At 59.8% G+C, this 115,343-nt stretch carries 107 protein-coding genes and 2 tRNA genes (1 of these 109 running past the window's edge); 93 read left to right on the top strand and 16 right to left on the bottom strand.

Features of this window, described 5'->3' with window-relative positions; all coding sequences use genetic code 11:
* From VMY05_07585 to sixA, 3 genes are all read left to right on the top strand, one after another.
* Window positions 1-141: the 3' end of a heavy-metal-associated domain-containing protein gene (locus VMY05_07585; GenBank protein ID HUV30930.1), read on the top strand. Its footprint begins 471 nt before the window's first position; only the last 141 of its 612 coding nucleotides appear in the window; the start codon falls outside the window, past its left edge; its stop codon occupies window positions 139-141.
* Between the two features lie 183 nt (window positions 142-324).
* On the top strand, window positions 325-1,287 hold the full coding sequence (locus VMY05_07580) for a hypothetical protein (protein ID HUV30929.1): 963 nt from the start codon (window positions 325-327) through the stop codon (window positions 1,285-1,287).
* Window positions 1,288-1,477: 190 nt separating this feature from the next.
* Window positions 1,478-1,945 (top strand): phosphohistidine phosphatase SixA, encoded by a 468-nt coding sequence (gene sixA / locus VMY05_07575; protein HUV30928.1) that lies wholly within the window; start codon window positions 1,478-1,480, stop codon window positions 1,943-1,945.
* 11 nt (window positions 1,946-1,956) lie between these two features.
* Here sixA and VMY05_07570 read toward each other — a convergent pair whose 3' ends face one another.
* On the bottom strand, window positions 1,957-2,628 hold the full coding sequence (locus VMY05_07570; GenBank protein HUV30927.1) for a DUF3365 domain-containing protein: 672 nt from the start codon (window positions 2,626-2,628) through the stop codon (window positions 1,957-1,959).
* Between the two features lie 251 nt (window positions 2,629-2,879).
* Here VMY05_07570 and VMY05_07565 point away from each other — a divergent pair, with 251 nt between their 5' ends.
* The 27 genes from VMY05_07565 to glmS all read left to right on the top strand — a co-directional run bounded on the left by VMY05_07565 (window position 2,880) and on the right by glmS (window position 28,086).
* A complete protein-coding gene (locus VMY05_07565; protein HUV30926.1) occupies window positions 2,880-3,140 on the top strand; it encodes an AtpZ/AtpI family protein in 261 nt (86 codons plus the stop codon).
* Window positions 3,133-3,546 (top strand): hypothetical protein, encoded by a 414-nt coding sequence (locus tag VMY05_07560; protein HUV30925.1) that lies wholly within the window; start codon window positions 3,133-3,135, stop codon window positions 3,544-3,546. Before VMY05_07565 ends, VMY05_07560 begins: the two co-directional genes overlap by 8 nt.
* Window positions 3,543-4,430 carry a F0F1 ATP synthase subunit A gene (gene atpB / locus VMY05_07555; GenBank protein HUV30924.1) on the top strand — a complete coding sequence of 296 codons (888 nt, stop codon included), beginning with the start codon at window positions 3,543-3,545 and terminating at the stop codon, window positions 4,428-4,430. Before VMY05_07560 ends, atpB begins: the two co-directional genes overlap by 4 nt.
* Window positions 4,431-4,492: 62 nt before the next feature.
* The gene (atpE, locus tag VMY05_07550) at window positions 4,493-4,729 is read left to right on the top strand and encodes an ATP synthase F0 subunit C (GenBank protein ID HUV30923.1); all 237 of its coding nucleotides are present in this window, start codon (window positions 4,493-4,495) and stop codon (window positions 4,727-4,729) included.
* Between the two features lie 59 nt (window positions 4,730-4,788).
* Window positions 4,789-5,271, top strand: coding sequence for a F0F1 ATP synthase subunit B (gene atpF, locus VMY05_07545; GenBank protein HUV30922.1), 483 nt, complete (start codon window positions 4,789-4,791; stop codon window positions 5,269-5,271).
* 5 nt (window positions 5,272-5,276) lie between these two features.
* Window positions 5,277-5,825, top strand: a complete 549-nt coding sequence (gene atpH, locus VMY05_07540; GenBank protein HUV30921.1) for an ATP synthase F1 subunit delta — start codon at window positions 5,277-5,279, stop codon at window positions 5,823-5,825.
* Between the two features lie 83 nt (window positions 5,826-5,908).
* Entirely contained in the window at window positions 5,909-7,420 is a 1,512-nt protein-coding gene (gene atpA, locus VMY05_07535; protein HUV30920.1) for a F0F1 ATP synthase subunit alpha, read from the top strand.
* 128 nt (window positions 7,421-7,548) lie between these two features.
* Complete coding sequence (gene atpG / locus VMY05_07530) at window positions 7,549-8,412, top strand: ATP synthase F1 subunit gamma (GenBank protein ID HUV30919.1); 864 nt, start codon at window positions 7,549-7,551, stop codon at window positions 8,410-8,412.
* Between the two features lie 40 nt (window positions 8,413-8,452).
* On the top strand, window positions 8,453-9,859 hold the full coding sequence (gene atpD / locus VMY05_07525) for a F0F1 ATP synthase subunit beta (GenBank protein ID HUV30918.1): 1,407 nt from the start codon (window positions 8,453-8,455) through the stop codon (window positions 9,857-9,859).
* Between the two features lie 5 nt (window positions 9,860-9,864).
* On the top strand, window positions 9,865-10,290 hold the full coding sequence (gene atpC, locus VMY05_07520; GenBank protein HUV30917.1) for an ATP synthase F1 subunit epsilon: 426 nt from the start codon (window positions 9,865-9,867) through the stop codon (window positions 10,288-10,290).
* Between the two features lie 214 nt (window positions 10,291-10,504).
* Entirely contained in the window at window positions 10,505-11,029 is a 525-nt protein-coding gene (locus VMY05_07515; GenBank protein ID HUV30916.1) for a DUF177 domain-containing protein, read from the top strand.
* Between the two features lie 20 nt (window positions 11,030-11,049).
* Window positions 11,050-11,232 carry a 50S ribosomal protein L32 gene (rpmF, locus tag VMY05_07510; GenBank protein ID HUV30915.1) on the top strand — a complete coding sequence of 61 codons (183 nt, stop codon included), beginning with the start codon at window positions 11,050-11,052 and terminating at the stop codon, window positions 11,230-11,232.
* Between the two features lie 32 nt (window positions 11,233-11,264).
* Window positions 11,265-12,359, top strand: a complete 1,095-nt coding sequence (gene plsX, locus VMY05_07505) for a phosphate acyltransferase PlsX (GenBank protein HUV30914.1) — start codon at window positions 11,265-11,267, stop codon at window positions 12,357-12,359.
* Between the two features lie 73 nt (window positions 12,360-12,432).
* Window positions 12,433-12,603, top strand: coding sequence for a hypothetical protein (locus VMY05_07500; GenBank protein HUV30913.1), 171 nt, complete (start codon window positions 12,433-12,435; stop codon window positions 12,601-12,603).
* 4 nt (window positions 12,604-12,607) lie between these two features.
* Entirely contained in the window at window positions 12,608-13,540 is a 933-nt protein-coding gene (gene fabD / locus VMY05_07495; GenBank protein HUV30912.1) for an ACP S-malonyltransferase, read from the top strand.
* 10 nt (window positions 13,541-13,550) lie between these two features.
* Complete coding sequence (gene fabG, locus VMY05_07490) at window positions 13,551-14,285, top strand: 3-oxoacyl-[acyl-carrier-protein] reductase (protein ID HUV30911.1); 735 nt, start codon at window positions 13,551-13,553, stop codon at window positions 14,283-14,285.
* Between the two features lie 36 nt (window positions 14,286-14,321).
* A complete protein-coding gene (gene acpP / locus VMY05_07485) occupies window positions 14,322-14,564 on the top strand; it encodes an acyl carrier protein (GenBank protein ID HUV30910.1) in 243 nt (80 codons plus the stop codon).
* 42 nt (window positions 14,565-14,606) lie between these two features.
* Window positions 14,607-15,857, top strand: coding sequence for a beta-ketoacyl-ACP synthase II (gene fabF, locus VMY05_07480; protein HUV30909.1), 1,251 nt, complete (start codon window positions 14,607-14,609; stop codon window positions 15,855-15,857).
* On the top strand, window positions 15,858-16,607 hold the full coding sequence (gene rnc, locus VMY05_07475) for a ribonuclease III (protein ID HUV30908.1): 750 nt from the start codon (window positions 15,858-15,860) through the stop codon (window positions 16,605-16,607).
* A 134-nt stretch (window positions 16,608-16,741) separates the two neighbouring features.
* Window positions 16,742-17,527 (top strand): electron transfer flavoprotein subunit beta/FixA family protein, encoded by a 786-nt coding sequence (locus tag VMY05_07470; GenBank protein HUV30907.1) that lies wholly within the window; start codon window positions 16,742-16,744, stop codon window positions 17,525-17,527.
* A 79-nt stretch (window positions 17,528-17,606) separates the two neighbouring features.
* Window positions 17,607-17,972 (top strand): cupin domain-containing protein, encoded by a 366-nt coding sequence (locus tag VMY05_07465; protein ID HUV30906.1) that lies wholly within the window; start codon window positions 17,607-17,609, stop codon window positions 17,970-17,972.
* A gap of 68 nt (window positions 17,973-18,040) precedes the next feature.
* Window positions 18,041-20,302: a hypothetical protein gene (locus VMY05_07460; GenBank protein HUV30905.1), complete on the top strand. Its 2,262-nt coding sequence runs from the start codon at window positions 18,041-18,043 to the stop codon at window positions 20,300-20,302.
* 43 nt (window positions 20,303-20,345) lie between these two features.
* Window positions 20,346-22,109 (top strand): ABC transporter ATP-binding protein, encoded by a 1,764-nt coding sequence (locus VMY05_07455; protein HUV30904.1) that lies wholly within the window; start codon window positions 20,346-20,348, stop codon window positions 22,107-22,109.
* Window positions 22,109-23,941 carry an ABC transporter ATP-binding protein gene (locus VMY05_07450; protein ID HUV30903.1) on the top strand — a complete coding sequence of 611 codons (1,833 nt, stop codon included), beginning with the start codon at window positions 22,109-22,111 and terminating at the stop codon, window positions 23,939-23,941. The genes VMY05_07455 and VMY05_07450 overlap by 1 nt, the downstream gene beginning before the upstream one ends.
* Entirely contained in the window at window positions 23,938-24,738 is an 801-nt protein-coding gene (locus tag VMY05_07445; GenBank protein HUV30902.1) for an inositol monophosphatase family protein, read from the top strand. Before VMY05_07450 ends, VMY05_07445 begins: the two co-directional genes overlap by 4 nt.
* Before the next feature lie 147 nt (window positions 24,739-24,885).
* Window positions 24,886-26,244 (top strand): phosphoglucosamine mutase, encoded by a 1,359-nt coding sequence (glmM, locus tag VMY05_07440; protein ID HUV30901.1) that lies wholly within the window; start codon window positions 24,886-24,888, stop codon window positions 26,242-26,244.
* 15 nt (window positions 26,245-26,259) lie between these two features.
* Complete coding sequence (glmS, locus tag VMY05_07435) at window positions 26,260-28,086, top strand: glutamine--fructose-6-phosphate transaminase (isomerizing) (GenBank protein ID HUV30900.1); 1,827 nt, start codon at window positions 26,260-26,262, stop codon at window positions 28,084-28,086.
* Window positions 28,087-28,103: 17 nt separating this feature from the next.
* On the opposite strand, the gene VMY05_07430 is transcribed toward glmS, so the two are convergent.
* Window positions 28,104-29,306 (bottom strand): acyl-CoA dehydrogenase family protein, encoded by a 1,203-nt coding sequence (locus tag VMY05_07430; GenBank protein ID HUV30899.1) that lies wholly within the window; start codon window positions 29,304-29,306, stop codon window positions 28,104-28,106.
* 201 nt (window positions 29,307-29,507) lie between these two features.
* On the opposite strand from VMY05_07430, the gene VMY05_07425 reads away from it, so the two are divergent.
* From VMY05_07425 to VMY05_07385, 9 genes are all read left to right on the top strand, one after another.
* A complete protein-coding gene (locus tag VMY05_07425; protein HUV30898.1) occupies window positions 29,508-29,993 on the top strand; it encodes a GNAT family N-acetyltransferase in 486 nt (161 codons plus the stop codon).
* A gap of 37 nt (window positions 29,994-30,030) precedes the next feature.
* Window positions 30,031-30,816 (top strand): enoyl-CoA hydratase-related protein, encoded by a 786-nt coding sequence (locus VMY05_07420; protein ID HUV30897.1) that lies wholly within the window; start codon window positions 30,031-30,033, stop codon window positions 30,814-30,816.
* A 123-nt stretch (window positions 30,817-30,939) separates the two neighbouring features.
* Complete coding sequence (locus VMY05_07415) at window positions 30,940-31,674, top strand: class I SAM-dependent methyltransferase (GenBank protein ID HUV30896.1); 735 nt, start codon at window positions 30,940-30,942, stop codon at window positions 31,672-31,674.
* Between the two features lie 64 nt (window positions 31,675-31,738).
* Complete coding sequence (locus VMY05_07410; protein HUV30895.1) at window positions 31,739-32,377, top strand: LysE family transporter; 639 nt, start codon at window positions 31,739-31,741, stop codon at window positions 32,375-32,377.
* The gene (locus VMY05_07405; GenBank protein HUV30894.1) at window positions 32,378-35,515 is read left to right on the top strand and encodes a M1 family metallopeptidase; all 3,138 of its coding nucleotides are present in this window, start codon (window positions 32,378-32,380) and stop codon (window positions 35,513-35,515) included. It abuts the gene before it with no gap.
* 102 nt (window positions 35,516-35,617) lie between these two features.
* The gene (locus VMY05_07400; GenBank protein ID HUV30893.1) at window positions 35,618-36,097 is read left to right on the top strand and encodes a GNAT family N-acetyltransferase; all 480 of its coding nucleotides are present in this window, start codon (window positions 35,618-35,620) and stop codon (window positions 36,095-36,097) included.
* Between the two features lie 156 nt (window positions 36,098-36,253).
* Window positions 36,254-39,703, top strand: a complete 3,450-nt coding sequence (locus VMY05_07395; GenBank protein HUV30892.1) for a DNA polymerase III subunit alpha — start codon at window positions 36,254-36,256, stop codon at window positions 39,701-39,703.
* 79 nt (window positions 39,704-39,782) lie between these two features.
* Window positions 39,783-40,331: a DUF255 domain-containing protein gene (locus VMY05_07390; GenBank protein ID HUV30891.1), complete on the top strand. Its 549-nt coding sequence runs from the start codon at window positions 39,783-39,785 to the stop codon at window positions 40,329-40,331.
* 112 nt (window positions 40,332-40,443) lie between these two features.
* Entirely contained in the window at window positions 40,444-41,031 is a 588-nt protein-coding gene (locus tag VMY05_07385; GenBank protein ID HUV30890.1) for a redoxin domain-containing protein, read from the top strand.
* Window positions 41,032-41,101: 70 nt separating this feature from the next.
* Here the strand turns inward: VMY05_07385 and VMY05_07380 are convergent, their stop codons facing one another.
* From VMY05_07380 to VMY05_07365, 4 genes are all read right to left on the bottom strand, one after another.
* Window positions 41,102-42,127 (bottom strand): hypothetical protein, encoded by a 1,026-nt coding sequence (locus VMY05_07380; protein ID HUV30889.1) that lies wholly within the window; start codon window positions 42,125-42,127, stop codon window positions 41,102-41,104.
* A complete protein-coding gene (locus tag VMY05_07375) occupies window positions 42,108-43,640 on the bottom strand; it encodes a c-type cytochrome (GenBank protein ID HUV30888.1) in 1,533 nt (510 codons plus the stop codon). Before VMY05_07375 ends, VMY05_07380 begins: the two co-directional genes overlap by 20 nt.
* Window positions 43,641-43,729: 89 nt before the next feature.
* The gene (locus VMY05_07370; protein ID HUV30887.1) at window positions 43,730-44,164 is read right to left on the bottom strand and encodes a GNAT family N-acetyltransferase; all 435 of its coding nucleotides are present in this window, start codon (window positions 44,162-44,164) and stop codon (window positions 43,730-43,732) included.
* On the bottom strand, window positions 44,133-44,825 hold the full coding sequence (locus VMY05_07365) for a DUF116 domain-containing protein (protein ID HUV30886.1): 693 nt from the start codon (window positions 44,823-44,825) through the stop codon (window positions 44,133-44,135). The genes VMY05_07370 and VMY05_07365 overlap by 32 nt, the downstream gene beginning before the upstream one ends.
* A 196-nt stretch (window positions 44,826-45,021) precedes the next feature.
* Between VMY05_07365 and VMY05_07360 the strand changes: the two genes are divergently transcribed.
* The 5 genes from VMY05_07360 (at window position 45,022) to VMY05_07340 (ending at window position 49,318) form a co-directional block, all read left to right on the top strand.
* Complete coding sequence (locus VMY05_07360) at window positions 45,022-45,795, top strand: type III pantothenate kinase (protein HUV30885.1); 774 nt, start codon at window positions 45,022-45,024, stop codon at window positions 45,793-45,795.
* Window positions 45,796-46,063: 268 nt separating this feature from the next.
* Complete coding sequence (locus VMY05_07355) at window positions 46,064-46,357, top strand: co-chaperone GroES (GenBank protein HUV30884.1); 294 nt, start codon at window positions 46,064-46,066, stop codon at window positions 46,355-46,357.
* Window positions 46,358-46,391: 34 nt separating this feature from the next.
* Window positions 46,392-48,026: a chaperonin GroEL gene (gene groL, locus VMY05_07350; GenBank protein HUV30883.1), complete on the top strand. Its 1,635-nt coding sequence runs from the start codon at window positions 46,392-46,394 to the stop codon at window positions 48,024-48,026.
* Between the two features lie 131 nt (window positions 48,027-48,157).
* Window positions 48,158-48,910, top strand: coding sequence for an FAD-dependent oxidoreductase (locus tag VMY05_07345; protein HUV30882.1), 753 nt, complete (start codon window positions 48,158-48,160; stop codon window positions 48,908-48,910).
* Between the two features lie 27 nt (window positions 48,911-48,937).
* Entirely contained in the window at window positions 48,938-49,318 is a 381-nt protein-coding gene (locus VMY05_07340; protein ID HUV30881.1) for a CoA-binding protein, read from the top strand.
* Window positions 49,319-49,419: 101 nt separating this feature from the next.
* Here the strand turns inward: VMY05_07340 and VMY05_07335 are convergent, their stop codons facing one another.
* Window positions 49,420-50,304, bottom strand: a complete 885-nt coding sequence (locus VMY05_07335) for a cytidylate kinase-like family protein (protein ID HUV30880.1) — start codon at window positions 50,302-50,304, stop codon at window positions 49,420-49,422.
* A gap of 57 nt (window positions 50,305-50,361) precedes the next feature.
* Here VMY05_07335 and VMY05_07330 point away from each other — a divergent pair, with 57 nt between their 5' ends.
* Window positions 50,362-52,419, top strand: coding sequence for a M1 family aminopeptidase (locus VMY05_07330; GenBank protein ID HUV30879.1), 2,058 nt, complete (start codon window positions 50,362-50,364; stop codon window positions 52,417-52,419).
* 98 nt (window positions 52,420-52,517) lie between these two features.
* Here the strand turns inward: VMY05_07330 and VMY05_07325 are convergent, their stop codons facing one another.
* On the bottom strand, window positions 52,518-53,732 hold the full coding sequence (locus VMY05_07325; protein ID HUV30878.1) for a glycosyltransferase family 4 protein: 1,215 nt from the start codon (window positions 53,730-53,732) through the stop codon (window positions 52,518-52,520).
* A gap of 86 nt (window positions 53,733-53,818) precedes the next feature.
* Between VMY05_07325 and VMY05_07320 the strand changes: the two genes are divergently transcribed.
* The 4 genes from VMY05_07320 to priA all read left to right on the top strand — a co-directional run bounded on the left by VMY05_07320 (window position 53,819) and on the right by priA (window position 60,151).
* Window positions 53,819-54,760 carry a squalene/phytoene synthase family protein gene (locus VMY05_07320; protein ID HUV30877.1) on the top strand — a complete coding sequence of 314 codons (942 nt, stop codon included), beginning with the start codon at window positions 53,819-53,821 and terminating at the stop codon, window positions 54,758-54,760.
* A gap of 122 nt (window positions 54,761-54,882) precedes the next feature.
* The gene (locus VMY05_07315) at window positions 54,883-56,235 is read left to right on the top strand and encodes a DUF4139 domain-containing protein (GenBank protein HUV30876.1); all 1,353 of its coding nucleotides are present in this window, start codon (window positions 54,883-54,885) and stop codon (window positions 56,233-56,235) included.
* Between the two features lie 86 nt (window positions 56,236-56,321).
* Window positions 56,322-57,701 carry a tetratricopeptide repeat protein gene (locus VMY05_07310; protein ID HUV30875.1) on the top strand — a complete coding sequence of 460 codons (1,380 nt, stop codon included), beginning with the start codon at window positions 56,322-56,324 and terminating at the stop codon, window positions 57,699-57,701.
* Window positions 57,702-57,757: 56 nt separating this feature from the next.
* The gene (priA, locus tag VMY05_07305; protein HUV30874.1) at window positions 57,758-60,151 is read left to right on the top strand and encodes a primosomal protein N'; all 2,394 of its coding nucleotides are present in this window, start codon (window positions 57,758-57,760) and stop codon (window positions 60,149-60,151) included.
* 91 nt (window positions 60,152-60,242) lie between these two features.
* On the opposite strand, the gene VMY05_07300 is transcribed toward priA, so the two are convergent.
* From VMY05_07300 to ispE, 5 genes are all read right to left on the bottom strand, one after another.
* Entirely contained in the window at window positions 60,243-60,941 is a 699-nt protein-coding gene (locus VMY05_07300; GenBank protein ID HUV30873.1) for a 50S ribosomal protein L25/general stress protein Ctc, read from the bottom strand.
* 45 nt (window positions 60,942-60,986) lie between these two features.
* Window positions 60,987-61,949 carry a ribose-phosphate pyrophosphokinase gene (locus tag VMY05_07295; GenBank protein HUV30872.1) on the bottom strand — a complete coding sequence of 321 codons (963 nt, stop codon included), beginning with the start codon at window positions 61,947-61,949 and terminating at the stop codon, window positions 60,987-60,989.
* Between the two features lie 91 nt (window positions 61,950-62,040).
* Window positions 62,041-62,112 (bottom strand) — tRNA-Gln (locus VMY05_07290).
* Between the two features lie 16 nt (window positions 62,113-62,128).
* Window positions 62,129-62,398, bottom strand: coding sequence for a SpoVG family protein (locus VMY05_07285; GenBank protein HUV30871.1), 270 nt, complete (start codon window positions 62,396-62,398; stop codon window positions 62,129-62,131).
* Between the two features lie 21 nt (window positions 62,399-62,419).
* Window positions 62,420-63,307, bottom strand: a complete 888-nt coding sequence (gene ispE, locus VMY05_07280) for a 4-(cytidine 5'-diphospho)-2-C-methyl-D-erythritol kinase (GenBank protein HUV30870.1) — start codon at window positions 63,305-63,307, stop codon at window positions 62,420-62,422.
* 188 nt (window positions 63,308-63,495) lie between these two features.
* On the opposite strand from ispE, the gene acnA reads away from it, so the two are divergent.
* The 29 genes from acnA (at window position 63,496) to VMY05_07135 (ending at window position 92,756) form a co-directional block, all read left to right on the top strand.
* Complete coding sequence (acnA, locus tag VMY05_07275; protein ID HUV30869.1) at window positions 63,496-66,177, top strand: aconitate hydratase AcnA; 2,682 nt, start codon at window positions 63,496-63,498, stop codon at window positions 66,175-66,177.
* Window positions 66,178-66,352: 175 nt separating this feature from the next.
* Window positions 66,353-67,459: a glycine cleavage system aminomethyltransferase GcvT gene (gene gcvT, locus VMY05_07270; protein HUV30868.1), complete on the top strand. Its 1,107-nt coding sequence runs from the start codon at window positions 66,353-66,355 to the stop codon at window positions 67,457-67,459.
* A gap of 10 nt (window positions 67,460-67,469) precedes the next feature.
* Window positions 67,470-68,198 (top strand): 2-phosphosulfolactate phosphatase, encoded by a 729-nt coding sequence (locus tag VMY05_07265; protein ID HUV30867.1) that lies wholly within the window; start codon window positions 67,470-67,472, stop codon window positions 68,196-68,198.
* 54 nt (window positions 68,199-68,252) lie between these two features.
* The gene (locus VMY05_07260; GenBank protein HUV30866.1) at window positions 68,253-70,154 is read left to right on the top strand and encodes a hypothetical protein; all 1,902 of its coding nucleotides are present in this window, start codon (window positions 68,253-68,255) and stop codon (window positions 70,152-70,154) included.
* Window positions 70,155-70,157: 3 nt separating this feature from the next.
* Complete coding sequence (locus tag VMY05_07255) at window positions 70,158-72,224, top strand: BatA domain-containing protein (protein ID HUV30865.1); 2,067 nt, start codon at window positions 70,158-70,160, stop codon at window positions 72,222-72,224.
* A gap of 3 nt (window positions 72,225-72,227) precedes the next feature.
* Window positions 72,228-74,111, top strand: a complete 1,884-nt coding sequence (locus VMY05_07250) for an ABC-F family ATP-binding cassette domain-containing protein (GenBank protein HUV30864.1) — start codon at window positions 72,228-72,230, stop codon at window positions 74,109-74,111.
* Complete coding sequence (locus VMY05_07245; GenBank protein HUV30863.1) at window positions 74,104-74,730, top strand: flavodoxin family protein; 627 nt, start codon at window positions 74,104-74,106, stop codon at window positions 74,728-74,730. Before VMY05_07250 ends, VMY05_07245 begins: the two co-directional genes overlap by 8 nt.
* Entirely contained in the window at window positions 74,717-75,430 is a 714-nt protein-coding gene (locus VMY05_07240) for a class I SAM-dependent methyltransferase (protein HUV30862.1), read from the top strand. Before VMY05_07245 ends, VMY05_07240 begins: the two co-directional genes overlap by 14 nt.
* A gap of 162 nt (window positions 75,431-75,592) precedes the next feature.
* On the top strand, window positions 75,593-75,802 hold the full coding sequence (rpmE, locus tag VMY05_07235) for a 50S ribosomal protein L31 (GenBank protein ID HUV30861.1): 210 nt from the start codon (window positions 75,593-75,595) through the stop codon (window positions 75,800-75,802).
* Between the two features lie 188 nt (window positions 75,803-75,990).
* Entirely contained in the window at window positions 75,991-76,914 is a 924-nt protein-coding gene (locus VMY05_07230; GenBank protein ID HUV30860.1) for a DUF1385 domain-containing protein, read from the top strand.
* A 75-nt stretch (window positions 76,915-76,989) separates the two neighbouring features.
* Window positions 76,990-78,060, top strand: coding sequence for a peptide chain release factor 1 (prfA, locus tag VMY05_07225; protein HUV30859.1), 1,071 nt, complete (start codon window positions 76,990-76,992; stop codon window positions 78,058-78,060).
* Between the two features lie 17 nt (window positions 78,061-78,077).
* Window positions 78,078-79,052 carry a hypothetical protein gene (locus VMY05_07220; protein HUV30858.1) on the top strand — a complete coding sequence of 325 codons (975 nt, stop codon included), beginning with the start codon at window positions 78,078-78,080 and terminating at the stop codon, window positions 79,050-79,052.
* Window positions 79,049-79,912 (top strand): peptide chain release factor N(5)-glutamine methyltransferase, encoded by an 864-nt coding sequence (gene prmC / locus VMY05_07215; GenBank protein HUV30857.1) that lies wholly within the window; start codon window positions 79,049-79,051, stop codon window positions 79,910-79,912. Before VMY05_07220 ends, prmC begins: the two co-directional genes overlap by 4 nt.
* Before the next feature lie 5 nt (window positions 79,913-79,917).
* Entirely contained in the window at window positions 79,918-80,607 is a 690-nt protein-coding gene (gene nth / locus VMY05_07210; GenBank protein HUV30856.1) for an endonuclease III, read from the top strand.
* Between the two features lie 30 nt (window positions 80,608-80,637).
* The gene (locus VMY05_07205; GenBank protein HUV30855.1) at window positions 80,638-81,279 is read left to right on the top strand and encodes a hypothetical protein; all 642 of its coding nucleotides are present in this window, start codon (window positions 80,638-80,640) and stop codon (window positions 81,277-81,279) included.
* Window positions 81,272-81,700 carry a spore germination protein GerW family protein gene (locus VMY05_07200; protein ID HUV30854.1) on the top strand — a complete coding sequence of 143 codons (429 nt, stop codon included), beginning with the start codon at window positions 81,272-81,274 and terminating at the stop codon, window positions 81,698-81,700. Before VMY05_07205 ends, VMY05_07200 begins: the two co-directional genes overlap by 8 nt.
* 370 nt (window positions 81,701-82,070) lie before the next feature.
* On the top strand, window positions 82,071-82,382 hold the full coding sequence (gene yajC, locus VMY05_07195) for a preprotein translocase subunit YajC (protein HUV30853.1): 312 nt from the start codon (window positions 82,071-82,073) through the stop codon (window positions 82,380-82,382).
* A 21-nt stretch (window positions 82,383-82,403) separates the two neighbouring features.
* Complete coding sequence (def, locus tag VMY05_07190; GenBank protein ID HUV30852.1) at window positions 82,404-82,910, top strand: peptide deformylase; 507 nt, start codon at window positions 82,404-82,406, stop codon at window positions 82,908-82,910.
* Between the two features lie 98 nt (window positions 82,911-83,008).
* Window positions 83,009-83,962, top strand: a complete 954-nt coding sequence (fmt, locus tag VMY05_07185; protein ID HUV30851.1) for a methionyl-tRNA formyltransferase — start codon at window positions 83,009-83,011, stop codon at window positions 83,960-83,962.
* 2 nt (window positions 83,963-83,964) lie between these two features.
* Complete coding sequence (locus VMY05_07180) at window positions 83,965-85,503, top strand: Rne/Rng family ribonuclease (GenBank protein ID HUV30850.1); 1,539 nt, start codon at window positions 83,965-83,967, stop codon at window positions 85,501-85,503.
* A 118-nt stretch (window positions 85,504-85,621) separates the two neighbouring features.
* Window positions 85,622-86,257, top strand: coding sequence for a CYTH domain-containing protein (locus VMY05_07175; GenBank protein ID HUV30849.1), 636 nt, complete (start codon window positions 85,622-85,624; stop codon window positions 86,255-86,257).
* Between the two features lie 155 nt (window positions 86,258-86,412).
* Complete coding sequence (locus VMY05_07170; protein ID HUV30848.1) at window positions 86,413-86,754, top strand: carboxymuconolactone decarboxylase family protein; 342 nt, start codon at window positions 86,413-86,415, stop codon at window positions 86,752-86,754.
* A gap of 58 nt (window positions 86,755-86,812) precedes the next feature.
* Window positions 86,813-88,024, top strand: coding sequence for a right-handed parallel beta-helix repeat-containing protein (locus VMY05_07165; GenBank protein HUV30847.1), 1,212 nt, complete (start codon window positions 86,813-86,815; stop codon window positions 88,022-88,024).
* An 86-nt stretch (window positions 88,025-88,110) separates the two neighbouring features.
* On the top strand, window positions 88,111-89,028 hold the full coding sequence (locus VMY05_07160) for a hypothetical protein (GenBank protein HUV30846.1): 918 nt from the start codon (window positions 88,111-88,113) through the stop codon (window positions 89,026-89,028).
* A gap of 204 nt (window positions 89,029-89,232) precedes the next feature.
* A tRNA-Ser gene (locus tag VMY05_07155) sits at window positions 89,233-89,317 on the top strand.
* Between the two features lie 91 nt (window positions 89,318-89,408).
* Window positions 89,409-89,693, top strand: coding sequence for a GIY-YIG nuclease family protein (locus VMY05_07150; GenBank protein HUV30845.1), 285 nt, complete (start codon window positions 89,409-89,411; stop codon window positions 89,691-89,693).
* Between the two features lie 309 nt (window positions 89,694-90,002).
* A complete protein-coding gene (locus tag VMY05_07145; GenBank protein HUV30844.1) occupies window positions 90,003-91,037 on the top strand; it encodes a methyltransferase in 1,035 nt (344 codons plus the stop codon).
* A gap of 433 nt (window positions 91,038-91,470) precedes the next feature.
* Complete coding sequence (locus VMY05_07140) at window positions 91,471-91,767, top strand: RNA-binding protein (protein ID HUV30843.1); 297 nt, start codon at window positions 91,471-91,473, stop codon at window positions 91,765-91,767.
* Window positions 91,768-92,036: 269 nt separating this feature from the next.
* Window positions 92,037-92,756, top strand: a complete 720-nt coding sequence (locus VMY05_07135) for a hypothetical protein (protein ID HUV30842.1) — start codon at window positions 92,037-92,039, stop codon at window positions 92,754-92,756.
* Between the two features lie 203 nt (window positions 92,757-92,959).
* On the opposite strand, the gene VMY05_07130 is transcribed toward VMY05_07135, so the two are convergent.
* The 3 genes from VMY05_07130 to VMY05_07120 all read right to left on the bottom strand — a co-directional run bounded on the left by VMY05_07130 (window position 92,960) and on the right by VMY05_07120 (window position 94,779).
* Window positions 92,960-93,445: a hypothetical protein gene (locus VMY05_07130; GenBank protein ID HUV30841.1), complete on the bottom strand. Its 486-nt coding sequence runs from the start codon at window positions 93,443-93,445 to the stop codon at window positions 92,960-92,962.
* A 172-nt stretch (window positions 93,446-93,617) separates the two neighbouring features.
* Window positions 93,618-94,355, bottom strand: a complete 738-nt coding sequence (locus VMY05_07125; protein ID HUV30840.1) for a methyltransferase domain-containing protein — start codon at window positions 94,353-94,355, stop codon at window positions 93,618-93,620.
* Window positions 94,356-94,425: 70 nt separating this feature from the next.
* The gene (locus tag VMY05_07120; GenBank protein HUV30839.1) at window positions 94,426-94,779 is read right to left on the bottom strand and encodes a DUF2007 domain-containing protein; all 354 of its coding nucleotides are present in this window, start codon (window positions 94,777-94,779) and stop codon (window positions 94,426-94,428) included.
* Between the two features lie 237 nt (window positions 94,780-95,016).
* Here VMY05_07120 and VMY05_07115 point away from each other — a divergent pair, with 237 nt between their 5' ends.
* From VMY05_07115 to VMY05_07045, 15 genes are all read left to right on the top strand, one after another.
* Window positions 95,017-95,325 (top strand): hypothetical protein, encoded by a 309-nt coding sequence (locus VMY05_07115; protein HUV30838.1) that lies wholly within the window; start codon window positions 95,017-95,019, stop codon window positions 95,323-95,325.
* A gap of 188 nt (window positions 95,326-95,513) precedes the next feature.
* Window positions 95,514-96,845, top strand: coding sequence for an amidohydrolase family protein (locus tag VMY05_07110; protein HUV30837.1), 1,332 nt, complete (start codon window positions 95,514-95,516; stop codon window positions 96,843-96,845).
* A gap of 173 nt (window positions 96,846-97,018) precedes the next feature.
* Window positions 97,019-98,266 carry a serpin family protein gene (locus VMY05_07105; protein HUV30836.1) on the top strand — a complete coding sequence of 416 codons (1,248 nt, stop codon included), beginning with the start codon at window positions 97,019-97,021 and terminating at the stop codon, window positions 98,264-98,266.
* 245 nt (window positions 98,267-98,511) lie between these two features.
* Entirely contained in the window at window positions 98,512-99,858 is a 1,347-nt protein-coding gene (locus VMY05_07100; GenBank protein HUV30835.1) for a TrkH family potassium uptake protein, read from the top strand.
* A gap of 10 nt (window positions 99,859-99,868) precedes the next feature.
* Window positions 99,869-100,519 (top strand): TrkA family potassium uptake protein, encoded by a 651-nt coding sequence (locus VMY05_07095; protein ID HUV30834.1) that lies wholly within the window; start codon window positions 99,869-99,871, stop codon window positions 100,517-100,519.
* Window positions 100,520-100,690: 171 nt separating this feature from the next.
* Window positions 100,691-101,164, top strand: a complete 474-nt coding sequence (locus VMY05_07090) for an SRPBCC domain-containing protein (protein HUV30833.1) — start codon at window positions 100,691-100,693, stop codon at window positions 101,162-101,164.
* A gap of 154 nt (window positions 101,165-101,318) precedes the next feature.
* Window positions 101,319-101,867, top strand: a complete 549-nt coding sequence (locus tag VMY05_07085) for a sigma-70 family RNA polymerase sigma factor (GenBank protein ID HUV30832.1) — start codon at window positions 101,319-101,321, stop codon at window positions 101,865-101,867.
* A gap of 20 nt (window positions 101,868-101,887) precedes the next feature.
* Complete coding sequence (locus tag VMY05_07080; protein HUV30831.1) at window positions 101,888-102,859, top strand: DUF4097 family beta strand repeat-containing protein; 972 nt, start codon at window positions 101,888-101,890, stop codon at window positions 102,857-102,859.
* Window positions 102,860-102,892: 33 nt separating this feature from the next.
* Complete coding sequence (locus VMY05_07075; GenBank protein ID HUV30830.1) at window positions 102,893-104,218, top strand: polymer-forming cytoskeletal protein; 1,326 nt, start codon at window positions 102,893-102,895, stop codon at window positions 104,216-104,218.
* A gap of 68 nt (window positions 104,219-104,286) precedes the next feature.
* Window positions 104,287-105,147 (top strand): toast rack family protein, encoded by an 861-nt coding sequence (locus tag VMY05_07070; protein HUV30829.1) that lies wholly within the window; start codon window positions 104,287-104,289, stop codon window positions 105,145-105,147.
* A gap of 220 nt (window positions 105,148-105,367) precedes the next feature.
* Complete coding sequence (locus VMY05_07065; GenBank protein HUV30828.1) at window positions 105,368-106,747, top strand: trypsin-like peptidase domain-containing protein; 1,380 nt, start codon at window positions 105,368-105,370, stop codon at window positions 106,745-106,747.
* The gene (locus VMY05_07060; protein HUV30827.1) at window positions 106,737-108,191 is read left to right on the top strand and encodes a PDZ domain-containing protein; all 1,455 of its coding nucleotides are present in this window, start codon (window positions 106,737-106,739) and stop codon (window positions 108,189-108,191) included. Before VMY05_07065 ends, VMY05_07060 begins: the two co-directional genes overlap by 11 nt.
* 389 nt (window positions 108,192-108,580) lie before the next feature.
* Window positions 108,581-109,438, top strand: coding sequence for a T9SS type A sorting domain-containing protein (locus VMY05_07055; protein HUV30826.1), 858 nt, complete (start codon window positions 108,581-108,583; stop codon window positions 109,436-109,438).
* A gap of 80 nt (window positions 109,439-109,518) precedes the next feature.
* Window positions 109,519-111,219, top strand: a complete 1,701-nt coding sequence (locus VMY05_07050; GenBank protein HUV30825.1) for a protein kinase — start codon at window positions 109,519-109,521, stop codon at window positions 111,217-111,219.
* Window positions 111,220-111,904: 685 nt separating this feature from the next.
* Window positions 111,905-115,343: hypothetical protein (locus tag VMY05_07045; protein HUV30824.1), on the top strand; the 3,439-nt coding region annotated here is incomplete at its 3' end.

The following is a 115,343-nucleotide window of genomic DNA, read 5'->3' as shown; positions in this document are numbered from 1 at the left end:
ACCGTCGAGGCCGTCAAGACGGCGGGCGCAGGCGACAAGGCCGTCTGCCCAATGAGCAAGGCGGCGTGCCCTTCCACCTGCTCGGCAAAGGCCAAGGACGCCAAAGAGGTCAAGAAGGACAAAGGCGACGACAGCCGGTAGGTTGCAGACTGCAAGTACAAAGCGGGAGGCTTGCCTCCCGCTTTTTTTATGGGGGGACGTTCTGGTTGGAGATTGGACATCTGCCGAATAAGGGTTATAGTATGACCGGCACCCGGGTTCCGTCCGACGGCCCGTGCATAACCTGAAACGCCAGTGCGCCACGGTCGGTCAGGAATAGCTGACGTGCATCGCAGAATATATATCTTCGTGACTCTTCTCGGATTGGCGGCCGGCGGCACGCAAGCCGCCAAGTACGCCGGTGAAGCGTTCTCGCTCGGTGTCGGAGGCCGGGGTCTGGCCCTGGGCGGGGCAGTCGTGGCCGGGCCGTTTGACGGCACTGCGGCCTACTGGAACCCGGCCGGAATGAACCGCCTTGACGGAAGGCTGCTGACCGCCATGCACGCCGAGACGTTCGGCTCCCTGCTCAACCACGACTACGTTTCGTACATCGATGCCCGCGGCTCGGACAATTCGCTTGTTCAGGCCTTTGGATTCTACGTCTACTATCTAGGTGGGGGAGGCATTAAGATCACGCGCCTGAACGAGTTCAGCCGACCGGTGGTAGAGCGTGAGGAGTCGCACGGCGACTGGCTTTTTTCGGCCGCCGTCTCGGGCAGGATCAAGTCGCGCGTCGATTTCGGTCTGGCCGCCAAAGTGATCTATCGCGACATAGGCACCGAATCCGGATACGGCCTGACGATGGACGCCGGGGCCTTGTACCGGGTAAACGATTACGCCCAACTGGGGCTGGCCGTCGCCGATATTACCACCGGGTTCATCCGCTATTCGGGCGCTACGTTCGGCACCGACGGGAACACCGAGTCCATCTACCCGACCGTCAAGCCCGCCCTGATGGTCGAGTATACGTACAGTGATTTCACTGGCCGGGCATTGGCCGGCGGCGATATCAAGTTCGAAGGTATCAGGGCGGCGGCCCAGTTCTGGAGCCGTGACATCTCGCTGGATACGCACTGGGGCTGGGAAGTCAGCTATCGCGAGATGGTCTTCGGCCGGGCCGGGTTCGATATCGGCCGGTTCACGGCCGGAGGGGGGGTGGACGTCAGCAATGTCACGGTTGATTTCGCCTACCTGCACCACGACGATCTTGACGAAACGTACCGCGTGAGCGCGGGCTACCGCTTCTGATCAGAGCCGGGCCCGGCCCGGGGGCGGTGGCGCAATCCGTTAATCTCAAGATCAAGACCTCCTGTCTGTAAACCCGATCACAGCGACATCATCCTGACGAGTTCCGACCTCGTCTCGCGCTTGCGCTGGGCCGCCGGTGTGCTTTATTGGCACTGTCACAACATTTGGCGGCTGATGCGGAGGCGAGCAAATGAACCTGTACGTGGTGCAGCATGCCGTGGCCCGGCCGGAGGAAGAAGACCCGAGCCGAGGCCTCTCCGAGGAGGGCCGGGCCGATATCGAGAAGGTGGCATCGTTTGCGTCCCGGTACGCGGGCATCACCGCCGGCACGATCGTGCACAGCGGTAAACCTCGAGCCGAACAGACGGCGGCGGTGCTGGCCGATCACCTTCGACCGGCCGGCGGGATGACGGCGGCCGACGGTCTGGCGCCCATGGACAACCCGTCGGTCTGGGCCGCCCGGCTGGCGGATACGCACGAGGATACGATACTGGTCGGGCACCTGCCGCACCTCGCCCGCCTGGCGGGCCTGCTCCTGTGCGGGAACGAGAGCAGGCTTCCGGTGGCCTTCGAGAACGCCGGTATAGTGTGCCTGTGCAGGGATGATCTCGGAGTGTGGTCAGTCGGTTGGATGCTTACCCCCGCCATCCTGCCGTAATACCGAGCGCGTCACTGTGTGTCGGGAAGCAAGAATTCCAGGCTGTCGGTCAGGATTTGTTCGGCAAACGCCCTGCCGTCCGGCCACGTAGCTTGAACAACAAACATGCCGCGCAATTCGTCCGACCTGTAGCCGGTTGCCTTGTCCAGAGGGTACTGCCTCTTGAGCGCCTCAAAGACGCCCGGCGCAAGAGTCTGCACGTCGCCGTGGCACTTCAGGCACAACGGCACGGTGCGGATGGGCTTGTAAAAGCGGTAGATCGAGACGCTGTCCGCAATGGTCCACGATTCCATGTACGGCGCCGCCGACGTATCGGCAAACCTGCTCAGGATGACTGCCTGCATCGTATCCGCCCGGTTGTTCGGGTTGCGGTTCCGATCGCTCACCCGTCTGATCGACCAGTTGCCGGTCGCGTACCGGGAGGCGATTTCCGGTGCCATGTTTCGGCAGACCGCGATGGCATCGACCGCGTCACCGCTTGACAGGGCTGCCATCAGTTCACCTTTGAGTTCGCGCGAGAAGTCGGCGATGAGTTTCTCGGCGGCGTCATGGTACAGGATCGTATCCTGGCTGAACTGGGCCCCGGCCGTTGCCGGTTCCGTTTCGCCGGCCTGTTTATCGGACTCAGCCGTACATCCTGCCAGCAGCCCCGCGAAGAAGCACAGTAACGCATATCTCAGCATAGGATCCTCCGTGTGAGACCACAGTATAGGCCGGACACTTCGCAGGCGGCAAGCGGAAAAAGGAGGCTGCGGCGTCACCGGGGGGCAGGGACGGTCGGGCGTGATCAGGTGTAGCGGTTGCGACCGGCGGGCGAGGATAATTTATTCTGAGGCATGGTGTTGGCGGCGCGACGCCGAAGGTAAAAAACGGTTGACATGCCTGCCTTCGAGGCCATACTTGCGGTCTTGAATCGCTGTGGAAAGGGGCCGTTGTGAGCCCTCTGCTGGGGCCGCGTAAAGGAAAGAAGGACAGGAGCTTAGCCCAGGCCAGCCTTCTTGCTGCGGTTCCCGCGATCCTGGCCGCCGCGCCGCTTATCGGCTTTTTCGCGGGACGGTGGGCGGACAAACATTTTGGAACCGAACCCTACCTGACGGTTGTTGGCATCGCGTTGGGTTTCAGCGCTGCCGCCAGAGAAATTTATAACCTGGTGAAGAAAGCTCAAGCTCTCGACAACGACAAGGACAATGACTGACATGGGCCTGGAATTCCTCGATCGCACCGTTAAGACGTCCGTTGTCGTTCTTTTGATATTCTTCCCGTTCGGCCTGTATTATTTCGGCGTGTTCCCGGCGATCGCCGTGCTTTCCGGGGGCGCCTGGGGGGTGCTGAACCTGATCTTTACGTCGGCGCTGGTGAGGGCGACGGTTCGGCCGGGCAGGATAGACAAGCGCCGGGCATACGGTCTGGCGTTCATCAAGTTTCCGCTTCTGTACGGATCGGGTTACCTGCTGTTGAAGATCCCGCGATTCGAGCCGTTGTTGCTGCTGGCAGGATTTTCGATTCTGATGGCCGTCATGATCCTCAAGACCCTGGCGCGGCTGGTTGTCAGAGTGCCCGATCACCCCGGGAAAGAAAATGACGCTCAAGGGGTCGTGTGATTACGCTGATTGTCAATAAGCTTGCGCTGGGCTTTCCGGTCTGGTTCGGTCAGGTTTTGGCCGTGGTCACCGGTGATGCCGGTTCTGCGGAGCAGCAGGCGGACCATGGCGCCGCCGCCGGCGCCCCGCCGCACCTTCCGAGCGCCGTGTGGTTGCTAGAGGAGATAACCGGCTGGGATCTCGGGTGGGCTGAGCACTGGATAAACGTCATTTTTGCCGTTGTCGTAGCCCTCGCGTTATCATCCGTCTGCATGTGGGTGTACGCGAGGCGCCGGTTGATCCCGGGCCGTCTGCAGAACTTTCTCGAGATACTGGTGGAAGGCATGTACAATTTCGTCTACTCGATTCTTGGTGACGAAACGCGGAAGTACATTCCTTTCCTGGGGTCGCTCTTTTTCTACATACTGGCCATGAACTGGATCGGGCTGGTGCCGCTGGGCCACTCGCCGTCGACCAGCCTGACCATTACCGGTTCGCTGGCCATCCTGGTTTTTCTGTACGTGCAATATACGGGGCTGCGGCGTCTGGGTGTCCCGGGGTACCTGCACCACATGGCCGGCAGCCCGCGCGACGCCATAAGCTGGGTGATGGTTCCGCTGCTGTTCCCCATACACGTCATTGGCGAGTTGGCCAAACCGTTCAGCCTGGCTCTTCGTCTTTTCGGGAACATCACGGGCGAGGATACGCTTATTGCGGTCTTTGTGATGCTGGGTGTGGCAGCCATGTCGGTGTTCAGCCTTCCGCAATCGCCGATCGGGATTCCTTTGCAGGTACCGTTTTATTTCCTGGGCCTGCTGCTGTCCACCATTCAGGCGCTGGTGTTTACTCTGCTTTCCACCATATACATACTGCTGATGCTGCCGCACGAGGAGCCGGCGCATTGAGCGCGGAACGGCGGAGACATGGTACGTGAAGACGGATTAACAGACATACTGAGGAGAACGTAATGGACTATCAAGCTATGTTGGGCCTGGCCGCTCCGCTGGCGGTGGGTCTTGCGGCCATAGGCTCCGGTCTCGGCATCGGTCGGGCCGTCGGTTCCGCGATGGAGGCGATTGGTCGCCAGCCGGAGGCGGCGGGCAAGATACAGACGACCATGATTATCGGCGCCGCCTTTATCGAGGCGCTGACCATTTATGTGTTCATCGTCTACATTCTGGCCAGCGGCAAGATCGGTGTCTGATAGACAGGGCGTAAGCTCACGGCAGCCGCTGTCAAACGCGTCATTAACCTGGTAGAGCTATGAGTATAGAATGGCAACAGGTCCTGACCCACGCCGTCGGGTTTCTAATCACCGTCTGGATCCTCAAGCGGTTCGCCTGGCGGCCCCTGATGGACCTTATCGAGGAACGTCGAGAAAAGATCGCCGGTGAGTTCCGGAAGATTGAGGATGAGAAGGCCGGAGCCGCGAAACTCACCGCCGAGTACGAAGGCAAGCTTCGCGACATCGACCGCGAACGTCGCCAGAAGCTGGTCGAAGCGGTGACTGAGGGCAAGAAGCTTGCCGCCGAGATAAAGTCCGCGGCGCAGGAGGAGGTCAGGCAGATCAACGCGAAGGCCAAGGCCGACCTCGAGCGCGAAATCGCCAAGGCCAGGGTTCAGCTTCGTGACGAAATCGTCGGCATGACCATAACGGCCACCGAGAAGATGCTTCACGAGGAACTGGACCAGGCCAAGCAGCGCGAGTTGGTCGGTCGTTTCATTGACGATCTGGAGAAGGCGTAGGCTCCATGCTGTCACCGGAGGTATCGCGCAGATACGCCAGGGCGCTGTTCCTCTCGCTTAAAGAGCGGCGACTGATTGAGGAGGCGCACCGGCAGCTCGAAGCGCTGAAAGAAGTGGTCGAGCGCGACCGGAGTCTGCTCAGCCTGCTGAGCGGGCCGCGGATCTCCGTTGACGAAAAGACGACGCTGGTGCGAAGCGTCTTCACGAAGCGGCTCCCGGAGCTTCTGGTGGAGTTTCTGGTCGTCCTGATACGGAAGCGGCGAATCAATTACCTGCCGGGGATTATCGATGAACTGACCCGGCTGGTCGAATGGGAGAAAGGGATTTCCCGGGCGGTTGTCATCGCCGCCTCGCCGGTTGCGCCGGCTGACGCCGAAGCGCTGGTCAGGAAACTGGAGGCCAGGACGGGTAACACGATTCTGGTGGAGAGCAAGGTGGATCCGTCCATCCTGGGCGGCATGATCGTCATGCTCGACCACGAAGTGATCGACGGCTCGGTGCGGCGCAGTCTTAATGACCTGAAGGAGCAACTGACCAGACTGAGAGTTCATTGAGGCAGTGTGTGTCCGGCCGGTCACGCGGCCGCGTGTCCGGCGTACAAGATTTTTATGACGTTTACTGATGCAGGAGTGCGAGAATGGCACTAAACCCCGAAGAAGTATCATCGGTCCTGAAAAAAGAACTCGAGAAATACGATACCAAGCTGGAGACGGAATCGGTCGGCACGGTCCTGCAGGTGGGTGACGGCATCGCCCGCGTCTGGGGTCTTGACGACGTGCAGATGTCCGAACTGGTTGATTTCCCCGGGGACATCACCGGCATGGTGCTGAACCTCGAAGAAGACAACGTGGGAGTCGTAATTCTCGGTTCCGACACGCACATCAGCGAGGGTGACACGGTTCGCCGGACGGGCCGGGTGGCCCAGGTTCCGGTGGGCGAGGCGCTGGTCGGTCGCGTCGTCAACCCGCTGGGGCAGCCGTTGGATGGCAAGGGGCCGGTGGTGACAGAGACGTATCGGGTGCTTGAAGGCCGGGCGCCCGGCGTGGTGGAACGCCAGCCGGTCAGGGAGCCGTTGCAGACGGGGCTCAAAGCTATTGATTCGATGATTCCCATCGGCCGCGGTCAGCGCGAACTGATCATCGGCGACCGGCAGACCGGCAAGACGGCGCTGGCCATTGATACTATCATAAATCAGAAGAACACGGACGTGTTCTGTATCTACGTGGCCATCGGTCAGAAGCAGTCAACAGTGGCTCGGGTCGTTGAAATCCTTCAACAGTACGGCGCGATGGAGTATACCACGGTCGTTTCGGCAACCGCAACCGACCCGGCGCCCGTGCAGTATATCGCCCCCTACGCCGGCGCGGCCATGGGCGAAGAGTTCATGTACACCGGCCGCCACGTTGTCTGCATCTATGACGATTTGTCCAAACAGGCCCAGGCGTACCGTCAGCTCTCGCTCCTGTTGCGTCGTCCCCCGGGACGTGAAGCCTATCCGGGCGACATTTTCTACTGCCATTCGAGACTGCTGGAGCGGGCGGCCAAGCTGTCGGACGAGAAAGGCGGTGGTTCGCTCACGGCCCTGCCGATTATCGAGACGCAGGCAGGGGACATCTCCACCTACATCCCGACGAACGTCATCTCCATTACCGACGGTCAGATCTTTCTGGAATCGGATCTGTTTTTCGCCGGGGTGCGGCCGGCCATTAACGTCGGCATCTCGGTCTCGCGGGTCGGGGGCAACGCTCAGGTGAAGGCGATGAGGCAGGTGGCCGGGTCGCTCAAGCTGGACCTGGCCCAGTACCGGGAACTGGCGGCCTTTACGCAGTTCGGCTCGGACCTCGATGAGGCCACGCGAAACCAGCTCAATCGCGGCGAGAAGATGGTCGAGCTGCTCAAGCAGGGACAGTACCAGCCCATGCCGGTGGCGCGCCAGGTCATGGAAATCTGGGTCGGCACCAAGGGCTATCTCGACGATTTACCAACGGAAGCCGTGGGGAAGTTTGAGTCGGCATTCCATGTGTTTTGTGAGAAACACTACCCGGACATCGAGCACACGCTGGAGAGAGAGTTGATAATCAGTGAAGCCACGGAGGAGAAACTCAGAGAGGCCGTCGAGGAGTTCAAAGCCGGGTTCAAGGCAGAGTGACGGTATTTCCGGCCGGGGCGGCGTCAGAAAGCCGGCGCTGCAGGCGGAAGCCTTCGGGCACGGACGGTGTGCGGCGCAGTTGACGGTCGGAAGATGAACCTCGACGGGCAGGAGTTTGCTGAACGTACATGGCAACGCTACGTGTAGTAAGAAAACGGATTCGGACGGTGCGGTCCACCGAGCGCATCACCAAGGCGATGGAGATGGTGGCTGCGGCCAAACTTCGCCGGGCCATGCAGCGCGTGGAGCAGGCCAAGCCGTACGCCAGGAAAATGGACGAGATGCTTTCTCATCTGGCGGCGGCCGCGACCACCGAGATTGTCCATCCGTTCTTCGAGGTGCGGGAGCCGAAGAAGAAGACCCTTGTGGTTGTCTCCTCCGATCGCGGTTTGTGCGGTTCGTTCAACGCCAACGTCCACCGGAAAGCTGACCGGTGGCTGCGAGAGACCACCGGCGTCGAGGTGGAGCTTGTGGTAATAGGAAAGCGCGCTCGTGACTACTACCGGCGGCGCTGGCAGCCGGTCGTGAAGTACTACGGCGACTGGGGCGGCCAGCCCGATTACGAACTGGCCAGGCAGGCGGTATCCCTTCTGACGGACCGATTTATGTCGGGCCAGACGGATGAAATCAGCATTGTCTTCACGCGGTTTCTGTCAACCGTGCGGTACCGTGTCGAGGTCGAGCGGTATCTGCCGGTTCCCCGGCCCCGCGTGGGTGAGGGCGGAGGCACTCTCGACTATATCTTCGAGCCGTCGGCCGAAGAGATCTACGCAGCCCTGATGCCCGGCTATGCGCAGACGAAGCTGATGACGGTGCTTGCGGAGTCGTTTGCCAGCGAGCACAGCAGCCGCATGATGGCTATGGGTAACGCGACGAGAAACGCTGGCGAACTGGTCGATTCGTTGACTCTGGACTACAACAAGGCGCGCCAGACACAGATCACCAAGGAGCTGCTGGAGATTGTCAGTGGAGCCGAGGCGCTGAAGGGCTGATGCATATGATAATCACGTTTTTGCGATACGGGAGTAGCTAATGGCAGAGAACGTCGGCAAGGTTGTTCAGGTGATCGGGGCTACGGTGGACTGCGAGTTTCCGTCGGAGTCGCTGCCGGACCTCCTGAACGCCGTAAAGATCACGGATAAGGACGGGGACATTGACCTGACGGTGGAGGTCGCCTTGCACATCGGCGACAACACCGTTCGCTGCGTGGCCCTTGCTTCAACCGACGGGCTGGTGCGCGGCATGGAGGCGGTCGATACGGGCGGTCCCATAAGCGTGCCCGTGGGCAAAGTAACACTCGGGCGTGTTTTCAACCTGTTGGGAGAGACCATCGACGAAAAAGGGCCGATCCCGCCCGATACCATGCGCCTGCCGATCCACCGGGCGGCGCCGTCGTTCGAGGACCAGGTGACGACCGTGGAGATGTTCGAAACCGGGATCAAGGTGATCGACCTGCTGGAGCCTTACTCCAAGGGTGGAAAGGTCGGCCTGTTCGGCGGCGCCGGCGTCGGCAAGACGGTCATTATCCAGGAACTGATTCACAACATTGCCACCGAGCACGGCGGCTACTCGATCTTTTGCGGCGTGGGCGAGCGCACCCGTGAGGGTAACGACCTGTGGCTGGAGATGACGGAATCGGGCGTGATCAAGAAGACGGCCATGGTGTTCGGACAGATGAACGAGCCTCCGGGTGCACGCCTTCGGGTCGGCCTGGCCGGCCTGACGATGGCCGAGTACTTTCGCGATGAAGAGAATCAGGACATGCTGGTGTTTATCGATAACATCTTCCGGTTTGTCCAGGCCGGCTCGGAGGTATCGGCGTTGCTTGGCCGCATGCCGTCGGCGGTCGGCTACCAGCCCACGCTGGGTACGGAGATGGGGGCGTTGCAGGAGCGGATTACGTCGACCCGCGCGGGTTCCATAACCTCCGTCCAGGCGATCTACGTGCCCGCCGACGACCTGACCGACCCGGCCCCGGCTACGACCTTCTCCCATCTTGACGCCACGACGGTACTGTCGCGCCCGATTTTCGAGCTCGGCCTGTACCCGGCCGTCGACCCACTGGATTCCACTTCGCGTATTCTTGACCCGAACATCGTGGGCGAGAATCACTACCGGGTGGCTCGCGAAGTGCAGGTGATCCTCCAGCGGTATAAAGACCTGCAGGATATTATCGCGATCCTGGGTATAGACGAGCTGTCCGAGGAGGACAGGCTGACAGTCCAGCGGGCGCGAAAGGTCCAGCGGTTCCTCTCCCAGCCGATGTTCGTGGCCGAGCAGTTCACCGGCAAACCGGGCACGTACGTCAGGGTTGAGGAGACCGTGAAGGGCTTCGATGAACTGATCTCCGGCAAACTCGACGATATCCCCGAGCAGTGCTTCTACATGGTCGGCGGGGTCGAAGAGGTCCTGGCCAACTACGACAAGACCAAGAGTTGAGCGCGATGTTTCACCTGACGATCGTCACACCGGAAAAGGTGATTTGTGAGCTTGACATCCGGTCGCTCACGGTGCCCGGAGCCGAGGGGTATCTGGGCGTCCTTTCGCAGCACGCCCCCCTGATAACGTCCCTCAAACCGGGGAGGATCCGCTTTCGCGATACCGACGAACGGCTGCACATCATGGCGGTGACGAACGGGTTTCTCGAAGTTTCGAACAACGTGGCGACACTTCTGGCTGACGCCGTCGAGCGGGCGCAGGATATCGACATTGAACGCGCCCGTACGGCTCGTGAGCGAGCCAGACAAAGCCTGTCAGCTGCTCGCCGGGGGGAGTCCGACGTGGACATCGCCGTGACTCTGGCTGCTCTGGCACGTGCGACCAATCGCATCAGGATATTCGAGGAAGCAAGCCGGAAGGGCTCGACTTAATCTCTGCACCCGCCCGGGAACATCTGCACGATTTTAGTGGTATCAACCTAACACGGCGGTGTTAAACCTATGGCCGGGAAGGTCGCGTGCAGTCCGGTTTCCCGTGGCTGCTTGTCGGGGCGGCCTGGATTCGCGTAACGCCAAGACAGCGTTGGGGTTTGACGTTCAGTTTAGGCCTTGACTTTCGGGTGCATTTTAGGTAGGTTCGGACGCTATGATATTGGACTTGCGGGAGTTTAAAGAATTCCCCGTATGCACTACGTTGACAGTCGGGCCCGGCCGGTTCAAACCGTTTGCCGACGGCGTGACAGCGGTCGGCGAGGTCAGGCTCGAGTTGGCTATACAGCAGTCGGGTGACGAGTTTTTCTGCCAGGGCGAGACTACGGCCACTTACATGGTTACGTGTTCGCGCTGCCTGGTCGAATTTGAGCAATCGGTCGCCCAGTCGACCGATTTCGTCGTGTGTGGCGTCGATCAGGTAACATCCCGCGGCAGGGACGGATCTGATTACGAGATGTACGTGTATCTTCAGGGAAGCGAACTGCTGGCGGATGTCTCGGAACCGGTGAGGCAGGCGCTGCTGCTCTCGTTGTCGATGAAGCCTCTTTGCAGGGAAGACTGCCGCGGCATCTGCCCTACGTGCGGCGTCAACCTGAACGAACAAACGTGCGACTGCAAAGCCGAGACTGCTGACCCTCGCTGGGACGGCCTTAAGAAACTCTCCGACCAGCGACGCTAACTTCAGAATAGGAGCCGCAGATGCCTTTACCCAAACGCAGACATTCGAGAACGCGCGGACGTAAGCGCCGCACCAATTGGAAGGTGTCGGCTCCCAACGTGGGCGAGTGTCCCAACTGTCATCAATCCCGCCTGCCGCATCACATATGCCCGCATTGCGGCTTTTACCGCGGCCGGCAGGTGATCTCGATCAAGGAAGTCTGATCCCCGATCGGCGTTACGGCGAAAGTAACCACATGGCACCGGACCTGAAACAAACGATCGCGCTTGACGTCATGGGATCGGATTGCGGCCCGGATATGGTCGTGCGCGGCGGCGTGGAAGCCGCCCGCAAGATCGGCGAGCCTCTCCACGTCATACTGGTCGGGCAGGAGGACGGTATTCGCGGCGTGCTGGGCCGGATTCCCGGCGTGCCCGGAAATGTTTCCGTGCGCCATGCCGAGAAGATCATTCCAATGCACATGTCGGCCACCGACGGGGTGCGGGAGCGGGGCAGTTCCGTGGCCATCGGACTTCGTCTCGTCAAGGACGGGAAGGCGGTGGCGTTTGTGTCGCCGGGGAACACGGGTGCGGTCATGGCCACGGCTCTGGTGACCCTGGGTCGCATCGAAGGCGTCAGCCGGCCGGCGATCACGACCGTATTCCCGACCAGCACCGGCCGTCCCACCGTCGTTCTCGACGTCGGCGCCAACGCCGACTGCAGGCCGAATCACCTTTCACAGTTCGCGGTGATGGGATCGGTTTACTCTTCGGTGGTCTTTGATCACGAGGCCCCCCGGGTGGGCCTGATATCGATCGGCGAGGAACGGAGCAAGGGCAACGAGCTCATATTCAGCGCGCAGAAGTTACTCAAGAGTTCCAAGATCAATTTCGTCGGCAATATAGAGGGACGTGACATACTCTCCGGCACGGTTGACGTTGCGGTCACGGATGGGTTCACCGGCAACATTCTCCTGAAGTTCGCCGAGTCGGTGCAGCCGCTGCTTGTCAAGGCGTTGAACCGGCAGATTCAGACCAACGTCTTTTCCCGCGTTGCCGTGATGCTGATGCTGCCGTTCATGCGCCGCATGCGCAGCACCTTTGACTACGCTGAATACGGCGGGGCTCCCCTCCTCGGGGTCAACGGAATCGTCATCATTTGCCACGGGTCTTCCAACGTTAAAGCGATAACACGGGCGATCGTGGTGGCGCACGAGATGGCGACCAAGAAGATCACTGAGCGCATCCATGATGAGTTGATAACCAACCACTTTGGGAAGAATGATGGGGCGAAAAGTAAGGGCCAGAATCTCGGAAACCGGATCATATGTTCCGCCGGATCGGATCACTAACATCGACCTCGAGAAAATAGTGAATACCTCCGACAAGTGGATAATCAGTCGCACGGGTACCAGAGGGCATAGAGTGGCAAGCGCAAAAATCATGAACTCCGACATGGCCGTGCAGGCGTGCAAGGGGGCCCTGGCGATGGCCAGATGTAACGGCGAGGAAGTGCAGATGCTCATCTGCGGGACCGTTACTCCCGGCTACCGGTTGCCCTCCAACACCTGCGCCATGCAGGGGAAAAGGCGGTAGCGGCGTGAGTAAGACAACACTCTTGTTTCCCGGCCAGGCCTCCCAATATGTAGGGATGGGCAAGGAACTTTACGATGCCTCCGCCGAGGTGCGAACGCTGTACGACCTGGCAAGCGATGAACTCGGCGAGGATATAGCCAGGCTGTCGTTTGAGGGACCGTCCGACCGCCTCAGGCGCACGCGTTTCACGCAACCGGCCATCCTTCTGCATTCGCTGGCGGTATTAACCCTGATAAGGGACGACCTGGCGGACTTTGATTACGCGGCCGGGCACTCCCTCGGGGAGTATGCGGCCCTGGCCGTCAGCGGGTCGCTGACGTTTCCGGACGCGATCAAGGCCGTTGTCCGGCGGGCGGCGCTGATGGAGGAGGCATGTGTCCTCAACCCCGGTACCATGGCTGCGACCATGGGGCTGAGCACTGAGGCGGTGGAAGACATCTGCCGGCAGGCGTCGGTTACGGGGGTGGTGGTTCCCGCCAACTTCAACTCGACCACGCAGGTGGTCGTGTCGGGGTCGGTAGCGGCGGTCGAACACGCCGTGGAACTGGCGCGGCAGGCCGGGGCCAAGCGTGCCATCATGCTCGAGGTCGGCGGGGCCTTTCATTCACCACTAATGGAACCGGCAAGGTCCGGTTTGCGTGAGTATCTGGCTTCGGTGTCGATCGAGGCTCCCGAAACTCCGGTGGTGGCCAACGTGACCGCCCGCGCTGTTGTCAACGGCCGGACCGTTCGAGAATTGCTGGTCGAGCAGGTGACGGCCCCCGTGAAGTGGGCCCAGACGATGGCGTTTCTGAAGGCGCAGGGCGTCACACACGTCATCGAGATCGGTCCCGGCAAGGTGCTCAGCGGGCTGGCCAGGAGAGAAATGCGTCCCGAACAAGTGCTTAATCTCGATACCCTGCAGGACATTAAGGCGTTCGCGTCCGTTGCGGTGTGAGGGGAGCAGGATGGGGACTTTTCAGGATAAGGTCGTTGTCGTCACGGGATCCGCGCGTGGGATAGGCCGGCGGATCGCCGAGCGGTTTGCCGAAGCGGGGGCCAGGGTCGTAATCAGCGACCTTGACCAGGACCAGGTTGACAGCGTAGCGGCCGGGCTGGGCGGCCGCGCGGTGGGCGTCACGGTGGACGTGGCCAGCGCCGGGACCGTGGCCGACCTGTTCGAGCGGACCCTGCGCGAGTTCGGGCGGGTGGACATAGTCGTCAATAACGCCGGGATCACGCGCGACAACCTGATAGTCCGTATGGACGAAAAAGACTGGGACGCGGTGCTTGACATCAATCTGAAGGGAGCCTTTCTTGTCACCAAGGCAGCCGGGAAGATAATGATGAAACAACGCTCCGGGCGTATTGTTAATATAAGTTCCGTAATAGGTTTCAGCGGCAATGTGGGGCAGGCCAATTATTCGGCGTCCAAAGCCGGGTTGATCGGCCTGACCAGATCGGCTGCCAAGGAACTGGCCCCTCGCGGAATCACCGTCAACGCCGTGGCTCCGGGTTTTATTGAGACCGAGATGACCAAGAGTCTTCCGGAGTCAGCCCGGCAGGCGTTTCTCAGCAGGGCGCTGGTCAGTCGTGCCGGGGTGCCGGACGACGTTGCGTCCGCGGTGCTGTTTCTCGCGTCCGATGACGCTTCGTACGTCACCGGCCAGGTTCTGACGGTGGACGGCGGCCTTACGGTGTAAGAAGTAAACAAGAGAATCATTTATAAGGAGTCAGCAATGTCAGTTGAAGAGCGTGTCAAAGAGATCATTGTAGAGCAACTTGGTGTGGACGCCGGCCAGGTCAAGGAAGACGCCAAATTCGTTGAGGACCTTGGCGCTGATTCGCTTGACACGGTAGAATTGGTAATGGCCCTGGAGGAGGAATTCTCCCTGGAGATTCCGGACGAAGACGCAGAGAAAATCACATCCGTCGGTGACGCTATCAAGTACATCAATCAAGCTACATCCAAGACTACCTAAGGGCGCTCGCCCGAAGCGCAGCAGGAGAAGCTGACCAACGTTATGAACCAGAGAGCCGTTGTCACCGGTATGGGCGTTGTTACGCCTCTCGGTTGCACCGTCGACGAGTGCTGGAACGCGCTGTTGGAGGGCAGGTCCGGAGTCGGGGCTGTGACCAGGTTTGATGTTTCGGAGTACTCGACCCGGATCGCAGGCGAGGTAAGGGGGTTTGAAGCCACTCGTTACATCGACCGAAAAGAGCTTCGGCACATGGACCCGGCGGAGCAGTATGCCATCGCCGCGAGTGTGCAGGCGGTCGAAGATGCCGGGCTGGACCTCAGCACGCTTGACCTCGATCGTTGCGGCGTGGTGATCGGCTCCGGGATCGGCGGGATTTCGACCTTCGAAGCCCAGCATACCCGGCTGGTCAAGTCCGGTCCGAGTCGCGTCTCACCGTTTTTCATCCCCATGATGATAATCGACATGTGCGCAGGCATGGTGTCGATGCGTTACGGTTTTCGCGGTCCCAATTACGCCACCGTATCTGCCTGCGCCTCGTCGGCCCACGCCATTATGGACGCCTACCGCATCATTCAGCGGGGCGAGGCCGACGTCATGATCGCCGGCGGTTCGGAGGCGACGATCACACCGACCTCGATGGCCGGGTTCTGCCAGGCGAAGGCGATGTCGACGCGCAACGATGAACCGGAGAAGGCATCGCGGCCGTTTGACCGGGGGCGCGACGGGTTCGTTATGGGCGAGGGTTCGGCTATCGTGGTCGTGGAATCGCTTGCGCACGCGACCAGGCGGGGGGCCGGCAGGATTTACGGCGAGATTCTCGGCGCCGGCATGACGGCTGATGCCTACCACCTGACGGCGCCGCATCCGGAAGGGCATGGTTCCCGGCTCTCCATGCAGATTGCTCTGGCCGACGCGGGCCTCAAACCGGAACAGATCGACTACGTGAACACTCACGGCACCAGCACTATTCTGGGCGATATCGTTGAGATCAAGGCCATAAAAGCGGTTCTTGGCGAGCATGCCGCACGGGTACCGTGCAATTCCACCAAGTCAATGACCGGCCATCTGCTCGGTGCAGCGGGCGCTGTTGAACTCGTGACGACGTTTAAGTCGATCGAGCACAATATGCTTCATCCGACCATAAACCTCGACGACCCGGACCCGGAGTGCGATCTGGATATCGTTCCCAACATCAAGCGTCAGTGGACGGTCAACTATGCGCTGTCCAATTCCTTCGGATTCGGGGGGCACAATGTCACCCTGGCGGTCGGGAGGCTCGATGGCAGCAGGTAGATGAGCTTCTGGAGCAAATTCACAGGCCTGTTCTCTTCACCAACTACCCGCCCGGAGATGAACCCGGGTGAGGTTGAGGAGTTGATCGACTACCGGTTTCGGGATCGACGGCTACTCGAACTCAGTCTTACTCACCGCTCATACGTGGGGGCAAGCACTTACTATTTGCCTTCGAACGAACGTCTGGAGTTTCTCGGTGATTCCGTGCTCGGACTTATCATCGCGCATCAACTGTACTGCGACCAGCCCAGGAAGCGCGAGGGAGACCTGACCAAGACAAAGGCCATGCTCGTCAACGAGACGACGTTGTCCCAGGTGGGTTCGGAGATCGGGCTGAACCGGTACATCCGGCTGTCGCAGGAAGAAGAAAAGACCGGCGGCCGCGAGCGCGCTTCGATTATTTCCGACGCTTTTGAGTCGGTTATCGGCGCCGTGTTTCTGGACGGCGGCCTCGAGGTGGCGCGGGAACTGGTGCTGAGGCTGATCTACTCTCGCCGCGAGTCTATTCTCTCCGATACGTCGCAGTGGAACTTCAAGGGAGACCTGCTCGAGCTCATCCAATCCCGGGGAGAGGGCATGCCGCGCTACGACGTGATCGCCGAGCGCGGCCCCGACCACGAAAAGGTTTTTCATGTCGTGGTGACGGTCGGCCAGCGTAAAGTCGGTGAGGGTCGAGGGCTGTCCAAGAAGGAGGCCGAACAGAAAGCCGCTCGCCAGGCTCTGAAGTATTACGAAAACCATGACGCCTGACCACACACGGGTCTCCGGGCGCGTGCCTGTTGCACGCCGGTTCGACCGCCGCGACCCATTCTTGACAATGCGGTCGGGATTAGCCATATTTGGAGTCAAAACCAAGTGACTTCGCGACGCGAGATGAGGTTTGCATGAATATCGTTGTGCTTGTTAAGCAGGTCCCCGAGATAGCGTTGATAAAAGTTGACGAAGCGGCTAACACGGTGGTTCTGCCGCAGGGGCCGGGTGTGGTAAACCCGCACGATGAGTTTGCCGTTGAGGAGGGGTTGCGGCTCAAGGAAAAGACCGGCGGTCAGTGCGTCGTCATGTCCGTCGGCAGTGATCGGACCGAGTCGGCTTTGCGTGCCTGCATGGCCCTCGGAGTCGACGACGCTTACCTGCTGACCGACGAGCGGTTTGCCGACTCAGACCCTCAGGCGATCGGCAAAATCCTGGCCGCGGGCCTTAAGAAACTAGGGGATTTCGACCTCGTGCTGGCAGGCAAGCAGGCGGTCGACTCCGATTCCGCGCAGGTACCCGGGGCGGTGGCCGGCTGTCTCGATCTCGCTCAGGTGATGTTCGTCAAGAAGTTCGAGAGTATCGGCGATGGCAAAGCGACGGTCTTTCGCATGACCGAAGAGGGCTATGACGTCGTCGAGGTCAGGCTGCCGGCCGTCGTGTCCGTTGTCAAAGAAATCAACGAGCCTCGGCTGCCGTCGCTAAAAGGTAAGATGGCGGCGAAGAAGAAGGTCATTACAAAATGGTCGGCGGCTGATCTCGATCTGGACGGTTCCGGCATCGGTGCCGACTCCAGAACCGAGACGGTCAAGATTTCGGCGCCTGCCCCGCGACCCAAGGGGGAGATCATCGAAGGTGAAACGCCGGAGGAGATCGCCGACAAGCTGTTCAGCAAGCTGCGGGACAACCAGGTTATATGAGAAAGAAGGCCGCCACCCGGCGGCTTTTTTCTTTGGGGTAGTACGTACTGCCGATATACGGTCTGAGGAAAGGCGCGCTGTGCTGATCCGAAAACTGCACGACTGCGAGGAGATCATTGCCGGTGACGGTACCCGCCTGCGGGAGCTTTTCCATCCGGGCCGCGACTACCGGTTCTCGGGGCGTTACTCTCTGGCCCGGGCCGTCGTGGCGCCCGGGCAGGCGTCGATAAAGCACCGCCTGGCCGCCAGCGAGGTGTACTACATCGTGGCCGGTAAGGGCCGAATGCGCGTCGACGATGAGCAGGTCGACGTCGCGGCGGGGGATGCCGTCGACATTCCGCCCGGCTGCGTGCAGTGGATTGAGAACACGGGAGAGTCGGATCTGATGTTTCTGTGCATTGTCGACCCGGCCTGGCGCGCCGATGACGAAGAGGTCCTCGGATGATGCGGTCCGTGCAGCCCGGTCGGAATTTCAACTTTGACAACGGTTCTCGCGGTCGGATATATTTCGGCATGAGCAAGTTGGTAAGCAAAGGCATGGTGCGCGCAGCGGCATTCTCGTTTTGCCTGCTGATCGCGTTCAATCTCTCCAGCTTCAGCGGCGGCAGTGCCCGTGCCGCCGATCCGGCCGCTTACGCCCTGTGCGACATCCGCGTCATGTACCTGTTCGACGAGCCGGAGAGCGTAGACTGGGGCACCCTCTACTATCTTAACGACAGTTACGGTTGCCGGTTGGACCTGGTGACGTTCGGCGTGGGCTCCGGTTTCGGGGTGGCCACCCGGGAGGTCGAGGGCCGGGGACTGTACCTGCACACGTTCTTCGCCGATGCGAACGATTCTACGGCCGTCGATTCCGTGCTGGCGAGCCTTCTGGCTGAGCGACGGCCTGATATCGTCATCCTCGGAGAGAGCGGCGGCCGCGCCCAGTGCCGGCAGCTTGCGCTGCGGCTGGCGGAGTTGCCGCAGGACACCGCCGCCATTTTTAACATCATGAAGATCTACCGGCGGTCCGGTGACGATACGTACCCGTACGAGCCGTTGACAACGGTCACGCTCAACGCTCACGAACTGTACGCGCGGTACCGGCAGCGCATGTTAACCGAGGTGACGTCGTTATACTCATGGCTTCGGCCTGCCGATTTGCCCTCGGAGCGCCTGGTCCGGTACGAATTGATCAAGCATGCCCTGCCGTCGGTGCGGCAGGACCCCGACTTCCTCTCCGGGCTGCGTACGATCCGGCTCCCGGCGGTCATCGATTCCGTTCTCGCCGAAGGAGCTGCGAGGCAGGCCTTCCAGAAGCGGGTTCGTAATTTCCTGTCGTTTTTCGGCCTGACGCAGAACAGCGTCGGCCGGAAGCGGGTGGAGAACATCATGGCCGGTTTCAGAGATCTCGTGACCCTGCTCGAGCAGGTCGAATCAGAGCGAGATCTTTCCGACGTTCCGGGTTTCCCCGCGTACCTGCGCCGGTTGCGCGACAGAGCGCAGCGCGCGGTACTGCACGAAGTCGGCATGAACTGGCAGGGGGAGATTGTCCTCCGCGATTCTCCGCACGGACCGAAGTTGAAGTTTCGAGCCTCTCTCTCGGTGGACGGTCCGCAGGAGATTGTGCTTTCGCAGGTCCGCTTTCACCCGTATTGGGACACGGTGCCGGAAGTGCTTGATTCCGCCCAGCATACGGTTGAGCCGCATCAATCGTTCGTGCGCGAATACCTGATAGACGTTGACCGGGCTCGCCTCGAGGCGCAGATGCCCGAATCGCTGCTGTTTACGGCGGAACTCGCGTACGGGCGACTTCCGCTGGCCGTGTCGTCGACCGTACCCATATGGGAGGCACCCGACCTGGACGTTCGTTTCCAACCGGACTTTCACCTCATTCAGCCGTTTGCCCGCCTGAACGTGGACAAGGTAGTGGCCTCCATGAACTGGAAAGTGGTAATCACCAAGCCCAGGCACTACTACGGGATAGTGAAGCTTGACCTGGTTACGCCGCGGGGGGTGTTCGCCGGAGCCTACCGCCAGGAGTTGCAGCTCGATAAGGGGCACACGCAGCAGACGGTGCGCATACCCTTTTCCGTTTCGAACCTGTTTGAGCTGGGCATCCACGAACAGATCGTTTCGCTTTCAGTTGACGGCCGGCAGGTAGCCGTCGATACAGGCCGCATTCGCATCGCATCCTGTCGCATCGATGATAAGGTGAAGGTCGGATTCCTGCCGGACACCACTGGCCTTCTGGAAGACATTCTGCGCATGACCGATGCCGCCTTCCAGCCGCTGACCGACCGTTCACTGCTGACCGCCGACCTTGACGCCTACAACGTCATCATCATCGGTTCGGGTGCGCTCCGTGACTACCCGTCGTTTCGCCGGATCAAAGGTCGGGTCGAGGACTACCTTCGGTACGGCGGGTCACTGGTGGTGTTCGGACAGCCGGGTGACTGGCCGGAGGGTGTTCTCCCGGTATCACTGGTTCCCGCCCAGGAGTCGGTGGACGGGTCGGAATTGCTCAACCGCATCAGCCAGGCACGGATTCTCATCCAGCCACACGCCATCAACGAAAGTGACCTGCTGGCTGCGTTTGCCCGCCGGCGACACGTTTCCGCTGCGATTGTAGCGCCTGCCGAATGCGTGTACGTTACCCCTACCGGGGCTACGCTGCTATCCGTCTCCCGGCTGGGGGATGGCCAGATAATTTACTGCGGTCTGCCCCTGATCGAGATGATCTCGGAACTGAACCTCGAGGCCATCCACCTGTTTTCCAACATGCTGAACTATTGACCGTCACAGTTGTTTAAGACTCTGCTACCATTGAGATTGTGCAGTGACTGAGGACAGTACCAGGCCGGAACGCAGCCGTTTCAGTACCCTTGTCAAATACCTTCGCCGCTACAGGGGGTATCTTGTCGCGGGCGGCATTGTGCTGGTTCTGACGAACGGCCTGATGCTGCTGACACCGTATATCAGCAAAATCGTCGTTGACCTGCTCGAGGCCGGCGCCCCGCTGCAGCAGATCGGCCTGTGGGTGCTGATCATGGTAGGGCTTTCCCTTGGCGCCGCGGTGTTCCGTTTCCTTACCCGCCGGACGATCATCTGGATGTCGCGGCGGCTGGAGTACGACCTCAGGGGAGAGCTGGCAGCCCACCTGCAGACCCTCTCGCCGTCGTTCTATGACCAGAACCGTACCGGCGACATTATGGTGCGGGTCACCAGCGATATCGAAGCGGTGCGCATGATGGCCGGTCCCGGCATCATGCATATGTCCAATACGCTCATCACGGTGCTCATATCGGTGCCCATGATGCTTTTCCTCTCGCCCAAGCTTACGATGTACGCGCTGGCGCCGGCCGTGTTGTTGCCGTTCGCCGTGAACCGGCTGGGCAATCTCGTGCACAGGAAATCGGTCCAGATTCAGGAGCACTTCGCCCGGCTGACCGCGACCGCCCAGGAAAACCTCGCCGGTATTCGCGTGGTCAAGGCCTATCGCCAGGAGGACGCCGAGGCTGCCAACTTCGGCCGCCTGTCCCGTGTCTACCAGGACCTGAACGTCGACATGGGAAAGCTCCAGGCGACGTTTTTCCCGCTCATCCAGACTATCGGCCTCAGTCTGACCCTGGCCGTCCTGTACGTCGGAGGCCGGCTGGTGATAGACGGAAGCATACCGCTGGGGACCATTGTAGCTTTCCTGGGTTACCTGGGCATGCTGCTCTGGCCGCTCATGGCCGTCGGGTGGGTCGTATCGCTCTACCAGAGAGGAACGGCGTCGCTGGATCGGATCAACAAGATCCTTTTTACCCGCCCCGGGATAAGGGACGTCGGCGGCAATCTCAACAGGGGACAGATCAGGGGCAAGATAGCGTTGCACCATCTCCGGTTCAGTTACAACGGCGAGCCCGTCTTAAAAGACGTCAGCATTACAATTGAGCCGGGCCAGACGGTGGGCCTGCTGGGACTGACCGGCTCCGGCAAAACCACGCTCGTGTCGCTGCTGGTCAGGCTCTACCCGGTTGAACGCGGACGGATAGCTATTGACGACGTTGACATCAACGACTGGAGCCTGGAGGCGCTGCGGCGGCAGATCGGTTTTGCCACCCAGGAGCCCTTTCTCTTTTCCAATACCATACGGGCCAATATAGCGTTCGGACGCGAAGGGGTGAGCGACGACGAGGTTGCGCGTATGGCCCGGGTGGCGGCGCTGGCGGCCGACATCGACAAGTTTCCCGGCGGGTACGGAACGGTCGTGGGCGAACGCGGGATCACGCTTTCGGGCGGGCAGAAACAGCGTACGGCCATCGCCCGGGCACTGCTGGTCCGACCGGCCATCCTGATCCTCGATGACGCCACCTCCTCGGTTGACACCGAGACCGAACAGGAGATCAATCAGCGGATTCATGAGCACGTGCGGAACCTCACAACCCTGATAATCTCCCACCGCGTTTCGTCGGTCAAGGATGCGGACGTGATTCTTTTCCTCGAAGACGGCCGGATAGCGGAGCAGGGGACGCACGAGCAGTTGATGCCTCTCGACGGCCGGTATGCACGTCTGTATCGTTCGCAACTTCTGGCCATGGAACTGGAGCGGCTCTAATGGCGGCTGGATCATTCCACGAAGAAGAAGCGCTGGGCAAAGCGTACGACGCGCGGCTGATGAAACGGCTGCTGGCCTACCTGCGGCCGCACCGACCGATTGTCACGCTTGCCATTCTCCTTCTTCTGGTTGGTTCCGTGCTGCAGATCTCGTTCGTCAAGCTGACCCAGCTGGCGATTGACGACGCCATCAAGAACGTTCAACTGTCGGCCGAAGGCCGCGTGGACCGGCTCGGTCTGTACGCTCTTGCCTTCCTGGGTGCGGTGCTGCTGGCCTTCGCCACTCGCTATGCGCAGACGTTCATTACTATCTGGCTCGGACAGAAGGTGCTGCACGACATTCGCACGCAGGTGATCCGTCATATACAGAGGCTGCACGTATCCTACTTTGACAGGAATCCCGTCGGGCGCCTGCTGACGAGAGTCACCAGTGACGTGAACGTTCTCAACGAGCTGTTCTCATCGGGCGTGGTGACGATCATTGGTGACGTTTTCTCGCTGGCCCTTATTATCGGGGCCATGCTGTATTTCAACTGGCAACTCGCCCTGATCACGTTTGCGGTCGTGCCGCTGCTGGCCGCGGTGTCGTTCATATTTCGTCTCAAGGTGCGCAACGTCTACCGTGAGGTGCGCGGGCGCGTGGCCCGGTTGAACGCCTTTCTCCAGGAGCATATCACGGGGATACGGGTGGTGCAGCTCTTTACGCGCGAAAAGCAAACGTTCGAGCAGTTTGACGCCATCAACACCGACCTGAGGGCGGCTCATTTCCGCTCGATTTATTACTATGCAGTCTATTTCCCCGTCGTGGAGGTCATCGGCACGCTGGCTGTTGCCCTGGTTCTGTATTTCGGCGGCATGCGCATTCAGGGCGGACTGCTGACCTTCGGGCAACTGGTCGCTTTCATCACGCTCACCGAGATGTTCTACCGCCCTATTCGTGACCTCTCGGAAAAGTACAACGTTCTGCAGGCTTCGATGGCCTCATCCGAGCGGATTTTCGGACTTCTCGACACCCAGCCGGCCGTTGAACCGCCGGCGGAGCGTAAGGAGGACGGTCCGTTCAGGGGAAGGATATCGGTGGAGGGGCTGTGGTTTGCCTATCATGACGAGGACTGGGTGCTCAGGGATGTATCCTTTGAGGTCGAACCGGGCCAGAAGGTGGCCATCGTGGGAGCCACCGGGGCAGGCAAGAGTTCGCTCATCTCCCTGCTGTACCGCTTTTACGATTACCAGAAAGGCTCCATAAAGTTTGACGGCACGGACATCAGGGAGCTTCCACTGGCCCGGTTGCGGGGCCACCTCGGGCTGGTGCTGCAGGACGTGTTTCTTTTCAGCGGCGACCTGGCGGGAAACGTGCGGCTCCGCGACACCGGTATCAGCGACGAGCAGGTCCGCCGGGCGCTCGACCGGGTCGGCTTTACCCGTTTCCTGGATCGTTTTCCCGACGGCATTCACACCGAGGTCCGGGAACGGGGGGCGACGCTTTCGACGGGCCAGAAGCAGCTGCTTTCGTTCGCGCGTGCTCTGGCCTTTGACCCCGACGTCCTGATACTCGATGAGGCGACAAGCTCCGTCGACACCGAAACGGAACAACTGATTCAAAAAGCCCTTGACGAACTTCTCAGAGGCAGAACGTCCATAGTGATCGCGCACCGCCTTTCCACCATCGAGAAAGCTGACAAGATTATAGTCCTTCATCACGGCCGGTTGCGTGAGTCGGGCCGGCATCACGAGCTGCTGGCCCGCAAGGGGATTTACCATAAACTGTATCTCATGCAGTACAAGAATGAGACCGTCGCGACTTCACTGGAAACGGGAGCAGCCGGACGATGAAGGAAAAGCCGTCGAAGGCCGAGTTGAGAAGGCTGCTGGCGTTTGCCGGGCAAACGGCCACCGAGGCCGGCGATATCCTGAGGCGGGGCTTTGCCCGGTCTGTCCGGGTCTCCTTTAAGGGCCGGATAGACCCCGTGACGGAGTACGACCTGAAATCCGAGAGGTACATTATCGGCCGGATTGAAAAGACCTGGCCCGGCCATGCCATCCTGAGCGAGGAAGGCTGTGCGGTATCAAGGGAGGCCGCCTATCGGTGGCTCGTGGACCCGCTGGACGGGACCGTCAACTACTCACATGGTTTCCCGGTCTACTGCGTCTCGCTGGGGCTTCAATACGAGGGCCGGCCGGTGCTTGGCTGCGTGTACGATCCTGAGCGGCGAGAGCTGTTTTCGGCAGGCCGGGGTCTCGGGGCTTATCTGAACGGCCGCAGGATTCGGGTCTCGACACAGCGGAATCTGGAGCGCGCCCTGCTTGCGACCGGCTTTGCGTACAACATCGGCAGCGCGCGACGAAACAACCTCGGCCTGTTCGCCCGCATGTCCAAGAAAGCCCAGGGCCTCAGGCGACCGGGGTCGGCCGCCATCGATCTTTGCTGGCTGGCGGCGGGAAGAATCGACGGTTTCTGGGAGCTGTATCTTCACCCTTGGGATACGGCCGCGGCCGTGGTCATTGTGGCGGAGGCAGGCGGCAGGGTGACGCGCCTGGACGGGCGAACTTACTCCGTTTTTGACGAGGACCTTCTGGCTTCCAACGGCCACCTGCACCGGTCCATGAAGGCGATCCTGCACGGCCGGTAGGCTGCCGCCCTGTGCCCGGTCGGACCGCCACGCGGCGCGGTTTCTCTGGTGAATGCCTGATTACTGATCCGAAAGTAGTTTGCCAACAGCGGTCCGAATTCGTTTCTTGCTCTCAAACCGGGACGGGATAGTACGATACAAGTAGGTATGAAGAAGCGGCAACTCATAGCGTCAACGTCGGGCATTCGCGGCATTGTTGGCAGCGGGCTTGACCCTGAACTCGTGGCCGCGTACGGAGCTGCGTTCGGCACCTTGCTGAAAAACGGCACCGTGGTGGTAGGCTGCGACACCAGGCCGTCCGGCGATATGGTCCGTCGGGCCGTGACGGCCGGGCTGGTCTCCGTCGGCGTAAACGTGGTCGATATCGGTGTGGTCCCGACACCGACCGTCGGGATCGCGGTCCGCGAGCTTGGGGCGTCGGGCGGTGTCTGCGTGACGGCGTCGCACAACCCGGCTCAATGGAATGCCCTGAAGTTCTTTAACGGCACGGGCCGGTTCATAACGCCCCGGCAGTTCGAGTCGCTACAGGGCATTCTCACGCATCGCCGCTTTGCCTACCGTCCGGCCGACCGGCTGGGTAAGTTCACGTGCTGGCAGGGGTGGATCGACCGTCACATCAAGAGAATACTGAGTCTGTCAATACTTGACCGGCCGGCCATAAAGAGGCGGAAATTCCGAGTTGTCGTCGACGCCGTCAACGGTGCCGGGTCGGTTGCCCTGCCGAAACTTCTGGAAAAGCTCGGCGTCGAGGTGTTCGCAATCAATTGTGACGCCGACGGCAACTTTGTGCGTGGTCCGGAGCCGGTGCCGCAAAACCTCCGGCAGCTGGCGCAGGCGGTGCAGCGGCACCAGGCCGATCTCGGGATGGCGTGCGATCCGGATGCCGACCGGCTGGCCTTGGTGGACGAGCGCGGCAGACCCATAGGGGAGGAACTCACCCTTACCATTGCCGTGCTCGAAGTGCTCAAGCGGGTGCACGGACCGACCGTGATAAACCTTTCCACGTCGCGCGCTACGGCGGACGTGGCCAAGGCGCTCGGGTCACGGGTGTCTTACTCCAAAGTAGGTGAGTCGAACGTGGTGGAGGCGATGCGCCGGAAAAAGGCGGTGATCGGCGGTGAGGGCAACGGCGGCGTGATATTTCCCGCTTTCCATGCGGGTCGCGATGCACTGATCGCCTCGGCCCTGGTGCTGCAGGCCCTGGCGAGAGGAACCGGCAGCCTTTCGGAGCTTGCAAAAACATTTCCCAGGTATTATAGTATAAAGTCCAAAGCGTCTCTTCCGGGTGATTTCGCCATCAGACTCAAACGCTTCGAAACAAAAGCACACCGGCTGCTCGGAAAGGTGAAAGTCGACCGTCGTGACGGGTTGCGCTTTGACTTTGCGGATGGCTGGTTGCAGTTGCGGGCATCGAATACGGAGCCGATTTTCAGGTTGATAGTCGAGACCAGCGAAAGGCAACTGACGCGTGCCCTGCACGCGAAGGTCATGAGCTACTTCATATAATCAAGAGAACGTCAAATGTGTGGAATTGTCGGATATGTTGGGGGCAAGCAGGCGCAGCCGATCCTGCTCAAGGGCCTTAAGCGTCTGGAATACCGCGGGTATGACTCCGCCGGGCTGGCCCTGCTGACCCGTGACGGGCTGATGATCTCCAAGTCGGTCGGCAAAATCAGCCAACTCGAGGCCGTCCTGGGTGACCAGAAGTATGACAGCACACACGGCATTGCGCACACGCGATGGGCAACCCACGGGGAGCCCAGCGAATTGAACGCCCATCCCCATACCGATGCCAACTGCGAGATTGCCCTGGTTCACAACGGCATCATCGAAAACTACCGCACCCTCAGGGCGTACCTGGCACGCCAGGGGTACGTTATTCGAACCGAAACCGATACGGAAATCCTGGTTCACCTGATTCACTACCACTACAACGGCGATCTTACCGAGGCGGTGCGCGTGGCCCTCACGGAGGTTGAGGGCACCTACGGCATTGCCGTCGTCTCGTCGCGTCATCCGGGACTGATTGTCGCCGCTCGCATGGGATCACCGCTTGTGATCGGTGACGGCGACGGTGAGAACTTCGTGGCCTCGGACATCTCACCGATGCTGGAGCACACGAAGCGGGTGGTATATCTCGAAGACGGCGAAATCGCGGCAGTCACGGCGAAGGATTACAAGATTACCACCATCCAGAGGGTCGGTATCACCCCGCGCGTCCAGGAGATAAGCTGGTCGCTGGATATGATCGAGAAGGGCGGCTATGATCATTTCATGCTCAAGGAGATCCACGAGCAGCCGGCCACGTTGCGCAACGCCATCCGCGGCCGCCTTGACCGCGAAAAGGGGATTGCCCGCCTGAACGGCCTTAACCTTCAGTACGACCAGCTCCACAGCATCAAGCGGGTTATCATAACGGCCTGCGGTACCTCGTGGCACGCGGCTTTGATCGGCGAGTACATGATCGAAGAGACGGCACGCATACCGGTTGAGGTGGAGTATGCATCCGAGTTCCGGTACCGGTCACCGATAGTCGACGAAGCCACGGTGCTTCTTGCGGTCAGCCAGTCCGGCGAGACGGCCGACACCCTGGCGGCCATGCGTGAGGCCAAGCAGCGCGGCTGCACCGTGCTCGGTGTGGTCAACGTAGTCGGCTCAACCATCGCCCGTGAATCCGATGGCGGCGTGTACATCCACGCCGGGCCGGAAATCGGCGTTGCCTCCACCAAGGCCTTTACCTCGCAGGTCATGGTGCTGACCCTGATCGGCAACCTGCTCGGTCGCATGCGCCAACTCTCGGTCACGCAGGGTCGGGAGATGATCGCGGCCATCGAGAAGATTCCCGAGCAGATCGAGCGTATACTCGAGACGGAGAAGGCCATCAAGGACATCGCCAAGGAGTACTACAAGAAGAACAATTTCCTGTATCTCGGCCGCGGGATCAACTTCCCGGTGGCCCTCGAGGGCGCTCTCAAGCTCAAGGAGATTTCATATATCCACGCTGAAGGGTATCCCGCCGCCGAAATGAAACACGGCCCGATTGCGCTCATCGATGAGAACATGCCCGTCGTCGTGATTGCGTTAAAGGACACCGTGTACGACAAGGTGATGTCGAATATCGCCGAAGTCCAGGCCAGAAGAGGACGGGTGATTGCCATTGCCACCGAGGGTGACGAAGAAATAGCCGAGCGGGTCGACCACGTCATCTACGTGCCGCACACCAACCGGCGGCTGACGCCGCTACTTTCGGTCATCCCGCTTCAGCTGCTTGCATACCACATGGCCGTTCTGCGAGGGTGCCACGTCGATCAGCCCCGCAACCTGGCCAAGTCCGTGACGGTGGAGTAGGGCTGAACCGCTTCCTTTCACTGCTCAACCACCGGCAGGTCGCGCTCGAGTTCCTTGTCTTGGCGTATCCCCAGGGCGTACTCGGCCTGCATGAGGGTGTGAATCTCCCGCGTTCCCTCGTACATTGAGGCTCCCTTGGCGTTGCGGTAGAAGCGTTCGACCGGGTACTCGTCCGAGAACCCGTAGGCCCCAAACACCTGCACGGCGTTGGCGGCGGCGGCTTCGGCCTCCCGGCAGGCGACCCACTTGGCCAGCGAGGTGGCCCTGGTCGAGCGTTTTCCCCGGTTCTTCAGCCACCCGGCCTTGAGCCAGAGGCCCGAAGAAAGCTCATAGCCTGCCTCCATGTTGGCAATCATCTGCTTGACGAGCTGATGTTCGCCGATGGGTTTTTCAAAGGTCTTCCGTTCGCCCGAGTACTTCACACAGGCGTCGCGGCAGGCCCGGATAAGGCCGCAGGAACCGGCCGCCACGGTGTAGCGCCCCTGGTCCAGGCAGAACATCGCGATTTTGAACCCCTGCCCTTCGCGATAGACAAGGTTGCCGGCCGGCACCCTGACGTCCTGAAACGAGATGTACCCGGTGTTGCCGGCGCGCACGCCCAGTTTGCCGTGAATGGCGCCCGTGGTCACACCATCGAAATCACGCTCGACAATAAAGGCCGAGATGCCGGAATGATCCCGCCGTCTTTTTTTCTCTTGGTCGGTCCAGGCGAATATCAGGAAGTAGTCGGCTACGTCGGCCAGCGAAATCCACATCTTCTCGCCGTTGAGCACCCAGTGGTCGGCATCCCGGACGGCCGTCGTCTGGATGCCGACGGCGTCGGAACCGGCCGCCGGTTCGGTCAGGCCGAACGTGGCCACCTTTTCACCCTTTGCCGCCGGAACCAGGTATTTCCGCTTTTGCTCCTCATCGGCCCAGGTCAGTACCGGCAGGGAGAACAGGCCGATGTGAACGGAAAGGATGACGCGGGCGGAGGTGTCGCTGTATTCCAGTTCTTCGCAGGCCAGGCCGAGGGAAATATAGTCCATGCCGAGGCCGCCGTATTCTTCCGGGATGCAGAAACCCAGCAGGTTAGCCTGGGCCATGGCCGGCAGCAGGTCCGGGTTCATCTTCTGCTCCCTGTCGTACTCCTGGATAGTGGGCGATACCACCCTTGACGCCAGTTCGCGGGCCATGTCTTTGACGGCCAACTGGTTTTCCGTAAAGCTGAAATCTATCATATACTCTTTTGCTCCTTTTTCGGGGTGTGAGGCCGTGTCTGTATATAGGCAATCGCCCCGACGGTGTCAATTGCGGTCAAAGTTCGGTTCCCCGACGTGCCCGGGGTGGACGGCATGAAACCTTCCGGGCTCGGCCGGCTTGCTCGCGGGGGCAATTTTTGCTATACTGCAGATTCTCAAGATGGGACGGTGACAGACCCAGTGAGCGATTCGACACGCGTTAAGGCCGATATTGTTCCGTACACCGCCGAGTATTCCACGGCGGTTCGTTCCTGGATTGATTCCGCCGAGACGTATGCCAGTGTCTGTCGGGGGACGGTGTACCCGCCGCCGGACGATGTTGTCGATTCCTGGCAGCGGCCGGGGGTGACTGCTTATCTTCTTTTCAGCGAAGGCAAGCCCGTGGCTTACGGTGAGCTGTGGGACCGCAAGATCGAGCGCGCCGTCGAGATCGTTCACCTGATTGTCGACCAGTACAAGCGCGGCCGGGGTTACGGCAGCAAGATGCTGGAGTTGCTTTACAGCCGGGCGGCCTCGAGGCGGGGCGTTACAAAGGTGCTGCTCAACCTCAACCCGGGCAGTGAAGAGGTCCTGGGCTGCTGTCTCAAGGCGAAGTTCGAGCTGATCGGCGCCGGAGCGATTTCCGAGGGCCTGCAAATGATGCGCAGTGTGGGAATACGAGAATAGTCGTGCAATCGCCAATACACAGATGAAGGACCCAATCATGACCGAGTACAAGAACCTTGTGGTGGAACAAAAGGACGATGTTCTCGTCGTTACCGTCAATCGGCCGCGCGCGCTCAACGCGCTGAACAAAGAAACCGTAGCCGAGCTTCAACAGCTTTTCAGCTACCACTGGTCTGATGACGCCGTGAAGTGTGTGATCCTGACCGGGGCCGGTGAGAAGGCGTTTGTGGCCGGGGCAGACATACCGGAACTGGCCGAACTGGACGCCCGCTCGGGAACGGAACTGGCCGCTCGCGGACAGTACCTGATGAAGACCATCCAGAACTTTCCCAAGCCCGTTATTGCCGCCGTCAACGGCTTCGCCCTCGGCGGCGGTTGCGAGCTGGCCATGGCCTGTGATTTTCGTCTGGCCTCCGAAAACGCCAGATTCGGCCAGCCGGAGGTCAACCTGGGCATCATTCCCGGTTATGGTGGTACCCAGCGTCTGCCGCGCCTGGTCGGGCGGGGTAAGGCCATGCAGTTGATCTTCACGGGGGAAATAATCTCTGCCGCGGAAGCCCACCGGATCGGCCTGGCCGACGAGGTCTACCCGCTGGATCAACTGATGGATAAGGCGATGGAGATGGCCAAACTGATCTGCGGCAAGGCGCCCGTTGCCGTGGCTATCGCCAAGGAGTGCATCAACCGTGGTCTTGATGTCAACCTGACGGCGGGTTGCGATCTCGAAAAGGTGAACTTTGGGCAGACGTGCGGCACCGGCGACAAGAACGAGGGCATGGAAGCTTTCCAGGAGAAGCGCAAGCCCAAGTTTACCGGGCACTGATACAGACTGTCCCGGTGATGATCCTGGGAGTGTCAAAGTCTGTCCTTGCGCCGTCGGCGTCATCGTGGGGGCGGGGTTGCCCCGACCCAGCTGACGTTGCCACGTGTCTGAACGGAGATGGTTGTGAAAACCAACAGGATGTACGATGAGTTTGCCCACCTGTGGCCGTTGATCAGCGCCCCTGAAGACTACGCCCACGAGGCCTCGTTCTGGCGGAATGCGATCCGTGAAAAGCTCGGGCAGGGGAGGCACGAAATCCTTGAGCTCGGCGTCGGCGGGGGGAACAACCTGTCGCATCTGACTTCGGATTTCAGCGCCGTGGCGGTCGATATTTCTGAGAAAATGCTGGCCAACTCGATAAAGCTCAACCCCGGCGTGGAGCATCACGTGGGCGACATGCGCACGGTTCGGCTTGGCAGGCTCTTTGACGCCGTCCTGATCCACGATGCTATCAACTATATGCTGACCGAAGACGACCTGCGGGCGGTGCTCGGCACGGCCTGGATGCACCTCAGACCGGGCGGTATCCTTGTCATGTCGCCGGATAATTTCAAAGAGACGTTTGCCGACGGGTTCATGAGGCACGGCACCCATAGCGACGGAACCACCGAACTGACGTACGTCCAATACGAGTATGATCCTGACCCCGACGACACCACCACGGAGACGCTTTTTATATTCTTTATCCGCGAAGGGGGAAAAGTGCGGGTGGAGCAGGATCTGCACGTAACCGGCCTGTTTCCACGGCAGCGCTGGCTGGACCTGATGGAGGCCGCCGGGTTTGCCGCCGAGGAATATGATTACCCCGTGCACGAGCATACCGATCAGGGGAGCCTTCTTGTTGGACTGAAGCCGTAGCAAATCGGCAGGGCGGGATCGCTGGTTGAACCCCCGACACCGGCCCGGCGGACCGCAATTTGATATGGAACTGGCCGTACTGTTTTTCAATTCCTTCGTTATCGGGTTTTCGGGTGCCCTGATGCCGGGGCCGCTGCTGGCCGTGGGGATCGCGGAGACTCCCCGGCACGGCTGGCAGACCGGTCCGGTGATTTCGGCGGGTCATGCGCTGGCCGAGATCGCGGTCGTGATCCTGCTGGCCGTCGGCGTGGCAACGCTGACCGGGAATGAGAACGTCACCAGACTGATCGGCGTGGTCGGCGGCGCCGCGCTGCTGCTCATGGGCGGTATGATGGGTTACGACGCCGTGACCGGGCGAGTGGCGTATGCTTCCGACGACGGGCCGGGCCGCTCACGGCACCGGCTGGCCGGTAAGGGCATCACGGCCACGCTGTCGAATCCCTATTGGTTCATCTGGTGGGCCACGGTAGGTCTGGCTCTGCTCGTCAAGGCCAGGCACTTCGGCATTGTCGGGCCGGTGGTGTTCTATTTCGGCCACATCCTGTCGGACTTCGTCTGGTATACATTCGTGTCCGTTCTTCTTTGGAAGGGCCGTCGGCTCATTATGGGTCGGGGTCTCAGGATTTTGATCCTGGCGTGCGCCGCTTTCCTGCTGTACCTTGGTGGCAGCTTCATTTACGACGGCCTGACGGGAGCGCTGTAGTTGTTCATACGAATAGTCGCCTTCCTCGGCACCCTTGCATCGTCTCTCACTCCGACGATTTCGTCCGCCGCCAGCGACGTATACTGGCAGCAGGAGGTTAATTACGTTCTGGACGTCACCCTTCAGGATGATCTCCGCACTATTACGGGTGAAGTCGACATAGAGTACATCAACAACTCTCCCGACGCGCTCGACGTCATTTACCTCAAGGCATTCCCCAACGCGATACAGAGAGGGTCGTACGCCGACCTGAAGCGGCGATATGTCAATGACTTCGAGTACGCGGATCTGAAGCCGAAGGAGGAAGGAAGTCTCCGGTTGTACGAGCGATCCGGGGCGGCCCGCGCGTACCGGTCGTTTGAAACCGACAATACGATAATCACGGTGACCCTCTCGACGCCGCTTTCACCCGGCGACACGGCGCACCTGGCCTTTTCCTTCACCACGGTCCTGCCGGAGCCGGCGAGTATGCGGATGGGCGTAGATAGCGGCACGACCAAGGCGGCGTATTGGTACCCGCAGGCGTGCGTATATGATCACAAGGTCGGCTGGGTGAACTCCCAGTACCTCGGGTGGGGCGAATGCTACGGCGACTATGGGCGCTTCGATGTGAGAATCACGGCCCCGGCGGACCAGATTGTGGCAGCCACCGGCGTGCTTGTCAACGAGGACGAGGTGTTGCCCGACTCACTGCGGGCGCTGCTGGACATACGCAACTACCAGAGGCCTCGATCCGAATGGCCGAAGCTTGAGCCCGACACGACGAGCACCAGGACCTGGCACTACGTAGCGGAGAACGTCAATGACTTCGCATGGACCGCCTCGAACAACTTCTGCCTGGACACCGACACGACGAACGGTGTCGAAGTGATCGTATATGCGCTTCGGCACCGAGCCGAAGACTGGACCCGTGCAGTCATGATCGGCCGGCAGGCCATCGAGACGTTTTCTGAGCTGTACTGTCCCTACCGCTGGCCGGTGATTCGTATCTGCGACGCGTTCAGCGGGATGGAATACCCGATGCTGACCAACTGTTCCGGCGAGGATGACTCACCCTGGTTTGACCTGCTTTTGTACCACGAGATCGGTCACCAGTGGTTCATGGGGCAGGTCGGCTCCAACCAGGTGGACCGGCCGTTTCTCGATGAGAGCTTCACGACCCATCTCGAGCACAACGCCATGGAGAAGTACCTCGGCCGGCACGGGAATCTTGACGACTTCACCAACTGGTACCAGCGGTGGCTCGCCCCTTCTGAGCAGGATCGCGAAGTGCGCGGGTTCCTGCCGCTGCTGCTTCTCATGAAGGAGGGCATGGATCGGCCCATGGTCGGAACTTCGTACGACCGAGGCAGGGAATACTGGCCGAACCGTGTCTCGGCATACTACAAGGGTGCGGCCATGCACTATTCACTTCGGTCGGTGCTTGGCGATTCGCTCTACTACGCGGCCATGCGCCGGTATTGTGCCGACTGGCTGTTCAGGCACCCCTACGAGGACGATTATACGCGTTCCATGGAGAATGCAACCGGGATCGAACTTGATAACTTCCTTGACCAATGGTACTACGGCCGGGATCGTCTGGACTATGCCTTCACCGGCAAGGAGTCGCGTGAGACCGGCCGCGGTATGGAACACACCGTCAAACTGGAACGCAAGGCGGACTTCGTCAGCCCGGTCGACGTGGCCGTCATCTGGGAACAGGGGGATACCACGTTCTACACGGTTGCCCCCGAAGGCATGGCTTACGCCAAACCGGGCTATGTCCTGCTGCCCACGTGGCACCAGTTCCGCCGCGTCGAACCCGCATACCGGTTTACCGTCAAGGCCAATCGCAAAATCCGCAAGGTGGTGGTCGACCCGTACAACCTCCTCATGGACATCGACCGGAGAAACAACCAGTCGGGGCTGTTCTGGCCGACAGAAGTGCGTTTTGACAACCTTCTCTATGACCGAACCCCGGCGAACAGGTACGCCCTGCGGCTGCGGCCGGATATCTGGTATGATGAGCCCAACGGGGTGCAGGCAGGGTTTCACGCCCACGGCTCGTATTTGGAAACAGAATCGAGATTCTCGCTTGACCTGGGTGTCGGCACCGAATCCGCTCGGCCCTTTGTTGACTTTTCCTGGTCCGATCTGCTGGGCCGGTTCGGTCCTCGTGCGACCACCGGCGCGCGAGTGCTGCGCAGCGACCGGCGGATGTTCTTCTCGTGGGGGTTGGAAAAGAGGTTCCGCGAGTGGTACTCCCGGCCCGATCAGGAACTTCTCTTCGTGCAACTTGACTACCTGCGCGTCGGGGGCGGCCGGGAGCCTTGGTCTGACGCACCCTCAGACGAGATAAGCCGCTACCTGCCCGATCCGACGTGGGATGTTGCCAGGGTCGCGCGCCTGCACCTGGGAGGCGGATTTCTAAGGACGTTTCGGTACGGAAGCTACTACTTTTACAACCGCAACGAGGTGAGCGCCTGTGTGCAGGAGCATCGACGCCGGTCCATCCTGGAGCGTCGATTCCTGGCCGGCGTCAGTCTGATCGGCCAGAGCCGGACATACCTGTCGGTTGTCCTGGAGGGGCTGGTCACCAACGGCGAACCGCCGTCCCAGTACCTTCGGCATATCAGTCGGATACGTTCGATCGATCGTTTTGTCCACTCCCGGCTGTTCAGGTCCCCGGGCACGGTTCCGGCCGACTGGGAGAACCACCTCTACGCGGCTGACCCGCGCGTGCGCGGTTACCAGGACAGGAACCTGTACCTGATAGACTACTTCGGTGCCTCCATCGAATGCACGCCGCCGGACCTCCTGCCCTTCCGCTGGTTTAAGATTCTGCCGCTGGTGGGCGGTTTCCTTTCGCAGGCCGACCAGACCGTCTTTGCCGAGGGCGGCTGGCTGTCGTTTGATGACAGGGAGAGCTCGTACCGCGAGCCGGTAGCGTCAAACGAAACACTTTCGTTTGAAGGCAAGAGGACGTTCATCATGTCGGCGGGGGTTTCGATCGCGCTGCCGGCCGTCTGGAGACAGCACCGGGTCAGGGTTGATTTCCCGTTATATCTGAACAAGCCGGCGGCCGGCGAGGATGAGGCGGATTTCCGTGTGTCCGTCGCCTGGCTGCTGCCGTTACACCAGCGGGACCGTCTGCCATGAATGCTGACAAGATGACCGGACGCGCGCGTGCGGGTGCCGGGGGCGGATTCACGACATGAACCGGCATCGGCGCATCCGACTGAAGGCGCGGGAGACAAAGGCATGGATTTCAAGATTCGGCCCGTAACGAAAGACGACCGGCCCTGGGTGCTCGAGGTCGTTCGGGGCTGGGGAGCCGATTTCATCGTTACGCGGGGGCGGATTGTCTACCCGTCGGAGATACCGGGGTTTATTGCCGAATCGTCCGATGGCCGTAAATCTGGCCTGGTCACGTATGAGATTTTCGATGACCAGTGGGAGATAGTGACCCTTGATGCTCTCACCAGGCGTTCCGGGATCGGCACGGCGTTGACGACCCGCGTGCGCGAGGCGGCGGTTGCCGCGGGCTGCAAACGGCTGTGGCTGATTACGACGAACGACAATCTCGATGCGATTCGTTTCTATCAGCGGCGCGGCTTCACGATTGCGGCGGTCCACCTCAATGCCCTGGCGCACTCGCGCGAGCTCAAGCCGGCCATCGCCGAAATCGGCTTGTACGGCATACCGTTGCGCGACGAGATAGAGTTCGAGATGCTGCTTTGAGCCGACAGTCAGGCTGATCCAGGACCAGCGACGGGCACGTGGTGCGTCCGGCCGGGTTCGCTGGACGCCTGAAAAACAAAAAAGCCATTGACCGTCCCCCGCCCGAAACGTATCTACTGTAGCAATGGTACTCACAGCCCGCGAACTCTGCCGTATATGAAATACGCCGAATTCGTTCATCTGCACACGCACAGCCAGTACTCGTTGCTCGACGGGGCGTGCCGCCTTGATTCGGTGATCAAGCTGGCCAGGGAGTACAAGATGCCGGCCCTGGCTATCACCGACCACGGCAACATGTTCGGGGCAATCGAGTTCTACACGAAAGCCACCGAGGCCGGCCTGAAGCCGATTATCGGGACCGAAGCATACGTGGCCGGAGGCAGCCGCTTCGACAAATCCCATTCCGGCAAGTATCCCGACGGAGGCTTTCATCTCATCCTGCTGGCAGCCAACCGGGAGGGTTACCAGAACCTGATGAAGCTCTCGTCGGCCGGCTTCCTTGAGGGTTTTTACCACCGCCCCCGCATCGACAAGGAGTTGCTCCGCCGGCATGCCGAGGGACTGATTGCCACCTCGGCCTGCCTCAAGGGGGAAGTCAACTGGTATCTGCACCGCGGCGAAGTGGAAGCGGCGGTGGCTGCCGCCCGGGAACTTGAAGAGATTTTCGGCAAGGGGAATTTCTACCTCGAGATTCAGAACCACGGCCTCGAAGTCGAGGAGCAGAACATTGCCCGGGTGGCGGCTATCTCCCGTGAAACGGGTATTCCCATGGTGGCGACCAACGATTGCCACTACCTGAAGCAGCAGGATGCCGAGGCGCACGATGCCCTGCTGTGCATTCAAACGGGCAAGAATCTGGACGACCAGGACCGCATGCGGTACAATTCCGATCAGATCTATTTCAAGAGCCCCGAGGAAATGGAAGCCGCTCTGGGCGACTTCAAGGATGCCCTGCGCAACACGGTCGAGATCGCGGAGCGCTGTAACCTGGAACTGGAACTTGGCAAGCTGAAGTTGCCGGTGTTCCCGCTTCCGGCCGGGTTCAACGATCCGGATGATTACCTTCAGCACCTGTGCGAGAAGGGGCTTGAGGACCGGTACGACAAGATTACCGAGGAAATCCGCGCCCGCCTTGGCTACGAACTGGGCATCATCAGGCAGATGGGCTACGCCGGGTATTTTCTGATCGTCAAGGACTTCTGCGATTACGCGCACACTCAGAAGATTCCGGTCGGGCCGGGTCGCGGCTCCGCGGCCGGGTCGCTGGTGTCATACGCGCTGAGGATCACGAACATGGATCCGATAGGGTTCGAATTGATGTTCGAGCGGTTTCTCAACCCGGACCGGGTGTCCATGCCGGATATCGACATCGACTTTGCGGATCGCGGGCGCGACCAGATAATCAAGTACGTCATCGAGAAGTACAAGGAAGAGAACGTCTGCCAGATCATCACGTTCGGGACCATGGCGGCCCGTGCGGCGGTGCGCGATGTCGGCCGGGTGCTCGGCATGCCGTACGGGGAGGTCGATAAGATTGCCAAGATGATCCCGGCCATGCCGGGCATGACGCTTGAGGCGGCCCTGAGACAATCGTCCGAGCTTGCCGAGTTGAGGGACAGGGACGCCCGGGTGGCCAAACTGCTTCGCTATGCCATAACGCTGGAAGGACTGGCCCGTCACTGCTCCACGCATGCCGCCGGGGTGGTGATCGCGCCTTCCGCCCTGACCAACTACGTCCCGCTGTTCAGGGGGAGCAGGAACGAAACCACCACCCAGTATGACATGAAAATGGTCGAGGAGATCGGCCTGCTCAAGATGGATTTCCTCGGTCTGAAAACGCTCACGGTGATCGACGACGCCGTCAGGATGGCCGAGGTCAGTCATCCCGGCGCCAGTATCGATATCGACAACGTACCTCTGGAGGATGCCGCCGTTTACGAGATCTTCGCGCGCGGCGATACGGTCGGCGTTTTCCAGTTTGAATCGAGCGGTATGCGGGATTATCTGCGGCGGCTGGAACCGGAGAACTTCACCGACCTGACGGTCATGAACGCGCTGTACCGTCCGGGGCCGCTTGATTCCGGCATGGTCGACAGTTATATCGCGCGCAAGAGTGGAACCGAGCCGGTCGAGTTTCTGCATCCGGTGCTCGAGAAGATCCTGGGGGCGACCTACGGGGTGATCGTTTTCCAGGAGCAGGTGTTGCAGATCGCCAATCGCATGGCCGGTTACGCCCTCGGCAAAGCTGACCTGCTGCGCAAAGCCATGGGCAAGAAGGACGCCTCGCTGATGGCGGCGCAGAAGGAAGAGTTTCTCAACGGGACCGACCGGAACAAGATCGAGCGGCGCGTATCCGAAGAGGTGTTTCACCAGATCGAGACGTTTGCCCGGTACGGGTTCGGCAAGTCGCACTCGACGTGCTACGCGTATATCGCCTATCAGACGGCCTGGCTGAAGCAATATTACCCGCGCGAGTTCATGGCGGCGCTCATGACCTCGGATATCAACGACAGTGACCGGATATACATATACCTCGAAGAATGTCGCCGTATGGGCATTGAGGTGTTGCCGCCGGATGTAAACGAGTCGGACATCGACTTTACCGTCGTTCAGGGTGCTATCCGGTTCGGATTGAAGGCGGTCAAGAACGTGGGCGAGGGACCGGCGGAGGCGATTGTCCAGGCGCGCCGGAGCGGTGGCAGGTTGAGCACCCTGGCCGACCTGGCCAGTCGGGTAGAGCCACGCACGCTCAACCGGCGCACGCTGGAATCGCTGATCGCAGCCGGTGCCTGCGACAGCCTCGAAGGCAGCCGGGCACAGAAGTCCAAGGGGGTCCCGGCCGCGCTGGAATTCGGCCACACCGTTTTCCGGCAGTCAGGGGCCAGCGATCTGTTCGAAGCCACCGGCATCACCCTTGAACGGGTGGCACCCAGACTTCCCGAAGTAGAGGAGTGGTCGTCGTCAATGCAGCTGGCCGAGGAGAAAGCCATGCTGGGATTTTACATCTCCGGTCATCCCCTGGACAAGTATCGCGAGACGCTGTCGGGTTTTACCACCTGTACCGCCGCAGGCATGGAGACGGCTCCCGACGGTCGTGAGGTCACGCTGGCCGGGATTATCGCCCAGGTCAAGACGATGACGGACAAGAAGGGGAATCTGATGGCGTTTGTGACGCTGGAGGATTTCTCCGGCACGGTGGAACTGGTTCTGTTTTCGGACTGTTACGACAAGAGTCGTGAATACGTGCGGACGGATCGGATTGTCCTGGTGACCGGCCGGGTTTCGACGCGCGAGGGGGAAGCGGCAAAGCTGATTGCCGGCGAGGTCCTGCCGCTCGAGCAGCTCACGGAACGATTTGACTGCCAACTGGTTATAAAGCTCAGAGCCGACCACTCCGAAAAACGGATTAAAGAAGCACTGGCAACACTGGATAAATCCCGCGGCAAGGTTCCAGTCCTTCTGGCCGCTCAGGAGGACGGATCGGAAGTGTATATCAGGTCGAAGAAATACGCGGTCGATCTCAATTTCGGCCTGCTGAACCGTTTAAAGGAGCTTTTGGGGGATTCCGGGGCGTACCTTCGCCCGCTCGGCCTGAAAGAACACTGAGACCGACCGGCCCGAGGCGATTATAGTGCACCGGCTGACGCTGACAACAGACACGATGAGAGACAGGTTGGATTGACACATGAAGATTCTTGCAGCAGCGGCGCTGGCGGCGACGTTTCTTGCGCTGAGTCTGTCCCCGAGGGCCGAGGATAGGGACACTACCAGGCAGAAAGATCCACCATTAACGGACAGCATGGCGGCCATTCACTGGCTGTCGTACACGGAGGCAGCGCAGAAATCACAGGCCGAAGACAAGCACATGCTCATTCATTTCACTACCAAGACTTGTGGCTGGTGCCGGAAAATGGAAAGAGAAACCTATACCGATCCGGAGGTGGTCAGGATCGTCAACGAGTCCTTCGCCCCGGTGCAGGTGTGGAGCGATTCGTACGACGAGATCGACATCGAGGGCTACAAGATCTCCCAGCGGGCGCTGTCACGCGAGGAGTTCGGTGTCTCCTCGTACCCCCAGTTCTGGTTTGTCACTCCTTCTCGGACGAAGGTCGGTCCGTTGAAGGGATATTTACCGCCCGACCGGTTCATACGGGCGCTGGAGTTTGTCAGAAATTACAGATACGATACCACTCGTACGGCCGACAGAGTTCCGGATACGAGTTCCCGGAAGTAGGTGTTTTGCGATTATTCGGCAGTGCGCGCACGTCAAGAAGCTTGCCAGGCTGCCGGTCAGTTTTGTATGTTTGCCGCTGACCGCTTTGTTGCGGCATGAGGAAAGGCACACAATGACGAGAGTTCTGTTACCGATTATTATTTTTGGGGCGTTGTTGGCGCTGGCCGCCTGCAGTTCCGACGAGACGGGTGCACGGACGGAAAGTCAGGCCCCCGCGCAGACTCCGGTTGCGAAGCTTGAGGCTCCGGAGGCGAGTGCCGATCCTGGCAATCCCGAGGTGGTAAACCTTGACGCGAACGCCGTAAGCTGGACCGCCGCGGATCTCGATGGGAATCTGCACCATTCGGGTAAGTGGATTGGAAAGCAGCCGGTAGTGATTAACTTCTGGGGGACCTGGTGTCCGCCCTGCCGCAGGGAAATTCCCGATCTCGTCAGGCTGTACAGCGAATATAAACCCCAGGGAGTCGAGATTGTCAGCTTCGCCGTTCGCGACCGGCCGGAGGCAGTCCGCCGGTACGCCGAGAAAGCCAGGATGGAATGGGTCATGTTGATGATGGACGAGCAGGTGTACAAGGATTACCAGCTTACGGGCGGCGTGCCCACGACCATCTTTCTGGATGTCACCGGAAAGGAAGTGGGGCGGTTTGTCGGCATGAGGGATTATACCACGCTCAAGCGCGGCTTTGACGCCATTCTGTGACGTATGCCGATATGCAGTAGAAAGCCGACCGGTGACTCGCCGGTCGGCTCTTTCTTTTTCACCAATGCCGTCACATGGTCGCCTTGTTCCCGGTGCCGAAAAAGGCGCGTAGCATGTACCAGATAAGTCCGGCGGCCAGGACAAGGCAGATGACAAAGACGGCAAAGATCGACCATTGCGGTGCGATGCGCAGGGTCGACGGCTGGAAGTGGTCCGCCAGCCGCAGGAGTCGGACGTAGTGGCGGCTGATGACCATGGCCAGCAGGGAAAGAAACACCAGCGCCCCGGACCAGGCGAACCGTCTCGTGTACAGAAAGTGCACCGACAGGGCTGAAAATACGATGCCGACCGTCAGAATCCAGACGGCCGGGGTTCGCATGAAGGGCACCAAATACTCTCCGAGTGTCACGAAGTAGATAAGGCCGACAATCGCCGCCGCCACCGTGCCCCAGAGGAAGAATCGTCGGCCGGTCAGGTATGAGTCCTCGTGGTTTCTGCCCAGAAGTCCGACAAAGAAGCCGCCCACCGTGACGGCTCCGAGCAACATGTGCAGCCACCGAAACAGGTACTCGCCGACGTAAGGGTTGAGCGTCAGCCCCGACTGTCTCTGCGCGTAGATGGCGCGGTAGTAATCGGGCCGCTCCGCCAGTGAAAAGACGGAACTGTAGACGTACGATACGTACAACAGAGCCAGCAGGGCCAGGCCGAGGTACCACCTCTTCAGGCCCCCGCCGGCCCTGGAGAAGGCCGTGCCGTACAGGAAGTAGTACGCGAAAATCACCGCCGCGACAATCATCAACCAGAACCAGCCGCTGACGATTGATGCGGCGTAGACCTGGCGAAAGTAGACGAGCTGTAAAAACAGCAGCGGGGCGACGCCGAACGAAACCGTAGCGGCCATGGCGGTCGGGAACCCCCCGAGGAACATCCTGACGGTCGGATGGTTCCACCTGTCGGTAAAGCGTCCCCAGAGGGTTATGATGACGCCGCCGACAACAAAGTTCATGGCCGCAAAGTGCAGGGTCAGGGTGAGCACGTGCAGTGACGTAACCACCCACAACGGCGCCGAGATGAAATCATAATCCGGCAGATTCATGACTTCCTCCGTCTTCCTTGCCGAGTGTCAGAAGATACTGAATCAGCGCCCGGCGCTCCTGGTCGTCACCGGTGTAATCCGGCATCTCTTCGCCGAACTCGCCGGCTATATCCAGTAAATCGTTGTAATCTTCCTCGCTCAGGTCGACCAGCGACTCGTACTTGTCATTGTAACCGCCCATAACGTGGCATTTGCCGCAACGAATGTCGTACACCTTGCGGCCGAGTTCGACGCCTTCCAGCCTGTAGATCTCGGCGATCGACCGTCCGTCCATTTGCCCGTAAAGATGCGCGGCGATCAGCCCGGCTTCGCTTTCGGACGCGTGGAAGGGCGGCATGTTTCCCCGTATGACGCCGATTCCCTTCACGATGGCCGCCGTGAACGCCTCGTCGGTGCCGTCGAAGGCCGGTTTGAGCGGCTTGTAGCCCGCGATGGTATGACAGTTCCGACACACGCGGCGAAACAGGTCGGCCCCGTCGTCGCCGGTGCGAAACCTGATCTGCTCGAGATACCCTGTCTCGCTGTAACTGTCCGCCCGGGCTGCCTCGAGCGCGTTACCGTACATGTAGTCGTAGACAATCCACGGTTTGCGCACTGATTCGCGGAACCATTCGAACGCCCCGAAGGTGAGCAGGCCGAAGGCCATGAGCACGATTGCGGCGGCCATGCTCTGCCGCTTCGGGATGATCAGACCGAAGAAGACGAGAAGGACGGCCGTGACAATCGCGAAAACAACCAGGTCGCTCAGTGACGTCATCACCGTCGGCATCATCTCGCGGGCTTTAGAGGTGACCTCACCTGGTATCGCTGTCCAATACCAGTAAAACGAGGGAAGCATCACCACCAGCCCGGTCAGCCCCCAGGCGGCGTTGGTCCTGACCAGCCTGGCCTTGAAAGCATCAGCCGGACGGCGGGCGGCCAGGAGCATGGTGAAGGCGCCGGCGAGCATGACCGAGATGCCGGTTCTGAAGGCCAGCGAGGGCCAGAACGTCGGGTTGAAGAAACCGTCCCAGAAATCGCCCGTGGCCAGCCATTCCCCGGGGGTCAGCATGAACGTAATGATGCCGTTGATGACGAACAGCGACATCCACGCGGCGCCGAAGTAAATCCAGCCGAGGGCCAAGTGGCTCCGGGCCGACATGCGTTTCCAGCCGTAGTAGTAAAGGATGGCTGCTGTGATCTCGATGATGAAGAACGTCCATTCGGTCGCCCAGCCCCAGATGAAACTATGGATCAGCACCTCGGTAGCGGCAGGGCTTAACAAGCCGATGACAAACCAGATCCCGACGCCGGTCAAGGCCCCCGCTACGAGCGTCACGAGCACAAAGAACCTGCTGAGCCGCTCGAGGTAGCCAAGCACCGGCGCGTCGTTTCGTTTTCGCGCCCGCCATTCGGTAACGACCAGGTACAGGCCGCCACCGATGGCGAAGTGTGAGATAAAGACGTGCAGGATGCTCACGAAGGCGATCAGCAATCCGTAGCTGACGCTCGTATCCCAGAACGGGTAGTTCATAGATATTCCTCCGTGGATGGACTGACGTGTGTTTGCCCTGCAACTAACAGCCGGGCGTTGGCGGGGTCAAGCTCCTTTCGGGCCGGTACTCAGGCGTCGGCCGAGGGCCGTTTGGTCCAGTAGGTGATCTCTCTCTCACAGGAGTAGCCTGCTTTGACCAGACAGGCCATGGACGGCGTGTTCGTGTCCTCCACCAGGGTGCAGATAACGACCGCCCCGACGCTGCGAAGGAACTCCTCGCACCTGGCGATTATCCGACCGGCGGCCCCGGTGCCTCGGTAATCCGGATCAATTGCGATCCGGTTCAGCCAGCCGCGGCGGCCGTCGTAATTGGCGATGCCGACCCCGATCATGCGGCTGTCGTCGAAAAGCCCGAAGAACGCGGTCGCAGGGTGCTGCATCTCTTTTTCCAAGGCGGGGCGGCTGTCGCGACCGAGCGGCTTGTACGGCAAGCCGGCATCGGACCAGGTCTTTATGATTGAATCGTAGTCGTCAATCGTCAGTCGCGTGATTTGCAGGGCCATACTTTTCCTCCAGAACGGCTTTGAGTCTCTTCAACTGGAACTGGGAGGCGAACGGCCTGTCGTTCCAGTGCTCGCAGCCGGTGAAGTTCAGCAGAACTCCGCGCGCCGGCACACCGACGTCGGCCGCAGTGCGCATCCCGGTGGCGAGCATCATCAGACACGCTATTCCCACCACGGCCAGGTCCCTGTTTTTGTGCCGGTAGTGCTCTATCTGTTCGCTGAGCTTGCGCTTGGAATAGACAGTTCTAACGCCGAAGCGCTCGCCCAGGAGGCTCACCTGATGGGCCTGACAACCCTTGACGCACCGGCGGCATTCATCGCCCCATTTGCCGTCGGTTTTCCGGCAATCCGGGTTGTGCAGCGACAGGCAGTCCGGCAGAACGATCAGGGTGTCCCTGGCTCGGTTGAAGGCCTCTCGGTTGAGTTCGTCGTAGATCTTGAACGCCACGGCTTCGAGCAGATACAGTTCCCTTGCCGAGCGGCGAAGTGAATGGTCGTCCCGGTCGCGCCGATCGGCACAGGCCCCGGCAATGAATTCATCAAGGCGCGAGAACTCGTCGGCGAACCGCACGAAACCGTCCGTGACAAAATCCTGTACGAAGGCGGTGAGTTTGTCATAGAATTCCGGCCCGAGGCGGTACGTGGGCGGGTGTATTTTCATGGCGGGAATATACGCCGGGGCCTGCCGGGATGAAACCGGCAAGTGGTACCGGCCCGAAGCTTCAAGCCCGCGCCTGCTCCGCCAGGCCGGCGGCCCCGCTTCACCAGGGCTACCCCGTAGCCGACCGATACGCATTCCGGTCACGCAATCCACGGCCGTCGATTGACATTCCAGCGCGCCGACGTATATTCCGGCCATGCTGATGGCCATAGATGTCGGCAACACCAACGTGGTCGTGGGGGTCTACAGCGGGGAGATCCTCAGGGACAGCGTCCGCATGTCATCGTCGAATCCAATGACGGTTGATGAGGCCGGGTTCTATATCTCGGGGCTGCTGGAGCGCATGCGGGTCGCCATCGCGGAGATAGACACGGTCGTGGTCGGCTCGGTAGTGCCGCCGCTGACCCCGGTTTTTGAATCGATGGCACGCAAGTACTTCGGCTGCGTGCCCCTGGTGGTTTCGGCGCGAAGCCGGTTGCCCGTCACAATCGCGGTCGACCAGCCGGATCAGGTCGGGGCCGACCGTATAGCCAACAGCGTGGCGGCGTTTCACCGGTACGGGGGACCGGTACTCGTGGTCGACTTTGGCACCGCCGTAACCTTCGACGTCGTCAGCGCCGACGGCGCGTATCTGGGGGGTGTCATCATTCCCGGACCCGAGTCCTCGCTGTCGGAACTGGCCCGCCGGGCGGCACGCCTGTTCGAAGTGCGCATCGAACAGCCGGATTGTGTCGTGGGCAAATCAACCTCGGGGGCGATGAAATCGGGGCTGTTCTACGGTACGATCGGCCAGGTCGACTACATCATAGAAATGATCCTCAAAGAGACCGGCTTTGACAGGGCGACAATCGTGGCCACCGGGGGGCTGGCCTCAGGCATCGAGAATCACTCACGTCACATCAAACTGTTCGAGCCTCATCTCACCCTGGACGGCCTGCGCCTGATCGGCGAAATGAACGCGGCCGGCTGACCCCGGCAGCGGCTTCTGCCTTGCCTTCACACAACATATCTACCGGTGACGGACCGGCTGACCCGGGGATGTCGGAAGGTCCTGCCAAAATGGCAGAGTTGGTCAAAAAAAACGCGCCAAGAGTGGCAAAAGTACAGGGAACCTCTTGACAAGATCGGTGGTTAAATTGTATTATCTGTTAGCACTCTCTTCAGGCGAGTGCTAACAACGTGAAGAATGAGCGTAAGTTTCACAGTTAAGTCTAAACAGGTTAACGAGGAGGACTGGAATGCAGTTCAAACCACTTGCTGATCGAGTGATCATTAAGCCGCTCGAGGAAGCCGAGGTCAAGAAGGGCGGTATCATAATCCCCGATACAGCCAAGGAAAAGCCGATGCAGGGCGAGGTTGTTGAGATTGGTCCGGGTCGCGTTACCGATGAGGGCAAGACCATCAGCATGCAGTTGAAGAAAGGCGACCGCGTGCTCTATGGCAAGTACTCGGGGACCGAGTTTTCGGTTGACGCTGAAGAGTACCTCATCATGCGTGAGTCCGACATCTTCGCCATCGTTATCAGTAGCTAACGGTCAGTAGACGGATAAAAAGGAGAACCCTATTATGCCAAAGCAGATAGAATATGGAGCCCAGGCGCGCGCCAAGCTCAAGAAGGGCGTGGACAAACTGGCCGACACCGTAAAGGTGACGCTTGGACCGCGTGGCCGCAACGTGGCGATCGACAAGAAATTCGGATCGCCGACCGTCACCAAGGACGGCGTTACGGCAGCCAAGGAGATCGAGCTGGAGGATCATTTCGAGAACATCGGCGCCCAGATGGTCAAGGAGGTTGCCTCGAAGACTTCCGATGTGGCGGGCGACGGCACGACCACGGCCACGATTATTGCCCAGGCCATCTACCGTGAGGGCCTGAAGAACGTGACGGCGGGTTATAACCCGATGTCGATCAAGCGGGGTATCGACAAGGCGGTTGCGGCCGTGACCAAAGAGATCACCAGGATGTCCAAGCCGGTCAGCAACAAGGAAGAGATCTCACAGGTCGGTGCCATCTCGGCCAACAACGATAAGCAGATCGGCGATCTTATTGCCGATGCCATGGAGAAGGTCGGCAAGGACGGCGTTATCACGACCGAAGAGGCCAAGACTGCCGAAACGACGCTTGAGTTCGTAGAAGGAATGCAGTTTGACCGCGGCTACGTGTCACCGTACTTCGTCACCGACCCGGAAGGCATGGAAGCGGTGCTCGAGGATCCGCTGATTCTTATCCACGACAAGAAGATCTCCGGCATGAAGGACCTTCTGCCAGTGCTGGAGAAGGTGGCCCAGCAGGGCAAGCCGATGCTGATCGTCGCCGAGGATGTCGAGGGTGAAGCGCTGGCTACGCTGGTAGTCAACAAGCTTCGCGGCACACTCAAGGTCGCGGCGGTCAAGGCTCCCGGCTTCGGGGATCGCCGTAAGGCCATGCTTGAGGACATCGCGGTCCTCACGGGCGGTCGCGTCATTTCCGAGGAACTCGGTTTCAAGCTGGAGAACACCGTGCTGACGGACCTCGGTGCGGCCAAGAAGGTGACGATCGACAAGGACAACACGACCGTTGTCGAGGGCGCTGGTGAGAAAGAGAGTATCAAGGCACGTATTAGTCAGATCCGCAAGCAGATCGACGACACGACCTCAGATTACGACCGGGAGAAGCTGCAGGAGCGACTGGCCAAGCTCGTCGGCGGTGTGGCCGTCATCAACGTCGGTGCCGCCACCGAGACGGAGATGAAGGAGAAGAAGGCCCGGGTGGAAGATGCCCTGCATGCTACTCGTGCCGCGGTCGAGGAAGGCATCGTGCCCGGCGGCGGGGTCGCTCTGCTGCGCACCATTAAGACGCTTGACTCCATCGATGTGGACGAGGAGGAGATGGTCGGTGTCAACATCGTCCGTAAGGCACTGGAGGAGCCGATCCGGCAGATTGCCATCAACTCCGGCGCCGAGGGTTCAATCGTGGTCAACAGGGTGGCCGGTGAAACCGGCGCCTTCGGCTTTAACGCCATGACGGGCCAGTACGAGGACCTGATCAAAGCGGGCATTAGCGATCCGACGAAGGTTACCCGGACGGCGCTTGAGAACGCGGCGTCAATCGCCGGTTTGCTTCTGACCACCGAGGCTGTCATTTGCGACCAGCCCGAGGATAAGAAGGCCGGACCGGGGATGTCCGAGGCCGGTATGGGCGGTATGGGCGGCATGTACTAAGCCGTACCTCGTACCCGGCATGAGAAGAAAAAAGCCCGGCCGCATCGGCCGGGCTTTTCTTGTGGCTGCATCGCGCCGGACGGTTCCGTCCCGGCAGTTGACACCGTGTCTGAAATGTCTATCTTTGGCGCATGAGTACGCTTGAAGAATTCGCCTCCGTTGTTGCCTCTGAATTTCCCGAAGACCGACTCACATACCAAAAATCCGTCCCGACCTTTCATCCGGAGTGTGCCGCCGAGGCCGCCGCGCTCCTGAAACTGGCCAACGAACACGGGCGGCAACTGTATGTCACGGGGTTCGGCAATAACATTGATCCCGCGGGTGATCCGTTTGTCCGCATGCTCAGTATTCGAACAGACCGGCTGAACGACCTTCAGGAGATCTCCCCGGACCGCCTGAAGGTCCGGACAGGTTCGGGGTATCCGCTGCGGGAGATAAACGAGCACTTGGCGAGACATGGTTTGTTCCTGCCGCACGCGGCTCTGCCGTATGTGGGATCGGCCGGCGGGGCTGTCGCAGTCGACCTTTCGGCAAGGCTCGGCGGTCGAGACCTGTCGATCAGGGACTACGTGACCGAAATCGAACTGGTTACGGCCCGGGGCGACGTCGTCACGCTGACGTCGGAACCGTCTGAACCCGCCTCGGACTACGGGTCGGTGCAGATGCTTGCGCCCAGTTGGGGTCTGATCGGTCTGATTGTCGCTGTCACGTTTCACGTCGTGTCGATGGACAGGGCCGCCGATTACGGTGACATGAAAATGGAGGCGGTTTTGCGGGGGGAATTCCTCTCGTCGCTGGACAGCCGCTCCAAAGTCGGCGACGGGCTGTCTTTCAGAGAATTCAAGAACAAACTCGACCCGAGAAACGTTCTACCAGTAGTATGAACGGGACGTGCAATCGAGGCGAGAAATATGGCAAAAGCTCCTGAACACTCCAGGGTCGCCGTGCTGGGAGCGACGCCCAAGGAGGACCGCTACTCGTACAAGGCCGTCAAGTTGCTTGTCGAGCACGGCCATACTCCGGTGCCGGTGCACCCGGCGGGTCACGAGGTGCTCGGTATCACGGCGCTCAAGTCGCTCGACGACATTATTGAGCCGGTGGACACGCTCACGATATACGTCAACCCGGGCGTCTCGAGCGACGAACTGGACCGTATTCTCCGACTGACCCCCCGCCGCGTGATATTCAATCCGGGCGCCGAAAATCCGCAGCTTCAGGAGAAACTGCGGGCGGCCGGAATCGAGGTCGTCGAGGCCTGCACGCTCGTGCTGCTCAACACCGACCAGTTCTGAAATTCAGCCGGCCGCGCCGCGGACGGCCGTATATAAACGCGCAAGGCCGGGACCTGAGAGGTTCCGGCCTTTTCTGCAGCCTCCTGGAGCCGCCGGGCGTTTCAGAACTCGTCGTGTTCGAGATGTGTCAGCTTGTCCATCTTGGCGTGCATTGCCGTTACGGCCATGTCCACCATTTCCTCGACGTCGATCATGGCCGAGTTCATGACAACGTCGTAGTTAAGGGGACAGTCGATATCCTTGCCGAAGACCTTCCGGATGAAGTTGCGCCGCTGTTCGTCAAGGGTGTCCACCTGCCGGGCGGCGTCCTTTTCTGAAAGCTGGACGTACTTGATCAGGTTCTCGATCCGTTTCTCGCGGGGGCAGACCACGCGGATATGGAAACCGCGCCCGGGGCCGAGAATGAAACTGGCGCCGCGGCCCATGACCACCACCCCGCCCAGACGCGACATCGACAGCACCACGTTGCTCAGGTGGCGCAGGTAATCCGAGTGGTTCACGGCGTGGCCGGTGAAGAGCGACTCCACCAGCACCCGCAGGTCGCTGCGGGAGCGTTCGTCCAGCGCCTCGATAATCCGCTTGCGGTGGCCGGACGACTTGCAGATGGCGTCGATAGCCTCCCGATGAAGGCGCTGGTAGTTCAGCCTCCCGGCCAGACGCGAGGCGAAATAGGAGCCACGGCTGCCGGTCTGGCGGCTGGTCGTCACTATCGGCTGCGGCCTGGGGCGCTCCCGTTTGCTTTCTTCGGCAGCCTTGCGCTGCAACTCCCAGCGGAGCAGTTGACGATTGATAATACTGTCAATTGAAGGCACCGCGATCACCTCCGGCGTAGTATAGTCCAGCCGTTCAGGAGGCGCAATATTGAAAAATGGGTGCGCGCGCAGGCCGCCCGGGGCGCTGATCACCCTCGTGCTGGCGGCTCTCACGGGAATCATGCAGCGGGAGAAGTAGCCGCCGCCGTACGGCCCCTCAAAAGACCTTGACAATAACGCCTTCGCCGTTAGTTTGAAGGTAGAACGCCTTTACCAGCCCGGAGATCGACCATGCACCGATACACCGCGACCCTGCTTACCGTACTCCTGATCTGTGCCATCCTTCTGCCTGTCGCCGTCGGTGCAGCCGACGATCCGCCCGCGTCTCGTGAAGAAAGGGCGGCGGTTCTGCGGCAGTTCTACGAGGCCGAGCAGCAGAGCTGGCGGGAGTACATCGAACGATTCCGCTTTCACGTCCCGGACACGAGTTTCGACGTGACCTTCTACCATATCCGGGTCGACATATCGATCGGCACGCAGTATATCGAGGGTAACGTGTCCTGCCGTTTTGCGGCCGCGGACGACGGTCTGGACCTGCTCAGACTGAATCTTCATCACCAGCTTGCCGTTGACAGCGTGACGGGCGATGCCAGCAGTTTCAGCACCGCCAATGACACCGTGTACATCGACCTGGATCATGCCTTCACTTCCGGGGAGACGGGGGAGGTTCGTGTTTACTACCAGGGAGTGCCGCCGCTGGCCGAGGGCATCAAGGGGCTTCGGTACAGCAGTCACGTTTCCGGCCCGGTGATTGCGTCGTTGTCGACGCCGTTTCTGGCCCACTACTGGTGGCCCTGCAAGGACGGCCCGGGCGACAAGCCGGACTCCGTGTATGTTGACATCACCATTCCGGACACGACCTTCGCCGGCATGCCGGTGACGGCCGTTTCCAACGGGACCCTTGATTCCGTGACAACGGCGTCCGGCCGCAAGACCTTTCACTGGCGGGAGCGGTATCCGATCGTGCCGTACTACGTCATGGTGGCTATATCCAACTACTCGCACATTGAGGATGAGTATTCCGGTTCAGGCGGGGTGAACTTCCCGCTTCACTACTACGTGTTCAACGAGGACCTGGCCGACGCTGTGGCCGGGACGGCTCAGCTTCCCGAAGTAATGGACCTGTTTTCCGATCTTTATGGTCTCTATCCGTTTCGGAACGAGAAGTACGGTATAACACAGCTCGGGTTTTACGGGGGGATCGAGAACCAGACGAACACTGTCCAGGGCGAATTGTCGACGGCCTGGTTCGGCGTATCAGTGCACGAGTTGTCCCATATGTGGTTTGGCGACATGATTACGTGCCGGGACTGGCACCACGGCTGGCTCAACGAGGGGTTTGCCACGTACTCGGCCGCCCTGTGGACCGAGCACAGCCAGGGGTTCGCGGCCTACCAGGCGGACATGGAGGATAATGCCTACTACTCGCCGGGGACACTGTACCTCGACGACATCTCGGACCCGTTCGGTATCTTCGTAAGCATCATCTACAGCAAGGGCGCCTTTGTTCTGCACATGCTGCGCGGCGTGCTGGGTAACGCGACGTTTTTCACCTGTCTGAGCGAGTATGCCTCGACGCCTGAGTTCATGTACAATCACGCCACGACCGAGGATTTTCGGGACGTGTGCGAGACGGTCAGCGGCACGGACCTGGATTTCTTCTTCGACCAGTGGATATATGATGAATGGTACCCCAGGTACTTCTACGGGTACGTGCAGGCTCCCGGCACGCACCGGATGGAGGTGTACCTCAGCCAGTACCAGGACGAGTACGGACACCGGCCGCTGTTCGAGATGCCTGTCCAGCTTCACCTTTCTTATGCCGCAGGCGGAGATACTCTTGTGACGGTCTGGAATGACCGGATCGACCAGGCTTTCGTTCTCGATCTGCCGGATCAGGTGAACGGGGTACAGTTCGACCCCGACGGCTGGATTCTCAAAAACGCGTTCCCGAGCGCGGACGTTGACAGGGACGGAGTCCCCAACGAAGAGGACAACTGCCCGCTGGTCCGCAACTCCGATCAGAAGGACAGCAACGGCAACGGGGTGGGTGACGCCTGCTGCTGCGTGGGCATGACGGGAAACCTGGATGACGATGTTGACGATCTTGTTGACATTTCGGACCTCACCGAACTGATCGATCATCTGTTCATCACGGCCCGGCCTCCGGCATGCATGCCGGAGGCAAACGTCGACGGGGACGAGGTGGGAGTAGTTGACATCGGTGATCTGACCCGGCTGATTGATTACCTGTTTATCAGCCACGAAGAGTTGGCGCCATGTCAGTGACGCGGGGCTGATTTCGAGCGAAGACAATACTGGGTCGCCTCCGGTCCGCCGGGAGCGACCTTTCTGTTTGTAGTTCCGGGAGCCGTTCCCGAAGGCGATCAACCTGACCGGTCGGGTCGGCGCCGCAGGGCATCCTGTAGGATGCCGGCGTAGCGGGCGGCCAGCGGGCCCGAGGCATACGTGTTACCCGCGTAACCCTGACCGGCCCGGGCGAGACGGTGGCGCAGGCCGTCATCGGAGAGCAGGCGTTCGATAGTCCGTGACAACTCCTGCACATCATCCGGCTGGACCAGCAGGCCCGTCTGCTCATGACTGATGATGTCGACAATCCCTCCCGAACGTGTCCCGATGACCGGTGCGCCGCACAGCATGGCCTCGGAGAGCGTCAGGCCGAATCCTTCCCGAAACGAATTCAGCACCACGATCGCGGCCCGGTTGTAGACCTCTCGCAGCTTCTCCTGGGGCACCGGGGGCATGATTTTCGTGCAGTCGTCCAGGTGCAGGTTTCTGATCAGGGATTCAAGGTCAGTCTGCAGGGGGCCGGAACCGTACAGTTCGAGACGGGCCGACGGCGTTTTCTCGCGCACGGTCGCAAACGCGCGCAGGAGGTGGCCGACGCGCTTCTGTTCAGTGAAGCGCGTCACCGACACCACCAGCCCTTTCTCCCGTTCAATCCCTTCGTCTCGGTAGAACAGTTTTTCGTCGTGCGGCAGCGGCAGGAGATCGATTCTGTCCGCAAGGTTCGGATCGATCTCCAGAACGGCGTCTTTGAGAAAGCTCGACACGACGGTCCAGCGGTCAAGCGAATACAGCAGGTTTCTGAAGTATGGGTAGGCCAGGCGACGGTACCTGCTGAGCATGCGAATATCAGTGCCGTGCGATGAAAGCACCATCGGGAGATTCAACTGCGGCCGCATCTGGCTCATCACGATGCCGGCCGGAACCAGCCAGTGACCGGCCAGTAACTCAACCTGTTCCTCGCGGACGGTTTCGGTCGCGGCTTTGCGAAAGGCGCGAAGGAATCGCAGGAAGCGCAACGGTCCGAGGACTGATCCCCAGACCTGGTCGTGCATATTACCCCGGTAAGCCAGTGTTTCCCTTCCTTCGTTCGGGGCGTAGGGGAAGCGGCGTACCAGAACACCTTCGGATTCTTCGCGCCGCGCCGCGCCGGCGTCGTGGGGTGCCAGCACCACGGGCGCCATGCCGTGCTGGACGAGCCGGCGCGCCAGGAGCTCTACAAAGACCCCGGAGAAATCTCCCCTGAAACGCGGGAAATTGTGGGTCAAAATCAGAATCTTCGGTCCCTGCGCCATACCCCTTCATGGTAAAAAAAACGATACCCTGGAGAAATAGAAATTTTGGCGGCCGACGCCGCGTGTTATATTCGGTCACGTCGTCTATGAAAGCCAATGACAAAACCCGGCTCGATTTCGCGGCCGACGTCGATTTCGACCAGATTCTGACCAACCCGATACTCGATATCGCCGCCCGGTTCTGGGATAGCGACCGCTACCGGGCTTTCACGATCTGCTACCGATCCATGCGGGCAATCGATGACCTGGTTGATGATCGCAAAACGTCGGGCGCGAAAATCTCCGCTGGGGAGGCTGCGGACATTGCCCGGATGATCGATGACTGGCTGGAGTCGATGTGCGGCGGCCGGCCCCGGGATTCCTTCGATCGCGAGTTTCTGGACGTCCGCGACCGTTTCGCCATTCCCCTGTGGCCCTGGAAACGGCTCCGCAATGCCATGGTTTACGACATACAGCATGACGGTTACAGGAACTTCCTGACGTTCCTCCGCTACACGGAGGGTGCGGCCGTGGCCCCGGCGGCGATCTTTACCCATCTGTGCGGCGTCAGGCAGGGCCGGGGCGGTTATGAACGTCCGGTCTACGATATCCGGTGGTCGGCCAGACCGCTGGCCGTATTCTCCTACCTGGTGCACATCATCCGGGATTTTCAGAAAGACGCCAGGCGTGACCTGAACTACTTTGCCCTTGATATGCTTGGGCACTATTCACTGACGGTCGAGGATCTCAGCCGGATAGCCCGGGGCGGTCAGATAAGCCCCTCGTTTCGCGGCCTGATCGGCCGTTACCGGTCGATAGCAGAGTATTACCGGCAGTCGGCGCGCAAACGTATTGACTCCGTGATTCCCTGCATGCTGCCTCGTTACCAGTTGAGCATGGAGATAATTTACGCGCTGTATCACCAGATATTCGAGCGTATCGACCCGGATAACGGGACGTTCAGCGGTCCGGAGTTGATGCCGTCGGCGGGCGAAGTCAAAGCCCGGCTGGAGCTTACGCTGGAACGTTTCTCCCCGGTGGAAAATTAACTGGCTTTAGTTGGAAGGCTGGTCCACTTTTGCTGTATTGGGTATGAGTACCCGCGATATCTGCATTCGTGAAATGCACGCAGCGAGGGTGCCCAACGTGTATAACCAAGTGAGGTGAAGTTATGAAACGGATTGGACTTCTGGCAGTTGCCGCGCTGATTCTGGCCCCGTGTCTGGCCGCCGCTGACGAGATCGCGGTGACCGTGTACAACAGCAACCTGGGCGTAGTTAGTGAAACCCGTACCCTGCAATTCGAGAAGGGTGTCAATCGGCTGACCTTTCGCGATGTTCCGGCACTGATCGACGCCAGTTCGGTCACTTTTGACATCACCGGCCAGCCGAGGGACGTCACCCTGCTGGAGCAGAATTACGCCTTTGACCTTGTCAGTCCGGAGCAGATGTACCAGCGATACATCGACCAGCAGATTGACCTGATCGACAAGAAAGGCGGGCTGTATACCGGCAAGCTCCTGGCCTTCAGCGACAAGGCGGTCACGCTTCAGGATGAGTCCGGGCGGGTGAAGGTGCTTTCGCTGGAGAATATCGCCGAGGTCAATTTCCCGGTCCTGCCCGAGGGATTGATTACCCGGCCGACGCTTTTCTGGCTATACCGTTCCGACCTTTCCGGACCCCTGCCCTGTCGGGTCGGGTACCAGACATCGGGTATGAACTGGTCGGCGGAGTATGTCGGAGTCCTCGATACGGACGAGAGCGGGCTGGACCTGTCCGGCTGGGCATCGATCAATAACAGTTCCGGCAAGACGTACAAGGATGCTACGCTTAAGCTCGTCGCGGGGGAAATCAGCCGGGTGACACCGAAAAGACAGGTGATGAGATCGTACGAAGCTCCGTCGGCGGCCCTGGGGGCGGAGGGTTTTGCGGAAAAAGAGTTCTTCGAGTATCACCTGTATACGCTGCCCCGGCCGGCGACCGTGGCCGACAAGGAGATAAAGCAAATCTCCCTGTTTGAGCCGGCGACAGCCGCCGTGCAGAAGGTGTACGAGTACCGCCCTGAACAGAATCCTACCCAGGTCGCAGTCGCCGTGAAGTTCCAGAACTCGAAGGCGGCCGGCCTGGGCATGCCGCTTCCCGCCGGGCGCGCGCGCCTGTTCAAAGCCGACGAGGACGGGTCACTGATTCTCCTGGGTGAAGACCGAATCAAGCATACGCCCAAAGACGAGGAAGTCTCCCTTCGTGTCGGCTATGCCTTTGACATCGCCGCAGAGGAGAAGATGGTGCAACAGACGCGTATATCGAGCAACGTGGAAGAGCGTGCCTGGGAAATTGAACTGAGGAATCACAAAGACGAGGACATCACCGTCACCATCGAGAAAAGGCTGTACGGGTACTGGGAGGTCATGGAATCGAATTTCGCGTACGAGAAGAAAGACGCGTACACGCTCACATTCGACATGCCGGTGCGGGCCAATCAGTCGGCGATCCTGAGGTTGAAAGCGAGATTTACGACGAGATAGACCGGTCGGGCGGTTGACAACTGCCGATGTGGTCCGTAAATTCGTCACATGAGGTGACAGGAATAGCTTGTAAGAGGAGGTTCGTCTTGAAAAGGCTGCGAAAGCTGTTGCTGCTGGTTCTGGTGGGTGTTTTGGTCCATTCCGTGGCCATGGCCGGCAAGAAGCCGGCCGACGTGTACATTCGGACAGTCAAGATTGAGGTAATCGCAGAGCGGTACGATAACGCGATGGCGTATCTGGATACGCTCTTTCATTACTACGGCCCTCACTCTGAGGGGCTTAACTGGATGGGTGCGATCATAATCGACCTGTTCGGGAAAACGTCTGACCTTGAGCAGAAGCGGGTGTACGTTGAGAAGATGGTAGCGTATGCGGATTCTCTTCACGTGTGCTGCGCCAATAAGGAAATAAATAAGAAATACCGGAAGGACTGCGATAAGTTCATCGAGAAAACCGATTCCACCCTGGAGTTCTACTGGCGCACCCTGTATAATGACGGAGTCACCCAGGTAAACCAGATTCAGAAGGCGGCCAAGGACCTTGAAGCGGTTTCGGACTCTACGGAGCGGGAGTTTTTCCAGGAGCTTCTGGCGGCGCTCATCGATACCTGTCTGTTCAACATGTCGGCGGCTATCCTGATTGACTCGACCGATCCCAGGCCTTACACGGGGCTGGCGGCCGTTTACGAGGCCAAAGGGGACTTCCCCACGTCAAACGAGTGGCTTATCCGAGGGCTCGAAAGAGCAACGGAGCGCGGCCAGATGCTGCTCCAGATCGGCTACAACCACGTGCGGTTGAATGAGTACTGCAAGGCCATTCCGTACTTGCGGGAGTTTGCGGACGCCTCTCCGATCAGCGTGGAGAACGAAGAGCAGATGATGCTTACCATGAGCAACCTGTCTATCTGCTATAACAACTGCCAGCAGTATGATTCGGCCGCCGGTCTGTACCACCGGATACTCGGGGTGGACGCGGAGAATACGACGGCGCTTACGGGCCTGGGGCGATATCATAATGAGATGGCGCGGCGGGCGTCCGATTCGGCCAACATTTACAAAAGCCAGGCTGATGAGGCTCTGACAGAGAGCTGGCAGGCTCGGCGCGACCAGCACTTCGACTCCTCCCAGGTCTATCTGCGTCGCGTCTTCCAGTTGCGTCCCGATGACCCTGATGCGGCCGAGGAATACGGCATTGTGTCATATATTCGCGGACGGTTTGAGGACGCTGCCGAGGCATTCGCACGGGTCGGCGAACTCCGACCCGATAACGTCGAGAACTGGACCTCGCTGGGCGACTGTCATATCAGCCTCCAGCAGTTTGCAGATGCGGCCAAGGCGTATGAGAAGGTCATAGAACTGGAGCCGGATAATAAGCAGGTTCTCGAGCATCTCGTGGATCTGTATCTCGAGCTGGGCCAGTCGGAAAAGCAGGAGCAGGTCGAACAAAAATTGCGGTCGTTACAATGACGGCCCGGTCCGATCCAGGAGGCTGACGTCAGGTCAGCCTTTTTTTATATTACGGCATGAACAGCGGGCAGAGATATGTCAGGATCGCGCTCACCGGACCGCTGAGGCGGACGTTTACTTACCACTGGCCCCCCGCCCTCGGTGAGCCGTTCCCGGGACAACGAGTCCTGGTGCCTTTCGGACGCGTCCGAAGAGTCGGTTTTCATCTTGGCGATTCGGACATCCCCGCCGGTTTCAAGACCCGTGCCGTGGCGGATGCGCTGGATGCGCAAACGTACTTTCCGGCCGATCTTTTCAAGCTCTGTCTCTGGATGGCCGACTACTATTTCGCCAATCCCGCCGATTGCCTCTCGGCAGCGCTTCCTGGAGTTTTCAAGTCGCGTCGGACGATCCGGTATCGCTGGGCATCCGTCCCGGCTCCTGATCTGCCGCCATCGGTCGCCCCCCGGTTCACGCCCGGTGAGAGACTGTCCGCGTCGCAGGTGCATGCGATTCAAGCCGTGGGGTGCGATTACCTGGAACGGCTGCTTCATGACGGCATTGTTCTGGAGGAGTCCGGGGCCGGCGGGGGAGTTTCGACGGGGGCGCTCGAAGGGTATCGAGCGGCCGGTGAACAGGGATGGGTGGAGTTCTTCCAGGGGCGAAAACTGGCCCTGCAGCCTTTTGAGGGAACGCTTAGCGTTGGGCAACTCAAAGCCGAAGGCTGGACCGACCACTATATCCGTCAGGCTGCCCGTCACGGCCTGCTGGTTCCGGTCCGGGCGGAGCCGGCGGATGCCATCCTCCAGTTCATCGCGCCGCGGCCCGGCGTTGCGAACCTGACGCTCACCGAGGAACAACAGGCCGCCGTCAGTTCAGTCTCTCATGCGCTGGGCAACGGGTTTCAGCCCTTTCTGTTGCACGGCGTCACCGGGTCGGGGAAGACGCTGGTGTACTGTCACCTCGCCAGGCAGGTTCTCAAGATGGGGCTGACGGTGCTGGTGCTGACGCCGGAGATATCGCTTAGCGGATTAACGCTGGCGTACCTGCGAAGTTTCTTCGGTTCCGACGTTACAGTTCTGCATTCCGCCATGACGGAGCGAGAACGGCTCGAAAGCTGGCGCGGGATTCGCCACGGGAAGTACCGGATCGTAATCGGTCCCCGCTCGGCGGTATTTGCCCCGCTTGAGAAGCTGGGCCTGATTGTCGTGGACGAGGAGCATGACAGTTCGTACAAGCAGGACGATCCGGCGCCTCGATTTCACGGCCGCGACGCCGCGATAATGCGCGCCAAGATAAGCAACGTACCGGTGCTGCTCGGCTCCGCATCGCCGTCACTCGAATCCTACCATCACGCTGAAACGGGTCGCTACCGGCGGCTGATCCTGAGCGGCCGGCCGGGCAAGGCTACTCTCCCCGGCGTGGAGATAATTGACATGCGCGTGCATCAGGTCAGGGGTGACCTTCCGTTTCTTTCCTTGCCGCTGAAACGGAACGTGGAGCAGCGTCTGAAAAACGGGGAGCAGGTGATACTCTACCTGAACCGTCGAGGCTATTCGCCGCAGTTGAAGTGCGGAGACTGCGGTCACGTGGCCAAGTGCCCGCGCTGCTGTGTGAGTCTGACCTACCATAAGGTCGGGCGCAAGCTGTCGTGCCACTACTGCGGGCACGTGCGCCTCGGCTATGACAGTTGTGAAGCCTGCTCGAGCACGCGGTTCCTGTACCTAGGAACCGGCACCCAGAAGGTCGAGGAAAGTATCCCCCGTGTGTTCGAGGGGGCCTCGGCGGTGAGGTTCGATTCGGACACGGCATCGGGCAGGAAGAATGCCTACCGTATTCTGGAGGCGTTTGCCGCCGGTGAGCATAACCTTCTTCTGGGAACCCAGATGGTCACCAAGGGGCTTGATCTAACCGGTGTTTCGCTGGTGGGCGTCCTTTCCGCCGATCACGGACTGGATCTTCCGGATTTCCGAGCCTCCGAGAAGACGTTTGCCCGGCTCCTGCAGGTAGCCGGGCGTTCCGGCCGTGCGGCCAGACCCGGCGAAGTGCTCATTCAGACGTTCTACCCGGATGAGGAAACGATCAGCGACGCTGCCCGGCAGGATTACCGTGCGTTCTATAGCCGGGAGATCGAAGCCCGCCGGCGCAGTGTCTTCCCGCCCTTCTGCCGCCTGGTGAATTTCTCGCTGTCCGGCAGCGACGAGCGAAAGGTGGAAACAAGCTGCCATGATTTAAGAGGCGAGCTGGAGCGCCGGACCTCCGAACTCGGCGTCAAGGCGCAGTTTCTGGGACCGGCCCCGTGCCCTCTGTATCGTCTGCGCGGTCAGTACCGACGGCACCTGCTGGTCAAGACGGGACAACTGGTCAGGTTTGTCCGCATGCTCGGTGACTGGGAGGCGCGGCAGCCACGTTTTGGCCTGCCTTCGACAGTAAAGGTCACTGTCGATGTAGACCCCGACGACATGATGTGATCCCCCCGGTTTTGCGTTCGGCGGCAGCCGCCGGCAAGAAAAAGCCGCCCCGGAAGGGGCGGCGTGTGTATCCAGGGCGTGATGAAACCGGTCACTTTCTCTTTTTGCCGCCCTCGGCCTCGGCTTCCTTAGCTTCCTTACCGGTTTCCTCGGCTGCAGCCTCAGCTTCGGGCGCTTCGCCCTCAGCCGCTTCGGCCACCTCGGCCTCCTCTGCGGCGGCCTTCACTTCTTCCTTAACCACCGTCGGCGCCGCTATGACCGCCACCGTCCGCTGTGAATCGGAGAGCACGCGGACGTTGGGGATAGACAGGTTGCCGACGTGGACGGAATCGCCGATATGCAGTTCGGTAACGTCGATGTCGACACGCTCGGGGATATCAGACGGCAGGCACGAGATTTCCAGTTCACGCATGGTGACCTGCATGATGCCGCCGTCGGTTTTCACGCCGATCGGCGTGCCGGTCAAATGAATCGGCACGGCGACGTGGATCGGCTTGTTCATGGATATAGCGTGGAAGTCGACGTGTATTACACGGCTGGTGATGGGGTCTCTTTGAATGTCCCGCAGAACAACCTTATTCCGGGTGCCGTCAACGTCCAGGTCGATAATGGACGTGCCGGCAGCTCCCTTCATGGCGGAGCGGAACTGACGTTCCTCGACGGCAACGCCGAACGGTACAGTTTCCGGGCCATAGACGGTCGCCGGAATATATCCGTCCCGCCGGATCCTGCGAGCGGCGCCCTTACCGGACTCGGGACGCCTTCTGGCGACCATGACAATCTCTTTCATGTCTGTGTTATATCCTCCTGAAATGCATTGCCTGTGCGTTTACGGTCAATCGACCGGCATCTTCTCCTCGAAGAGTGATGATACCGACTGTTCGTCGAAAATCCTCTTGATGGCTTCGCCGATCAGGCTGGCGCATGAAAGCACCTTGAACTTGTCCGGCAGTTTCCGCGACGACTGGTCGATGGAGTCCGAGATGATCATTCTTTTTATGGGTGAATTCTGGATTCGGTCGACAGCCTGTCCCGAGAGCACGCCGTGGGTGCAGGCGCCGTAAATGTTGAGCGCCCCCCGCTCCTTAAGATGTTCGGCCGCCTGACACAGGGAGCCCCCGGTGTCGACCATGTCATCACGGATCAGGACGTTCTTCCCAGCGACTTCGCCGATCAGGCTCATAACTTCCGAGTAGTTGGCCTTGGGTCGGCGCTTGTCGACGATGGCAAGTTCGGCGTCGAGCGATTCCGCCGTGGTGCGGGCGAGCTTGAGGGAACCGACGTCGGGCGAGACGACGACCAGATTCCCGATCTTCATGGCCCGGAAATACTCGTTAAACAGCGGCGCCGAGTACAGGTGGTCGTGAGGCAGGTCAAAGAAGCCCTGGATCTGGCTGGCGTGCAGGTCCATGGTCATAATGCGGTCAGCCCCGGCGGTGGTGATGAGGTTGGCCACGAGTTTCGCCGTGATGGGCACGCGGGGGCGGTCCTTGCGATCCTGCCGGGCGTAACCGTAGTAGGGGATAACGGCCGTGATCCGCATGGCCGAGGCGCGGCGGGCCGCCTCAATCAGCATCAACAGTTCCAGGAGATTCTCGGCGGGGGCGTTGGTGGGCTGAATGATAAACAAATCGGCCCCGCGGACATTTTCGTTAATCTGCACGAACACCTCACCGTCGGAGAAGCGCGTCACGGCGCAGTCGGTCAGTTCGGTGCCGACGTAGGCGGCGATGCTCCGGGCCAGCGGAGTATTGGAGTTGCCGGTCACGAGCTTGATGACGTTTCGTGAATCCATCATGACGTCCGTCGTCCTGTGAAATCAAAACCTGTTTCATGACGGTGAGATCGCCGTCACGAAGCAGGTCTCGACAATTCCTCAATTCATGTGTCTGGGGCGCCAGGATTCGAACCTGGGTATGCCAGCTCCAAAGGCTGGTGTCTTACCACTTGACGACGCCCCAATAGACTTTTTTCTCGTCACTGGGAGTCGTGGGCTTTGCGCTCGCGTTCGTACGCCTCCAGCACTCGCGACTCCAACAACTCGCGCATTTCCTTGTTAACCGGGTGAGCGATATCCTGGTGTGTTCCGTCCGGTCGTCTGCGGCTGGGCATCGAAACGAAGTACCCGTTGTTTCCCTTGATGATTTTCATCCCACGCACCACGAATGCGTTGTCAAAAGTCACATTGGCAAAACCGCGAAGTTTTTCTTCGTCCCGTAACGTGACCCGTATCTCAGTGATCTCCACGGGTGCCTCCCCATATAATTCCTATTGCCTGCCGAGAAAAACCGGCCGGACCGTATACACCTGCCACCCCTCCCGGCGTAAAGAACGAACCTGCTCCCTGCTGGGCTCCTCAGCAAATATGCCGAAAACTGTAGATCCGGAGCCGCTCATCCGGGCAAGCATTGCCCCACCCTCCGAAAGCCCCTCTTTGATCCTGCCCAATTCCGGGTAGGACGAAATCTGGACCTTCTCGAAATCGTTTCCAGTCAGCCGCAACGCGGTGACTAGCTCTTTCACGGTCTGGCAACCATCCAAGCTAAAGGCTTTCCGGCCTGTTGTCAAGCCCAAATTAAGGCGCGCGTAGCTATCTCTCGTTGAAATAGCCACTTGCGGCACAACCATTGCAAGCCAATAGTCTGTCGGCAGATCAGTCTCTTCGAGCAATTCGCCTCTGCCCCGGACCAGCGCCTGCCCGCCCGAAAAGAAAAAGGGCAGGTCCGAACCGAGTTCCAGGCCGAGAGCGGCCATTTCTGAGACCTCGAGGCCCAGACCGAACAAAACGTTGCAGGCGAGAATCGCCGCCGCACCGTCGGAAGACCCTCCGGCCAGCCCGGCTGCGATCGGGATGTTCTTCTCCAAACGGACACGCAGTCCCGAGGCTACCGAAAATCTGTCGCGCACGAGCCGCAGGGCCCCGGTGACGAGGTTCTGTTCATCAGTCGGGAGAACGCCCGGCGGTGTCAGATCGATTTGTATACCGGGCTTCTCGGTGATTTCGAGTTCCAGCAGGTCGGCCAGCGATACGGCCTGAAAGAGCGAGTTGATATTGTGGTAGCCGTCCTCCCGCTTGTTCAGTACCTCCAGGAAGAGATTGACCTTGGCTGGAGCCTCGATCCTGACCTGTTTTTTCGAGATTTTCGTGACACGCATACGGCCGTCTCCAAGCCTTCCGGCGAGCGCCTCTTTCAGTTACAAGATAGCCGATTGAGTGTCCACGCGAAAGGACTACCGGGTTTTCAGAATTTCCGATCTCCCGGCTCTTGATATACCGGGAGTTCCCCCGTATACTGCCAGCCGAAGATCTTATGTGGTCGCTAAAATATTGCCGGAGGTCACTCATGGACCCATTTGGAGCCAGAGCCAAGCTGAAAACCAGAGAAGCAACATATGACTTTTACAGACTGGACGCGCTCAGCAAGCACGGGCGGATAGAGCGCCTGCCTTACTCCATACGCGTGCTGTTGGAGTCGGTGCTTCGCAATTTCGACGACAAGATCATAACAGAAGCGGACATCATTGCGGCAGCCGGGTATGATCCCGGGAACGTCGCTGAGCTGGAGATTCCGTTTAAACCGGCTCGCGTCCTGCTTCAGGATTTTACCGGTGTTCCGGCGGTGGTGGATCTGGCCGCCCTCCGCTCAGCGATGGAACGCATGGGCGGCGATCCGAAGAGAATCAACCCCATGATCCCGGTCGACCTGGTTATTGACCATTCGGTGCAGGTCGATGCGTTTGGTTCGCACGACGCGTTGGCGATCAACATGGAGCGTGAGTTCGAGCGCAACCGCGAACGATACGAGTTCTTGCACTGGGGAGAGAGCGCCCTGGACAACTTCCGGGTTGTGCCCCCGGCGACCGGCATCTGCCATCAGGTCAACCTGGAGTACCTGGCCAAAGTAGTCGCGACCGACGGCAAGACGGCTTTTCCGGACACCCTGGTCGGCACCGACAGCCACACCGTCATGATAAACGGCCTGAGCGTCCTCGGCTGGGGGGTGGGCGGCATTGAAGCTGAAGCGGTCATGCTCGGCCAGCCCATCTACATGCTGATGCCCGAAGTTATCGGGTTCAAACTCACCGGGAAGCTGGCCGAGGGAGCCACCGGGACGGACATAGTGCTCACCGTCACGCAGATGCTTCGCCGGAAGGGCGTGGTCGGGAAGTTTGTGGAGTACTACGGTGACGCCCTGGACGAGTTGACGCTGCCGGTGAAAGCGATGATCGCCAACATGGCCCCCGAGTACGGCGCCACGATGGGGTATTTCCCGACCGACAACTCCACCCTGGACTACCTTCGCATGACGGGTCGCACGGGCGACCACGTCGACCTGGTCGAACGGTACGCCAAGGAGCAGAATCTTTTCCGCGAAAAGGAATCCGCTCCGCCGGAGTACACCGACATTCTGGAGCTTGATATTTCAACCGTGGAGCCGTCGCTGGCCGGGCCGAAACGCCCGCAGGACAGGGTGGCCCTTTCCGCGATGAAGACGGACTTTGACCGGAAGCTGACGGCCCCCGTTAAGGAACTGGGGTTTGAACTGTCACCGGCCCAACGAGCGGCAAAGGTGTCCTTGGGCGACGGGTTCCAGGCCGAGATCGGCCAGGGAGCGCTTGTCATTGCCGCCATCACGTCCTGCACCAACACCTCCGATCCGTACGTTCTCATGGCGGCTGGCCTGCTGGCCCGCAAAGCGGTGGAACGGGGCCTGAGCGTCAAACCGTACGTGAAGACCTCGCTGGCCCCCGGTTCGCGGGTGGTGATTGAGTACCTCGAGCGTTCCGGGCTGATGGGCGACCTCGAGAAGCTCGGTTTTCACAACGTCGGTTTTGGATGCACAACGTGTATCGGAAATTCCGGCCCGTTGCCGGACGCCGTAGTCAACGCTATAAACGAAGGCAATCTGGTGGCGGCGGCGGTGCTTTCCGGTAACAGGAATTTCGAGGGCCGGGTCAACCCGCATACGCGGGCCAATTACCTTGCATCGCCTCCGCTGGTGGTGGCGTACGCGCTGGCCGGGACGGTCGATGTCGACCTGACCACTGAGCCGCTCGGTGTCGACCCCGGAGGACGTCCCGTCTATCTGAAGGACATCTGGCCGTCAGCACGGGAAGTGGTCGATGTCGTTCGGCAGCACGTAACACCGGAGATGTTTCGCGAGCAGTACGCGTCGGTATTCGATGGAAACCCGACCTGGAACGCCATCTCGGGTGCCGGCGGGGATCTGTACGAATGGGACAAGGCGTCGGCGTATATCCAGGAGCCGCCGTTCTTTATCGACATGATGGCGGAGCCGGGCAACGTGGAGCGGATTCGTGACGCCCGCGTGCTGGTCATGGTGGGCGATTCAATCACTACCGATCATATCTCCCCGGCCGGCGCAATCAAGGCTGAGTCGCCGGCGGGCCGCTATCTTCTGGAGCGTGGAGTGCAGTTCGCCGATTTCAACAGTTACGGCTCTCGGCGGGGCAACGACCGGGTCATGACTCGCGGCACGTTTGCCAACATACGCCTTCGGAACCAGCTCGTCCCGGGCAGTGAAGGCGGTGTGACTATCCATCACCCCAGCCAGGAGAGGATGTCGATCTACGATGCGGCGATGAAGTACCGGGCGGACAGAACGCCGCTGCTGGTGCTTGCGGGCAAAGACTACGGCATGGGCTCCTCGCGTGACTGGGCCGCCAAGGGGACGCTGTTGCTCGGTATCAAGGCCGTGCTGGCGCAGTCGTTTGAGCGCATCCACCGCTCAAACCTCATCGGTATGGGCATCCTGCCCCTTCAGTTCCTCGAGGGTGAATCCAGGGAATCGTTGGCGTTGAAAGGGGATGAGCTGTACACCATTGAAGGTCTCACGAACAACCTGAAACCGCGCCGGAAGGTGCGGGTCAGGGCGCTCTCCAGTGGCGGGGAGAAGGACTTTCAGGTTATTGTGCGCATCGACACCCACGTCGAAGCTGAATACTATCGCCACGGCGGTGTCTTGCCCATGGTTCTTCGGCAGTTGCTGAAGAGCAGACAATAAGGACGGCCACGCGGAGACAGAGGTGCCGAACGCTGCGGCCGTATCCTGCTTCGGCTGCAAACGCACGCTCTCTGGTAATTCGATCCCCTGCCGACCTTTTAAGCTGTTGACATTTCGGGGCAAGTATCTTTATTAACTCACTGTACACAAACCAGATACTACGGTGGTGTGAGACATGAGCGATGCAGATACAGTTTCCCGCAAGACCCCGTTTTACCGTTTTCACGTCGAAGCCAAGGCCAAGATAGTAGATTTCGCGGGCTTTCTGATGCCGGTTCAATACTCCGGCATGACCGCTGAACACCTGGCGGTCAGAAACAATGTCGGGCTGTTTGACCTTTCTCACATGGGCGAATTTGAGGTCTCAGGCGGTGACGCGCTGGCGTTTCTTCAAAAGATGACTACCAATAACGTCGCGGTGCTCTCACCCGGGCAAATACAGTACTCGTGCATGACCTATCCCGACGGCGGCATTGTCGATGATCTGCTGATCTATCGGCTGGAAGACCGATATTTTCTGGTGGTCAATGCGTCCAATGCAAAGAAGGATTTTGACTGGCTGTCGTCGCACGTGCAAGGGGACATGGAACTTGTGGATCGTTCGCCGGAGTTGGGCCTGCTGGCGATTCAGGGACCCAAGGCTCGGCAGGTGACGGCTGAATTGACTGATTACGACCTTGAATCCATGGGGTACTATACGGCGGCCACGGCTGTCATAGCGGGAGAGAGGCTCCTGTTCTCACGCACCGGTTACACGGGTGAGGACGGCTTCGAGTTGTATATTCCCAACTCCGTTTGTGAAAAGGTCTGGCTCGCGGTTGTTCAGGCGGGTCAAAAGTATGACATGCAACTGGTGGGACTCGGGGCCAGGGATTCGCTTCGCCTGGAAATGAAAATGGCGTTGTACGGTAACGACATCGACCACACGACAAGCCCTATCGAGGCGGGTCTTGGATGGATCGTCGACCTGGACAAGGAGTTCATCGGCAAAGAAGTCGTCGCTCGCCAGAAAGCCGCCAAGCCGAACCGTCGGCTGGTGTGCCTGGAGCTTGAGGGCCGCGCGTTCCCGCGACACGGGTACGACATCTGCGAGGGGGACGAGGTGATAGGCAACGTGACGTCCGGCACCTTCTCGCCGTCGCTGCAAAAACCGATCGCCATGGGGTACGTTGCGCGGCCGAAAGCCAAGATCGGCTCCAGCGTCGAAGTCGCCATCCGCGGCCGCCGGTACCCGGCCATGGTCGTCAAGCCGCCGTTTTACAAGGACGGCTCCCACCGGTAGGCGAAAACGCATGCGCATTGACCTGCTTCTGACCCCGCTTCCGCTGGATCGGGCCGGCCTGGAAGACAAAGCCGTCGTCGTGATAGACGTACTGCGCTCAACCACGTGCATATGTGCGATGCTTCAGGGGGGTGCCCGGGGCGTTATTCCCACCGCCGGGCCCGGCCAAGCCGTGGATATGTGGGGCAAGCTGGGCAGTGACATGGCGGTACTGGCGGGAGAACGCAACGGCGTGAAGGTAGAGAACTTCGCCTTCGGTAACTCGCCGGCCGAGTTTACGGACCTGACGGTGCGCGGAAAATACGTAGTTACGACGACGACCAACGGCACACCGGTGTTCGGGCAGGCCGCCGGGGCCGCCGTAGTGCTGACCGGGGCGCTCGTAAACATGTCCGCCCTGGCCCGGCGCGTGGCCGGGGAGAATCGGGACACGATGATTGTCTGCTCCGGTCGCGAAGGAGGATTTTCCATAGAGGACACGCTTTGCGGCGGCATGCTGATTGACAGATTGAAGCAGGAGGCGGGCGGGCCGGTGGTTCTCAACGACGCGGCTTCCCTTGCCCTGCTGCTTTTCGAAACCAACCGCGCTTCAATCCGGGAATCGATTGAGACAGGAGAGCACGCGCGCTTTCTTAAATCAATCGGATTCGGCGGTGACGTCGAACTGGCCACGCGGGTCGATTCCATGCCGGTCGTACCGGTGCTGCGCGACGGTCGGTTGGTGCTGGACCAGGGTTGAGGCGCCACCGGGGAGATATCAGCCGGCGGCCGGATTTGCCGGTATAAGAAGATTATGAGAAACATTCTGATTACGCTTGTTGCGGGCAGCCTGCTGCTCGCCGCTCACGGGCGGGCGGCCGAGGGTGTGCAGTGCCGCCTGGCCGTTCATCAGTATGACGCGGCAAACAGTCGCTCGGTGCTGCTGTATGAGGATACCGTCAGTTTTCTCAAGGACGTTGCGACGATTGGCTTTCTGGCGGCGTTCTCGGTCGAGATTCAGTTTACGGCCGTTGACACCGGCCAGACGTCGTTTATGGTGCACGCCGTTACACTCGGTCAACCGGCGGCAACCTATTCCAGGAGCTTTCAGGTAGAGTACGGCCTGCCGGCACGGATCAGAGAAATAGAAGGCAAGGGTGAGGCGAGGTACGACCTGGAGATTAAGCCGCTGGGGGCTGTAGACATCGATACCGGTCGCTGCGAATACGTGCACACCAGGGACGACGTTTTTTCCGTTGACCCGTCGGCGCACTTCAACATCTACTACGTGCCGTACACTTACGGCGACTTCTACTGGAACGCCGTCAAGGGCCTGATGGAGACGGAGTACCGCCGATTCAAGGAACTCAACGGTTTCACGCTGCCCGGCAAGTACTCGTTGTACCTGTGCCCCTGCCCGATCCGCTCGGTCATCTGGGATCGGCGGTTCACGATGATGGTTGACCCGACGCGCAGTATCATGTTCTCCGTATACCACAAGGCGATGAACTCCACCCACCCCTTTCTGGCTTTGCAGGCGTCGATTCTCAAAAACTACGGCTACAGCCCGCCCTTCCTCTCGGAGGGGTACGCCGGTTACCTATCCGACGCCCCGTACGCGATGAAAAAGATCCTTGCGGCCGGCCGGCACCTGCCGCTTGACAGCCTGCTTGACACGTACCGGTTTTTTCATGCCGATCCGGTAGTGGCGGACAAGACGGCAGCCACGTTCGTCCGCTACCTGATCGAGCAGTACACGAGCGACGTTTTTCTTGAGCTGTACCGGATGGCTGATGACCTTACCCAGCGGGAGTCGCTGGAGAGGGTCTATGGCAAACCGGTTTCGACACTGGAGCGGGAGTGGTTGCAGTACGTGGACACGGTAACGATAAAGCCCGGACAGCTTCAGTACTATGCGGAGCAGGCCGAGGTGTTGTTCGACTATGATCTCATGGTCGACTACGGACGGGACATGCTGGCCGTGGCGGAGAACCGGAACGATTCCACGGCGGCTTTGTCGTTGCTGGTGCGGGCCATGTTCTTCACGGGCGACTACTACGCCGCGACTTCCTACCAGGAACAGGCGCTGGCGTATGATGCCGCCTCGGCCATGGCCTGGATGAAGCTGGGCAGCTATCGCATGATGAACGGATACTACGACGAGGCGCTGGAGGATTTCCGGAAAGCCAAATCGCTCGATTCGGCCAATCAGTTGATCGACTTCAACCTGGCCATCAATCACCTTTGTCGCGGAGACGAGCAGGCGGCTCGCGAGATCCTTAACGGCATAATAGATTCTCCGACGGCCGGCAGCCCCCATGCGGAGAGCCGTATAACGCTGGCCAACCTGATGATTCAGTCCGGCGACGAGGCTGAGCGGGCCGTGGCGGTCGACCACTACCACCAGGCCGTCGCGGTTCTGGGCAAGACAGTCCGTACCAACGCGCCTTCGCCCCAGCAGCAACTGTGGAACGGCATCGCGCACGTCGGCCTGGAGGATCTCGGTGCCGCCCACGACTATTTGCAGACGGCCCTGTACCTTGAAACCCGGCCGTTTTACATCGGGCTGATCAACCTCTGGCTGGGCAAGCTGGCGGACGTTCGCGGCGAGCGCGACGTCGCCAGGCAGCATTACGGCGCCGTGCTTTCGCTACCCTCGGCGCAATACCACCAGGCGGAGGCACGGAAGTATCTTGAGGCGCCTTTCACACTGTAGACCATGCTCAGTTTTCTCAATTCGACCGTGCTGTTAGCCGCCGTGGCGGCGCTGATCCCCCTTATTATCCATCTGTTCTCACGACGGCGCAGGAAGATAATCCAGTTCTCGTCGTTGCGACATTTGAAAGAGATGCAGAGGCGGCAGGTGCGCCGACTCCAGATTCGCCAGTTGCTGCTGCTGCTGATTCGCATGCTGATTATCCTCATGGTCGTACTTGCCTTTGCGCGTCCCACCATCAGGCAGGGCGGTGTCGGAGCCCACGCCTCGGTCTCGGCGGTGATTCTGCTGGACAATTCGGCCTCGATGAACCGGTACGTGAAGGACGGCTCGCTGTATGAGATCGCGCGCCAGCGTACGATGCAGTTGCTTGAGACCTTCGGCCAGTCGGACAGAGTATGCCTGATCCCACTGTGCCCGGCCACGGACACCGAGCCGCAAGCCTTTTCGTCGTCGGCCGTGGCACGCGAACGGCTGGCCGCCCTGGACGTGACTTCCCGGGCCGCCGACCTTCAGACGGCCCTGGAACGGGCCGTCGATCTCCTGGCCGGAGCCGCCGACATCAATCGCGAGCTGTACGTCGTGACGGACCGCCAGCGGCGTTCGCTGCCGGAGCAGCAGTTGCTCGACGGTGACAACGTCGGGCTGTACCTTGTCGATCTGCCACTCGAGGCGGCAGAGAATCTCGGGATTGTCTCGGTCGATTTCGGCGGTCAGCTCATCCAGCCGGGACACGATTTCGACGTTGTGGCCACCGTCAAGAACTACGGCCGGGAACCGGGCGCGGATCTCATCGCCTCGTGCTTTCTTGACGGCCGGCGCGTGGCTCAGAGGGACTTCGAGATTCCTGCCGGAGGCGAGGCGACGGTCAGGTTCACGCGGACGGTCGCTCGTACCGGTTTCCATTCCGGGTACGTGGAAATCTCGGACGACGGGTTCCTGGTGGACAACCGGTACTACTTCACCTTCCGCATCCCCGACCATTTCAATCTCCTGATTGTCACCGGAGACGAGACCGCCCGGTTTGTCTCACTGGCTCTGGTGCCCGCCTCCGAGGGCAGCCGGTACTGGTCGGTGAAAGAGGCGGCCCCCGAGGAACTGGTGGGCGTGGGCCTGGACGACTACGACGTGGTCATGCTGGCGGGCGCTCCATCACTGACGGACTCGCACGTTGATCGGATTCGGAACTTCGTCAAACGCGGCAAGTCACTTTTCATCAGCTATGGCGGCGCGACGAACGTCGACGAGTTCAACCGAGTCTGGTCGGAGGTATCGGGGGTGGCGATTGAAGAGTCGGTCAGGCAGACGTTTACACGGGCCGGGTACTACGGCCTGCAGTCGGTCGATCTTACGCATCCGATTTTCAGCGTGTTCGAGTTCGAGGATGATCAGCCGCCGGCCATCAAGTTCTTCACGCTGCCGCGCGTCCGCGTGGACGACAGCGCCCGCGTGGTGATGCGTTTTACCGGCGACCGCCCCGCCCTGGTCGAATCCCGCTACGGCTCGGGGAAGGTGCTCACCTTTGCGGCACCGCTGTCACCATATTACGGTGATCTGGTCTCACACGGGTTCTTCGTTCCCTTCATCTCGCGCATCGCCGAGTACCTTGCTTTTGATCTGTCCAGTCTCGAGGTACACGTTTTTGCCGGTGAGAACATTACGCGTTCTCTGTCGCTGGCCGGTTCAGTTGCCGGTCCGGTCGAACTTCTGACGCCCGACAGCCTGACGTATTCCATCCCCCCGGAGGAGTACCAGGGAGCCCTGGTGGTGAAGGCCCGGCCGGCCGACCGGGCGGGGGTCTACCGCGTGAATTACCGGGGTCGCGAGATTGACCGCTTTGCCGTCAACGTCGATCCGGCCGAATGTGATCTGAGCCATGTGGATCTCGGCCAGCTTGCTTCGGCGCTCGGCGCCTCCGAGCACCGGCCGCTCGGGACCGATGTATCGCTGGCCTCGGCGATCTCCACCTACCGGCTGGGCCGGGAACTCTGGCAGATTTTTCTCTGGATTGCAGCCGCACTGCTGGCGCTCGAAATGGTCCTGGGACGCGGTTCCCCTCCTGAGGAGTAGGCCGTGACGCTCCTGGCCGTACAGAAGATCTCCAAGAAATTTAAGGACCAGGTGATCCTGAATGAGGTGTCGTTCACGATCACGGACACGGACCGCGTGGCGCTGGTAGGCCGGAACGGAGAGGGGAAAACGACGCTGCTGGAGATTCTCGCCGGCAAATGTCAGGTTGACTCGGGCGAGGTTACCTGCTCGCGCAGCTGCGCCGTCGATTACGTTGAGCAGGAGAAATCCGGATACCTGGATCTCACCCTGTTCGAGTTTGTCGCCGAGGCGCGCCGTGACCTGCTCGCGATGCGCCAGGAGATCCGCAGACTCGAGGAAGAGCTGGCGGTGGATCCCCATGATGACGGCCGCCTGCGGCGTCTCGGCGAACTCCAGCAGGACTTTGAACGGGGTGGGGGGTTCGACCTTGAAACCGAGGTGGGCATTATCCTGCAGGGGCTGGGCTTTGAGTCGGAACGCTATGGCGAGCGTATGAGCAACTTCTCCGGGGGCGAGAAGAATCGTGCCGGGCTGGCCCGTATCCTGGCCGGAAAAGGGAACCTGCTGCTTCTGGACGAACCGACCAACCATCTGGACATCGAATCCACCGTCTGGCTCGAAGAATATCTGAGCAAGCTGAACAAAGCCTACGTGATAGTTTCTCACGATCGCGCCTTTCTCACGGCCACCGTAGATCAGGTCTGGGAACTGGCCGGCGGGCAGCTGGACGTGTACAGCGGAGGATTCGAACGCTATCTTGGGCGGCGGGTTGACCGGCGGCGTCTGGCCGAGCACCACTACAGGCATCAGCAGGAGCAGATTAAACGAATCGAGGAGTTCATCCGGCGCAACATGGCTGGCCAGAAGACAAAGCAGGCTCAGTCGAGATTGAAGTACCTCACTCGTATCAAGCGCCTTCCACCGCCCCGTGCCGACCTGCAGGGTCCGGCTATATCCGTGCAGTCTTCCGGACGTTCCTGGGCGCACGTGCTGGCGATGGAGGACGTGTCGCTCGGGTACGGCAGCAGGATCGTCCTGGAAGAAGTCGGCTTCGATATTTACCGCGGTGACAAAGTGGGTCTGATCGGGCGCAACGGGTCCGGTAAGTCGACCCTCCTGCGGGCACTCATAGGCGAGTTGGAGCCGATACAGGGCCGGCTGGCTTTGGGCAACAACGTCGATGTCGCGTATTTCGACCAGGAACTGTCAGACCTTGCCGACGATGCCACGGTTCTCGACAATATGTGGCGCGTCGATCCGGGCGCGGAGGCCAAGACCGTGCGCTCCTTTCTGGCGCGGTTCGGGCTGTCCGGCGACGAGGTGTTCAAGCCGGTCCTGGCGCTCTCGGGCGGGGAAAAGACCAAACTCTGCCTGGCGCGTCTTCTTTACCATCCGTCCAACCTGCTGCTTCTCGATGAGCCGACCAACCACCTGGATGTTTACGCCCGGGAGGCTCTCGAATCCGCGCTGAAAGAGTATGACGGCAGTTGCCTGGTGGTGAGTCATGATCGCTATTTTCTCGAGCAGGTGGCGGACCGAATCATATACCTGGATCGCGGACGCGCTGTCGTCTTCAACGGCAAGTACAGCGAATTTCGTGACAGGATGCAGACGTCGCAGGTTTCGGTGAAGGTCAAGGACGATGGTCAGAAGCGGGCCTGGGAGGACTTCAAGGCCCGGTCCAGGGAGCGTTCGAGGCGGCGCAAGGCAATTGAATCGACCCGGGCAAAGATCGCTACGCTGGAGCGTGAACTGGAACGCCTGGAGCAAGCGATGTCGCACGACATCCCGCGACACGACTGGGAGGAGCTTCAGCGTGCCGCAAATCGCAGGAAACAGGTGGAGAATGACATCCTCGACCTCTATGCAGGGCTCGAAAGTCTGGAGGGCGGGGAGGATGATTAAGCTGCTCTCGTTCTCGGGCTCGCCCGTGCAGGGCGGTTGCACCGAGATTCTGCTGCGCCGGGTGGCCGATGCCGTGGCTGAACACGCCGGGGGCGGAGGCCGCGTGGAGCACACCCTGGTGCGTCTGAACGACCTGAAGTTCATCCCCTGCCAGGCATGCGGAAAAGCCCCGACGCCGGATTACTGTTTCTACGAGGATGACCTCACGGGTCTTTACGAGAGCGTGGCCGCGTGCGACTGCATGTTGTTCGGCTCCCCGATCTACTTTGATTCCGTCTCGGCCCAGGCCAAGGCCTTTATCGACCGCTGCAACTGTTTTCGTCCGCCTGATTTTGGCGGTGTCGACCCGGACCATCGTTTTATCAGGCTTCTCGGCCGCAAGCGTCCGGGAGGGATTATCCTGGTCGGCAGCGAGGAGGGGTGGCTGGAGGGAGCGCGGCGCTGTATCGCGGGCTTGTTCAAGTGGATTGAGGTTGTCAACGAAGGCGTGATTACATATAGATCGTCCGACTACACCGAGGTCGGGTCGGTGGTATCCGACGGCCCGACTCTCGAGAAGGCCGTCCAACTCGGCCGGCATTTGGCAGACGTGTTGGCTGGTGACTATGCGCAGCGATGAACTTGAGCCGTACTACCGGGCTCGGGCACCGGAGTACGAGCAGATCTACTATCGTGATATCCCCGACCAGCGAGCGGAACTGGAAGCGGAAGCCGGCCGTCTGCAAGGTCTGGTGACCGGGAAGCGCGTTCTCGATCTGGCTTGCGGCACGGGCTACTGGACCGAAGTTATGGCGGGCTCAGCCGCCGGGATAACCGCCGTGGATATTTCCGCTGAAATGCTGTGTGAGGCCGCGAAGAAAACCTACGCCTGCCCGGTACGGTTCGTTCAGGGCAGCCTGCTGGACGTCCCGGAAGATGGAGGCAGGTACGACGTGGTCACCCTCGGTTTCTGGTTTTCTCATCAGCCCCGGCAGGAGTACGATCATCTGTATGACGTGATCACGGCGAGTCTCCAGCCGGACGGCCTGGCCTGGCTGCTTGACAACAGCCCGCCCGCTGAAAAATCGGAGGCGGACGTGGTGCGTGTCGATGAGCACGGCAACAGCTATAAGAGGCGGTGGCTGCGAGACGGCAGGGAGTTCGTCATTATCAAAAACTACTTCACCCGGGTACAGCTTGAGGCCGCGTTCAGCGACCGCTTTGACATCCGGAGGCTGGTATACGGGCGGTACTACTGGTCGGCCGTAGTCGGCCCCCGGGAGAAAGGGCCGGCAGGGTCGGCGGGCAGACCAGAGACAGTTCCGGACGGCGCGAGGTGACCGGGGTGGCCGCTGCTCGCCCGACCATCCGGAGTGGATAATGGACTTGCCATTGCGCCGATAAGTAGTATATTAATAGGCTTCGGGTTAAAAATGCACCAGGGGAACCCGATTTTGTTATATGAGAGTGGTAGACAATCCGATGGACTTGAGGTGACAGCAGTGAAATCCGGGATTCATCCTGAGTATCATGACGTAACGGTTACGTGCGCCTGCGGAGCGACCTACACGACGCGGTCGACCAAAAAGAGCATCAGCGTCGAGATTTGTTCCAATTGCCATCCCTACTATACGGGGAAGCAGAAACTGATCGATACGGCCGGGCGCGTCGAGCGGTACCGTCGGAAGTACGGATTGACGGCAAAGAAGTAGATCAGTCGCTTTGGCAGCCGAAAAAAACGGCCATCTGATTTCACGGGCGGAGCGTAGATTCTGTGCCTCGCTCGTCGTTTTGTGTGGGCGGGCGGCGCCGCCACTTTGGCTGAAGGACAATTCGCTGCAACGAACAGGTAGCCATGCCCGATCCTAACGTTGGTGGACAGGCGGTAATCGAAGGCGTCATGATGCGGTCGAAGGATCGTGTCGCGACGGCCGTTCGCATACCCAGCGGAGAGATACTGGTCAAGACCGAGGAGTACCGGTCGATGACCTCGCGTCGTCGCATCCTGAACTTCCCGATTCTCCGCGGCGCCATCGCATTCGTCGAGATGCTGGTGCTCGGGATCAAGACCCTGAACTTCTCGGCCGACATAGCTGTCCGCGAGCTCGAGAAGGAGGAGGCGGCAAGAAAGGGCGAGGCGTTTGTCGATCGGCCCAAGAGGAGCAACACCGTGGCCCTGGCGGCAACGGCCGTAGTGGCCCTTGCCCTCGGCGTGGGCCTGTTCTTTTTTCTTCCGCTGGCCCTCGCGAGCTATTTCAGCATCGACAGGGAGGCCGTCCCGTTCAACCTGCTGGCCGGTGCCATCCGGCTGACGCTGTTTATCCTGTACGTCTGGGCAATCTCACTGTTCAAGGACTTGAAGAGGATTTTCCAGTACCACGGGGCGGAGCACAAGTCCATATATGCGTATGAGTTGGGCGACGATCTGACGCCCGAGCGGGCTGCCGTGCACACTCGGCTTCATCCCCGTTGCGGGACGTCCTTTATCCTGATCGTGGTGTTGCTGGCCATTGCCGTTTACGCGGCTGCGGACAGCGTGTACACGCTGTGGGCCGGCCATCCGCCGGCTTTGCTGACCCGTTTTGCCGTGCATTTCGCGCTGCTGCCGCTGGTAGCCGGCGGGTCGTACGAACTGCTGAAGATCTCCGGCAAAACTCGTGACAATGCCATCACCCGGCTTCTGATTGTGCCGGGGCTGTGGTTGCAGCGGATCACCACGAAAGAACCTTCGATGGACCAGCTTGAGGTAGGCATAGTGGCGCTCGAGGCGGCGCTGGGCGTCACGGAATCCAAGCTGTCATGTAAGCGGACCGCCGTCACGTAGGCATACAGGTGACCGCTTGCCCAGGCGGGCTTTTTCTGGTAACATTGATAAGAAAGTAACGCTGTGTGATGCCATATGCTTGAGATGGTTGAAAAACTCGAACGCAAACTCCAGGAACTCGACGAGGCCCTGTCCGATCCCTCCAATCAGGTCGACCGCAACAAACTGATCGGGCTTAACCGGGAACGCCGCCGGGTTGAGGAGATGCTCCTGCTCGGGCGCCGCTATCGCCGTATCAAGGCTGAGATGGAGGAGGCACGGCAGATAATCAGGGAAGACCAGGACGACGAACTTGTCGCGGTGGCCCGCGAGGAACTGCCGGGCTTGGAGCCGCAGTTTGACGAGGCCGAAGAAGCCTTCAAACTGGCCCTGTTGCCGCGAGATCCGGACGATGAAAAGGCGGCTATTATAGAAATCCGGGCCGGGACCGGCGGCGACGAGGCCGGGCTCTTTGCCGGAGATATCTTCCGCATGTACCAGCGGTATGCCGATCACAAGGGCTGGAAAATGGAGATCCTCAACTCAAACGCCGCCGGTGCCGGCGGCTTCAAGGAAATAGTGTTCTCGCTCAGTGGCAACGGCACCTACGGAAACATGAAGTATGAATCCGGCGTGCACCGGGTGCAGCGGGTCCCGGCCACCGAGACCCAGGGGCGTATCCACACGTCCGCCGTGACCGTAGCGGTGTTTCGCGAGGCTGAAGAAGTCGACATCGACATCAAGGAGGCCGATCTGAAGGTCGACGTCTACCGGTCTTCCGGCCCGGGCGGCCAGTCGGTCAATACCACCGACTCGGCCGTGCGCATCACCCACCGGCCCACCGGGCTTGTCGTTACCTGTCAGGACGAGAAATCACAGTTGAAAAACAAGGTCCGGGCGATGAAGGTGCTTCGCGCCCGGCTGTATGATCGGATGATGGAGGAGCAAAGAGCAAAGATGGCCGAAGAACGGCGGTCGATGGTTTCGACCGGCGACCGGTCGGCCAAGATCCGAACCTACAATTACCCGCAGTCACGCGTCACGGATCACCGGATCAACCTGACGCTTTACCGGCTTGACGAAATCCTGGCCGGTGATCTCGACTGTCTCATAGACTCGCTGTCCCGTCATGATCAGGAGCAGCGACTTCACCTGCAAACCAGCTAGACATCCCTGAACAAGGTATGAAGTATTTCAAAATCGCCCTGGCTCTTATTCTAACCGTTATCATGCTGTACGTTGCGCGCACGAATTCGCGCGGGAGACCGGAAATTGTCAGTCATGTCGAGGCCGGGTATACTTTCCAGATGACCACCGTGCCCAAGATTGTTGAGCATCAATCGGATCGGATAACCCTGGCTGTGACCGGCCCGGCGGCCCCCGGCACCCGGGTGTGGTTTCGGACCTCACAGCCGGCCGACGTCCCGGCGGACAATGCCGATGCTTTCGCCCGCGTGCAGATGCAGCCGGACCCCGGATCTCGGGGCGAGTATTTCACGGAGGTGACGGCGGGACGGCTGGGCGGGCGATTTTACTACTATTTTGAGCTTACCGACAGCACCGGCTCCAGGCTGGCGACATTTACGGTGGAGGGCGGGGCGCCCTTTGTTCTGAAGTACTTTGGTGAAGTCCCCAAGGTAGTCACGCTGGCGCATATTGCGACTATCTTCGCTACCGTCTTCTTCATTGCGCTGGCCGCGGTGAGCGCGCTGTCGGTGCTCAGGGGGAGCGGCGAGGTCAGACTCTTGACAATCCATCTATTCCTGGCCGCCGTTTTCGCCTTTCTCGGCGGGTACGTGTTCGGTATCCCCATGAATTACTTTGCGTTCGACGTTCTGTGGGAGGGAGTTCCGTTCGGCACCGACGCCACCGACAACAAAACACAGCTTCTGTTTGTCTACCTGCTGTTCGCCGTCCTGAGCAGCCTCGGCACGCTGACCCGGGGGAAGCTGGGCCGAGACATATACTCAGGCAAGGCGCTCGGCTGGGTCGGTCTGGGCGCGTTTGCGGTGATGTTGTTCATATACCTTATCCCGCACTCAATCCAGTTTTCCTCGACGCTCACGTACGCGTTCTGTTATTCGTGGATCGGGGTGACGGCACTGCTTTACGTGGTCGGCTATTTGAGGTCGGGACGAATTGCCGGGCGAATGGCGTGATTGAACACCTCCCACGGTACATCGCTGAGAAAGCCCGTGTGCTGGAGCAGGCCGGAATCCCGTCCGGGCGGGCGGAGGTGGAACTGATTCTCTGCCACGTGCTCGACGTTGACCGGCTGGCCCTTTACCTTCACGGCGCCGGCATGCTCGACCGGCCCAGGCGTGAGCGTGTCGACGAAATCCTCAGCCGGCGCGCGACACGATATCCGCTTCAGTATATCCTCGGCGAGGCCTGGTTTTACGGGCGTCGGTTTGTCGTGTCGCCGGCCGTGATGGTTCCCGTACCCGAGACGGAACTTCTGTGCCAGCGGGCGGTGGCATGGACACGGGCCGGCCGGGTCCCGCAGCCACGAATTCTTGATCTGGGCGCGGGTTCGGGCGTTATTGCGGTCACCATGGCCTGCGAAGTCGAACATTCCTCGGTCACCGCCCTGGACGTCTCCCCGGAAGCTCTCAGCGTTGCCAGGCGTAACGCCGGGGACCACGGAGTGCTGGAGCGAATTGATTTTCGCCGGTCCGACTTCTTCTCGGCCCTGGAACCCGACGAACGATTCGACTTGATCCTGTCCAACCCGCCGTATATACGTTACGGTGACTACAAGGGCCTTCCTCCCGAAGTCAAGGCCGATCCCAGGATTGCCCTGACGGCCGGGGAGGATGGGATGGACGCGATCAGAGTGATCGTTCAGGACGCTCCGGGCCACCTGGCTGCCAACGGAATGATTGCGTTTGAGGTCGGCTACGATCAGGCCGGGGCCGTTGCCGCCCTGACCGAAAACGACGGCCGCTACAAATCGATAGACATCATGAAAGATCTGAACGACATCGACCGGGTCGTAATCCTCTCCTGTGACGGGTGACGCACGTGCCGCGCGAAACCGGCAGAGCCAGACGAGAACGGGCGGGGAAGGTTATCCGGCTCCTGCGGAAAGCGTATCCCGGGGCGAAGTGTACGCTCGACTACGAGACGGTGCACCAGCTTATGGTGGCGACGATTCTCTCGGCTCAGTGCACCGATGAGCGGGTTAACATGGTGACGCCGGGATTGTTCGAAGAGTATCGATCCGTTCAGGCATTTGCCGAGGCCGAACTCGACGATCTCAGGCAGGCGATATACACGACCGGGTTCTATGCCAACAAGGCAAGGGCTATCCGGGAGTCGGCGCGGGAACTGCTGGAGAGGCACAAGGGAGAGGTCCCCCGTACGCTGGAGCAGTTGGTGAAGCTGACCGGTGTGGGGCGGAAGACGGCCTCCGTCGTTCTTGGCGCCGGGTACGGCCTCGCCGAAGGCATAGTCGTCGACACCCACGTCGCGCGGGTCAGCCGGCTGCTCCGTTTTACGTCGGAACGCACTCCGGACAAGATCGAGCGCGACCTGATGAAGATCATACCGGAGAGTGACTGGATCGGTTACTCGCATCTTATGATTCAGCACGGCCGCTCGGTTTGCAAAGCGCGCCGCCCGGAGTGCTCCGGGTGTGTCCTGAGCACGCTGTGCCCCTCGGCCGGCCATGAGCGGCCGGGGAGCAGTCAGCCCGGGCCGCAGGCAACCTGAGCGGGTGCCGATAGTATACATAGATAGACAATGTGGTACTGGGTTCTCATATTGCTGGCGGCGGTTGCCGTAGTCATGATGCTTCGAGTGCGGGTGCGTTTTGAGCTGGCCGCGGGTCGCCGTCGACTGTTTCTCGGGCTGGGCCGGTCCGGCGCCGACCTGGACCTGGCACGTAAATCCGGCAGAGTGCGGTTATTCGGCCTTGGGGTGAGGTCGTTCAGTCTGGCCCGAAGGGAGCCGGAGGTTCGAGAAGAACCTCGCGTGGAGAAGCGCAAGCCGAAGAAGCGTGGACGCGAGCGTTCGCTTCGAGACGCCGTGAGACTCTTTCCACGAGTGGCGGGAGCATTCTGGTCGTACGTGGTCGGCCTCCTGCGAGCCGTGACCGTCGAGGAAGCTGACGGTGAGATTCGAGCCGGGTTTGACGCTCCTGATCTGACGGGGATGACATTCGGTTGGTACGAGGCCGCGCTGGCCGCCGTGCCCTCGGTGATGTCCCGAATGCGATTCGTGCCTGACTGGACCGGCCCCTCCCTGTCCGGCGCCCTGCGCCTGTCAGTCGCAATTCCCCTGTATAGTCTGTTGTGGCATTCGCTTGTCTTGATACTCAGCCTCCCTCTAAGAAAAGTGATCAAATTGGCGATAGGAGAAAAGAAAGGAGTCCAGGATGGCTAACAATGTGGTGGAGGTTCTCCGGGGGGTCGTAGGGGAACTCAAGGACATGGCCCGTTCGGAAACGATTATCGGCGAGCCGATAACCGTTGGCGACAAGACGGTCATTCCGGTGGTGAAGATCTCCGTTGGTTTCGGCGCCGGCGGAGGCCAGAGCGAGCCGTCAAAGGGCGACACGGGCTTCGGGGGCGGTGGCGGCGGCGGGGCGAAGATCGAGCCGGCCGCGTTTATCATAATGGACAAAGACGGTATCCGCCTGCTGCCGGCACAGAAAGGCAAGTGGGAAGGTGTCATTGAATCTATTCCAGGGATAGCCAAGAAGATCGCCAAGTGGAAAGACAAGCTGAAATCAGAAAAAGGTGAAGGCGAGGCCGGTCAGGAGGATGAATCGGAGCGGGACGAGCCTGAGAAAGCAGACGATTAGCGGTTGAATCTAGCCGCAGGCAGAGCAACGAAGAAGCCGACCCGGGTCGGCTTTTTTCGCTTATATAGCCGGCGTCGCCGGAAGGCAAGCCCTTCACTTACAGTCACATACGGGAGTTCTGTTCAGGTCCTTGCGTGTCGGGACCGGGCTGCAGCCCGGCTTCGCAGGTGGTCGGCTGGGTTCTCGGCGGATGCTAATAGTAATGTCGGCAAGTGCTTAGGCGGCGGAACAAACCGGGTCGCCGGTTGTTCTTGAGAGGTAAAGATTTGCTTGGAAAGCTCTCCAGGCCCGTGTATATTCGGCTGTGGGGACAGTCTTTGGCTGTTCAGTTTTTGAACCATTAGTCGATAAAGCGAGGAGCAAGAAGGATTTGAATCTGAGTTGGTACGTTCTGATGGCCGGCAGCCCCGAAGGCGGGGGCGGTCAGTATATGCTGATCTGGTTCGGGCTGATCTTTGTGCTGATCTACATGACCATGATCCGGCCTCAGCGAAAACGGCAGAAGGAGCACCGTATGCTCCTGGGAGAGCTGAAAAAAGGAGATAAAGTAGTAACCAACAGCGGCATGTTTGGGACGATCTTCGCCATTGATGAAGATCGTGGTCGCGTGGTTTTGAAAATCGGCGACGATGTCAAGCTGGAGTTTCTCAAGAACTCCATAGCCGCGAAAGTAGACAAGTAGGTTTACACCTGAGGAGTTATCGTGGCTGAGCGACGGATCGTCTTGTATGGCGACCCGGTGTTGCGGGAAAAGGCTGTACCGGTTGATGAAATCAACCAGGATGTAAAAGATTTGGTGTCCGACTTAGTGGACACCCTCAAGAGACAAAGAGGTCTCGGTCTGGCGGCGCCCCAGGTTGGCGTATCGAAACGGATCTTTGCAGTCGACCTTTCGACAGTCGACATTTCGGAATCCGTAAGGGTTTTTATTAATCCGGAAATACTGGAGACGACGGGGCAGGTGGAGATGGAAGAAGGCTGTTTGTCGTTTCCCGGTATTTACCAGCGAATTGTGCGGCCCGCCACGGTGCGGGTTCGCGCCACCGACCTCGACGGCAAACAGTTTGAGATCACACTGGATGGTCTGACTGCTCGCGCAGTCCTTCACGAGTATGACCATCTCGATGGCGTCCTGTTCATCGACCTCATGTCACCATTCGCGAGAACGCTGCTCAAAGGCAAGCTCAGGAAGCTTGCAGTTGCTTTGTAGTGGCTCTTCCCGCTCGCCAGCGGCCGGTCTTCGTCATTCCGCCCGGTCGTCGCCCGCTCGCAGGATGACCTAACGTTCGGTCACGGTTCGATCCAAGGATGAGAATTGTGTTTATGGGTACGCCCGAGTTCGCTCGAGTGGCACTGGCGTCCCTGTGCGAGTCAAAGCATGAGGTCCTGGCGGTGGTAACCGGCCGGGATCAGCGGACCGGACGTGGGCGGAAACTTCGTCCCACCGTCTGTCGGCTCGAGGCCGAAAGGCGCGGTCTGCCGGTGCTTATGCCGGACTCGCTCAGGGATGAGGAGCTGTACGAGTCTCTTGAGGCCCTGCAAGCGGACGTGTTCGTGGTGTGTGCGTTCCGAATCCTGCCCCGATGCCTGTTCTCGCTGCCCGCGCATGGGTCAGTCAATATCCATGCCTCGCTGCTTCCCAGGTACCGTGGAGCGGCCCCGATTAACTGGGCCCTCGTCAACGGCGAGAAGGAGACCGGTCTGACCGCGTTTTTCCTGAGGGAAGCGGTCGACGCCGGGGATGCCATCGTGCAGCAGACGGTGGCCATCGATGAGAACGACACCTATGACACGCTGTCGGCGCGGTTGAGCGAACTGGCCGGACCGTTCCTTCTCAAGACCCTGGACATGATCGAATCCGGCAACTTCACGCCGCAGCCACAGGACGAATCGCAGGCCAGTCGGGCGCCGAAAATCGGCCCGGTCGACGCCATGATCGACTTCGGTTTTCCAGCCCGCAACGTGCGCAACTTCGTCCGCGGCATGGCCACCAAACCCGGTGCCTATACCTTCTTCCGCGGGAAGAAGTTGAAAGTGCACGCGTGCGCCGCGAGAGATGCGTCGAGCAGCCCCGAGGCTCGTCCCGGCACCATTCTTACGGTTGACAGGCATTTGGTGGTGCAGTGCGACCGCTCGGCGGTGGAGCTTCTCCGGATCGTGCCCGAGGGCGGGAAAGAAATGGACGGCCTGGCGTTTGTCAACGGCTACAGGCCGCGACCGGGAGAAATCCTTGGTGAAATTCCTCACGGGGTGAAGGAGTGACCGTGAAAAAAGAAATCATCATCAATTCCACGGAATACGAAACCCGCGTGGCCATCCTGGAGGATGGCAAGCTGGTGGAGTTGCAGGTGGAGAGGCCCGATTCCGACCGCATGGTCGGCGACATCTACAAGGGAAAAATCCAGACTGTCCTGCCGGGTATGCAGGCCGCGTTTGTAGATATCGGTATGGAACGAGCAGCCTACCTGCACTCCTCCGATATCGGCAAAGCGGACCGGGGTCGGTACGAGTCGGAATCGATGGAAGAAGAGGAATCGCCCGCGGAAATCATCCGCAAACGTCGTCGCGAAGGCATCGAGAAGGTGCTTCGGCGCAACCAGGAGGTTCTGGTCCAGGTGATCAAGGAACCTATATCCACCAAGGGCCCGCGCCTGTCGACGGAGATCACTATCGCCGGCCGCTTCCTGGTGCTGGTGCCCGACGACGACCAGATCCGGATATCCAAGCGGATAAGCGACTGGGGTGAACGGCGGCGGCTAAGGAAGATTGTAGCCCCGCTGCGCCCCGAGGGCTTCGGTCTTATCATCAGGACCGAGGCGGAGGGCAAGCAGGACCACCATTATCGTGCCGATGTCAAGAGGCTTCTGAAGCTGTGGGCCAAGCTCAAGAGAAAGGCGGATACGCTGCCGGCCCCGACTTCGATACACAAAGAAGCGGAAATGCTCATCTCGATGATCCGGGACGTCTTTAACGATGACGTCGAGCGCGTGGTAGTGGACGACCGCTCGGACTATAAGAAGATCGTCAGTTTTGCCCGCCAGGTCGCGCCTGATTTGAAGCGACGGGTTCAGCTTTACAAGGGACAACTCCCGCTGTTCGACCAGTACCGCCTGGAGCCGGAAATCGATAAGATGCTCAACCGGAAGGTCTGGATTCGCAAGGGCGCCTACATCGTGATCGACCAGACCGAGGCGATGGTGACGATCGACGTCAATACCGGTCGGTTTGTCGGCGGCAAGGATCAGGAGCAGACGATTTTTGAAACCAACCTGCTGGCGGCTCGGGAGATTGCACAGCAGATCCAGCTGAGGGATATCGGCGGCCTTATCATCTGCGATTTCATCGACATGTACAGCCGCGAGAACCGTCGCAAGCTGTTCGAGGTGTTCAAGAGCTACTTGAAGCACGACCGGGCCAAATGGGGAATGAATCCCGTGACCGAATTCGGCCTGATTGAAATGACCCGAGAGCGGGTGCGTCCTTCGCACATGCAGACACTGTCCGAACCGTGCCCGCACTGCGAGGGCCTTGGACGGATCATGTCGCGAGGGAACATCGCCACCAAGATTGAACGCTGGTTTGTTCGCGCTCGGGCGGCGCACAAGTACGCAAACTATCATCTGGTCGTCAGCCCCCAGGTGGCCGCAACGCTAACCGAGAACGGCACCAACCGGGTCCAGAGAATCATGAGGGGGTGCCAGCTCCGCATCAACGTGATCCGGGACACCGCGATCCCGCAGGAGGAATACAAGGTTTACAACGCTGACGATAACACCGACATCACCGATAAGTACAGTGTATAGGCCGGTACGGTGTTGAGGTCCCGCCTCGGCGGGCGGTAAATGGGCGCGGCCCGGCGGGCCGCGCTTTTTTTTGCCAAACCAGTTGCTCCCGGCTCCGAATTTGTGTATTAAGTGCTCTATGGCCGACCGCGGATTAAATCTTGAGGTCGAGATCAAACTCCAACTCGGTTCGTTCCCGGACTACTTGAAACTGATTGGTTTTCTCGGCGCCGTTGAGTCTGAAGAGCGGCATATCAACGGGTTTTTCGACACCGAGGACCGCCGCCTGGCCGAATCCGGCTGGGTGCTGCGCGTGCGCGCCGAGGATGACCGCGGCCTCGTGACGCTCAAGAGTCTGGGGGCACCGCGTGGGGCAGCCGTAGTGCGGGAGGAGATGGAAGCTGAGATCGGTCGGGCCGTTGCCATGGAGGTGCTCAACCTCCGCATGGACGTGCTCGGGCTGGCCGTGGAACCGGTCGAGTATGTCAAAAAGGAGTTTCCCGAACTCAGCCTGGCCCGCCTGATACAGTTCCATAACACCCGTCAGAAGAAGCGCTTCAAGATCGGCGACTACCACTACACGCTCGAGATAGACCGCACCGAGTTCGCCGACGGCTCCATTGACTACGAGCTCGAGGTGGAGCTGAAGGATGCCGATCGCGTGGAAGTCATTCAGGACTGCCTGCGCCACCTTTTCACCTCGCTGGGCATCGCGTTTGTGCCCCAGGAAAAGAGCAAGTACGAGCGGGCCTTACGACGGGCCGGCCTGATCTGAGTCCGGGCGTCTGCAGAGTGTTCTCTTTCATCGGGGAGTCGGAATCATACCGGCAGCATCATCCTTGGTGCCTCGCGGCGGGGATGTGACCGTACTTTCTTCTCCGGCGACCCGGCCTAGCCGGCTGCATTGGGCGTGAGAAACGGGAGACGTATATGTCTAAGCCTGTAAACGAGTTCGAAAAAGAGCGGGCAGCAGCCAACGAGAGGGTGCTGGCCCGGGGCGATGTCAATATCAACCGGTTCTTCGCCCTGGACAATGCCGTCTACCGTGACGGCGCTCTTGACGCCAAGACCAAGGAGCTGCTCGGGCTGGTCGCGTCGCTGGTGCTGCGTTGCGATGACTGCATTGCCTACCACGTCATTCGGGCCAGGGAGGCGGGGACGACCGACAGGGAGTTTGACGAGGTCATGTCAATCGGGCTGGTTGTCGGCGGGTCGATAACCATTCCCCACATTCGGCGGGCTACCCTGCTCTGGGAGGAAGCCGCGGGGTAAGTCACCCGGCCATCTTGTTTTAACTTGCCAAAAAGGCCACGCCTTGCGATTGTCCAGTATGCTTCGGCGCATATTCACCACGCTGCCTCTTGTCCTGATTGCGCTTCCAGGCTGCGTGTCGGCCGCCAGCCTGACGGTTGAACACGGTTCGGATCTCCAGTCAGTGATCGATTTTGCGGGCGACGGCGACACCCTGATCCTGGGGGCCAAGACGTTTGAGGCTGCAGCGATGGCGTTTAACGACCCTTTGTGCGGAAACTGCCTGGACCCGCGGACGGGGGCTGCCGCCAGCTACGGGTTTGTCATCAGGGACAAAGCGCTGATCATCGTGGGTACGGACCGGACGGGAACGAAGCTCGTGACCAATGCCGGCTACGGCGTGTATTTCGAAAACTCGTACGGGTCGGTCCTGCGCAATCTCACCGTGACGGGCGGCGTCAGGGACGACGACGGTAACGCCACCGACGCGGGGATTGTCGTGCGCAGGTCCGAGGTCAAGATCGACTATGTTGACATCCGGGACAACACTGATCGTTCCGCCGACTCGAGCGTGGTGGTCGGCATTGGGGGCGTGTTCGGACGCGAGGGCGCCGAGATGGTCGTTTCTCACTGTAGCATTATCAACAACGGCTGGGACGGCCTGGCGCTGTATCGCGGGGCAACGGCCATTGTTGCCGACTGCGTGATCAAGGAGGGCCGGGGGGCCGGCATCGGCGTGACCTGGGACGCCTCCTGCGTCGCTTACCGCAACGAGATCGCCGGCTACTGGAAGGGTATCGGCTCGTTCGGGAGCTCCACGGTGGTTGCGCGCAACAATCTCGTGCATGAGAACCTCGGCTGGGGGATCGTCGGCACCGGCCAGTCGACCATGGAGGCCACCAACAACGTCGTGCATCACAACGGCAACTGCGGCGTGGCGCCCTGGTCCACCGAGAGCCGGGGGCGCTTCATCAATAACATTATCACCGAGAACGGCTGGCGGGACCAGTGGGTCTGCCCGTGCGTGGGCGTTTGGAACTACGGCGACTGGGCCAAGTGGGTCTTTCGAAACAACATCGTGTTCGGTAACAAGGCGCGTGACTATGAAGACATCTGGGACCAGACGGACATCAACGGCAACCTGAACGTCGACCCCCGGTTTGTCGGCGACGGGTCGTTCCGGCTTCAGGGTGACTCGCCGGCCCGGCACGCCGGCGACACGACTATTTACAACACTGACGGCACGGTTTCGCATATCGGTCTGTACGGCGGCGCCCAGGCCTGGCGGTAGGCGTCCGACCGGCGCATCCATAAGCTGAAGATAGTGAAACGCATAACCGCAGAAACACAACTGTAACAGGCAAAGGGAGAAATCCAATGAAACGCATTCTTGCCTTAGGAGGTATCCTCGTTGTCATGTTCGCCCTGGGCGCATTCTTGGGCTGCGGCGACGACGAAGACAAGGGTACCGGCTCCGGGCTCGACATCGGCGACACCACGAGCCTGGAGTTTCAGGCCGCGAGAGACATGTTCGAACAAAATGAGGGCCTCACCGAGATGACGCTTGACTACCTGTTCGACATCGTGGACTCGGTTTACAACCATCCCGATTTCCCGGGCAGCGCCGGCTCTCGCCGCAACGGGTATGATGCTGCCCTTCAGGTCGACTCGTTCCTGCTCGTCTACCACGCCGGGTCCCAGTACTGGTACGCTTACATAATGGACGCGGAAGGCGCGGACACGATGATTCTTCAAGACTCGGTTCAGTTCCTTCACGGCGTCCTGCCCGTGCAGTGGCCGGATTCGGCTCTGCTGACCGGTATCAAGACCGGGCTGGTATACACTTTTGACCGCCAATCGCTTAATGCCAGCGTCGTCGCTCATCAGCTTCTGTCAATCGTGGGTAACATTGCCGGGTATGGTGACGTGGTGATAAACGGCAGCCAGTCGGTGGCGCTGTCCGTTGTTACCGGCGAAGGTACGGTCTGCAACAACAGCCTGACGATGAACGCAACGTTTAGCAATATCGCGCTGAATATCGAGGACATGCAAATGAATGACGCCTGCCCGACGGCGGGCAAGATCACCCATACCGGCAATATCAGTATCGATTGCGAGGGTGACTACACGTACTCGTACAGCGGTAGCTGGGCGATTAGCCAGACGTTCGACGGCAACGAGATCCACTACGTCTTCGAGAACTCCACCACGCGCTGGACGTACACTGACTACTGCCACGAGGGGCTCACCAGGCACGGACTGCTCGACCACCCGGTCTTCGGTGGCAAACGGTAGTATCCGGTCAGGAGATTCAGTCGGTCGGGACAGACCTGACAGCAAGGAGGCCGCTTGCGGCCTCCTTTTTCTTTGGCCCCGGCGGCGGGCGGCCGGGGTAAAGCGGCGGTCCGCGCCCGGGGTCGCGGTGCGGCTCTCAAAAAGGGTTTGACTTGCCCGGGGCGGGGCGTAGTTTGGGAAGTGGCAAGGGGGTCTATGTGCGACGGAGGAGTGGCTGAGCGGTCGAAAGCGGCGGTCTTGAAAACCGTTGTACCGCAAGGTACCGTGGGTTCGAATCCTACCTCCTCCGCTTTTAGAACCAGTTCGAGCGTAGCGAGCTACTGGTTCTTAAACCCTGAGCGAATGCGAAGGGTCGTCTGACTTTCAGGAAGAAATCAATTATGTGGTATCTATACATGCTCGAGTGTAATGACGGCTCTCTTTACACCGGAGTGACTAATAACCCTGCAAACAGGTTAAAGAGACACAATGCCGGCAAAGGTGCAAAATATACCAGATCACGCCGGCCGGTCAGGCTGGTCTATTTCGAGAAGTGCGGCACGGCCTTGGAAGCGCGCAGGCGAGAGGGAGAATTAAAAGGTTGGCGGCGCGAAAAAAAGCAGGCTTTGATAGGTGGGTTCCCTTCGGAACCTCTTTCGGACGTCCTCAGGATCTCCGGGCAATAGCCCTCCGACGAATCCTGCCTCCTCCGGTCTTAGAACCAGCGCCGGGGTGGCCCGTGCGCCAGGGCCGGGTTTCTCGGGATCATTATCGTTGATTGACCGCCGCCGGTCGGGTTCACACGTGCCGGATCAGAGACAAAGCCGACACGCCCGGGGCGCTGAGAACGCAGGAACGTCCGACGGGATGATCGGAAGTCGATACCCCGGCCGGAATCGATCTGTTATTACACTTGTCGCTTCGTAAGCAAGGCACTATATTCCCCCGCTCATAAGATCCACTTAGCAGTAACGATCTTCAGGGGAACGAGATTCATGACCGAGTTCACGTTAGACAAGTTGCCCAGGAGAGTTCTCGCGAAAATAGACCTCCAGACGGCTTTCATGATATCCCGGTGCGTTGTAGCGGCGGAGCGTTTTCAGGTCTTCCGCAAGCTTCATAATAAGGAGCTGTCCGCCGCTGTCATCGGCAGGAGGATCGGAGTCCGCGGGTGGCGAGTCGAAGCGTTCATGGCCGCGCTGGTTTCAATCGGGCTGTTGAAAAAAACAGGCAAACTGTACCGGAATACGGCGCTGGCTGACAGGTACTTCGTGCGCGAACGATCCATCTTCTGGACAAGCTACTTCTCAAAGGCGTGTTGCCGGGAATACCAGGCTTTCTCGGTTCTGGAAGAAATGCTGACTACCGGACAGAGTTACGCATCTCTTCTCGGCGTCAAAAGCTGGGACTACGTAAAAGAGATGCAAAACAACCCCCGGTGGGCGCACGATTTCACGCATATGCTTTATTATGATCATCTTCCCCACGCGGACGCCCTGGCCAAGAACCTGGACTTATCGGGCTACCATTCTGTACTGGATGTCGGCGGCGGTTCCGGGGTCATGTCGATAGCTCTGGTACGCCGGTATAAGCACTTGAAGGCGTGTGTAATGGATATAAAGACGGTCATTGACGTGGCTAAGAGAATCATCAAAAGAGAAAAGCTGTCCCGGCGAATCGATACCTGTGTCGGTGACATGAACAAGCATATCCCGGGTGGTTATGACGTTGTCATGTTCTGTGATTCCGAGCTTGGCGAAACCAATACGCTGAAGATGGTGTATGACAGCTTGCCCGATGGCGGTTTGGTAGCTCTGGTCGAGACCCTCAGTTCCGATGACTGGACCGAGCCGATGTACCTGCTAATGTGGCAGTTGAGGTCAAGATCAGTCTGGCTGACCACCAAGGGTCAGAAGATCAGCATGCTTCGCGAGAGCGGTTTCACGAAAATCAGGAGCAGACTTATCTATAAGGACACCTGGATGATAACGGGTCGCAAGCCTGCGGCAGGCAGGGGCCTGCGGGCCTGACGGCGCGCCGAACCCGGCGCCGACCATGAACCCAGCCCAGGCACCGCCGGCCGGGCCGACCGGGCGTCGGGGGCGTGGTCCGGGGTGGCCGGTGCGCCAGGGCCGGGTTTCTCGGGATCATTATCGTTGAGTGACCGCCGGGCGGGGCGACCGGGCGCCCAGAGCGGGCCGAACGGGGGGCTGTGGCAAGCCCGAAAATAAATTTGGCGCGCGGTGGAAACCTCTTGACTTCAACTGTGTTAAGGCATATATAGCTATACGAATATGGTGTCCCCCGTTAATCATTCTCAAGATCTGTTCCGTAAAGTCAGCTCTTGCCAAATCATTAATCTGGAGACGCAAGCGCAATAGTGCGCAAGAACCGGTTTATCTTGCTGTACGGGATTTCCCTGAGAAAGCGTCCGTGAGTGGATAAACGAAACCGGAGAGTAGAATGAATATCTACGTCGGTAACCTGTCGTTTGAGACGGCAGAAAGCAACCTTCGCCAGGCTTTTGAAAGCTACGGCGAGGTAACACGTGCAACCATCATCACGGACAAGTTCAGCGGCAAGTCGAGGGGCTTCGGATTCGTGGAAATGCCTTCCAAGGACGAAGCTCTGGCCGCGATCGGCGGCCTGAACGGACGGGACCTGGACGGGCAGACGCTCAGCGTCAATGAAGCCCGGCCCCGTGCCGAGAAGGGCGGCGGCGGCGGCAACCGCGGCGGACGCCGTTACAATAACTGGTAAGAGGTTATTGTCCTGTCGCCGGTAACGACGGCGGCATGATGAGCATGGAGGGGATCGACCCAGAGTCGGTCCCCTCTTTTTTTATGCCTGCTTATATGCCTGCGTGCGCGGCCGTTGTATGTAGGCGGACGCGCCCGCACCCGGCGGTCCGGCTCTCAAAAAGGGTTTGACTTGTGCGGGGGGCGGTGTAGTTTGGTGGGTAGATTCGGGGCCCGGGGCAAGACTTCTTTGAATGGACAGCCGGGGATAGGGATTTATGGGGAGGCAATATGTCAGAAGACTATGTTGAGAATAACAAGTTCTTCTTCGATTACTTCCGCGAAAGGCTTCGTTTTGTAAAGGAACATTGTCGTGAGCGCATGGAGGGTCTCATCCTCTTGTGCTGCGCCATCGACGCTCTGGCTGGGAGTTGCTATCCCGAACTCAAGGGTCGAAAACGGTTCAGAGAGTTCATCCTGGAGCACTCATCATCAACAGCCCAGCAGTGGAAGAAGATAAGCCTATGGGAACTCAAGTGCTTTCTTGAAAAAGTCGACCAACAACGCGCTCGCGACCTTGCCAGTGTGTTTAGAGGACTGGGGGTTGCATTTGAGCGATTCGGGATGTTGAGGCATAACCCCGACGTTGATATTGATACATTTGAACAGAGAGCTAAGGAGAAATGCTCGACGCCTTTTCCTGATGATTTCAAGAAAACAACGGTTGAGCGTTTTCAATACGTTTCAATTCTGTGGCAGCGGCACCGAAACCTGGCGATCCACGAGGTGCGGAAATCGCTTGATACGGCGCCGGGATTTGGGGATGAGACCGAACCATTCTACCGTCGCGTCCCCAATCAACGAAAAGTTCTGTTCGATATCCCGAATATCTTCATCTGGCGCACTGTCGGTGAATGTATTAAGTCCTTTCATAGCTCGGCAGACAGCGAGAGGTTGGACGTTGTCAGGCGGAAGTTGGAGTTAGTCAAGGACAAATACACTGGTATCTAATTGATTGTCGAGTTAGACGTAGGCCTGTTACCGACACGCCGGAGGCGGGGAGAAACCCGACATCTGCGGGTCGTTAGGCGGCATTTCCCGGGTGATATTTTAGAATTGTCGGGTTTCTCGTGACCTCGGGCCACTCGGAACCCGACCTACAAAGACCGGTGGCCGGGCTGCGGGGGGGCTTGCCGCATTCTTGAGTGAGGTTCTCAACATTCCCCCCACTCTAATCGTACCCGTACCGAGCTGTTTTTGACGATAAGCCATTCAGCTTCATAGCTGCCGGCTCCGTCAGAGAAATAGCCCCAAATTACGAAGCCACTCCGGCGCACGATCTTGAAAAACCTCGGATCAGGTTCACCGAAGAAAGGATTATACATGCATGAGACATCGAGACTGATCGTATCAACCTCGATTATAACTGTTGCTTTGATAAGTTGATTTGACGGCAGTTCCCCATCAGTCCCGAAAACAGGTTTGCCATCTATGAGCGACGCGTAGGACCGGCCGGGTTCTTGATATCCAGTGAGCTTGTGCTCGCCGGCTTTGAACTTGGCGACGGTCATTTCCAGCGTTATTCCCTCACCAAGCGGTACGGTATACGAATTCGTATCCGGTGATTGCGCTTCCTCGGCACCTGTCGGCAGGGCCGTCGTAAGAAGGACAATCGCAAAAAGAACAAGAAACGTGCGCATAATCCCTCCCCTTGTTTACTTTCAAACATAGTGCCGGAATATCTGTCCGTCAAGTTCAAGCATGTCTGGTCCCGACGCGCCGCAGGCGGGGAGAAACCCGACACCCGCCGGTTGGCAGGCGGCATTTTCCGCGTGACAGTTGAGAAGTGTCGGGTTTCTCGTGACCCGGCGATTACTCGGAACCCGACCCCCGTGACCTCATCCGCCAGAGGACCTGGGCGTTGAGAAGGCCGCCCAATAACGGAACGGGGCTGAAGACCTGCCGCTCAATGACGAAACGTTCCCGCAACATCGACCGCAACTGACAGTAGTCGAACCCCTTGTGCGGGATGAAGTCGTGCTCGGTGTCGCGCGGCACGCTCCCGTAAAACGAAGCCTTCAGCACCTCGGACCAGCTCATGTGCCGGGTGGAACCTTTCTGTATCCGTGAGGCGAGGTACTTGAGAAGGACGGTCGGTCCCACCTCGACGGGTACGCTGATGACTATGGCGCCGCCGGGGGCGAGGATGGTTTCCAGCGTGTCGAGCGTCCGCGTGACGATATCCGGCTGCAAATGTTCCAGCACCTCCAGGCAGGCGATGCGGTCAAAACGCCTCGATGCCAGGTCGCTCAGGTTCGTCACCAGTGCCACCGGCTGTCCGGCGAAGCGTCCCTTGATCTGCTCCTGAAGGTAGTCCAGCGGTTCGTAGGCGGTCAGGTGTCCAGCCGGTACGACCGGCAGGAGGCGCTCCAGCAGGTAGCCGTCGCCGGAACCGTAGTCGAGCACGCGGCTGTCCGGGTGAGGGTCGAGTAGTTTGGCGGCGTGATCGAACCGCCGCCGATGCGAAAAGCGCAGCAGCCTGCTGCGGTGTGAATGGGTGCCGGAGGCGTAGCTGTCGTCTCCGGCGGGTTTGTCATTCCTGGCTTTCAAAGCGGATTCTGCACGGGCAGGCCCGTGTTCGTGCCCTCGCGTGGGAGGGGCGTTGACGGGCGGCCGGATCTCAGCTTTCGGGCGGTTCTTCCTCTTGGAGATCGGCAAGCGCCTCGACGGCTTCCGAGACGTCGTCGGCCCTGACCTGAATCTCGCCGGGATCGCTGCCCGAGACGAAAGATATGGACCTTGTGCCCAGGAGTTCCATAGGCCCGTGGCCTTTCAGGAAGCAACTGATGCCGGCCTCTTCCAGCAGGGACCTGGCCAGCAGCGCGGTGGAGACGTCGCTGGTGGTAAGCACCGTCACCAGCTCGGCAAACTCCGGCTCCGTCTCGGCGGGCAACTCGGGCACCAGCGGCACCTCGCAGTCCGGGCACGTGGTCACGCCGGGTTTATACTCGTAGCGACATTTGGGGCAGAACACAGGGACTCCTCGCGTATGATTTTGGCCAAATATACCGACGCCGGTGATAATCGGCAACCGGGAAGATGCACCGGGGGTACCCTCGCGGCGGCCGGATAATGACCTTGACAGAACATGGATAGGCCGGTAGATTGAACTGCACCTTCGACCTGTCCCATCGTGAGAGAAAACCGGGGCCGGTCTGATCAGGGGCCGCCTTATGGTCGCGAGCGGCACGGATTAAATGCGGGGTGAGTTATGTTAAGACGGTTTCTCGTACCGGCAGTCGCCGGGCTGCTTTTCGTTTCCCTGACAGTCATTCCCTTGCCCGGCCTGGCCACGGAAGAGGGCACGACGTTACTGTGCGGCGACGTCAACGACGACGGATGGGGTCCGGATATGGCCGATATCGTGACCCTGATATCGCATCTTTTCCGTGATCCGACGATCTCGGTCAATTACGATCTTGCGGACGTCGACGGCGATGGCGGGGTCAACATTGGGGACATAATCGTCCTGGTCCAATACGTTTACGAGAACGGCCCGCCTCTGAACTGCATCGAATAAGTGTATCTCGCCGGGCGGCAAGCCGGCGGGGCAGGCAGTTTCAGGATAGGACAGACTAAACGGCGACCGGGGTGCGGGCAACCACCGGCCGCACTTAAAGAGGACCACCGCTGTGCGCTGACAGGGGTGGTTTTTACGTATCGGCCGGATCGGTGTTCGGAACCCGGCAGGACCGGCCGGGCAACGCTTTGAAACGGAGAATTCTGCTACAGAAAGTCGACCTGTTCGACACTCAGCAGGGCGCCCTGACACGCGGTGTAGACGTGCTGGTCGAGGGGGCCGATATCGTGGAAGTCGGCTGCCATGTCGACATCGGCGACGCCGGGACAGAGCGGATAGACGGCCGGGGTAAGTTTGCCCTGCCGGGCCTCTTTGAGTGCCACGGACACCTGGCCGGATTGACGGTTCGGGACGAGCCGACCAGGGCGGAGGTTGCCGAGGAGTTTCCTGATCTTGCCTTGAAGGCCGGGGACGACATGGCGAAAGCAGTCCTCAGCCAGTTCGTGAACAGAGGCATTACCCAGGTGCGAGACGCCGGCGGGCCGGTAGATACCTTGCGGCAGTTGAAAGATGACATTTCCAGCGGTAAGTACACCGGTCCTGATATTTTCTACGCCGGGCCCATGCTCGAGAAGAGCCCGCTGACGTGGGAAAATCACAACGAGTGCATGCCGGGTTTTTCGGTGGCGGTCAATACCGTCAAGGACGCCGGGGACATCGTGGAGCAGCTTGCCGCCGCCGGCGTGTCGTGCATCAAGACGTTCAACAACTTCGATACGGACGTTTTCACACACGTTGTCGAACGGGCCGCAGCGCACGGCCTGCGCGTCCTGCACGATCCCGGGGCAGTGCTGTTTCAGTCGGTGCCGATGGATCTGGGTATCGAGATCGGGATACGCTGCTTTGAACACGGCAAATCGCCGTGGCCGGTGGTATTGACGGATGGTCTGAAGCGGGAACTGATGGCGCTGAGAGAGACATCCGCTGACGAGCAGGGCAGAATGGCCTTCGCCGGCAAGCTCTTCGCGCTCGGCGTGAAGTCGGTGTCATCGGCAAGGCTGACCAGGCTGGTGGAGCGGATGGTCGAAAAGGAGGTCTGCTTCTGCCCCACCCTGAACGTTTTCACGCTTTTCCTTGAAGACGAGTCGAAAAAGGGCAATCAAGACATGATCAAGAGGCTCTCCGTTCTCATGGCCATGCAGTCACACTTCGTCAAGCAGATGATTCGGGGAGGGGTGAGAATCCTCGTGGGTCACGACGGCTACAATCCGGAGTTCACTGTGCGCGAGATGGAACTGCTCAGCGGGTTGGGTCTGTCGCCGGAGGAGATCATCAGGGGGGCCACGCTCTATCCCGCCGAGTGGCTCGGTGTCGCCGACAGGTACGGCAACGTTTCTGCCGGCAGGCGGGCGAACATCGTGATACTGGAGAGAGACCCCTTGGAAGACATACGGAACGTGCGCGCCGTCTGCACGGTTCTGCAGGGCGGGAACGTCGTTTTTCCTGGGCGGGAGCCTTGATTCGTGAGTTCCCGGCGTGCTTTGTGGCCTTCCCGTAGTCTTGGCAAGCCGTGCAGGAGGCGGCACTTTGCCATTGCGGTTTCAGCCAAAAGCAGCTATGAATATAGTAAAGTTCAATCCGTGTCTGTGAGTGCCGATATAGAAAGCGGAACCCGTAGCAAGGTGGGGTAACCATGCGAGCAATTAGCATACTGGTGCTGCTGTTGGCGGCCGGCTTCCTGTGCCTTCAGTGCTCTCAATCGACGGAACCTGAACCACCTGCTCCCGTGCCGGACAACCCGACTGTTAACCTTACAGCGGCCGAGAAAAGCCTTGTTCACTCCTCGAGCCGTTTCGGCCTGAAGCTGTTTCGTGAGGTGGTTTCAGAAGAGGAACCGGGCGACAACGTTTTCATTTCACCGCTGTCCGTGTCTTATGCGCTCGGCATGACGTATAACGGTGCGGCCGGGGCGACCCGGGACTCAATGGCCGCTACGCTCGAGATGGCCGGCCTGTCGGTCGAGGAGATCAACAAATCCTACCGGAACCTGACGAAAATCCTCACCGGGCTTGATCCGAAAGTGGTATTCACGATTGCCAATTCGATCTGGTATCGCGAGGGTAAACCGGTCAGGCAGACGTTCATTGACCTGAACAAAACATACTTTGACGCCCTGGTGCGCCAGATCAATTTCCAGGCGCCGTGGGCGGCCGACACCATCAACAACTGGGTGGACGTGCACACGAACGGCAAGATCACCGAAATCATCAAACCGCCGATTCCCCCTGAGGTGGCCATGCTCCTGATGAACGCCGTCTACTTCAAAGGCGACTGGACGCACGAGTTTGACACCTCGGACACATATGACGGCATGTTTCAGCTGGCGGACGGCTCGTGGGCGGACTGCCGGATGATGATGAAAGAAGACACGGTCAAGTATTTCGCCAACGATCTCTTGCAGGCGGTGGACCTTCCCTACGGCGACGGGAAATTCAGCATGACGATTCTGCTGCCCCGGCCGACTCGCACGGTCGATGATCTGATGGCCGAACTTACCGAGGACAACTGGGCGCTGTGGCTGGGCAGTTTTGCCGACACCCAGATACCCCTGAGCCTGCCCAGGTTCAAGTTCGAGTATGAAGTCGAACTGAAGGAGATGCTCAAGGCGCTGGGGATGGGAATAGCGTTCGATGCATCGGAGGCTGATTTCAGCAACATGTTCGAGGACGGCGTGGGCTGGATCGACAAAGTCAAGCACAAGACCTTCGTCCAGGTGGATGAACGGGGGACCGAGGCTGCCGCCGTCACGGTGGTCATTATTATCGACACGGCCTATTCCGGCATGATGGTCAACCGTCCGTTCCTGTTCATTGTCCACGAGCACGATTCCGGGGCAATTCTGTTCATGGGCAAGGTGGCCGATCCGGTCTGGGTCGGTTGACAACGGCCGCACCCCGGCAGGTGTCGACGTTTGTAGTCCGGGTGAAGATCGAAGGCTCCTCGAAAGAGGGGCCTTTTTTGATAAGAGCCGCCTTTTTTGCTCGCGTTGCGACCGAAGGGCAAATTGGCGGGTCGCCGGGTGGATCTCCGATTGGCGGAGCCTGGGCACCGGCCCGGTCCGATCTGTAGGTCAAGGGCGGATTTTAGTCTGTATCGCCGGAAGGTCCCTTTGTATAATATGCTGCCATGGAACTGATTGGACGCAGGCCGGACCGCAACATCATACTGTACTTCCTGGCCGCCATCGTGATCGGCACCATACTTCTGGAGTTGCCCATCAGTGCGGCGAATGGGCCGATAAGTGTGCTTGATTCCCTCTTTACGGCGACGTCGGCTGTCTGCGTGACCGGCCTCACGGTTGTAGACACGGGCCATGACTTCACCTTGTTCGGCCAGGTCGTAATCCTGATGCTGATTCAACTGGGTGGTCTGGGCATACTGACGTTCGCCAGTGCCTTGATACTGGCGGTGGTGCCGGATCTGACGTTTAAAGACAAGCTGGCCGTATCCCATGCTCTCGGGACAACCAAACGGGTCAGCACAAAGTCACTGCTCCGAGCGGTCATTGTCACAGCCCTGGTTTGTGAGTTGGCCGGGACGGCGGCGCTCTTTTTGAGGTTCAAGAGTCACTTTCCCGTTGGCGAGGCTTTCTTCCACGCGCTTTTCCACGCGGTATCGGCATTTTGCAACGCCGGGTTCTCAACGTTCACGAACAGTCTGGAAGCTTACAGTGGTGATATTCCCACCCTGGCAATATTCGCAGTGCTCATTATCCTCGGCGGGCTGGGTTTCGTGGTGATTCGCGAGTTGGCCGCGCGGCTGCAGCCGGGTGCCGGCCGACTGTCGCTCCATTCGAAACTGTGCCTGGCCGCGACTGCGATGCTCCTGGCGGTGGGGACGCTCGCTTTCCTCGTGGCTGAGTATAATAACAGTTTCGCGCGGATGGGTTTTGTTCAGAGCCTTGCCAACGCCCTGTTCCAGGCGGTCACATGCCGCACGGCCGGCTTCAATACCGTGGCCCAGTCGGCTCTTACCGAGGTGAGTCTGCTCATCACTATCATACTGATGTTCATCGGCGCATGCCCGGGATCGACGGGCGGGGGCATCAAGACGACTACCATGGCCATTGTGCTGCTGCTGGCGTATGATCGCTTCATGGGCCGACGGTCGGTGGCTGTATTCAAACGTTCGATAAGCCCCGACTCGATCAGCCGCGCCCTGACCGTGCTGCTTGTCGCCATCCTGGTCATTGTGGCGCTCTTCGTGGTGCTGATGTTTGCCGAAGAGAGGCCGCTTCCGCATACGCTGACTCACGGCTGGTTTGTTGACAGTCTCTTCGAGGTGATCTCTGCCTTTGGAACGGTAGGCCTTTCACTGGGCGCGACAGCGCACCTGCACGCTCTGGGCAAGATCGTCTTGATAGTGCTGATGTTTGCAGGGAGAGTTGGGCTACTGACACTGGTTTATGCCCTGGCCAGACCAATACGGCAGGGTGAAATCGTATATCGTGAAGAATCGGTAATGGTAGGCTAAGGATGGTCACGTGAAACAGTTTGCAATCATCGGTCTGGGCAACTTCGGCGCTACGGTGGCCGCCGAGTTGACCAAACTCAAGTGCAAGGTCACGGCTGTAGACATCGACAGGGGGCGGGTGCAGGGGCTGCCGGATCGCGCCCACCAGGCTATCCTGGCGGATGCAACCGACCGGGCCTTTCTGCAACAACTGGGCGTCAGCAACTACGACTGCTTCGTCGTCTCTACCGGCAAGGACTGGCACGCGTCGGTCCTCATAACTCTGCATTTGAAGGAGCTCGGCGCCGCGCGCGTTATAGTCAAGGCGAATTCCGCCGACCACGCCAAAGTGCTGGAGAGGGTGGGGGCGACGCAGGCGATTATACCGGAACAGCAGATGGCGCGTTCGCTGTCACACTCGCTGGCTAATCCCAATCTGGTTGATTATCTCCCGCTCTCGGGTGAATACTGCGTGGCCGAGCTGGTACCTCCGGCCGGGTTCGTCGGCAAGCAGTTGCTGGAACTCCAGCTCAGAACGAAGTACCACGTCCAGGTGATAGCGGTCAAGGACACGCGGACGGCCGAGTATGATTTCGTGCCCGGTGGTGATTATACCATCAGGGCCACCGACGTTCTGATCGTGCTCGGCAGGCAGGCGGATGTAGAGAAGCTGAAAGTCTGAACGGTTCGTGCCACGGACGTACCGGCGTGAACCGGGTTCACACCAGTGAACCGTGTCGAGGTCGGTCGCAGGCCACCGGCAGACAAGTGTATAAAGTTCGAACAATCAGGGCGGCTCGCGCTTGCGCGAGGCCGATCCCGGGACAGATGAACGGCGGAAAGGAGCCTTGGCGTGGCGGGCAAAAAGTACGATTGGACGCAGTTCAAGAAGCGGATAGAGATAAAGGCCAGCCCGGAGAAGGTGTTCAGGGCGTGGACCGATGACAAGATCATTACCCGGTGGTTTCCGATCCGAGCTGTCATAGAACCTCGCAAGAACGGCCGCCTGTATTTTGAATGGATGACCGGTGACAAACTCGAGACGAAGGTGGTCGCGGTTCGGCGGCCGAACCGGCTCGTGTTTCCTTTCGGTTCGAACAACGAGGAAGTGGCCGTGACCATACGGAAAGTACCCGGTGGTTCTCTGTGTGAACTCCACCAGTACGGTATGAAAACGGACCCGGGTAGCAGGGTGACCATGCATCTGGGATGCCAGGTGGGGTGGACTTTCTTCCTGGCCAACCTGAAAGCATACCTTGAGCACGGCATTGACTTGCGGGGACACGATCCCAGACGGAGCTACCGGCAGGGGTACATAAACAGTTAAGAGGTGCTAACCGGGCGTCCCTGCGTAAGTTGGGGCGGTGGTTTTGCTTGTAGTTGACCGGTCGGGGCATTATGTTAGGTGGCTTGTCACTTGAAACTGCGATCACCCTGAATACGTAGTCTTAAACAGGTCCCGGGTGGAAGACAAAGAAGGCGTGAAAATAGCCGAAGCGCTGGCCGGCGATCAGAAAGCGTACGGATACCTGGTCGATAAGCACCGGGCAGCGGTTTTTCACATAATTAACCGCATCGTACGCAACAGTGAGGCCGCCGACGACCTGGTGCAGGAAACGTTCATGAAGGCGTTTGCCTCTCTGTCGTCGTACCGCTCGGAATACCGTTTTTCGACCTGGCTTTACAAGATCGCCGCCAACTCCTCGATCGACTTTTTGAGGAAGCGGCGTATTCAGGCGCTGTCGCTTGATCGCCCCATGGATACCCGGGACGGCCAGGTCGACATCGAGGTGGCCGACTACTCGTACCACCCGGAACGTGACCTCGAGCGCAAGGAGCGCAGTTTCAGCATCCAGGAGGCGATTGACGCCCTGCCGCCCAAGTACCGGGACGTGATTATCTATCGTCACAAGGATGATAAATCGTACGAAGAAATCGCCGATTTACTGAACGTACCGATCGGGACCGTGAAAGCCAGGATATTTCGCGCCCGGGAGCTGCTCAAGAAGAAGCTGAAACACATCTTTTGAAGGCTGAGGTGGAGAACCTGATGGTCCGTAGAGCTTGCCTGACATTGATCGTATCGCTGGCGTTGTGCCTGGCGGTGGATCCGGCGGTCAAGGGCGAGGAATACACCTTTGACTACCAGCGGATCATCGAGCCCGAGGGGCCCCTGACGTTTGAATTGACTTACATCGAGGGCGATCTCACGGTCACGGCCAGTGATGACGGCAGGCTCGTGATCGAGGCGGTCAAGAAAGTGCAGGCCGTCAGCAAGGAGGAGGCCGAGGCGGTCCAGGCGCATATCGAGATTCGCCTGGAGGTCTCCGGCGACAGGGCCAAGGTCACGACCAATTACCTGCAGATGCGCAACCGGGGCCGCTCGTTCTGGCAGAAAGTGCTCGGCCTGAGCGGGTCAGACGCCTTTGGTGAGGTCGACTGGTCGATTGCGCTGCCGGAAGGCTGTGATTTCGTCGTGACCAATACAGGCGGCAAGATTGATATCAGCCACGTGCGCGGCGCGGTCACGATCCGCAGTTCCGCCTCCGACATTACCCTGTCGAGCCTGGAGGGACCGGTGAGGGTTGAGAACTCCTCGGGCAATACCAGGGGCGACCTGCTCTTCGGTGATATCGAGGTCAGGCAGGCGCAGGGTGAGATTGACCTGCAATTCGTAGAAGGCGACATTCGGATAAAGTCCACTTCGGCGGCTATCAACATACGGCAGGATCGCGGCGCCATTGACCTGACCACCTCCACCGGCTCGGTGGACATCGAAACCAGTCTTGACAGCCGGCGGGATTTCTTCGTCGAGACGGAGAGCGGCAATATCAACCTGGTGATTCCCAGGACTTCGTCGGGTATGCTTGATATAACTTCGGAGACGGGCGAGATCAGGACCGAGATTCCGATCGCTGTCAAGTCCATGACGCGAAAGCAGATCGTCGGCGAGTTCGGTCTGGGCGGTGTCAAAGTCTCCCTGAGTTCGACTTCCGGCGACGTGACAGTAGCGCAGTTCTGATAACGCCGCTCGTACATAGGACGTGCGATGCAGATGAAGCGGTTTGTTTTCATAATCCTCGTTGGTGTTTCCTGGGCGCTCTCGTGTGCCTTGCCGGCCAACGGTGTCCGGGCACAGGACAGCCCCATCGACAGCCCCGTCGACAGCTCCGTCGACAGCTCCGTCGACAGCTCCGTTGATAGCTCCGTCGACAGCCCCGCCATTGCAGCCGACATGCTCTTCAACGAAATCGCGCTCACCGCGGACGGCGTCCTGGCTTACGACACCCTGGGCAACCGGTGGGTATACGATTTCGAACGCGCCACTTTCGTTACCTCTTCAGGCAGTCGCCAGCTCGGCGGGACCGAAAGCCGGGGGGCGACGGAGGACTTTATCCTGCCCGTGAGGGATCGCTGTACCGAGGAGAGACGCCTGTCGGACATTCAGAAGTCGGTGTTGATCGGTTACGACGAGTATGTCGAGGGACACATCATCGCCTACGGGAGGGTGACGATCAAGGGCTGGGTGAAGGGCAATGTCCGCTCCTACAGCGGGACTGTGCTCGTAACCGAATCAGGTCAGGTTGACGGCAACGTAAACGCACCGAACATCGTGGTAAAGGAGGGCGGCGTTGTCGGCGGCCGAAAGACCCTCACCGAGCCCATCGAATTCCCGGTCGACATTCTTAGAGAGCGTTTCACGGCCTACGGCATCTGGATTGTCTTCGGCCTGACCGTCTTGATGCTGTTTGCCGGCTTTCTTGCCACCACCCTTATGCCGCGTCAGGTACAGAACGTGAATGACTGCATTTCCCGACACCTTGCCCGTTCGTTTCTGCTGGGGCTTCTGTTTCTCTTTTTGCTGCCGATGCTGATCGGGCTCCTGGCTGTAACGGTGGTCGGCGTGCTGCTGATTCCTCTCGTACCGCTGGCATACCTGTTTGCGCTGATGCTGGCCATGATTTCCACCGGCATTCACGTGGACCGGCTGGTATTCCGCGCCAGGAGTGGCAGGGACAGAAGTCTCATGTACGGCGCGACGGTCGGGATTCTGGCTTACGCGGTGATCTGGACGGTTGTGGCGGTGCTGCTCGGGTCCTCGGATGATGTCTCGCGGGGGTTTGGCATATTCTTCCTCGTGGTGGCGATTCTGGTCACCGCCTATGCGTTGTTCACCGGCACCGGTGCGGTGGTCCTCACGCGGTTCGGGTTCAGGGCCTACCGCGGTTTCGGGGAGCGTCAGGTCGGGGGGCATGAGGAAGCTCCCGCGCCTGCTCCGCCGCCGATTCCCGAACGGCCGCCTTTCTGCGAACCGCCGCCGATAAGGCGCTCCTCCCGGGGCATCGACACGCCTCCGCCCCCGCCGCCGCGCGGCGAGTGAAACATCCGACACCGTTTCCAGTATAGAAGATTAGAGGAACCTGAAGCCTTAGCAAAAGAGGTCTGCTGATGAATTTGCGATCTGCCATAGCCCGAGGGCTTGCTGCCGCGCTCGTTTCGGTGGGGTTGGTGCTGGCGGGCGATGTCGAGACCGTGACCGAACTCGTGGACGGAGAGGGAGCCGAAAACATCGTCGTGGAATGTGAGTTTGGAGCCGGTGAGCTGTCCATTCGAAGCGGCGACATTGCCGAAGTGGTGTCGTTGGAGATCTCGGAGACGCCTCGATGGGTGCGTCACGAGGTCGATTACTACAAGAGAGGAAACACCGGTTACCTGCGTCTTGAAAGTGATCTGCGCCGGGGGAGAGTACATGATGACCTTGAGAACGAGTGGAATCTGACGCTGTCTACACGATACCCCCTGAAACTGGATATGGAGATCGGTGCTTGCGAGGCCGAGTTTGATCTGGGCGGCCTGCCGATCACCGAATTGCACCTTGAAGTCGGAGCCACCAGCGGGAAGATCGACTTTTCTAAACCCAACAAGGAAGAGTTGAGAGATTTCTCGATCTCGACCGGTGCCTCCTCGCTGGAGATCTATAACCTGGGCAACGCCAACTTCGAGCGGCTGGAGTTTGAAGCCGGAGCCTCCTCGTGCGTGCTGGATTTCCACGGTGAGTTTTCCGGTGAGGCGGTGGTTGAGGTGGACGTGGGGGTCGGTTCGGTCGATATCGACATCCCGAGCGACATGGCCGTGCGAATAGAGACCGATGAGGACTCGTGGTTTTCCTCGGTCGACTTCAAGGGCCTTCGACTGGAGAGTCTGGGACGTGGTATTTACGAAAGTCGCGGTTTCGATGATGCTGATGACCGCTTGATTTTTGTCGTGGACGTCGGGCTTGGTTCCGTGGATTTCCATGGCAGGAGATAGGCATTACGGGCAGACTTGGACCTGCATGTAAAGCCGCCCCGGGGCGGCTTTTTTTTATTTGGGTGTGAGCGCAAAATCGGCTCCAAGAAGACTTAGGTCTTGCCGATTAGTTTTAGAGGTGGTTATACTGTACGGCTAACGTCCGCGGGAAAAAGCTCTGAACTTTCGGCCTCTTCGGCGGTTAAAGCCGTTGGGAAGTCCAAACAGGGAGATGCGAGACTTGACAGCGCGAAAGGCAATTTTCATACTGCTGGCGGCGGCGGCCCCGGCCCCGGCCTGTGCGTCGGCGGCCTCTATCCAGCAGCAGATTTATACGGCCAGGGACATGGTTCTTCCTGCTCTGGTGCATATCCAGCCGGTAATCAAGGACTACAACACCGGGGAGTTGAAGAAGCAGGCGGTTATCGGCTCGGGTGTGATTTTCCATCCCGACGGCTATGTCGTGACCAATTATCACGTTGCGGGCAAGGCTGAGCGAATCATCTGCACGCTTTTCGACAAGGAGCAGGTCCCGGCGGAATATATCGGCGGTGACCCGCCCACCGACGTGGCCGTGTTGAAACTCGACCTTAGCGAGCACCAGGGCGATGTGCCGGTGGCCGTTCTGGGCAATTCCGATTCCATTCAGGTCGGGCAGCAGGTGCTGGCGATGGGATCGCCGCTGTCTTTGTCCCGAACCGTTTCATCCGGTGTCATCTCGACCAAGGACAGGTACTTCTCCGCGTACTACCGGCTTCCGTCGGGCGAACGGACGGGTCGCTATAACCTCTGGATACAGACGGATGCGGCCATAAACCCGGGGAACTCGGGCGGCCCGCTGGTTGATCTTCTGGGCCGCGTGGTCGGGATCAATTCACGCGCCACCTTCCTGGCCAACAACCTCGGCTTTGCCATTCCGATCAACATTGTCAAAGAAGTGACGGCGGAAATCCTCCGGCACGGGAAAGTGAGCCGGAGCTGGATCGGCGTGGAATGTCAGGCGCTTCAGGAACTGGAGGACTGGTTTGGTGCCGACCGCAACTCGGGCGTGCTGATCGCTTCGGTGGATCCGGGTTCGCCCGCAGAGAAGAATTTCCTGAAAGCCGGGGATATCATCCTGGCCATCAACGGCGAGCCGGTATCGGCCCGGTTCGTGGAAGAGTTGCCGAGCTTCTACAAGCGGATTGCAAGTTTTCCCCCGGGCAGCCAGATCACCCTGAACGTGCTACGGGGTGAGAGAGAATACGAATTCGGGCTGGTTACGGTCGAACTGGGAGACCTTCAGGGTGAAGACTTCGAGTGCTCTGACTGGGGTCTGACCGTCAAGGCAATCACGCGGCAGATGCAGATAGAGAACCAGCTTAGCGATACGCTCGGCGTTTTCGTCACCGGTGTAAAGCGTGTGGGCGCCGCCGATCTGAGCGGGGTGCGGCCGGGAGATATTATTGCCGGTATCAACAAGGAGCCCATTCTCGCACTGGCCGAGTTTGTCCGCGCGTACAATGAGCTTTCGGCGTCCGGGGCCCGCAAGGTGCTGCTGCGGATTGACCGCAACGGGGCGATCAGGCTGGCCGTTCTCAGCGTCGACTCGAGACAGGAAGGGGTAGAAGATGAGGAGTAGACTCCTGCGCCCATGGCTCGGTCGGATCATTCTGCCGGTTGTCGCGGCAGCGGTTGTCCTGCCGGCCTGTCGCGTCGACGCTCAATCCTTCGATTTCGACCGGCTGGACAAGCTGGTTCGCTCGTTCTCGGTGATAATCGATCTGAAGGTGGAGTTGTCGTTCGGCACGCACACCAATGAACAGGAGCAGCGCCTGCTCGCGACCGTGGTCAGAGAGGACGGGCTGCTCATTTTCGACGGCAGCTTCCTGAGCCAGGACAACGTCTTCTCCTCGATGTCCGGCATGCAGGTGAAGATCACACCGACGAGAATAGAGGCTCATACGTTCGACGACCGCACGTATGAAGCCGAGTACCTGGGTACTGATCGCTTCACGCGGATTGCCTTTGCCCGCGTTCTTGACGCGGAAGGTGCGGAATTCACGCCGGTCAGGTTCGCCGTCAATCGTCAGTTTGAGGTGGGAAGTTGGCTGGCACTTTTCATGCTGCTGCCCGAGTTCGTTCACCCGCCCCTGGCCGCCGATATCGGCATGGTGTCCTCACTGGTTGAAACACCTGAGAAATTCGCGCTGACGGTCGGCTTCTCGGGGCTGGAGATGTCGTCCGTGCTGTTCGATGAACGGCTGACCCCGGTCGGCGTTCTGGGCTCGCTGATGGACCCGACGGCGGCCCAGGCCGATGCCGGCGGGCTGATCGAGTCGTTTGGCGAGTTTGACATCCCGCTCCTGGGCGTGATTACGGGCGAGCGCCTGGCCAAGATGATCGCCGATCCGCCGCAACGCGGCAGGGTCGATCGAGCCTGGCTGGGCATCACGTTGCAGGCCCTGACCCCGGATATTGCCGAGTTTCTCGGCATCGAAACCCCGGGCGGCATCATTGTCAACGACGTCATGAGCGGATCGCCGGCCGAAGTCGCCGACCTGCGGATCGGCGACGTTATTTACGAGGTGAACGGAGAGGCCGTCCAGGTGGATCGGGACGAGCGGCTTCCGATCTTTCAGCGTCGTATTGCCCAGATGGAGGCCGGTTCGGCGGTTGAGTTCTCCGTCTTCAGACCGAGTGAAATGGCGACCGATACGCTGAAGCTGCTTACCTGGCTGGACAAGGCGCCGCTGGCGCCGTCGGACGCGCCGGAGTATGAGAGTGAGAGCCTCGAGTTCAAGGTGCGGGATCTCGTCTTTGCCGATTTTGTCCGCTACAACCAGGATGAGAGCAGCTTCCGCGGCGTTGTCGTCTCGGAGATGCAGCGAGGCGGCCTGGCCATGCTGGGAGGGCTGCAGATCGCCGACGTCGTCCAGAGGATCGGCAACACACCCGTTACGTCCGTTGAGGACGTCCGGGAGGCTGTGAAGTTGATCGAGGCTTCCCGGCCCGTCGAGGTCATCTTCTTCATCTGGCGCGACAACAAGACGATGTTCGTGAACGTCAAGACGGATTGGAAGTAGGCCGCCGACACTCCTTGGCCCTCAACCTGCCCGTATCTATCAGAGAAGACCGGCCCGTAGTTTCCGCAAGGCTTGACTTTTCAGGTGAGAACCTCGATATTGTAACTGTCTGCTGCGTATGAAAACCGGTGCGCAAGTATACCCGCCGGAAAACGGACAGTGCGTCCTGTTCAGTTTGTAGACACCAGACCGCTAAAGCTTGGAAGATGCTGGCGGGCAGGCCGGTTCGGCCGTGTCGGCAGCCGGTGATTGCGGCTGGCACCCGCCGTCCGGTGACCTGCCGGTCCCGGCATAGCATTTGCGCTGCAAGTCGGTTAAAGCGGCACTACAGGCCGGGACTGGACGCTTACGAGGGGTGTTCAGCCGGTCATGGGAAAAGGATGATTTCGATGATGCGATTTGTTACTGCACTTACGGCTCTGGTAGTCTTGCTTTCGGGTGTCTCGGGCTGGGCTCAGGGGATACCCTGGAACGGCCTCATCTCGGTGGACTCGGTCGAAGCGGCCCGCGGTGGCCAGTTCGGTGTCAAGGTCCGGTTAACTAATAACGACCTTGCCATCTCCGGTATGGAGATCCCTCTGCGGTATGAGAGCCCCTACCTGACTCTGGATTCCGTTTCCTTTGCGGGGTCGCTCAAATCGGACAATTTCGGGGGTCTGGTGAATGATAAGGCGGAAGACCGGACCGTGAAAATCACTTACGTGCCGGATGCCTTTGTCTCCCCGCTGCCCACCATCACGGCCGAGTCGGGGGTGCTTGCCGAGTTGTTTTTCAGCCTGTCCGCAACAGCGCCGCCGGGAATTTTTGCGATTGACTCGATTAACCAGGATTCCCTGATCATGGGCGACATTCACTGGTGGACAAGGATCGCGGTGGCCGACAATACCGGTTTGAAGATTTACCTGCCTCGCTTCTCGCCGGGGGCAGTGGTGCTGGAGACGCCGACGGCGGTGGATAACGAGTCGGACGACGGCCTGCTGCCGGCGCAGTACTCGCTGTCGCAGAACTACCCGAATCCGTTCAACCCGGCGACGATGCTTGAATTCTCGCTTCCGGAGGCCAGCCACGTCAAGCTGGAGGTCTTCAACGTTCTGGGGCAACGGGTTGGGTTGGTGGCCGACGGCTGGTGCTCGGCCGGTGTCCACCGGCTCGAGTATGACGCCTCGGGCCAGCCCAGCGGAATTTACTTCTACCGCCTCGATTACGGCAGCGGCTCCGAAACAAAAAAAATGGTCCTGGTCAAATAAACCATCTCTCTCAAGCTGCCGATTTATACAGGGATAGCCGACGGAACGGCTGTCCCCGTTTTTTTTGGATCTCGATCGTTATGACACAGGCAGCACTACAATCCAAACAGGTCAAAATCGGTGACTACATTCTCACCGGTAAGATCGGCCAGGGGGGAATCGCCGAGATTTACAGAGCCCGCCAGGCGTCGCTAAACAGGGACGTGGCGATAAAGATTCTCTTCAGCAAGCTGAGCAGCGATCCCGAACTGGTGCGTCGATTCCAGCGCGAATCGATGGTCATCGCTCGTCTCAATCACCCGAACATCGTTCACGTCATCGACAAGGGCAAGGCCGGTAACCGCTACTACTTTGTCATGGAATATGTCGACGGCACGTCACTGCGCGAGGTGATCGAGTCGACCAGGATCCCGCTGAAAACCAAACTGGAGATGGTGGCGCAGGTCTGCAAGGCGCTCGACTACGCGCACAAGAACGGCGTGATTCACCGCGACATAAAGCCGGCCAACATCCTGATCGACCGCCAGGGGAATCCACGCGTGGCCGATTTCGGGATCGCGCAGATAGTGGGCACGCCCGACAGCGAAATGACCTCCTCAGACGTGATCATGGGGACCCTCTCCTACATGTCCCCGGAGCAGAAAGTGTCCTCCACGAACGTGGATCACACTACCGACATCTATGCAATGGGCGTCATCATCTACGAGATCCTGGTCAGTAAGAAGCCCCTGGGGCGCTTCAAACTGCCTTCCGAGGTCAATAAGCAGATCGACCCGGTGTTTGATGAGATCGTCCAGCGGTGCCTGGCCCAGGACGCCAAGGACCGCTTCCAGTCGGCCGTGGAGCTGAAAGACGCTCTTCTGAACGCCATCGGCGGAGGAACTGAACAGGAGAAGGGCGACCACTTCTCGGTACGCGGTTCAGAGTCATTCATCGGCAAATGTCGGTACCTGGATACCATCAAGGAGTCCAAGTTCAGTTCCACCATACTGGTGGAAAACAAGGTCAACAAGCGGTTTTACATCATAAAGAAGCATACCAAGGGTGAAGCCGGTCGCAAGGAGGCGAAACTGCTCTCCTCGCTGAAGCATAAGAACATCATAAACATCCTCGGCTCCGGTGGAGACAACAAGTCCACGGTGGTGATTTCGGAGTACGCCCAGGGTGGATCGCTGGCCGAACGGATGGTTCGCAAGTATCCCTGGCAGAAAGCGACCAACATTATCCTCGATGTTGCCCTGGGACTGGACTTCGCCCACAAGAACAATATCGTTCACGGCAATCTGCGGCCTTCCAATATCCTCTTTGCCGCCGAAGAGCAGGTGAAAATCTGTGATTTCGGTTTGCCGGTTCACTACGACGCCGCCGGCAAGAAGAACTGGTACAGTCCTCCCGAGCACAAACAGTCCAAGCAAGGCGATATTTATGCGCTGGGAGTGATCTTTCACCAGTTGATCACGGGCCGGAATCCAGAGTACGATGCGGGGGGAAATCTCCGCCTCGATGACGTCAGGCTGGAGTTGCCTGAGGACATCATGCTCATGCTCAACAAGTTGCTCGCCATCCGGGTGACCCACCGGTACCCGACTCCGGAACAGCTCTTGCTGGACTGGGAGGATTATGAGCAGCGTTGCCAGGCCGCCCGTTCGATGCAGGCCATAGCCGAAAGGGAAAAGCCGCCGGTGAAGAAATCGCCGTCGGTCTGGCTGCTTGCTGCCGCCTTTGCCGGTCTCACTGCCATAACTGGCCTGGTCCTTTACCTGGCTGGGGCCTTCCGCTAGATTTCCGCCTTCGCGTCGTGCGAACGGCGTTATGTGACGTTGCTGCAATCGAATCCTCGCCACACAAGCCCGAGCGCGTCCACGATTCCGGCTTCACACCGGCGCCGGCCGGGCACATCCAAAATAAGAGTTGACATTCGCGCGGTGGCGGCGTATTTTAAGCATGTCGGCGTGTGCAACTGGCATCACATCACAGTGTTGCTGGCTTCGGGCCGCCAGCTACCTGCGCGTCCGACTCAGGCTGTTTTGGTCCTGCTGGATCCACAGTCGCTTTGGATGCGCTGTCAAAGACCGCCGACCGTAGCAGTTGTGGGAGGAGTTATAGCCTCAGTGTTATCGTTCCAATCAATGTCGGAATGTAACCTTCCCGGCGGAGAGGGGTCCTCCGGGTGGTTTGTAATACGGGTCGGGCAGTATTGAACGCGCCATATCGTCAGAAGGTCGTCTCCTCGGCGAAGGATGGACGATACGAGATCCAACCAATTCATGCGTATCATTTCACAAGGTTTCTGCATCACGGTTCGTGAAAGGAGGTGAATCCGCAGAAAAGGGTAACATCTGTGTTGCGTTTGCAATGAGTGCGGTTGGCGCCGGTATGGTCCCGGTGGCAGGCCGCATATAGAAGCACTCGGCAGGACACTGCCGGGTAAGCGACTATGCAGGGTATGAAAGGAGTTAAGGAATAATGAAGAAACTACCCTTCTTGTTTCTCTTAACGTTGCTGTGCTTTGCGTTCGTGGCGGCGACGGTCGCGTCGAAGGCGGTTTACGACCGGACCGGCACCGATCGTGCGCTTGACAAGCGCACGAGCAGCGTCACTCAATACAGCTTCCCGCGCACTGGCCAGGCACCGGTCAGGACCGAGAAGGTCCTTAACGAGGATGATCTGGTACCGGAGCCATCCCGGCCGGTCTCGCTGGGTGCCGTGGCTGGTGGCGAGGCGTCCCCCGGCATCACGGTGAGAGAGACGTACGAAGACTGGCAATACTCGGTTAAGGCCCACTATATCGACTTCAGCCAGCCGCCCGGTCCGCCGTCGGTCCAGTTTACCTATACGGATCTGGTGCAGGCGGACGTTACCAAACAGCACATGGCTTACAACGTCTACGATCCGACGGGCACCGGTGGCTGGCCCCGCGGCATCAACACGGGATGTGTCCTCGGAGCGGCCGACGAACAGGGCCGGTATGCCTCGTCGGACGTAACCTCTGACGGGTTGATCGTGCTTGCCGGTGAGGACAACGCCGGCGGCGATCTGGATAACCACATGTACGGCAACACGTCGTTGCACAGTTGCTTCTGGAGCGGCGGCAGTGTGATCCCGGCGGAACAGTACACGGCCGGCTTTGTCGATGGGTCCGGTGCCTTGCGCCACCCCATCGTTGAAGTCCAGGAGTGGGGCGGCGACGTGATCGTTCACGTGGTTGCTCATGAGCAGACTTTCTTCACTCCCGACGCGGGCGCGCCGGCCGTGACAGAGGTCGTCATCCAGTACTTCCGCACCGTGAACGCCGGTCAGATGGGGGCGACCACATCGTGGGAAGGTCCGCTGACGATCGACTCGGCAAACTATCGCGGCGTTATCGCGGCGTCGAGCGTTTCCGGTAAAGTGGCCATCGCCTACAACCATCATACGTCCTGGGCCTTCAGCGAGAACAACGGTTCGGATTGCGACGTGTTCTACCGGGAATCCACCAACGGAGGCGCAGACTGGGGCGGCCCGACAAACATCACCAATTACAACCGTGTGGAGCGATCATACGGCCCGTGGATTGAGGTCCAGCCGTTCTATGACAGCGATGGCTACCTGCACGTTCTGTGGAACGCCAACCCGTATCCGGAGGACGTGTACAACGCGCCGGGCGGCTTCTTTTTCAACGACTTCACCTGCTCACTGCTCCACTGGACATCGCGGACGGACCTGACCAGCCGCGTGTCCAACCGTGAATACGGCATCAACTGGAACACGCAGGTGTGCGGGTTCGGCGGCGCCAATACAATGTACCTGGCATTCTTCAATATCGCCGAGTGCAATGGCCGCCTGTACGTTATCTACTCCGGCTGGAACGACATCTACGCCGACCCGCCGATCATCAACGACTGTGCGTCCTCGTTCGGCACGGCCCCCAGCCGCGTGTATCAGGCCAACGGTGAGATATACATGCGTGTGTCGACCACTAAGGACGGCCTGCTCTGGGATGCGGAGCGCAACCTGACCAACACCTACACGCCGGGCTGCGACTCGCTCGGGTTCGGCGGCGTTTGCATGAATGACACCAAGGTGATGTTGGCCAAGTACGGAATGGATGTAACCGCCTACCCCGGGGCTCTCACGTGGCCGGGCGCGGAACTGCTGGTCGTCGACCCGGAATACACCGGTTCTCACTACCTGCATATGTTCTACCTCGAGGACCACTTTCCGGGCAATTTCGGTATCGGCCGCGGTGATGCTACGAACAACGACCTGAAGTGGATCCGGCTCGGCTGCGTCGATCCGGTCACGGCGCCGCAGATCGCATTCACACCTGCCGCAATCGGCTTTCCGTCATGGGTGCACCACGGTGCCGCCGATACTGTCACCGTAGAGGTGGTCAACGACGGTAACACGACGCTGACCGTTGACAGCATCGTCCTGACCGAGACCTCGCCGGTGAGCGGCTGGCTGGCGGCCAGCGCCACCGACCTGACCATCAGCGCCGGTGTCGGCAACACGGCGACGTTTGATGTCTACCTCAACCACGAGGGCAACATCGACTCCCCGGGCTCGATCGTGGCGCTGAACGGCGCGGTCTCGATGTGGTCCGACGCGCCCGAGCCGAGAGACTCGGTCGCGTTCGTCATCGTGGACTTCCTGGTGGCGGACACGGTTGTCGGGCTGGCCTTTGACACCCTGTCGACGGCTGCAACGGCCCGGTCGCCCGAGGAACTGGACTTCGTCGAGCTGATCGTCACCAGCAACGGTGAAATGGGCTTCAACGGTAATGGCGGCCCCGGAACTCTGAATCTGGACTACGTGTCGGCTGACACGCTGATTCATCCGGGTGACTGCGACGTCGGTGCGGCCGTCTACCTGTACTCGGGCAGCCCCATCATCGTGCAGGATGTTCCCGGTGAGGGTTACCGGATGAGCTATTCCATGCACGCGCAGGGCTTTGCGACCGACCACGCCTTCTACCCGGTGACGGGTGGTGCCGATCCGGAGTCGATCGACGGCCCGAACTACCAGGCGTACTTTACCGGTACGTTCGTAAACTGGGATTCGACTTTGGCCGTGGAGAAGACGACATACGCCCCGACGGGCGGCGGCGACAGCGCTTTCTTCATGATCCAGAAGGTCCAGGTGTTTTCGAACGACGGCAACCCGCACGACAGCCTGGTCTTTGGTGAGGTCATCGACTGGGATATTCCGGCCAGCACCGGTTCGAACAACAACGGGATTCCGAACGCCAAGTACCGGACGATTTACTACCAGGGTACTGACGACGTTGCGGACACGCTGCGGTGCCAGGACCATGCCAACCGGTGGGGCACTCAGGCCTTCCTGGGCATGTACACCAACGTGGAGTACAATACGAACAACTGCGTAAACGACATGGCTTTCGTGGGAGCGTTTGCGGGTCGTAACGACAGCAACCTGTTTATCGACGATACGTTGCAGCCGCCGCGGTTCTGGCAGCTCATGGGCAGCCTGACCGGGTACGACAACGGTATGGAGAGCGAGAACGGGGACCTTCACGGTGTCGTGACGTTCAAGCACAACGTTACGCTCGGAGCCGCTGATACGATGACGTTCTACTCGGTGGTCTCGACGGTGCAGAACGGCCTGGAGGCAGACATGGACGCCCGGATGGAGGCGGCGCGGGTGTGGTATTCGGAGAATCTGCGTCCCGGCTGCGGCGACCTGTTCGGCTGCTGTGTTGAAAAGGTGGGTAACGTGGACGGCGACCCGGGTGAGGTTGTGGACATTGGCGACCTGACGGCGCTGATCGACTACCTGTTTATCACCAAGCCGGCTCCGGAACTTCCGTGTCCGGAGGAGGCGAACATTGACGGTGATACGGAGGGAGTCATCGACATTGGCGACCTGACGGCGCTGATTGACTACCTGTTCATTACCAAGCCGG

It is taken from the genome of Acidobacteriota bacterium (assembly GCA_035529075.1).
Taxonomy (GTDB): Bacteria; Zixibacteria; MSB-5A5; order GN15; family FEB-12; genus DATKXK01.
This window is presented reverse-complemented; position numbering and strand designations above follow the sequence as displayed.

Coding starts and splice junctions, on each gene's coding strand:
- sixA (HUV30928.1), top strand. CDS start 1,478: ATGAACCTGTACGTGGTGCAGCATGCCGTGGCCCGGCCGGAGGAAGAA.
- VMY05_07570 (HUV30927.1), bottom strand. CDS start 2,628: ATGCTGAGATATGCGTTACTGTGCTTCTTCGCGGGGCTGCTGGCAGGA.
- VMY05_07560 (HUV30925.1), top strand. CDS start 3,133: ATGACTGACATGGGCCTGGAATTCCTCGATCGCACCGTTAAGACGTCC.
- atpE (HUV30923.1), top strand. CDS start 4,493: ATGGACTATCAAGCTATGTTGGGCCTGGCCGCTCCGCTGGCGGTGGGT.
- atpF (HUV30922.1), top strand. CDS start 4,789: ATGAGTATAGAATGGCAACAGGTCCTGACCCACGCCGTCGGGTTTCTA.
- atpH (HUV30921.1), top strand. CDS start 5,277: ATGCTGTCACCGGAGGTATCGCGCAGATACGCCAGGGCGCTGTTCCTC.
- atpA (HUV30920.1), top strand. CDS start 5,909: ATGGCACTAAACCCCGAAGAAGTATCATCGGTCCTGAAAAAAGAACTC.
- atpG (HUV30919.1), top strand. CDS start 7,549: ATGGCAACGCTACGTGTAGTAAGAAAACGGATTCGGACGGTGCGGTCC.
- atpD (HUV30918.1), top strand. CDS start 8,453: ATGGCAGAGAACGTCGGCAAGGTTGTTCAGGTGATCGGGGCTACGGTG.
- atpC (HUV30917.1), top strand. CDS start 9,865: ATGTTTCACCTGACGATCGTCACACCGGAAAAGGTGATTTGTGAGCTT.
- VMY05_07515 (HUV30916.1), top strand. CDS start 10,505: ATGATATTGGACTTGCGGGAGTTTAAAGAATTCCCCGTATGCACTACG.
- rpmF (HUV30915.1), top strand. CDS start 11,050: ATGCCTTTACCCAAACGCAGACATTCGAGAACGCGCGGACGTAAGCGC.
- plsX (HUV30914.1), top strand. CDS start 11,265: ATGGCACCGGACCTGAAACAAACGATCGCGCTTGACGTCATGGGATCG.
- fabG (HUV30911.1), top strand. CDS start 13,551: ATGGGGACTTTTCAGGATAAGGTCGTTGTCGTCACGGGATCCGCGCGT.
- acpP (HUV30910.1), top strand. CDS start 14,322: ATGTCAGTTGAAGAGCGTGTCAAAGAGATCATTGTAGAGCAACTTGGT.
- fabF (HUV30909.1), top strand. CDS start 14,607: ATGAACCAGAGAGCCGTTGTCACCGGTATGGGCGTTGTTACGCCTCTC.
- rnc (HUV30908.1), top strand. CDS start 15,858: ATGAGCTTCTGGAGCAAATTCACAGGCCTGTTCTCTTCACCAACTACC.
- VMY05_07470 (HUV30907.1), top strand. CDS start 16,742: ATGAATATCGTTGTGCTTGTTAAGCAGGTCCCCGAGATAGCGTTGATA.
- VMY05_07460 (HUV30905.1), top strand. CDS start 18,041: ATGAGCAAGTTGGTAAGCAAAGGCATGGTGCGCGCAGCGGCATTCTCG.
- VMY05_07450 (HUV30903.1), top strand. CDS start 22,109: ATGGCGGCTGGATCATTCCACGAAGAAGAAGCGCTGGGCAAAGCGTAC.
- VMY05_07445 (HUV30902.1), top strand. CDS start 23,938: ATGAAGGAAAAGCCGTCGAAGGCCGAGTTGAGAAGGCTGCTGGCGTTT.
- glmM (HUV30901.1), top strand. CDS start 24,886: ATGAAGAAGCGGCAACTCATAGCGTCAACGTCGGGCATTCGCGGCATT.
- glmS (HUV30900.1), top strand. CDS start 26,260: ATGTGTGGAATTGTCGGATATGTTGGGGGCAAGCAGGCGCAGCCGATC.
- VMY05_07430 (HUV30899.1), bottom strand. CDS start 29,306: ATGATAGATTTCAGCTTTACGGAAAACCAGTTGGCCGTCAAAGACATG.
- VMY05_07420 (HUV30897.1), top strand. CDS start 30,031: ATGACCGAGTACAAGAACCTTGTGGTGGAACAAAAGGACGATGTTCTC.
- VMY05_07410 (HUV30895.1), top strand. CDS start 31,739: ATGGAACTGGCCGTACTGTTTTTCAATTCCTTCGTTATCGGGTTTTCG.
- VMY05_07400 (HUV30893.1), top strand. CDS start 35,618: ATGGATTTCAAGATTCGGCCCGTAACGAAAGACGACCGGCCCTGGGTG.
- VMY05_07395 (HUV30892.1), top strand. CDS start 36,254: ATGAAATACGCCGAATTCGTTCATCTGCACACGCACAGCCAGTACTCG.
- VMY05_07390 (HUV30891.1), top strand. CDS start 39,783: ATGAAGATTCTTGCAGCAGCGGCGCTGGCGGCGACGTTTCTTGCGCTG.
- VMY05_07385 (HUV30890.1), top strand. CDS start 40,444: ATGACGAGAGTTCTGTTACCGATTATTATTTTTGGGGCGTTGTTGGCG.
- VMY05_07380 (HUV30889.1), bottom strand. CDS start 42,127: ATGAATCTGCCGGATTATGATTTCATCTCGGCGCCGTTGTGGGTGGTT.
- VMY05_07375 (HUV30888.1), bottom strand. CDS start 43,640: ATGAACTACCCGTTCTGGGATACGAGCGTCAGCTACGGATTGCTGATC.
- VMY05_07370 (HUV30887.1), bottom strand. CDS start 44,164: ATGGCCCTGCAAATCACGCGACTGACGATTGACGACTACGATTCAATC.
- VMY05_07365 (HUV30886.1), bottom strand. CDS start 44,825: ATGAAAATACACCCGCCCACGTACCGCCTCGGGCCGGAATTCTATGAC.
- VMY05_07360 (HUV30885.1), top strand. CDS start 45,022: ATGCTGATGGCCATAGATGTCGGCAACACCAACGTGGTCGTGGGGGTC.
- VMY05_07355 (HUV30884.1), top strand. CDS start 46,064: ATGCAGTTCAAACCACTTGCTGATCGAGTGATCATTAAGCCGCTCGAG.
- groL (HUV30883.1), top strand. CDS start 46,392: ATGCCAAAGCAGATAGAATATGGAGCCCAGGCGCGCGCCAAGCTCAAG.
- VMY05_07345 (HUV30882.1), top strand. CDS start 48,158: ATGAGTACGCTTGAAGAATTCGCCTCCGTTGTTGCCTCTGAATTTCCC.
- VMY05_07340 (HUV30881.1), top strand. CDS start 48,938: ATGGCAAAAGCTCCTGAACACTCCAGGGTCGCCGTGCTGGGAGCGACG.
- VMY05_07330 (HUV30879.1), top strand. CDS start 50,362: ATGCACCGATACACCGCGACCCTGCTTACCGTACTCCTGATCTGTGCC.
- VMY05_07325 (HUV30878.1), bottom strand. CDS start 53,732: ATGGCGCAGGGACCGAAGATTCTGATTTTGACCCACAATTTCCCGCGT.
- VMY05_07320 (HUV30877.1), top strand. CDS start 53,819: ATGAAAGCCAATGACAAAACCCGGCTCGATTTCGCGGCCGACGTCGAT.
- VMY05_07315 (HUV30876.1), top strand. CDS start 54,883: ATGAAACGGATTGGACTTCTGGCAGTTGCCGCGCTGATTCTGGCCCCG.
- priA (HUV30874.1), top strand. CDS start 57,758: ATGAACAGCGGGCAGAGATATGTCAGGATCGCGCTCACCGGACCGCTG.
- VMY05_07300 (HUV30873.1), bottom strand. CDS start 60,941: ATGAAAGAGATTGTCATGGTCGCCAGAAGGCGTCCCGAGTCCGGTAAG.
- VMY05_07295 (HUV30872.1), bottom strand. CDS start 61,949: ATGATGGATTCACGAAACGTCATCAAGCTCGTGACCGGCAACTCCAAT.
- ispE (HUV30870.1), bottom strand. CDS start 63,307: ATGCGTGTCACGAAAATCTCGAAAAAACAGGTCAGGATCGAGGCTCCA.
- acnA (HUV30869.1), top strand. CDS start 63,496: ATGGACCCATTTGGAGCCAGAGCCAAGCTGAAAACCAGAGAAGCAACA.
- gcvT (HUV30868.1), top strand. CDS start 66,353: ATGAGCGATGCAGATACAGTTTCCCGCAAGACCCCGTTTTACCGTTTT.
- VMY05_07265 (HUV30867.1), top strand. CDS start 67,470: ATGCGCATTGACCTGCTTCTGACCCCGCTTCCGCTGGATCGGGCCGGC.
- VMY05_07260 (HUV30866.1), top strand. CDS start 68,253: ATGAGAAACATTCTGATTACGCTTGTTGCGGGCAGCCTGCTGCTCGCC.
- VMY05_07255 (HUV30865.1), top strand. CDS start 70,158: ATGCTCAGTTTTCTCAATTCGACCGTGCTGTTAGCCGCCGTGGCGGCG.
- VMY05_07245 (HUV30863.1), top strand. CDS start 74,104: ATGATTAAGCTGCTCTCGTTCTCGGGCTCGCCCGTGCAGGGCGGTTGC.
- VMY05_07240 (HUV30862.1), top strand. CDS start 74,717: ATGCGCAGCGATGAACTTGAGCCGTACTACCGGGCTCGGGCACCGGAG.
- VMY05_07230 (HUV30860.1), top strand. CDS start 75,991: ATGATGCGGTCGAAGGATCGTGTCGCGACGGCCGTTCGCATACCCAGC.
- prfA (HUV30859.1), top strand. CDS start 76,990: ATGCTTGAGATGGTTGAAAAACTCGAACGCAAACTCCAGGAACTCGAC.
- VMY05_07220 (HUV30858.1), top strand. CDS start 78,078: ATGAAGTATTTCAAAATCGCCCTGGCTCTTATTCTAACCGTTATCATG.
- VMY05_07205 (HUV30855.1), top strand. CDS start 80,638: ATGTGGTACTGGGTTCTCATATTGCTGGCGGCGGTTGCCGTAGTCATG.
- VMY05_07200 (HUV30854.1), top strand. CDS start 81,272: ATGGCTAACAATGTGGTGGAGGTTCTCCGGGGGGTCGTAGGGGAACTC.
- fmt (HUV30851.1), top strand. CDS start 83,009: ATGAGAATTGTGTTTATGGGTACGCCCGAGTTCGCTCGAGTGGCACTG.
- VMY05_07175 (HUV30849.1), top strand. CDS start 85,622: ATGGCCGACCGCGGATTAAATCTTGAGGTCGAGATCAAACTCCAACTC.
- VMY05_07170 (HUV30848.1), top strand. CDS start 86,413: ATGTCTAAGCCTGTAAACGAGTTCGAAAAAGAGCGGGCAGCAGCCAAC.
- VMY05_07165 (HUV30847.1), top strand. CDS start 86,813: ATGCTTCGGCGCATATTCACCACGCTGCCTCTTGTCCTGATTGCGCTT.
- VMY05_07160 (HUV30846.1), top strand. CDS start 88,111: ATGAAACGCATTCTTGCCTTAGGAGGTATCCTCGTTGTCATGTTCGCC.
- VMY05_07150 (HUV30845.1), top strand. CDS start 89,409: ATGTGGTATCTATACATGCTCGAGTGTAATGACGGCTCTCTTTACACC.
- VMY05_07145 (HUV30844.1), top strand. CDS start 90,003: ATGACCGAGTTCACGTTAGACAAGTTGCCCAGGAGAGTTCTCGCGAAA.
- VMY05_07140 (HUV30843.1), top strand. CDS start 91,471: ATGAATATCTACGTCGGTAACCTGTCGTTTGAGACGGCAGAAAGCAAC.
- VMY05_07135 (HUV30842.1), top strand. CDS start 92,037: ATGTCAGAAGACTATGTTGAGAATAACAAGTTCTTCTTCGATTACTTC.
- VMY05_07130 (HUV30841.1), bottom strand. CDS start 93,445: ATGCGCACGTTTCTTGTTCTTTTTGCGATTGTCCTTCTTACGACGGCC.
- VMY05_07115 (HUV30838.1), top strand. CDS start 95,017: ATGTTAAGACGGTTTCTCGTACCGGCAGTCGCCGGGCTGCTTTTCGTT.
- VMY05_07105 (HUV30836.1), top strand. CDS start 97,019: ATGCGAGCAATTAGCATACTGGTGCTGCTGTTGGCGGCCGGCTTCCTG.
- VMY05_07100 (HUV30835.1), top strand. CDS start 98,512: ATGGAACTGATTGGACGCAGGCCGGACCGCAACATCATACTGTACTTC.
- VMY05_07080 (HUV30831.1), top strand. CDS start 101,888: ATGGTCCGTAGAGCTTGCCTGACATTGATCGTATCGCTGGCGTTGTGC.
- VMY05_07075 (HUV30830.1), top strand. CDS start 102,893: ATGAAGCGGTTTGTTTTCATAATCCTCGTTGGTGTTTCCTGGGCGCTC.
- VMY05_07070 (HUV30829.1), top strand. CDS start 104,287: ATGAATTTGCGATCTGCCATAGCCCGAGGGCTTGCTGCCGCGCTCGTT.
- VMY05_07060 (HUV30827.1), top strand. CDS start 106,737: ATGAGGAGTAGACTCCTGCGCCCATGGCTCGGTCGGATCATTCTGCCG.
- VMY05_07055 (HUV30826.1), top strand. CDS start 108,581: ATGATGCGATTTGTTACTGCACTTACGGCTCTGGTAGTCTTGCTTTCG.
- VMY05_07050 (HUV30825.1), top strand. CDS start 109,519: ATGACACAGGCAGCACTACAATCCAAACAGGTCAAAATCGGTGACTAC.